The 115,343-nt window shown below is 47.0% G+C and carries 114 protein-coding genes and 1 pseudogene (2 of these 115 running past the window's edge); 82 read left to right on the top strand and 33 right to left on the bottom strand.

Annotated elements, in window-relative coordinates; all coding sequences use genetic code 11:
- From J2Z65_RS14440 to J2Z65_RS14415, 6 genes are all read left to right on the top strand, one after another.
- Positions 1–664, top strand: partial view of a HEAT repeat domain-containing protein gene (locus tag J2Z65_RS14440; RefSeq protein ID WP_167061371.1) — the 3' end only. Its footprint begins 1,142 nt before the window's first position; only the last 664 of its 1,806 coding nucleotides appear in the window; its start codon lies beyond the left edge, outside the window; the stop codon is at positions 662–664.
- The gene (locus J2Z65_RS14435) at positions 640–1,731 is read left to right on the top strand and encodes an ATP-binding protein (RefSeq protein WP_167061368.1); all 1,092 of its coding nucleotides are present in this window, start codon (positions 640–642) and stop codon (positions 1,729–1,731) included. The genes J2Z65_RS14440 and J2Z65_RS14435 overlap by 25 nt, the downstream gene beginning before the upstream one ends.
- Positions 1,689–4,049 carry a DUF5682 family protein gene (locus J2Z65_RS14430; RefSeq protein ID WP_167061364.1) on the top strand — a complete coding sequence of 787 codons (2,361 nt, stop codon included), beginning with the start codon at positions 1,689–1,691 and terminating at the stop codon, positions 4,047–4,049. Before J2Z65_RS14435 ends, J2Z65_RS14430 begins: the two co-directional genes overlap by 43 nt.
- A 3-nt stretch (positions 4,050–4,052) precedes the next feature.
- On the top strand, positions 4,053–5,258 hold the full coding sequence (locus tag J2Z65_RS14425) for a VWA domain-containing protein (RefSeq protein ID WP_167061361.1): 1,206 nt from the start codon (positions 4,053–4,055) through the stop codon (positions 5,256–5,258).
- Between the two features lie 85 nt (positions 5,259–5,343).
- The gene (locus J2Z65_RS14420) at positions 5,344–6,300 is read left to right on the top strand and encodes a 3'-5' exoribonuclease YhaM family protein (RefSeq protein ID WP_167061357.1); all 957 of its coding nucleotides are present in this window, start codon (positions 5,344–5,346) and stop codon (positions 6,298–6,300) included.
- A 300-nt stretch (positions 6,301–6,600) separates the two neighbouring features.
- Positions 6,601–8,502 carry an ATP-binding protein gene (locus tag J2Z65_RS14415; protein WP_167061354.1) on the top strand — a complete coding sequence of 634 codons (1,902 nt, stop codon included), beginning with the start codon at positions 6,601–6,603 and terminating at the stop codon, positions 8,500–8,502.
- Positions 8,503–8,545: 43 nt separating this feature from the next.
- Here J2Z65_RS14415 and J2Z65_RS14410 read toward each other — a convergent pair whose 3' ends face one another.
- Positions 8,546–8,791, bottom strand: a complete 246-nt coding sequence (locus J2Z65_RS14410) for an NHLP leader peptide family RiPP precursor (RefSeq protein ID WP_167061351.1) — start codon at positions 8,789–8,791, stop codon at positions 8,546–8,548.
- 117 nt (positions 8,792–8,908) lie between these two features.
- Positions 8,909–9,832 (bottom strand): methionine synthase I, encoded by a 924-nt coding sequence (locus J2Z65_RS14405; protein ID WP_167061348.1) that lies wholly within the window; start codon positions 9,830–9,832, stop codon positions 8,909–8,911.
- Positions 9,833–10,078: 246 nt separating this feature from the next.
- Between J2Z65_RS14405 and J2Z65_RS14400 the strand changes: the two genes are divergently transcribed.
- The 3 genes from J2Z65_RS14400 (at position 10,079) to J2Z65_RS14390 (ending at position 13,558) form a co-directional block, all read left to right on the top strand.
- Positions 10,079–11,002, top strand: a complete 924-nt coding sequence (locus J2Z65_RS14400; RefSeq protein WP_193580985.1) for an ABC transporter permease — start codon at positions 10,079–10,081, stop codon at positions 11,000–11,002.
- 43 nt (positions 11,003–11,045) lie between these two features.
- Positions 11,046–11,915, top strand: coding sequence for a carbohydrate ABC transporter permease (locus J2Z65_RS14395; RefSeq protein ID WP_420850844.1), 870 nt, complete (start codon positions 11,046–11,048; stop codon positions 11,913–11,915).
- Between the two features lie 74 nt (positions 11,916–11,989).
- Positions 11,990–13,558: an extracellular solute-binding protein gene (locus J2Z65_RS14390; RefSeq protein WP_167061337.1), complete on the top strand. Its 1,569-nt coding sequence runs from the start codon at positions 11,990–11,992 to the stop codon at positions 13,556–13,558.
- 48 nt (positions 13,559–13,606) lie between these two features.
- On the opposite strand, the gene J2Z65_RS14385 is transcribed toward J2Z65_RS14390, so the two are convergent.
- The gene (locus tag J2Z65_RS14385; RefSeq protein ID WP_338111723.1) at positions 13,607–15,868 is read right to left on the bottom strand and encodes a helix-turn-helix domain-containing protein; all 2,262 of its coding nucleotides are present in this window, start codon (positions 15,866–15,868) and stop codon (positions 13,607–13,609) included.
- 205 nt (positions 15,869–16,073) lie between these two features.
- Here J2Z65_RS14385 and J2Z65_RS14380 point away from each other — a divergent pair, with 205 nt between their 5' ends.
- The 6 genes from J2Z65_RS14380 to J2Z65_RS14355 all read left to right on the top strand — a co-directional run bounded on the left by J2Z65_RS14380 (position 16,074) and on the right by J2Z65_RS14355 (position 20,675).
- Positions 16,074–16,517 carry a MarR family winged helix-turn-helix transcriptional regulator gene (locus J2Z65_RS14380; protein ID WP_167061331.1) on the top strand — a complete coding sequence of 148 codons (444 nt, stop codon included), beginning with the start codon at positions 16,074–16,076 and terminating at the stop codon, positions 16,515–16,517.
- A gap of 35 nt (positions 16,518–16,552) precedes the next feature.
- On the top strand, positions 16,553–16,882 hold the full coding sequence (locus J2Z65_RS14375; RefSeq protein WP_167061328.1) for a DUF1904 family protein: 330 nt from the start codon (positions 16,553–16,555) through the stop codon (positions 16,880–16,882).
- A 9-nt stretch (positions 16,883–16,891) separates the two neighbouring features.
- On the top strand, positions 16,892–17,812 hold the full coding sequence (locus J2Z65_RS14370; protein WP_167061325.1) for an AEC family transporter: 921 nt from the start codon (positions 16,892–16,894) through the stop codon (positions 17,810–17,812).
- Positions 17,813–17,902: 90 nt separating this feature from the next.
- Positions 17,903–18,205 carry a hypothetical protein gene (locus tag J2Z65_RS14365; protein WP_167061322.1) on the top strand — a complete coding sequence of 101 codons (303 nt, stop codon included), beginning with the start codon at positions 17,903–17,905 and terminating at the stop codon, positions 18,203–18,205.
- Positions 18,206–18,242: 37 nt separating this feature from the next.
- The gene (locus J2Z65_RS14360; protein ID WP_193581019.1) at positions 18,243–18,608 is read left to right on the top strand and encodes a DUF423 domain-containing protein; all 366 of its coding nucleotides are present in this window, start codon (positions 18,243–18,245) and stop codon (positions 18,606–18,608) included.
- A 207-nt stretch (positions 18,609–18,815) separates the two neighbouring features.
- Positions 18,816–20,675, top strand: a complete 1,860-nt coding sequence (locus tag J2Z65_RS14355) for an EAL domain-containing protein (protein WP_167061316.1) — start codon at positions 18,816–18,818, stop codon at positions 20,673–20,675.
- 43 nt (positions 20,676–20,718) lie between these two features.
- On the opposite strand, the gene J2Z65_RS14350 is transcribed toward J2Z65_RS14355, so the two are convergent.
- Positions 20,719–21,192, bottom strand: a complete 474-nt coding sequence (locus J2Z65_RS14350) for a hypothetical protein (protein WP_167061313.1) — start codon at positions 21,190–21,192, stop codon at positions 20,719–20,721.
- 103 nt (positions 21,193–21,295) lie between these two features.
- Here J2Z65_RS14350 and ybaK point away from each other — a divergent pair, with 103 nt between their 5' ends.
- From ybaK to J2Z65_RS14305, 9 genes are all read left to right on the top strand, one after another.
- Complete coding sequence (gene ybaK, locus J2Z65_RS14345) at positions 21,296–21,769, top strand: Cys-tRNA(Pro) deacylase (RefSeq protein WP_167061310.1); 474 nt, start codon at positions 21,296–21,298, stop codon at positions 21,767–21,769.
- 132 nt (positions 21,770–21,901) lie between these two features.
- Entirely contained in the window at positions 21,902–22,204 is a 303-nt protein-coding gene (locus J2Z65_RS14340; RefSeq protein ID WP_167061307.1) for a YunC family protein, read from the top strand.
- 233 nt (positions 22,205–22,437) lie between these two features.
- Positions 22,438–23,226, top strand: a complete 789-nt coding sequence (locus J2Z65_RS14335) for a basic amino acid ABC transporter substrate-binding protein (RefSeq protein WP_240159816.1) — start codon at positions 22,438–22,440, stop codon at positions 23,224–23,226.
- 86 nt (positions 23,227–23,312) lie between these two features.
- Positions 23,313–23,960, top strand: coding sequence for an amino acid ABC transporter permease (locus J2Z65_RS14330; protein ID WP_167061302.1), 648 nt, complete (start codon positions 23,313–23,315; stop codon positions 23,958–23,960).
- A 13-nt stretch (positions 23,961–23,973) separates the two neighbouring features.
- Positions 23,974–24,696: an amino acid ABC transporter ATP-binding protein gene (locus tag J2Z65_RS14325; RefSeq protein ID WP_167062687.1), complete on the top strand. Its 723-nt coding sequence runs from the start codon at positions 23,974–23,976 to the stop codon at positions 24,694–24,696.
- 234 nt (positions 24,697–24,930) lie between these two features.
- Positions 24,931–26,226 carry a homocysteine synthase gene (locus J2Z65_RS14320; RefSeq protein WP_167061299.1) on the top strand — a complete coding sequence of 432 codons (1,296 nt, stop codon included), beginning with the start codon at positions 24,931–24,933 and terminating at the stop codon, positions 26,224–26,226.
- A gap of 194 nt (positions 26,227–26,420) precedes the next feature.
- Positions 26,421–27,269 carry a M15 family metallopeptidase gene (locus J2Z65_RS14315; RefSeq protein ID WP_167061297.1) on the top strand — a complete coding sequence of 283 codons (849 nt, stop codon included), beginning with the start codon at positions 26,421–26,423 and terminating at the stop codon, positions 27,267–27,269.
- A 100-nt stretch (positions 27,270–27,369) separates the two neighbouring features.
- On the top strand, positions 27,370–28,389 hold the full coding sequence (locus J2Z65_RS14310; protein ID WP_167061294.1) for a Gfo/Idh/MocA family protein: 1,020 nt from the start codon (positions 27,370–27,372) through the stop codon (positions 28,387–28,389).
- A gap of 28 nt (positions 28,390–28,417) precedes the next feature.
- Positions 28,418–29,368, top strand: a complete 951-nt coding sequence (locus J2Z65_RS14305) for an AraC family transcriptional regulator (protein WP_167061291.1) — start codon at positions 28,418–28,420, stop codon at positions 29,366–29,368.
- A gap of 104 nt (positions 29,369–29,472) precedes the next feature.
- On the opposite strand, the gene mtnA is transcribed toward J2Z65_RS14305, so the two are convergent.
- Both mtnA and mtnK read right to left on the bottom strand, forming a co-directional pair.
- A complete protein-coding gene (gene mtnA, locus J2Z65_RS14300; protein ID WP_167061288.1) occupies positions 29,473–30,549 on the bottom strand; it encodes an S-methyl-5-thioribose-1-phosphate isomerase in 1,077 nt (358 codons plus the stop codon).
- A complete protein-coding gene (gene mtnK / locus J2Z65_RS14295; RefSeq protein WP_167061285.1) occupies positions 30,546–31,772 on the bottom strand; it encodes an S-methyl-5-thioribose kinase in 1,227 nt (408 codons plus the stop codon). The genes mtnA and mtnK overlap by 4 nt, the downstream gene beginning before the upstream one ends.
- A gap of 199 nt (positions 31,773–31,971) precedes the next feature.
- Between mtnK and J2Z65_RS14290 the strand changes: the two genes are divergently transcribed.
- From J2Z65_RS14290 to sufB, 8 genes are all read left to right on the top strand, one after another.
- Complete coding sequence (locus J2Z65_RS14290; RefSeq protein ID WP_167061282.1) at positions 31,972–32,430, top strand: Dps family protein; 459 nt, start codon at positions 31,972–31,974, stop codon at positions 32,428–32,430.
- 83 nt (positions 32,431–32,513) lie between these two features.
- Complete coding sequence (locus tag J2Z65_RS14285; RefSeq protein ID WP_167061279.1) at positions 32,514–32,687, top strand: hypothetical protein; 174 nt, start codon at positions 32,514–32,516, stop codon at positions 32,685–32,687.
- 120 nt (positions 32,688–32,807) lie between these two features.
- Complete coding sequence (locus J2Z65_RS14280; protein ID WP_420850831.1) at positions 32,808–33,377, top strand: DUF1802 family protein; 570 nt, start codon at positions 32,808–32,810, stop codon at positions 33,375–33,377.
- 165 nt (positions 33,378–33,542) lie between these two features.
- Complete coding sequence (gene sufC, locus J2Z65_RS14275; RefSeq protein WP_167061273.1) at positions 33,543–34,373, top strand: Fe-S cluster assembly ATPase SufC; 831 nt, start codon at positions 33,543–33,545, stop codon at positions 34,371–34,373.
- A 56-nt stretch (positions 34,374–34,429) separates the two neighbouring features.
- On the top strand, positions 34,430–35,725 hold the full coding sequence (sufD, locus tag J2Z65_RS14270) for a Fe-S cluster assembly protein SufD (RefSeq protein ID WP_167061270.1): 1,296 nt from the start codon (positions 34,430–34,432) through the stop codon (positions 35,723–35,725).
- Entirely contained in the window at positions 35,722–36,948 is a 1,227-nt protein-coding gene (locus J2Z65_RS14265) for a cysteine desulfurase (protein ID WP_167061267.1), read from the top strand. The genes sufD and J2Z65_RS14265 overlap by 4 nt, the downstream gene beginning before the upstream one ends.
- Positions 36,935–37,369, top strand: coding sequence for a Fe-S cluster assembly sulfur transfer protein SufU (sufU, locus tag J2Z65_RS14260; RefSeq protein WP_167061264.1), 435 nt, complete (start codon positions 36,935–36,937; stop codon positions 37,367–37,369). Before J2Z65_RS14265 ends, sufU begins: the two co-directional genes overlap by 14 nt.
- A 67-nt stretch (positions 37,370–37,436) precedes the next feature.
- On the top strand, positions 37,437–38,834 hold the full coding sequence (gene sufB, locus J2Z65_RS14255; protein WP_167061261.1) for a Fe-S cluster assembly protein SufB: 1,398 nt from the start codon (positions 37,437–37,439) through the stop codon (positions 38,832–38,834).
- An 81-nt stretch (positions 38,835–38,915) separates the two neighbouring features.
- Here the strand turns inward: sufB and J2Z65_RS14250 are convergent.
- A pseudogene (locus J2Z65_RS14250) lies at positions 38,916–39,323 on the bottom strand (PH domain-containing protein); the annotation flags it as partial.
- 215 nt (positions 39,324–39,538) lie between these two features.
- Here J2Z65_RS14250 and J2Z65_RS14245 point away from each other — a divergent pair.
- The 6 genes from J2Z65_RS14245 to J2Z65_RS14220 all read left to right on the top strand — a co-directional run bounded on the left by J2Z65_RS14245 (position 39,539) and on the right by J2Z65_RS14220 (position 43,892).
- Positions 39,539–40,645, top strand: a complete 1,107-nt coding sequence (locus J2Z65_RS14245) for a C40 family peptidase (RefSeq protein WP_167061258.1) — start codon at positions 39,539–39,541, stop codon at positions 40,643–40,645.
- Between the two features lie 117 nt (positions 40,646–40,762).
- A complete protein-coding gene (locus tag J2Z65_RS14240) occupies positions 40,763–40,981 on the top strand; it encodes a hypothetical protein (RefSeq protein ID WP_167061256.1) in 219 nt (72 codons plus the stop codon).
- Positions 40,981–41,661, top strand: coding sequence for a hypothetical protein (locus tag J2Z65_RS14235; RefSeq protein ID WP_167061253.1), 681 nt, complete (start codon positions 40,981–40,983; stop codon positions 41,659–41,661). Before J2Z65_RS14240 ends, J2Z65_RS14235 begins: the two co-directional genes overlap by 1 nt.
- A gap of 4 nt (positions 41,662–41,665) precedes the next feature.
- A complete protein-coding gene (locus J2Z65_RS14230) occupies positions 41,666–42,862 on the top strand; it encodes a glutathionylspermidine synthase family protein (RefSeq protein WP_167061250.1) in 1,197 nt (398 codons plus the stop codon).
- Positions 42,859–43,506, top strand: a complete 648-nt coding sequence (locus J2Z65_RS14225) for a hypothetical protein (protein ID WP_167061247.1) — start codon at positions 42,859–42,861, stop codon at positions 43,504–43,506. Before J2Z65_RS14230 ends, J2Z65_RS14225 begins: the two co-directional genes overlap by 4 nt.
- Positions 43,503–43,892 carry a DUF350 domain-containing protein gene (locus J2Z65_RS14220; protein WP_167061244.1) on the top strand — a complete coding sequence of 130 codons (390 nt, stop codon included), beginning with the start codon at positions 43,503–43,505 and terminating at the stop codon, positions 43,890–43,892. Before J2Z65_RS14225 ends, J2Z65_RS14220 begins: the two co-directional genes overlap by 4 nt.
- Positions 43,893–43,898: 6 nt before the next feature.
- On the opposite strand, the gene J2Z65_RS14215 is transcribed toward J2Z65_RS14220, so the two are convergent.
- Genes J2Z65_RS14215 through J2Z65_RS35705 form a run of 3 tightly spaced genes read right to left on the bottom strand, consistent with a single transcriptional unit; the run spans position 43,899 to position 46,776 of the window.
- On the bottom strand, positions 43,899–44,942 hold the full coding sequence (locus J2Z65_RS14215; RefSeq protein ID WP_167061240.1) for an HD-GYP domain-containing protein: 1,044 nt from the start codon (positions 44,940–44,942) through the stop codon (positions 43,899–43,901).
- Between the two features lie 46 nt (positions 44,943–44,988).
- The gene (locus tag J2Z65_RS14210; protein WP_338111721.1) at positions 44,989–46,053 is read right to left on the bottom strand and encodes a ThiF family adenylyltransferase; all 1,065 of its coding nucleotides are present in this window, start codon (positions 46,051–46,053) and stop codon (positions 44,989–44,991) included.
- A 21-nt stretch (positions 46,054–46,074) separates the two neighbouring features.
- On the bottom strand, positions 46,075–46,776 hold the full coding sequence (locus J2Z65_RS35705) for a molybdenum cofactor biosynthesis protein MoaE (RefSeq protein ID WP_167061237.1): 702 nt from the start codon (positions 46,774–46,776) through the stop codon (positions 46,075–46,077).
- Positions 46,777–46,904: 128 nt separating this feature from the next.
- Between J2Z65_RS35705 and J2Z65_RS14200 the strand changes: the two genes are divergently transcribed.
- The 8 genes from J2Z65_RS14200 to ytvI (J2Z65_RS14165) all read left to right on the top strand — a co-directional run bounded on the left by J2Z65_RS14200 (position 46,905) and on the right by ytvI (J2Z65_RS14165) (position 56,954).
- The gene (locus tag J2Z65_RS14200; protein ID WP_167061234.1) at positions 46,905–47,375 is read left to right on the top strand and encodes a hypothetical protein; all 471 of its coding nucleotides are present in this window, start codon (positions 46,905–46,907) and stop codon (positions 47,373–47,375) included.
- On the top strand, positions 47,372–48,820 hold the full coding sequence (locus tag J2Z65_RS14195; RefSeq protein ID WP_167061232.1) for a bifunctional metallophosphatase/5'-nucleotidase: 1,449 nt from the start codon (positions 47,372–47,374) through the stop codon (positions 48,818–48,820). The genes J2Z65_RS14200 and J2Z65_RS14195 overlap by 4 nt, the downstream gene beginning before the upstream one ends.
- A gap of 102 nt (positions 48,821–48,922) precedes the next feature.
- Positions 48,923–49,738, top strand: coding sequence for an undecaprenyl-diphosphate phosphatase (locus J2Z65_RS14190; RefSeq protein ID WP_167061229.1), 816 nt, complete (start codon positions 48,923–48,925; stop codon positions 49,736–49,738).
- A gap of 114 nt (positions 49,739–49,852) precedes the next feature.
- Positions 49,853–50,986 carry an HD-GYP domain-containing protein gene (locus tag J2Z65_RS14185; protein WP_167061226.1) on the top strand — a complete coding sequence of 378 codons (1,134 nt, stop codon included), beginning with the start codon at positions 49,853–49,855 and terminating at the stop codon, positions 50,984–50,986.
- Positions 50,987–51,050: 64 nt separating this feature from the next.
- Positions 51,051–53,279 (top strand): MMPL family transporter, encoded by a 2,229-nt coding sequence (locus tag J2Z65_RS14180; RefSeq protein ID WP_167061223.1) that lies wholly within the window; start codon positions 51,051–51,053, stop codon positions 53,277–53,279.
- A 119-nt stretch (positions 53,280–53,398) separates the two neighbouring features.
- Positions 53,399–54,526, top strand: coding sequence for a radical SAM/CxCxxxxC motif protein YfkAB (gene yfkAB / locus J2Z65_RS14175; protein ID WP_167061220.1), 1,128 nt, complete (start codon positions 53,399–53,401; stop codon positions 54,524–54,526).
- Between the two features lie 29 nt (positions 54,527–54,555).
- Positions 54,556–55,893, top strand: a complete 1,338-nt coding sequence (locus J2Z65_RS14170; RefSeq protein WP_167061217.1) for a hemolysin family protein — start codon at positions 54,556–54,558, stop codon at positions 55,891–55,893.
- A gap of 14 nt (positions 55,894–55,907) precedes the next feature.
- Positions 55,908–56,954: a sporulation integral membrane protein YtvI gene (gene ytvI / locus J2Z65_RS14165; protein ID WP_167061215.1), complete on the top strand. Its 1,047-nt coding sequence runs from the start codon at positions 55,908–55,910 to the stop codon at positions 56,952–56,954.
- Between the two features lie 115 nt (positions 56,955–57,069).
- Here ytvI (J2Z65_RS14165) and J2Z65_RS35290 read toward each other — a convergent pair whose 3' ends face one another.
- Together J2Z65_RS35290 and J2Z65_RS35285 are read right to left on the bottom strand one after the other, a co-directional pair.
- Positions 57,070–57,477: a C40 family peptidase gene (locus J2Z65_RS35290; protein ID WP_342357345.1), complete on the bottom strand. Its 408-nt coding sequence runs from the start codon at positions 57,475–57,477 to the stop codon at positions 57,070–57,072.
- A 30-nt stretch (positions 57,478–57,507) separates the two neighbouring features.
- A complete protein-coding gene (locus J2Z65_RS35285) occupies positions 57,508–57,753 on the bottom strand; it encodes a peptidoglycan-binding domain-containing protein (RefSeq protein WP_240159814.1) in 246 nt (81 codons plus the stop codon).
- Positions 57,754–57,957: 204 nt separating this feature from the next.
- Between J2Z65_RS35285 and J2Z65_RS14155 the strand changes: the two genes are divergently transcribed.
- The 3 genes from J2Z65_RS14155 to J2Z65_RS14145 are packed head-to-tail and all read left to right on the top strand — an operon-like array spanning position 57,958 to position 59,031.
- Complete coding sequence (locus J2Z65_RS14155; RefSeq protein ID WP_167061210.1) at positions 57,958–58,182, top strand: spore coat associated protein CotJA; 225 nt, start codon at positions 57,958–57,960, stop codon at positions 58,180–58,182.
- Complete coding sequence (locus tag J2Z65_RS14150) at positions 58,179–58,445, top strand: spore coat protein CotJB (protein WP_167061205.1); 267 nt, start codon at positions 58,179–58,181, stop codon at positions 58,443–58,445. The genes J2Z65_RS14155 and J2Z65_RS14150 overlap by 4 nt, the downstream gene beginning before the upstream one ends.
- Before the next feature lie 16 nt (positions 58,446–58,461).
- Positions 58,462–59,031: a manganese catalase family protein gene (locus J2Z65_RS14145; RefSeq protein WP_167061202.1), complete on the top strand. Its 570-nt coding sequence runs from the start codon at positions 58,462–58,464 to the stop codon at positions 59,029–59,031.
- Positions 59,032–59,199: 168 nt separating this feature from the next.
- Here J2Z65_RS14145 and J2Z65_RS14140 read toward each other — a convergent pair whose 3' ends face one another.
- The 3 genes from J2Z65_RS14140 to nagB form a co-directional block, all read right to left on the bottom strand.
- Positions 59,200–59,955 (bottom strand): YdcF family protein, encoded by a 756-nt coding sequence (locus tag J2Z65_RS14140; RefSeq protein WP_167061199.1) that lies wholly within the window; start codon positions 59,953–59,955, stop codon positions 59,200–59,202.
- 154 nt (positions 59,956–60,109) lie between these two features.
- The gene (gene nagA / locus J2Z65_RS14135) at positions 60,110–61,282 is read right to left on the bottom strand and encodes an N-acetylglucosamine-6-phosphate deacetylase (protein ID WP_167061196.1); all 1,173 of its coding nucleotides are present in this window, start codon (positions 61,280–61,282) and stop codon (positions 60,110–60,112) included.
- Entirely contained in the window at positions 61,279–62,007 is a 729-nt protein-coding gene (gene nagB / locus J2Z65_RS14130; RefSeq protein ID WP_167061193.1) for a glucosamine-6-phosphate deaminase, read from the bottom strand. The genes nagA and nagB overlap by 4 nt, the downstream gene beginning before the upstream one ends.
- 243 nt (positions 62,008–62,250) lie before the next feature.
- Between nagB and J2Z65_RS14125 the strand changes: the two genes are divergently transcribed.
- The 4 genes from J2Z65_RS14125 to J2Z65_RS14110 all read left to right on the top strand — a co-directional run bounded on the left by J2Z65_RS14125 (position 62,251) and on the right by J2Z65_RS14110 (position 64,881).
- The gene (locus J2Z65_RS14125) at positions 62,251–62,919 is read left to right on the top strand and encodes an HAD family hydrolase (protein ID WP_167062683.1); all 669 of its coding nucleotides are present in this window, start codon (positions 62,251–62,253) and stop codon (positions 62,917–62,919) included.
- A 70-nt stretch (positions 62,920–62,989) separates the two neighbouring features.
- Positions 62,990–63,214, top strand: coding sequence for a spore germination protein (locus J2Z65_RS14120; RefSeq protein WP_167061190.1), 225 nt, complete (start codon positions 62,990–62,992; stop codon positions 63,212–63,214).
- 217 nt (positions 63,215–63,431) lie between these two features.
- The gene (locus J2Z65_RS14115) at positions 63,432–64,475 is read left to right on the top strand and encodes a cation diffusion facilitator family transporter (RefSeq protein ID WP_167061186.1); all 1,044 of its coding nucleotides are present in this window, start codon (positions 63,432–63,434) and stop codon (positions 64,473–64,475) included.
- A 43-nt stretch (positions 64,476–64,518) separates the two neighbouring features.
- Entirely contained in the window at positions 64,519–64,881 is a 363-nt protein-coding gene (locus tag J2Z65_RS14110) for an ArsR/SmtB family transcription factor (RefSeq protein WP_167062680.1), read from the top strand.
- A 48-nt stretch (positions 64,882–64,929) separates the two neighbouring features.
- Here the strand turns inward: J2Z65_RS14110 and J2Z65_RS14105 are convergent, their stop codons facing one another.
- The 5 genes from J2Z65_RS14105 to J2Z65_RS14085 form a co-directional block, all read right to left on the bottom strand.
- Positions 64,930–66,063 carry a YheC/YheD family endospore coat-associated protein gene (locus J2Z65_RS14105; RefSeq protein WP_167061183.1) on the bottom strand — a complete coding sequence of 378 codons (1,134 nt, stop codon included), beginning with the start codon at positions 66,061–66,063 and terminating at the stop codon, positions 64,930–64,932.
- Positions 66,064–66,069: 6 nt separating this feature from the next.
- A complete protein-coding gene (locus J2Z65_RS14100) occupies positions 66,070–67,197 on the bottom strand; it encodes a YheC/YheD family endospore coat-associated protein (RefSeq protein ID WP_167061180.1) in 1,128 nt (375 codons plus the stop codon).
- The gene (locus tag J2Z65_RS14095) at positions 67,197–68,561 is read right to left on the bottom strand and encodes a YheC/YheD family endospore coat-associated protein (protein ID WP_167061177.1); all 1,365 of its coding nucleotides are present in this window, start codon (positions 68,559–68,561) and stop codon (positions 67,197–67,199) included. The genes J2Z65_RS14100 and J2Z65_RS14095 overlap by 1 nt, the downstream gene beginning before the upstream one ends.
- A 99-nt stretch (positions 68,562–68,660) precedes the next feature.
- A complete protein-coding gene (locus tag J2Z65_RS14090) occupies positions 68,661–69,788 on the bottom strand; it encodes a YheC/YheD family endospore coat-associated protein (protein ID WP_167061174.1) in 1,128 nt (375 codons plus the stop codon).
- A 9-nt stretch (positions 69,789–69,797) separates the two neighbouring features.
- Entirely contained in the window at positions 69,798–71,174 is a 1,377-nt protein-coding gene (locus J2Z65_RS14085) for a YheC/YheD family endospore coat-associated protein (protein ID WP_167061171.1), read from the bottom strand.
- A gap of 160 nt (positions 71,175–71,334) precedes the next feature.
- Between J2Z65_RS14085 and J2Z65_RS14080 the strand changes: the two genes are divergently transcribed.
- The 5 genes from J2Z65_RS14080 to J2Z65_RS14060 all read left to right on the top strand — a co-directional run bounded on the left by J2Z65_RS14080 (position 71,335) and on the right by J2Z65_RS14060 (position 74,983).
- Positions 71,335–71,670 (top strand): YlbF family regulator, encoded by a 336-nt coding sequence (locus J2Z65_RS14080; RefSeq protein WP_167061168.1) that lies wholly within the window; start codon positions 71,335–71,337, stop codon positions 71,668–71,670.
- A 215-nt stretch (positions 71,671–71,885) separates the two neighbouring features.
- Positions 71,886–72,206: a hypothetical protein gene (locus J2Z65_RS14075; RefSeq protein WP_167061165.1), complete on the top strand. Its 321-nt coding sequence runs from the start codon at positions 71,886–71,888 to the stop codon at positions 72,204–72,206.
- A gap of 9 nt (positions 72,207–72,215) precedes the next feature.
- On the top strand, positions 72,216–73,211 hold the full coding sequence (locus J2Z65_RS14070) for an FAD:protein FMN transferase (RefSeq protein ID WP_338111718.1): 996 nt from the start codon (positions 72,216–72,218) through the stop codon (positions 73,209–73,211).
- 21 nt (positions 73,212–73,232) lie between these two features.
- Entirely contained in the window at positions 73,233–73,805 is a 573-nt protein-coding gene (locus tag J2Z65_RS14065; protein WP_167061160.1) for a ferric reductase-like transmembrane domain-containing protein, read from the top strand.
- A 122-nt stretch (positions 73,806–73,927) separates the two neighbouring features.
- Positions 73,928–74,983 carry an acyltransferase gene (locus J2Z65_RS14060; protein WP_167061157.1) on the top strand — a complete coding sequence of 352 codons (1,056 nt, stop codon included), beginning with the start codon at positions 73,928–73,930 and terminating at the stop codon, positions 74,981–74,983.
- A 122-nt stretch (positions 74,984–75,105) separates the two neighbouring features.
- Here J2Z65_RS14060 and J2Z65_RS14055 read toward each other — a convergent pair whose 3' ends face one another.
- Complete coding sequence (locus tag J2Z65_RS14055) at positions 75,106–76,134, bottom strand: NADH:flavin oxidoreductase/NADH oxidase (RefSeq protein ID WP_167061153.1); 1,029 nt, start codon at positions 76,132–76,134, stop codon at positions 75,106–75,108.
- A 186-nt stretch (positions 76,135–76,320) separates the two neighbouring features.
- Here J2Z65_RS14055 and nfsA point away from each other — a divergent pair, with 186 nt between their 5' ends.
- The 3 genes from nfsA to J2Z65_RS14040 all read left to right on the top strand — a co-directional run bounded on the left by nfsA (position 76,321) and on the right by J2Z65_RS14040 (position 78,957).
- Positions 76,321–77,049 (top strand): oxygen-insensitive NADPH nitroreductase, encoded by a 729-nt coding sequence (nfsA, locus tag J2Z65_RS14050; RefSeq protein WP_167061150.1) that lies wholly within the window; start codon positions 76,321–76,323, stop codon positions 77,047–77,049.
- Positions 77,050–77,152: 103 nt separating this feature from the next.
- Complete coding sequence (locus J2Z65_RS14045; RefSeq protein ID WP_338111717.1) at positions 77,153–77,440, top strand: hypothetical protein; 288 nt, start codon at positions 77,153–77,155, stop codon at positions 77,438–77,440.
- 188 nt (positions 77,441–77,628) lie between these two features.
- On the top strand, positions 77,629–78,957 hold the full coding sequence (locus J2Z65_RS14040) for a DRTGG domain-containing protein (protein ID WP_167061142.1): 1,329 nt from the start codon (positions 77,629–77,631) through the stop codon (positions 78,955–78,957).
- On the opposite strand, the gene J2Z65_RS14035 is transcribed toward J2Z65_RS14040, so the two are convergent.
- The 3 genes from J2Z65_RS14035 to J2Z65_RS14025 all read right to left on the bottom strand — a co-directional run bounded on the left by J2Z65_RS14035 (position 78,954) and on the right by J2Z65_RS14025 (position 80,162).
- A complete protein-coding gene (locus J2Z65_RS14035; RefSeq protein ID WP_167061127.1) occupies positions 78,954–79,247 on the bottom strand; it encodes a YtpI family protein in 294 nt (97 codons plus the stop codon). The genes J2Z65_RS14040 and J2Z65_RS14035 overlap by 4 nt on opposite strands.
- Before the next feature lie 94 nt (positions 79,248–79,341).
- The gene (locus tag J2Z65_RS14030) at positions 79,342–79,743 is read right to left on the bottom strand and encodes a sporulation membrane protein YtrI (protein ID WP_167061124.1); all 402 of its coding nucleotides are present in this window, start codon (positions 79,741–79,743) and stop codon (positions 79,342–79,344) included.
- An 86-nt stretch (positions 79,744–79,829) separates the two neighbouring features.
- On the bottom strand, positions 79,830–80,162 hold the full coding sequence (locus J2Z65_RS14025) for a YtrH family sporulation protein (RefSeq protein ID WP_167061120.1): 333 nt from the start codon (positions 80,160–80,162) through the stop codon (positions 79,830–79,832).
- 125 nt (positions 80,163–80,287) lie between these two features.
- On the opposite strand from J2Z65_RS14025, the gene J2Z65_RS14020 reads away from it, so the two are divergent.
- The 8 genes from J2Z65_RS14020 to J2Z65_RS13985 all read left to right on the top strand — a co-directional run bounded on the left by J2Z65_RS14020 (position 80,288) and on the right by J2Z65_RS13985 (position 89,953).
- On the top strand, positions 80,288–83,923 hold the full coding sequence (locus J2Z65_RS14020) for a DNA polymerase III subunit alpha (RefSeq protein ID WP_167061116.1): 3,636 nt from the start codon (positions 80,288–80,290) through the stop codon (positions 83,921–83,923).
- Positions 83,924–83,993: 70 nt separating this feature from the next.
- The gene (locus J2Z65_RS14015) at positions 83,994–84,494 is read left to right on the top strand and encodes a phosphatidylglycerophosphatase A family protein (protein ID WP_167061112.1); all 501 of its coding nucleotides are present in this window, start codon (positions 83,994–83,996) and stop codon (positions 84,492–84,494) included.
- Between the two features lie 171 nt (positions 84,495–84,665).
- Positions 84,666–84,857, top strand: a complete 192-nt coding sequence (locus J2Z65_RS14010) for a glutamate decarboxylase (protein ID WP_167061108.1) — start codon at positions 84,666–84,668, stop codon at positions 84,855–84,857.
- A 66-nt stretch (positions 84,858–84,923) separates the two neighbouring features.
- A complete protein-coding gene (gene accD / locus J2Z65_RS14005) occupies positions 84,924–85,790 on the top strand; it encodes an acetyl-CoA carboxylase, carboxyltransferase subunit beta (RefSeq protein ID WP_167061103.1) in 867 nt (288 codons plus the stop codon).
- Positions 85,780–86,754 (top strand): acetyl-CoA carboxylase carboxyl transferase subunit alpha, encoded by a 975-nt coding sequence (gene accA, locus J2Z65_RS14000; RefSeq protein WP_167061099.1) that lies wholly within the window; start codon positions 85,780–85,782, stop codon positions 86,752–86,754. Before accD ends, accA begins: the two co-directional genes overlap by 11 nt.
- A complete protein-coding gene (gene pyk / locus J2Z65_RS13995; protein ID WP_167061095.1) occupies positions 86,747–88,501 on the top strand; it encodes a pyruvate kinase in 1,755 nt (584 codons plus the stop codon). Before accA ends, pyk begins: the two co-directional genes overlap by 8 nt.
- A 590-nt stretch (positions 88,502–89,091) precedes the next feature.
- Positions 89,092–89,544, top strand: coding sequence for an acyl-CoA thioesterase (locus tag J2Z65_RS13990; RefSeq protein WP_167061092.1), 453 nt, complete (start codon positions 89,092–89,094; stop codon positions 89,542–89,544).
- 13 nt (positions 89,545–89,557) lie between these two features.
- The gene (locus J2Z65_RS13985) at positions 89,558–89,953 is read left to right on the top strand and encodes an FxsA family protein (RefSeq protein ID WP_167061087.1); all 396 of its coding nucleotides are present in this window, start codon (positions 89,558–89,560) and stop codon (positions 89,951–89,953) included.
- Positions 89,954–89,997: 44 nt separating this feature from the next.
- On the opposite strand, the gene ytvI (J2Z65_RS13980) is transcribed toward J2Z65_RS13985, so the two are convergent.
- Complete coding sequence (gene ytvI / locus J2Z65_RS13980; protein WP_167061083.1) at positions 89,998–91,134, bottom strand: sporulation integral membrane protein YtvI; 1,137 nt, start codon at positions 91,132–91,134, stop codon at positions 89,998–90,000.
- Between the two features lie 175 nt (positions 91,135–91,309).
- Here ytvI (J2Z65_RS13980) and J2Z65_RS13975 point away from each other — a divergent pair, with 175 nt between their 5' ends.
- Positions 91,310–93,433, top strand: coding sequence for an RNA degradosome polyphosphate kinase (locus J2Z65_RS13975; protein ID WP_167061079.1), 2,124 nt, complete (start codon positions 91,310–91,312; stop codon positions 93,431–93,433).
- Here J2Z65_RS13975 and J2Z65_RS13970 read toward each other — a convergent pair.
- Positions 93,399–94,934 (bottom strand): Ppx/GppA phosphatase family protein, encoded by a 1,536-nt coding sequence (locus J2Z65_RS13970; RefSeq protein ID WP_167061076.1) that lies wholly within the window; start codon positions 94,932–94,934, stop codon positions 93,399–93,401. The genes J2Z65_RS13975 and J2Z65_RS13970 overlap by 35 nt on opposite strands.
- A 301-nt stretch (positions 94,935–95,235) precedes the next feature.
- Between J2Z65_RS13970 and citZ the strand changes: the two genes are divergently transcribed.
- The 3 genes from citZ (at position 95,236) to mdh (ending at position 99,004) form a co-directional block, all read left to right on the top strand.
- A complete protein-coding gene (gene citZ, locus J2Z65_RS13965; RefSeq protein WP_167061072.1) occupies positions 95,236–96,348 on the top strand; it encodes a citrate synthase in 1,113 nt (370 codons plus the stop codon).
- A 363-nt stretch (positions 96,349–96,711) separates the two neighbouring features.
- Complete coding sequence (gene icd / locus J2Z65_RS13960) at positions 96,712–98,010, top strand: NADP-dependent isocitrate dehydrogenase (protein WP_167061068.1); 1,299 nt, start codon at positions 96,712–96,714, stop codon at positions 98,008–98,010.
- Between the two features lie 52 nt (positions 98,011–98,062).
- Positions 98,063–99,004: a malate dehydrogenase gene (mdh, locus tag J2Z65_RS13955; protein ID WP_167061063.1), complete on the top strand. Its 942-nt coding sequence runs from the start codon at positions 98,063–98,065 to the stop codon at positions 99,002–99,004.
- Between the two features lie 73 nt (positions 99,005–99,077).
- Here the strand turns inward: mdh and J2Z65_RS13950 are convergent, their stop codons facing one another.
- Both J2Z65_RS13950 and J2Z65_RS13945 read right to left on the bottom strand, forming a co-directional pair.
- Positions 99,078–99,839, bottom strand: coding sequence for an SDR family oxidoreductase (locus J2Z65_RS13950; RefSeq protein WP_167061059.1), 762 nt, complete (start codon positions 99,837–99,839; stop codon positions 99,078–99,080).
- Between the two features lie 140 nt (positions 99,840–99,979).
- Positions 99,980–100,555 (bottom strand): TetR/AcrR family transcriptional regulator, encoded by a 576-nt coding sequence (locus tag J2Z65_RS13945; RefSeq protein WP_167061055.1) that lies wholly within the window; start codon positions 100,553–100,555, stop codon positions 99,980–99,982.
- Between the two features lie 223 nt (positions 100,556–100,778).
- Here J2Z65_RS13945 and J2Z65_RS13940 point away from each other — a divergent pair, with 223 nt between their 5' ends.
- Entirely contained in the window at positions 100,779–101,207 is a 429-nt protein-coding gene (locus J2Z65_RS13940; RefSeq protein ID WP_167061052.1) for a hypothetical protein, read from the top strand.
- Between the two features lie 186 nt (positions 101,208–101,393).
- Here J2Z65_RS13940 and yfbR read toward each other — a convergent pair whose 3' ends face one another.
- The gene (gene yfbR, locus J2Z65_RS13935) at positions 101,394–101,990 is read right to left on the bottom strand and encodes a 5'-deoxynucleotidase (protein WP_167061049.1); all 597 of its coding nucleotides are present in this window, start codon (positions 101,988–101,990) and stop codon (positions 101,394–101,396) included.
- A gap of 22 nt (positions 101,991–102,012) precedes the next feature.
- On the bottom strand, positions 102,013–103,149 hold the full coding sequence (locus J2Z65_RS13930) for a polysaccharide deacetylase family protein (RefSeq protein ID WP_167061046.1): 1,137 nt from the start codon (positions 103,147–103,149) through the stop codon (positions 102,013–102,015).
- Between the two features lie 76 nt (positions 103,150–103,225).
- Here J2Z65_RS13930 and J2Z65_RS13925 point away from each other — a divergent pair, with 76 nt between their 5' ends.
- The 5 genes from J2Z65_RS13925 to J2Z65_RS13905 all read left to right on the top strand — a co-directional run bounded on the left by J2Z65_RS13925 (position 103,226) and on the right by J2Z65_RS13905 (position 110,155).
- On the top strand, positions 103,226–104,776 hold the full coding sequence (locus J2Z65_RS13925; RefSeq protein WP_167061043.1) for a fumarate hydratase: 1,551 nt from the start codon (positions 103,226–103,228) through the stop codon (positions 104,774–104,776).
- Between the two features lie 136 nt (positions 104,777–104,912).
- Positions 104,913–106,709 (top strand): two-component system histidine kinase PnpS, encoded by a 1,797-nt coding sequence (gene pnpS, locus J2Z65_RS13920; protein WP_167061040.1) that lies wholly within the window; start codon positions 104,913–104,915, stop codon positions 106,707–106,709.
- Positions 106,710–106,806: 97 nt separating this feature from the next.
- Positions 106,807–107,523, top strand: a complete 717-nt coding sequence (locus J2Z65_RS13915) for a response regulator transcription factor (RefSeq protein ID WP_167061037.1) — start codon at positions 106,807–106,809, stop codon at positions 107,521–107,523.
- 125 nt (positions 107,524–107,648) lie between these two features.
- Positions 107,649–108,938 (top strand): hemolysin family protein, encoded by a 1,290-nt coding sequence (locus J2Z65_RS13910; protein WP_167061034.1) that lies wholly within the window; start codon positions 107,649–107,651, stop codon positions 108,936–108,938.
- Between the two features lie 134 nt (positions 108,939–109,072).
- Entirely contained in the window at positions 109,073–110,155 is a 1,083-nt protein-coding gene (locus J2Z65_RS13905; protein WP_167061032.1) for a Gfo/Idh/MocA family protein, read from the top strand.
- 50 nt (positions 110,156–110,205) lie between these two features.
- Here J2Z65_RS13905 and J2Z65_RS13900 read toward each other — a convergent pair whose 3' ends face one another.
- Positions 110,206–111,084 carry a helix-turn-helix domain-containing protein gene (locus J2Z65_RS13900; protein WP_167061029.1) on the bottom strand — a complete coding sequence of 293 codons (879 nt, stop codon included), beginning with the start codon at positions 111,082–111,084 and terminating at the stop codon, positions 110,206–110,208.
- A 198-nt stretch (positions 111,085–111,282) separates the two neighbouring features.
- Between J2Z65_RS13900 and J2Z65_RS13895 the strand changes: the two genes are divergently transcribed.
- Entirely contained in the window at positions 111,283–112,119 is an 837-nt protein-coding gene (locus tag J2Z65_RS13895; RefSeq protein WP_167061026.1) for a phytanoyl-CoA dioxygenase family protein, read from the top strand.
- Between the two features lie 9 nt (positions 112,120–112,128).
- On the opposite strand, the gene J2Z65_RS13890 is transcribed toward J2Z65_RS13895, so the two are convergent.
- The gene (locus tag J2Z65_RS13890; protein ID WP_167061023.1) at positions 112,129–112,971 is read right to left on the bottom strand and encodes an AraC family transcriptional regulator; all 843 of its coding nucleotides are present in this window, start codon (positions 112,969–112,971) and stop codon (positions 112,129–112,131) included.
- Between the two features lie 168 nt (positions 112,972–113,139).
- On the opposite strand from J2Z65_RS13890, the gene J2Z65_RS13885 reads away from it, so the two are divergent.
- Positions 113,140–113,913: a phytanoyl-CoA dioxygenase family protein gene (locus J2Z65_RS13885; RefSeq protein WP_167061020.1), complete on the top strand. Its 774-nt coding sequence runs from the start codon at positions 113,140–113,142 to the stop codon at positions 113,911–113,913.
- A gap of 563 nt (positions 113,914–114,476) precedes the next feature.
- Complete coding sequence (locus J2Z65_RS13880) at positions 114,477–115,241, top strand: DUF975 family protein (RefSeq protein ID WP_205301013.1); 765 nt, start codon at positions 114,477–114,479, stop codon at positions 115,239–115,241.
- A gap of 95 nt (positions 115,242–115,336) precedes the next feature.
- On the opposite strand, the gene J2Z65_RS13875 is transcribed toward J2Z65_RS13880, so the two are convergent.
- Positions 115,337–115,343, bottom strand: the 3' end of a protein-coding gene (locus tag J2Z65_RS13875) for an HAD family hydrolase (protein WP_167061017.1). The gene runs 785 nt beyond the window's last position; 7 of the gene's 792 nt are visible here — the last part of the coding sequence; its start codon lies beyond the right edge, outside the window — the gene reads right to left on this strand; its stop codon occupies positions 115,337–115,339.

The raw sequence follows: 115,343 nt of genomic DNA, 5'->3' as shown, positions 1-115,343 counted from the left end.
GGCCTTCAACCGCAAATTTATTGGGTATAGTTTGAGAGCAGCAATTAAAATCCTGCCTCCAGAGGATGTCTATGAACGATTTTGCCATGACTTGAAGGATAAAAAGCAGCCTGCAGCCAAGGAATTGCTGCGTGTTTTGCATGAAGTAACTCCCTCGCTGCATAACCAAGTACACGAGCATGTGACTTCGCCTGATTTTGGGGAATGGGACCCGAGATGGGTGCATCTGTTTGTCAAACTGGACGAGGAAGAGCTGGTATGCCGGTTCGCTCGGGAGCCTGACCCCAAAGTGACAGATTATCTCGTCAAAAAGTGCGAAGAACGGCCTAACTTTAACGCAACGAAAACGACGCATCTCCTGTTAATATTATTTCGGCAAAATTACGCGGATACGCCTAAGCTCCTCATGGATATCTTGGAGAAAGCCGGAAATAAGCAGTTTTATTACTTGGATCGTATTCAACTTACACTGCTGTCGCTGCTTCCAAGGTCCTATGCAGATAGGCTGAGTCAATTCGCTGAAGGATTATCCTATCAGGGGATGAAAACTCAATTGCTGGATATCGCAGAAACGATAGCGGCCAAGCCGGAACAAGCTAATCATTTAGAAACGGAAGAGAAGGGACAGGGATTATGGGGATGGATCAGAAGCAAGATGTCGTAAGATTACCTTCCGAAAGGCTATACCTGGAGGAGCTGGAAGCTTTAAAGAAATTGGATCAGGATGCGAAGCCAGCCGGATGGCAGCTTTCTCCGAAAGCTGTACTAACGTTCCTGACAGGCGGACAGGTAAAGGGTGTTCATATTACGCCCAAATACATTGGGAACAAAAGGCTTGTAGAAATGGCGATCGCGACACTTTTGACGGACCGGGCTCTCATGTTGATCGGGGAACCGGGGACGGCGAAGTCATGGCTTTCGGAAAATTTGACGGCAGCTATTACCGGGGATTCCAGTAAGGTGATTCAAGGAACAGCAGGGACCAGTGAGGAGCATATTCGATATTCTTGGAACTATGCAATGCTGCTGGCGCAAGGTCCTTCGGATACAGCCATTATCAAAAGCCCGATATTCCGGGCGATGGAAACCGGCGGAATCGCCCGTTTCGAAGAGATTTCACGCTGTGCGTCTGAGGTGCAGGACGCCTTGATCTCGATTCTATCGGAGAAGACGATCTCGATTCCGGAGCTAGGCAGAGAAGTATTCGCGGCCAGAGGCTTCTCCATCATCGCAACAGCGAACACGCGAGACCGTGGCGTGAACGAGATGTCTGCGGCTTTGAAGCGACGCTTCAACATCATTGTGCTTCCGTCACCTTCAGATATCGAGACGGAAGTGGAAATTGTCCGCAAGCGGGTTAGTGAAATATCCGCCAGCTATGAGCTGAAAGCAACGCTCCCGGACGAGGAGGCGGTGCGGAAGGTTGTGACGATTTTCCGCGAACTGCGCAGCGGAACGACGCTCGACGGCAAAGAGAAGGTGAAAGGGCCGAGCGGTGTCATTTCGACGGCTGAAGCGATCTCGCTGCTGACGGGCAGCATGGCGCTTGCGGGCAGCTTCGGCAGCGGCAAGATTACAGAAGAGGATATGGCGGCCGGGCTGCAGGGAGCGATTGTGAAGGATGAAGAGAAGGATCGTCTCGTTTGGAAGGAATATCTTGAAAATGTGATGAAAAAGCGGGGATCGACATGGAGAAATCTGTACTTCGCGTGCTCGGAGATGAACAACTAGCTCACAGTTCGGGGTTTCATGTTTTCGGTATACGGCATTTATCTCCTGCAGGTGCTTACCATCTCCTTGCTTTCTTGGATGACATCAAGCCGACAGCTGTGCTCGTCGAAGGGCCTAGCGACGCAAGCCCGTTTATCGAAGAGTTATCGTCGAGCGGAGTTGTCCCGCCGGTTGCTATTTTAGCGTACACGGATGGATTGCCCGTAAGAACCTTGTTGTATCCTTATGCCGCATACTCACCTGAGTATCAGGCTTTTCAATGGGCAAGCAGAAATGCTGCGCAGGCTGAGTTTATAGATTTGCCTTCTGAGCATGCGTTGGCCTTGTATGAGCAAAGGCAGAGCCAAATATTTTCCGCTGAAGATGCAAACGCCGGCGATTTTCGGACGTATGTCCGCGAGCAGAGGACACTTTATGAGCGGCTTGCTGAGTTGTCGGAAGAACCGGATTACGAGGCTTATTGGGAGCGGAATTTTGAGCATAATCTAGAGAAAGACGCCTACCGGCAAGGGATCTATCAATTTTCATTGCAAATGCGGGAGCTAACCGCTCGGCAGGAGATGAAGCTTGCACCGCAGGAAGCGGCTTACAATGAGATTCGGGAAGCGTACATGCGGCGTAAAATTCAAGAAACCATAGCATCCGGTCACGCCCCTGAGAAAATCGTCGTCGTTACAGGCGCACACCATGCATCCGCCATGGATTTTCGTTTCCCTGCCATGACGGACAAAGAGCTGAAAGGGCTGCCCAAAACGACAACGAAGCTTACGTTGATGCCTTATTCCTACTATAAGCTTTCGTCGCATTCTGGCTATGGGGCTGGGAATCAGGCTCCTGCCTATTTCGAACTCTTCTGGCAGTGTCTGCAAAAGGGGGATCTGAAGCGGCTCCCTGCTTTGTATTTTTCGCAGGCAGCCGCTCATCTCAGGGAGCACGGGACGCATAGATCTACAGCTTCGCTCATCGAGGCAGTAAGGCTGGCGGAGGCGCTAGCTGCTTTGCATGAGGGAAGTCAGCCAACGTGGAAAGATTTGCGGGACGCGGCGACAGTCTGTCTCGGTTATGGGGAGCGCTCGACTATTGCCGAAGCCTTGGCAAGAACGGATATCGGCACAGCTATCGGCAGGTTGCCCGAAGGCGTTAGTCAGACGCCGATTCAAGACGACCTGAACAGGGAGCTCAAGAGGCTTAAGCTTGAGAAGTATAAATCAACGGTAGCCGCAACGCTGGAGCTGGATTTGCGTGAAAACCGCAGGGTGAAATCAGAAGAAGCCGCGTTTCAGGATTTGAAGCGGTCTATTCTCTTACAGCGGCTGGAGCTGCTGGGCATTAGCTTTGCCAAGAAGCAAAGAGTGAACCAAGCCTCCGCTTCTTGGGCGGAGATGTGGGTGCTGCAATGGACGCCGGAAGCCGAAATCCAGGCAGTGGAGTCAACCCTGAAAGGGGAGACGATCGAGCTGGCGGCTGCTTTCGTGCTGAAGGAGCGGCTGGAGGAATGCCGCGATATTGCAGAAGCTTCGCGCATTATTCGGATCGCCTGTGATTGTGATTTGACAGAGCTGATGGCGCAAGCCAAATCCACGCTGCAAGGACTTGCTGTGGATGCGGGCAGCTTTGAGCAAGTAGCCCTATCTGCTTATGAGTTGTCGGTTTTGATCCGATATGGATCCATCCGCCGAATTGAAACAAGCAGCCTTATCCCGCTGCTCCAGCAGTTGTTCCTTAGAGGAACGCTGCTGCTCATGGACGCTTCCAGCTGCAACGATGATGCCGCTCATGGCGTAATTCATGCTATGCAATCGCTCCATACCATTGCCCAAGACGAGTTCGAAGTAGTGGATGACGGGTTGTGGTTTAGTAAACTTCAAGAGCTGGCTTCGCGCGATGACCGCAATGCGAAATTGTCGGGCCTCGCCTTCGCTATTTTGCTTGAGCGTAACGAAATTCCGGATGATCGTGTAGCGCAAGAAGTGTCTCGCCGGCTCTCACCGGGGATTCCTGTTGATCTTGGGGCAGGCTGGTTCGAAGGGATGTCAATGCGCAACCGCTATGCTTTGCTTTCGAGGGTGACGCTTTGGCAGCAGCTTGATGCGTATATCGGATCGCTGGACAAAGAGGCTTTCCATCGTTCACTTGTTTTTCTGCGGCGAGCATTTGGTTCGTTCGAGCCTCGGGAGAAGGCAGCGGTAGCTGAAATGATGGGCGATATCTGGGAGGTTGACGCAGATATAACAGGAGCTGCATTGCAGCAGCCTTTAAGTGAGGAAGAGAAGGGGAAGCTGGATGAGCTCAATGATTTTGATTTTGGAGATTTGTAGCCTATGACAACGATCGATCAAGAACAATTGAACCGTTGGCGGCTGATTCTGGGTGCGGCTTCCGAAGAAAAGCTGCAGTCTTACGGCTCCGGCAGCGCCATTCTCGACGAAGAGTCGAGGCTTATGGATGAGGCGCTGGCTGCCATCTATGACGACACTTCGGTCAGCGGCGCCAGTACCGGACCGGATGCAGGCGGCTCCCGTCAAGCAGGGCTGGGAGCATCGTCCCCTAAGCTCGCTAAGTGGCTAGGCGATATCCGTACTTTTTTTCCGCCGGATGTCGTGTCCGTCATCCAAGCTGATGCCATCGAGCGCAAAGGCTTGAAACAGCTCCTGTTTGAGCCTGAGCTTTTGTCCCAAGTGAAACCGGACATCCAGATGGTAGCCACGTTAATGGCGCTGAAAGGCAAAATACCGGAGAAAACGAAAGAAACCGCGAGGCAGCTAGTCAAAGCTGTTGTCGATGAAATCGTCAAGCGGCTTTCTCAGGATTTGCGTCGGGCGGTTACTGGTGCGCTAAATCGGAGGCAGCATTCGCCGCTGCCGTCGGCCACAGGACTGGATTGGAACACAACCATCCGCAAAAATCTCAAGCACTACGACAAAGAGCGCGGGCTCCTGCTGCCGGAAAAGGTGTATTTCTTCGACCGTGCCCGCCGAAGCAAGGAGTGGACGGTCATCCTCGATATCGACCAGAGTGGTTCAATGGCGGGATCTGTGATATACGCGTCCATCATTGGTTCGATATTTGCCAGTATGCCGGCACTGGATACGCGTGTCGTTGCTTTTGACACCGAGGTTGTAGATTTGAGCGAGCAGTGTGCGGAGGATCCCGTCGATATGCTGTTTGGCATTCAGCTTGGCGGAGGGACCGATATTAACAAATCCGTCTCCTACTGTTCATCTTTTATCACGGAGCCGAAGAAAACGCTGTTTATTTTGGTCTCGGACCTCTATGAGGGCGGCAATCGAACGGAAATGATGCAAAGGCTTGTCGACCTGCACGAGGCTGGTGTGAAAACGATCTGTCTGCTCGCTTTATCCGATCAGGGTGTGCCTTCCTATGACGAAACGGTTGCCAAAAAGCTGTCCCAACACGGTATTCCTTGCTTTGGTTGTTCGCCGGATAAGCTGCCGGAATTAATTGAAGGGGCTTTAAAAGGGCATGATCTTTCGGTGCTTGCGGAGCGTGTGAAGCAGGGGAAATAGGGAGGGGGCGAATCTTTTGAATCATTTCAGCCATTCCTCCATTTTCATAGTATAATAGTTCCTAATGACATGTGGAGGAACTAAAATGACATTAATTAAGCAGCTTCAAGCACCAGAAGAATTTGTTGGTTTTTATCTCATTAAAGAATTAGAAATTAAACAAACGAATACGACGCCTGCCAAGGATTTCATGGATATCGTGCTGTGCGACGCCAGCGGGCAAATTTCGGCGAAAATGTGGGATGTCAGCGCTACGGATAAGGAAACCTTTTTCCCAATGACATTGGTGAAGGTTCAGGGGCTCGTTCAAACCTATCGCGATAGATTGCAAGTGAAAATTGGTAGAATACGTAAAGTACTGCCTGAAGATGGCGTTCAAATGACAGATTTCATCCGGTCGGCTCCCATAGGCCCAGTCGATCTTCTTCATACCATAAATGCCGTATTGGAAAGCATTACTAATCCCAGTATTAAAGCTATCGTTTCCTTCTGCGTGACGAAGGTAGGGGATAAGCTCAACCATTATCCTGCGGCCAAAACACACCATCATGCGTACTTCGCCGGGTTAGCGTATCATATCGTACGGATGCTGGAAATTGGTGAATTCATTTGCAAGCAGCGCCCATTTCTTAATCCGGATCTGATCAAAGCAGGTATTATTTTGCATGATATTGCGAAGCCGGAAGAGATGATCGCCCAGCTGGGGATTGTCACAGAGTACAGCGTGCAGGGCAAGCTGCTCGGCCACATTTCGATGGCGTCGAATTGGATTACGGAGGCAGCTTTGCATCACGGATTGGATCTGCAGTCCGATGTAGTTATTGGCCTGCAGCATATCGTGCTGTCGCATCATAATTTGCCGGAATGGGGAAGCCCGGTGCTGCCGCAAATTCCTGAAGCTGTTGCATTGCACTATATCGATTCGATGGACGCAAAGCTGCAGATGGTTGAGGATACTTTGCAAGTAACTCCGGAGACGGATGCCTGGACGCCGATGATTCGCGGATTAGAGAATAAGGCGATGTACCGATTGAACTTATAAAAATAGAGCCGTCAGGGTGATTTGAAGCCCTGATGGCTTTTTTGTTGTTGGGGCGGGGGAGCGAGTTCCCTTCAATCGTTCAAAATGCTTAGTTCCGCGGAAAATCATGGATCTTGGCTTCAATCATGGCATATCCGCGTAGCGGTAAGGGGTGTGTTCAGGACATTCTTGACTTTCTGATACAGTCCCATATTTGTTTGCCTAATGTTTACTTGGAAAAAGAAGGGAAAATTTATGATCTTGTCGAAATCAATTCATTGTTAAGTATTGTGAGTTAAGTTTCGGCGAGGATGGTGAAGCATGAAGCGGCTATATCATACGCGTTGGCTATGGATATTGATTGCCATAGTGGGTTGTGGATTCTTGATTACCCAAGCATATACCAATCAAAAACAAGAAAAATTGAAAGCGATTCCTGAATGGGAAATCATGTGGGGGAGTCCGCCGGAGGGGCTTGCAGGTGTCATGTCTGATTCACCTTCTCAACAGTGGATAACGGTTAAGAGCGGTGAAGCCATTCCAAAGAAACCGAGAGAAGTCACAACGGCGTGGATTAGAATTAAACTACCTTCTCAAATTCCTGAAAACTATGGGGCGTATATTCAAGGTATATACGCACAGCACCTTTCGGTGTATGTTGGGCAAGGCTTAGTCCAAGAAAATAAATTTAATTTTTATTATGATCAACAAAGTAGTCTATTTCATCTTAGCAGTGAAGACCACGGAAAAACTATTTTCATGAAGCTGGAAACTTCAATGGGACGTATGGGTATAATTTCAGCGATAGCGCTGGAACATTATGATATCTTATTGAGATCCTTTATACTTGGTGCCTTACAAAATATTATTCTAGGTTGTGCATTTCTATTTATAGCTGCAATAATGTTGATTGGTTCAATATTCCTGAAAAGAGCCATTTTTACAGATTGGGTTTTAGTTAGTGTGCTTTTTATATCACTTGGTATCATTTTTATTACGTACAGCCCTTTCCTGTATGCAAGCTTCCCGAAATATGGATCTCTGTATAGTGCCAGCTTTGATATTTCACTAAGTGTCTTTTTGCCTGCACTTACATTTTACTTTGAGCGAATTTTTGGCGAAGGTAAATATAAGGTAATTTCTTGGGTTAGAAAGTTTCAAACGATGTATTCCGTATTTGTAATCCTTTCCTTGCTTGTTAACGTACTGAATGATTATCGATTTAATCATGTTTATTTTTTTATATCTGCTACGATCTTGGGAACAATTATGATTCTTCAATTTAGTTTACTCATTGGATCATCAATTTTACTCATGTTCAGAGGGAACAAGGAAGCTGTTATATTTTCTGCCGGCTTTGCCTCACTTGCTTTTATGAGTACACTGGACCTTATCTTCTACTATGTGAATTCACAGAACAAACAAATTTTTTTATGGAAATGGGGGATTTTAGGATTCATTATAGCCCTGATTGTAATAATGGGAAGGCGCTTTGCCATCAATCAGGAACAGATTATTAATTATTCTAAAGAACTTGAATTCTACAATCATCAGCTCCAACAATCTGAAAAAATGGAAATCATAAGTCAATTAGCGGCTTCAATTGCCCATGAGGTGAGAAATCCGCTGCAAGTAACACGAGGCTTTTTGCAGCTTGTTGCCTCCCGATCGGATGAGAAGAGCCAGGCGTATATGAAAATCGCCATAGAGGAGCTTGATCGGGCTTCCGTCATTATTACGGATTTCTTGACCTTCTCAAAGCCGCAAGGGGAGGAGATTAACGAGTTAAATCTCTTCAATGAATTTAGGCAAATCGAAGGAATTATTTTTCCTTTGGTTGCGCTGCATAATGGAAGGATAACCGTTGATGTCCCTGATCATTTGAGCATCCAAGGCAACTCATCAAAATTGAAACAAGTATTGATTAATCTAATCAAAAATAGTATCGAAGCTTTCCAGGATGATGGATTGGTGAACATATTGGCGTATGAAAAGTATGGGGAGGTTTGTATACATATTAAAGATAATGGGGAGGGCATTGAAGCAGAACAGCTGGCCCAGCTGGGAGTACCGTACTATTCCACCAAAAAGAAGGGAACGGGGCTTGGATTAACGGTTTCTTTTCAGATTATTGAAAATATGAAAGGGCATATCGAGTTTACAAGCCAAAGAAACGTCGGTACAGAAGTTATTATTCGCTTTCCAGCTAACAGTAATAAATAAAAAGAGGTGCTGCGTATTAATCACGTAGCACCTGGTATTGTTTTTACCAAGTAAGAGCAACAGCTCCCCCACCTGCAGGTACTAGCACTTTCGCTGGATTCGTCGGGATAACAAGTACAAATTCCGTTGATGTTTCTTCTACGGCTCTCACCTTCATGTCATCGGGCAGCGTAATACCAAAGGTTTGCTTTAGTGCAGCCTTGGGATCTGCAAGAAGCTGGTTCTTGAATGCTTCATCTTCCCACGCTTTTTGAATAATTCTCGCCTTTAATTGTTCATTCGATGACATAAAAGTCACTCCCCTTTGAATTTATAGGACTCCGTACGTGAACTGTTATTGGGTAATATTCCCAATAAAACGAGTATAGCATGAATATTCACAATATTCTATCAAAATTTGCTAGATTCAGACAAAAAAATAGTAGAAACCGCCGGAAAGGAGCTTATTCCGTTTTTCTTTAATCTCATTCGCCGTTTTTCGCAGGCTATCGACAAGGCTAAGATGAAATAGGATGAGCTCATTCATCGCTATTTTTAACTCTAGCAGCTGTTTGTGATGCAAAGCGGCAATGTCTGCATAATGATCGAGCTCGTCACAGACATACACCTGCTGCTTTACCCAATCGGGCGTCAATGAACCGCTCTCCAAGCTCGGATCCTTCTTTCGCAAGAAAGCCAGCAAGCTGTTATAGGAACCCTCTTCCCAATCTTCCTCCCAATCCGCCCAATCATCGAGCATTTGCAAAGTAACCAACACTTGTTCAACTGCTTCTGTCACGACTGGGATCAGCTCTGCCTGACCAGCGAGAAGCAGCGCTCCTGTGCTGGCGTTTTTGACAGGGCTGGCTTTCCATGCCATCTTCCTTTTTTCCGTATGAAAGTAATCGGATTGAGTTTCGCCCGCAACTGCCTCCGACCATTCCAGCACATAACGTTCGTAATATGTCCAAAAAGGCGATTGCGGCGGGAACAATTCTCTATAGATAGCTTGGTACTGCAGTTGAAATAAATGGGCCAAGGGGAGCTTGTCCTTATGCTCTCCACCCGCTGAATCCATAACATCGTCTACAACGAAGTAATAGAGCATGACGAACACGTTCGCTAAACTCAGTCTGTTTACTGGCTCGTTCGGAAGAAACGTTATTTCTTGCACCCAATAGGGAAGCAAATAGCAGATATAATTTTTTTTGCTCTTTTCCTGCCGTAAGTCAAATGTATCGAAGTAAGTAAGTCCATGATGATTCAGAGGCTCAGGAAATGCGCGAATAAGCCGTTCTGCTTCGGCGAATACGTCATCCAAATTTTCCTTATGAGCAGAGAGCCAGTTCATAGGCATATTCCCCTTTATTGGTATATTTTTGAAATAAGCGTAGCATGAATGCGGCATGGATACAATTCCTTTTTAAACCCCGTCGTATCAACGATTTTCTAACCTCCAGTTCACTGAAGTCAAGATTGTTCATACGCCGTTTCTCGATAAAGTTCACACACGTAGAGAGGCTTCACTATTCAGTTTCTTTGTGCTGATTTATGATCGTCTCAAGACATAATGCCCCAAGGAGGATCGAACCTGAACATGGTCAAACGAAGAGGTTTTCTGTATGAAATAGTGACAAACAAAATTATGTTTCTCATGCTGCTGCCGACACTGATCTTCTTCTTTATTAATTCGTACATTCCGATGGTTGGCATTTACTATGCATTCACGCGTTTTGATTTCAATGCCGGCTTGTTCGGCAGTCCTTTTGTAGGCTTGGATAATTTCTCTTTTCTATGGAAATCCGGCATCTTAATCAAATTAACGCTGAACACGCTCGGCTACAATTTGGCTTTCATTGTGTTCGGGAATGTTTTCGCCATTCTATGTGCGGTTCTGCTTAGCGAGATTCGCAGCGCTTGGTTTAAGAAAATTGCCCAGTCCGTGATGTTCCTGCCTTACTTCATTTCCTTCGTTATCCTAAGCGTCATTGTCTACAACTTATTTAACTATGAGAGCGGGTTTCTCAACTCAACGTTAAAGGAATTCAGCTCTGAACCCGTCGATGTGTACAACACGCCTTGGGCTTGGGTGTTCCTCATCATTATCTTTTATTTGTGGAAAAATCTCGGCTACAGCATGGTTATCTATCTGGCTGCAATTACGGGAATTAGCGAGGAATATTATGAAGCTGCCAAAATCGACGGCGCCAATATTTTTCAGCGGGTCTGGCATATTACGATTCCGATGCTGAAGCCGACATTTGTCGTGCTCCTGCTGTTCTCACTTGGGAGTATTATGAAGGGCCAATTCGATCTGTTTTACCAGTTAATTGGAGATAATGGCATTCTGTTTAATGCGACCGATATCATTGATACCTATGTATACCGTTCCTTGAAGGTCACATTCGATGTAGGGATGGCGACTGCGGCAGGGCTGTATCAATCGTTGTTCGGGTTTATTCTTATCATGACCGTGAACTACATCATTCGCAAAGTTAATGACGATTACGCATTATTTTAGGAGAAGAGGTGCGAGTAGCTTGAGAGTTAAGGACGAGAAATATATGTTTTTGTTCCAAACGATGGCTTATGCCGTTATTATTATCTCTTTTCTGGTGTGCTTGTTTCCTTTTTTGATGATTATTTCGGCCTCTTTTACTCAGAATGAGTCCATTCTTCGCAGCGGGTATCACTTCATACCAAAGGTTTTCTCTATGGAGGGATATAAGACCGTATTTCGATTTCCAGAGCAAGTGCTCAAAGCTTACGGTGTAACCATTTCTGTCACGATCTTAGGTACGGTTCTTGGTTTATTTTTCATGACGATGGCGGGTTATGTTCTTCAACGGAAGGATTTCCGGTATCGCAATCAATTCTCATTCTATATCTATTTCACAACGCTGTTTGGCGGGGGGTTGGTCCCTTGGTATATTCTGCTAGCTAGCTACTTGAAGCTGACAGACACTTACGCAGTGCTTGTTCTGCCGGGGCTCATGAGTCCGTTTTTGATTATTCTGATGCGAAGTTTCATGAAGTCTGCAATTCCTGAAGAGCTCATAGAATCCGCCAAAATCGACGGTGCCAATGATTTCAAAATTTACTACAGCGTGGTGCTTCAACTGTCGATGCCCGGTATCGCTACCGTAGGCTTGTTCCTTGCGCTTCATTACTGGAACGGTTGGCTGCTGTCCTCGCTGTTTATAAATGATCCTAATAAGTATGAACTGCAGTATTACTTGTATAACGTGATAAACACGATGCGCTTTGTATCTCAAATGGGCGCAGGCACAGGTGTTGTGATGACCGGCGAAATGCCGACGGAGTCAACGAAGATGGCGATGGCCATTATCGTGACAGGGCCGATTCTGTTTCTGTACCCATTCGTTCAGCGTTATTTCGTTAAGGGATTGACAATCGGTGCTGTCAAAGGTTAGAACCGAAGAGGACGCATTCAGGCTGGCAACCTTCTCGGCTGACATATCATTAAACATCTAAAGGGAGGATTCAAATGAAAATGTTGGCAACTCAACGATTCTCAGCCATCCTATCCGGGGCTCTCTTTCTTACAGCTCTCACAGGTTGCAGCACGCCGGAGTCTAAGCAAGAAACGGCAACACCGGCAGCAAGTGCAGCTGCGCCGGCAGCGACAGTCAAAGCGGAAGCGCCAAAGAGAGAGAAGGTCGAGCTTCAATTTTACATGCTAGGCAATGCTCCCAAAGATCTGCAAATTATTCAGGATGAAGTCAATAAGCTGGCGTTGAAGGACTTGAATACAACCGTGAAATTCAACTATACAACGTGGACGGATTGGGATCAGAAATATAAGCTCCTGCTTTCCTCCGGCCAGCAAGTGGACTTAATTTTCACTGCCGACTGGACACAATATCAATCCTATGCGAAAAAGGGCGCCTTCCTCCCGCTTGACGATATTTTGCCGAAAGCTGCGCCAACGCTGAACAAATATGTGCCGAAGGATATGTGGGACGCCGTGAAAATCGACGGCAAAATCTATACCGTACCGGCGACGTTCAAGGAGTACGTCACGAATGGTTTCGTGTGGCGTGAAGACTTGCGGGTAAAATACAATTTACCGAAACCGACGTCCATTGAAACCTTCGAAGCGTACATGGAGGGCATCAAGAAAAACGAACCGAACATGCTGCCCTTCGCCAGCGGTGGAGACGGCAATTTGATTATTAACGGACTGCGGGATGTCGTACATAACAGCGTAGGCTCGCCACTCTACGGCATTGGAATTAACTATAATAAACCAGGTGAGGTTTACTCCTATTGGGGATCTGAAGAGCACATGGGAGACATTAAAATCGCTAAACGCTGGATGGATAAAGGCTTTATTCCGAAAAACGTTCTGAACGTGAAGGACTCCACGTGGGATCAGTTAGTCAGCGGTAAAGCAGCTGCAGAGTTCGGAGACAATCCGGCACGCTTTAACGACTCCCTGAACAAAATGAAATCAACGCACCCTGATTGGAACCTGGATTACTATTCCTTCCCGACGATCAAGGGGTACGCCACACCGGTACATCCGATTCATAATGGTTTTGCCATTCCTAAAAGCAGTAAAAACGCTGAACGAGCACTGGAATTCTACGAGAAAATGGTAACGGATAAAACATACAATTGGCTTACTTCCTATGGGATTGAAGGTAAGAACTTTCAAGTTGAAAATGGCTATTACAAAATGATTGGAGATAACAATTCCAATGGCTTCCCTCGCGAGTCCATGAACAGCTGGGCATGGCGCAATCCGGATTTCATGCTGTTCGAGAAAAGCTTTGATGGGGTAAAAGCGATTTACAAAGATTTGGATAAAATTCAAAAACCGGATCTCTTCACAGGCTTTGCTGAGGACTACAGCTCCTACCAAGCGGAGAAAGCAGCGCTCGAGCAGGTAGAGAAGCAGTATTTGTGGCCGTTGCAATTGGGGCTTGTAGCTGATGTGGATGCAGGCATGAAAACATTTATGGAGAAAGCGAAGCAAGCCGGACTAGAGAAGGTGCAAGCCGAATATAAGAAACAATGGCTTCAGTATGTAAGCGAAAAAGGAATTAAATAATAAGAACGGCCGCTCTGCAGCGTGATACCTGCAAGGCGGCCGTTTATATTATGTGGAAGCTTGGTTGCCAGGTTCAAGTCCGGTTTTACGGTAATCGGTCGGGGTCAGGCCAAAATTTTTCTTGAACATCCGGTAGAAATAAGAGCTGTTCGTATAGCCGGTTCGTTCAGCGATATCGGCAATCGGCAAATCCGAGTTCTTCAGCAAATCCTTCGCACGGTCCATTCGCATCGTGTTGATCACATCCACAACAGCGTTCATCGTGTTCTGTTTGTAGACGCGGCTTAGATAGATCGGCGACATATCCATCTCATCGGCAATCCAATTTAAGCATAAGTTCGGATTCCCGCAATGCAGCTCAATCATATCGTTAATTTTACGGATAAGATCATCCTGCTTCATGCTGCGTTTGTCATCAAGGCGCTTCTTCATGTCATCGAACAATTCGAAGACGACAGCTTCAATATCCTCAATCGTTTCCAACTTGGCCAGCGCATTTCTGGATAACTGCATGCTCATCGGGATATCGAGAGAATTGTTTTTGAGAATGGTGTGCAGGACGCCGTTCAGAGTTATTGTTAGACGGGATAAGGTTTCTTGAAAAACGCTAATCGGGTACGGTCTTGTTTCCTCAATTATAACACTGTACATTTTCTTAGCATCTGCGACTTTGCCGGCCATTAAAGCATCGATCAGCTTTTTCTCTTTCTCGATCGTAAACAAGTAATCATCCGTCTCAGGATATTGGTGATCCAAAGAAGCTATTAAACAGCCGGGTCCTAGAAATACGCGATGCTCTGAAGCTTCGATGACCCTGCGGTACAGGGAAACAAGTTCTTGAGGCTGAGAGCTTTGAGGACTATAAGTAACCGAAATACTTATTTTGAGCAGCTCGCCGACAGCTTTTTGAATTTGTTTTAAAAGCGGTTGAAGCATGCTGTGATCTCCATCGAGGGGTGAGGTTCGAGCATTGATAAGCAGCACAGTGCTATCACTTCCGACATCGACAGTTTCCACTTGGAACGCTTGTGAAGCTATTTCCGAGGAAATATTCATGATCGCATATTTGTACACGTGAAGATCGTCTTTATGATTTTGCAAAAATGGCTGAAAACCATCAATGCGAAGCAGGATCAGTCGGTAATCGCTTTGGAAGTCGAAGGAGATGCCCAGCTCGCTGCGCTTTTCCCGCATCATTTTCGCTGTAATGGGCTCAAGGCCTTGAAGCAGCTTCCGCAATACATCTTGCTTTAATGTAAATAATGAATTTCGTTTGTCTGATTCCAACGATTTCATTTTCGTAACAATTCGATCAATAGGGACATATAATTTGCGGGATAAGTGCCAGGAAACAAGTAATCCGATGACTAGAATGGAGATGCCGATATAAATCGTCGTTGTCCGAATTTTGTTGATTTTCTCCGTAATTGTCTGATAAGGCGTAATGCGTATGTAGCGCCATTCCAAGGAGTCGGGAGCCGTAAAAGAAATTAAGGACTTTTTGCCGCCAACCCTATCAATGAAGTAACCGGAGCCGCGATTGCTCATGATCTGTTTGGTAATGGTCGATTCCGCGGTAAGTTCCTCCGCATGATTGGGAAGTTCGCCGGTCAGCGTCCTGCCTTTATCATCAATAATAAAAGAGCTGCTAGCTTCGTTGCCTTGATGCTTGCCGATATCCTTATTAATCCAGTCCGTCGTGATATTGACGATAACCGCGGAATTCAATGCATTGTCATTGCCAATCGCATCATAACAGAGGTAAGTGTAGACATTGCTCTTTTGCGTACTGGATGCGCTCTTTAAGTAGGTACGTGGAATGGGAACGAAAGGCTTGAACTCCTGAAAATGATCAAGGACGTTCAAAATATCTTTGTCGACCAGTTCATCTTTGGTCATTAACCCGTTCTGCCCGGAGCTGGAGGCAATGTAGACATAGCTGGCTTTCGGGTTGTAGACATAAATGGAAGCAATGAAAGGCATGGAATTCAAATAATTATTCAATTCCCTCATGGCAGCGGTAGTGTCATAAATATCCGGATTTTCATAAAACATGAGCTTGCTAATATTGCCATTCCGGTACAATTGAAATGTAAGCGATTGCGCACTTTCGGTCATAGAAATGACTTCTCTGCTCGTTTGGGTTAAATTTTCTAAATCCGTTTGATACACTTGGTTCAAATTGATGTTTCTGTAATTCACAAAATAAATGGTGGAGGATACAAGCAGTGTAAGAACCGTACAGAGAATTGTACTGAGTAAAAGTTTGATATACAGCTTGCGGTTATCTCCCGAAAAATTTACATTCACAGGCATGCCTCCCCATACGGACTAACGGTTACAGTGATTCCAAGTAGTACTACCATATCACCCGAATTGGGCGCGGCACAAGATGGAATGATCCAACATTTATGAACTTATCTGACTATTCACATTGACAGTTAGCTTATTTTTATATACATTTGAAGCAAAACGATTGTTCGCAATAGGACTGAGTAGAAAGGAAGCCTGTGCTATGAACAGCAGTGAATTATTAAAACTGGAAAATCAACTGTGCTTTAGTTTATATGCAAGTTCAAGAGCTATAACGCGGATGTATCGTCCTTTTCTTGAAGAATTGGGGATTACTTATCCGCAATATTTGGTTCTGCTCGTTTTATGGGACCAGAAGGAAAGCACCGTGAAAGAGCTTAGCGAAAAGCTGGATCTGGATTCGGGAACGTTGACGCCGATGCTCAAACGAATGGAAGTCCAGCAGTTGGTTCAACGGAAAAGATCAGTGGAAGACGAGCGCGTCGTGAATATTGTCATCACGGAAACTGGCCTCGCACTTTATGAAAAGGCGCTCTGCATACCGCAAACGCTTTTGGCATCAAGCGGGTTGGCGCCGGAAGAAATTCACACATTCAACTTACAGCTCAAACGCATCATTAATAGTGTAAATGCATCAACGAAGTAAGAAGCCTTACGGCGGAATGGATTGGAGCTTAAAGCATGCCTAGATTAACGTTTAGAGGAGTAACTGTGGAGCAGGTTTGTGAAATCAGTGAGAGCTTAGTTGAGCAGCTTGCTGCCGTATGCGGCTGTGACATCGATAATTTTACACTGGAATGTGTGCAGCATGCCGCTATATTCGGTGGGAAAGTCGTTCCCGCCTATCCGTTTGTTGAGGTCGCCTGGTTTGAAAGAGGAGATGAGGTCAGGGATGGAGTCGCGCTCTCGATTACGGCCCATGTACTCGGGCTTGGGTTACCGGAGGTTGAAGTTGCTTTTACGACCTACAGCAAAGATGCTTACTACAGCAACGGAACTTCATTTAAGTGAGGATCAGAAATGAGTTATTTTGTTTATATTCTTATCAATAATATTGTGCCGATCTCGATCATGATTGCGATCGGTGCAACGATGTATCGTGCTTTTCATCTTGACATTAAGACATTATCCAAGCTTAATTTCTATGTGTTTTCTCCTGCATTAGTTTTTGTAAAGCTGTATGAGTCTGAAATGAACTTAAATGTCCTGCTGCAGGTGCTCTTGTTTTTCGTTCTATTCTTCAGTCTTCTATTCGCCGTCATAGAAATTTATATCCGAATCAGAAAATTAGAACGAGGCATGCGCATTGCGATGCGCAACAGCGTTATTTTCTACAATAGCGCCAATTATGCGCTGCCGCTCAATCAAACCGTTTTCGGCGGGAATGCGTATACCTTATCGATACAAATTGTTATTATGATCATGCAGACGCTGATTCCTAACACGTACGGGATTTATACGTTAAACTCTCATAAATCAACTTGGAAAGCGACGATGAAAACGATTTTGTCCTTGCCGGTTATTTATATGATTCCGCTCGCGCTGCTGCTGAGATATTTTCATTTGCCGGTTCCATCATCGATCAATTTGCCGCTGACGTATATTGCTAACGCATTTATGGCTACAGCGCTGTTAACGCTTGGGGTGCAGCTTGGCGGCATGAAGTGGGAATTCCATTTTTCCAACGTGGCGGTCTCCATTATATTAAGGCTTGCTGCGGCGCCGCTGATCGGGTTTTTCGTAGTTTGGCTGCTCGGAATCGATGGGTTGACGGCCAAAGCGCTCATTCTATCGTGTGCAGTGCCAACGTCGCTAAGCAGTGTGCTGCTGGCCATAGAGTATGAGAACGAACCGGAGTTTTCATCACAGGCTGTTTTTACCTCTACGCTGTTTAGTATGTTTACGATACCGATCGTTATCTTTTTATTAGGTTTTCTGTGAACATTTAGGGGAAGTATGAAGAGAAGCAGGAGTTTCGACATTTTTCGGCGAATTGGAACAAGGACTTTATGATATAAGGGGGCCTTTTTGATGAAATACCAATTTTGCCAGTATGTTACGATTGTGGACATGAACGAAGAAATTTTGTCTGAGGTATTGTTTGAACATGGGGAATTCGAATCCAATGCGCTGTCCATCGGTTCTTCCGTTCTGATTTATGAGCTGGGTCTCAAGCAATTTGAGGTTGTGTATGACAAAAGAGAAGGTAAAATCGCCCGTAATAAAATCGTGGATATTGAAATTGATCTGATAAAGCAACCGACGGTATCGAGGGTTTATTTGGAGCCAGTGCGCCTGATTGTAGGTCAACATGACATCGGTGAAGTGGAATAAAATGAAGCTGTAAAGGAAAGGAAGATTGGAAGCAATGATGAAACTTTTTGTACTGCTCGGCAGTTTGAATGCTTTTCTTTCTGTCGCGCTTGGCGCATTCGGGGCTCATATTTTAAAGCAAAAATTGACGCCGGACAAGCTGGATGTTTTTCAAACGGGCGTGCATTATCACATGATCCATGCGATCGCGTTGATCGCTATTGCGATATTGTCAGACAAGCTGGGGAACACCTCCATGGTGAATGCGTCCGGTTGGGCTATTTTTATCGGAATCATCCTGTTCTCGGGCAGTTTATATGCGCTTAGTTTAACAGGAATCAAATTTTTTGGACCGATTACACCGCTTGGCGGCTTAAGCTTTTTGGTAGGATGGATTCTGCTTGCCATTGCTGCTCTAAAATAATAAAACTGGAAAGAGTCAGGAGAATCCGACTCTTTTTTGTTTGTTTTGTGCCATTTTTGCAGGAAAAGCGCGACTCATGTAGAAAATAGTCATGAAATGGATATGATCCAAATTACATATAGATACATACACGTATGTCGGATGAATCACACGGTCATAGTGACGTTCCCTAATACCTAGAGTGAGATCGTAAGAGGAGGCAAATTTGTGGAAAACCGGCTCTATATCGGCGGATACCTAATTGTCGCCGTATTCGTAAGCCTTTACGTAAAGCCGTATGCCGCTTGGATATGTATCATTGCTGCCCTGCCGCTGTTCATTCAGCTGCTTAAAAGAAAGATAGGGATACAGCCTGCTGGAATCGCGCAGCTGCAGGTTCAAACCTATCATGACGTGCTGGACGCTCTGTTTGAGCACAATCCGAATGCGATCGGGATCTGTGATCAGGAAGGGACGTTCATTCGGATCAATGAAGCGGCGGAAACGACCCTCGGTTATTCGGCGTCTGAGCTGCTTCAGAAACGGTTCAGTGAACTTGTGACCCATGAGAGGAATGAGTTAACGTACGGTCAGGTTCAACAGGCGAAGGTCGGTGAGCCGCTTACGTTTGAGGCATCGGTTTCGCACAAGAGCGGTTATCGGATTGATTTGCATGCGACGGTTGTTCCCGTTGAGCTGAGACCAAACGTCAGGGGCTATCTTCTTATCTGTCAGGATATTACAGAGCGTAAACGCGGAGATGAGCAAGTCCGGTATATGGCTTATTATGATGACATGACAGGGCTGCCGAACAGGCGTATGTTCAAAGATCGCTTAAATGAACGATTAAGCTTGGCCGATTCCATGGGACAAAAGATTGCGGTCTTTTATCTCGATATTGATAGGTTCAAATTGGTCAACGACAGCTTTGGTTACGATTATGGCAACATGCTTCTACTACAGTTGGCTGAACGCTTCACACGCTGCGTCACGGAAAATGATTATTTGGCGCGTACAGAAGGCGATGAATTTGCCTTTTTCTACGCCAATGTCGCCGATTCCAATGATGTCCTCGCTGTCGTAGCGGAGATTAACCGCGTCTTGGAAAAGCCGTTTCTTCTTGAGCGATATGAGCTGCATGTTACGGCAAGCATCGGTATTGCCATTTCTTCCTCAGAAGCAGAGGATGCGGATTCGCTCATGAAATATGGCAATATTGCGCTCGCCAGAGCAAAAGAGAAAGGGCGCAACGATTTTCAAATTTTTAATTCCGATATGAAATCCGTATCCATCAATCGGCTCAAGCTGGAGAATGAGCTCCGCAGAGCGATCATTGGAGAAGAGTTTGTCTTACTCTATCAACCACAGGTCGATATTGAGACAGGCCGCATCGTTGGTGTGGAGGCGTTAATTCGTTGGGCTCATCCGGAAAAGGGGCTAATCTCGCCGAACCATTTTATTTCGTTCGCAGAGGAATCGGGCTTGATCGTGCCGATCGGCGAATGGGTGCTGCGCGCGGCATGCAAGCAAAATAAAATTTGGCAAAATCAAGGGTTCCCCAAAATGCCGATTTCCGTTAATTTGTCGATGCGGCAGTTTTTCCAGCACAATTTGAAAGGTAAGATCTCTCATGTGCTGGAGCAAACAGGGCTCGATCCGCAGTATTTGGAACTGGAAATTACCGAAAGCATGACGATGGACGTCGATCACGCCATTCAGTCCTTGTTGGAACTGAAGGAGCTGGGGGTCCACGTCAGTATTGATGATTTCGGGACCGGCTACAGCTCCTTATACTATTTGAAGAAGTTCCCAATCGATAAATTGAAAATTGACCGGTCCTTTGTCCGTGACATTATGGAGGATCCCAATGACGCGGCGATTGTAGCCACGATCATCGCAATGACGCACCATTTGAACTTAAAAGTCATTGCGGAAGGCGTAGAAACGGAAGAGCAGCTGCATTTCTTGCATCAAAACCGCTGCAATGAAGTACAGGGTTATTGGTTTAGCCCGCCGGTGAATGCCGATCAATTAGAGGACATGCTGAGCCATGGCGTTCCCGCCGCTGCCTCGGGGGAGGGAAGATAAATATAAAAGAGGATGTCCCTTGATCGGGGACACCCTCTTTTTGCTAGAAAGCGACGTAATCATCGATTTCGTTTAATTTGAAAGAGTAAACCTTTTTCTCATCCACGTGATACACCGTAACGTTCTGATTGCTGCTGTCATAATTGAGAATGCGGCAGGGAAGATTCAGTTTAATGCCTTGGCTTTTAATAACAGTAAGTCGTATCAGCGTATTGTTCGTTTTGTAGCCTTCCAGCTGATTAATAATGTGATCAGCGGTACCGGTTGGCACGGGAGAAGCAGGTGGGGGTGGAACTGCTGCCTTTTTGCTTGTATGTGAGGGAGGGGCGATTTGTTTGTTCATGTTCAATTCAATTAATTTGCCAAGCTCCATGCCCTTCAGGATCTTATAATCCTTGACAGTCTGTGCGTTTAGAAGATGAAGGAGCTTTTCCATCGCAAGACCATTGGTCGCCTCTTCAATTAAAATTTCTACAGTGAATAAATGACCTGTGTGGTTAGATTTTCCTTGACTCATATGGCCTCCTTGCAGCCTTGAAATTGCTCATATATCCATATCCTAACTATATCATGATATGATAACCAAATATAGATTGGTTTTTCAGAAGGTGGTGAAACAAGTGTCAAGCAAGACGAATGCCTGCCGAATACTCGATTCTCTCCAGATTGCATATTCGCTGCATGAATACGATTGGGATGAGAGTCAATTGGATGCGGCAACCGTTGCCGATAAAGTGGGCTTACAGCCCAGCCAGCTATTCAAAACGCTGATTTTAAAAGGGGACAAGTCAGGTGTCCTTGCAGCCTGCATTCCTGGAGATCAGGAGCTGAACTTAAAAAGCTTGGCCGCAGCAAGCGGAAATAAGAAAGTTGAAATGGTGCCGGTCAAAGATATTCAATCGCTAACAGGCTATATACGGGGTGGTGTCTCTCCTCTCGGCATGAAGAAGAAGTACCCTTTTTACTTGCATTCATCCGTTAAATCGATGGAATTAGTCAGTATTAGCGGCGGCCGCCGGGGATTGCAGATTTTTCTGCATGGAGAAGAATTAGCAACCGCTACTGAGGGATATCTTGTCGATATTGCCTATTAATCGCAGTGCTCGATGAAGTCCGCTATCCATCACTTTTTCATATGCCAAAAATTCTTTTCAACCAATGGTTACACCGTACTAGCCGCATGCGCATATACTACCGTAAGACTGCAAAGAGGAGCTGTGCAGAGCATGATGCGCGTAGAACCCATTCTCCTGGAGGGACATACTGCAATTGCCATAGAGGTTAAATTGCCCAAGACGACGCTGCTGGTAGTAACGACAGATAAAGGTTATATTATGTGCGGGGCGCTTGACGTTGCACTGCTCAACGAGCGCTTGAGAGATCGTAATATTGTCGCGGCAAGGGCAACAGGCGTCCGCACGATTGAGGAGCTTCTGGAAGCACCGCTTGAATCGGTGACGTACACAGCGGAAGACCTTGGCATTGTTGCCGGAATGACGGGAAGAGAAGCCATTTTAAGAATGATGTGATGGTCGGTTACTTACGGAAATCGAACGCTTGAGACCTTAGGTCCAGGCGTTTTTCTATTTCATTGAGCAATAAAACAAAAGGACCCGATACCGGTTGTGCAGAAATCCGAAAATGAACGGAAAGAGCGTTTACCTGCAATTTCCTGAATAAATTACCTTACACAGACGTTGTCATTTTATTGACCGAGTGTTAAAATATGATTCGTTCCATACATAGCACGGGGGGAATTATAATGAAAAAGTTATCGTTTTTTGTTTTAGCAGCAGCTTTAGTCATCGGTTTAACCGGTTGTGGAGCTAAAGATAGCGGAGGCACGAAGTACAAATTTGCGACTGATGCTGCCTATGCGCCAATGGAATATATGGACAAAGGCAAGATGACTGGATTTGACATCGATTTTCTTGCAGAAGTAATGAAAGAAGCAGGACTTCCTTATGAAGTAGCGAATATTGGTTGGGACACGATGCTGACAAGCGTTAAGCAAGGTAAAGAATATCAAGGCGGCATTTCCAGCGTTTCGATTACCGATGAGCGTAAGCAATCTTATGACTACTCTATCCCTTATTTCGAGTCAACTAACATGATTCTTGTCAAAGAAGGCAGCCCTATCAAAAGCGCGACTGATCTGAAAGACAAGAAAGTAGCTGTTCAAATCTCGACTACAGCAGATACTTTGATGACCAAAATCATGGGTGAATCGAATAAATCGTTGAAACGTCTTGATAACAACACACTTGCATTGATGGAACTTGAAAACAACGGTGTTGACGCGGTAGTTGCCGATATTGCTATCGTTCGTGAATATGTGAAAAATAATCCGACTAAGAAATTCGTTACGATTTCCGATCCAACGAACTTTGAGTCCGAATACTATGGTATTTTGCTTCCTAAAGGCAGTGAGCTAAAAGCGAAGCTTGACCCAGCGATCAAGAAAATTATTGAAAACGGCGCTTACGCGAAAGTGTACAAAAAATGGTTCGGTCAAGAGCCGGACACCAAGAAATTGCTCGAACAAAAATAATAAGACGGCAGCATGCGTGACTTCAACCTTACGCATGCTGTTGTTCTGTTATCAGCATAATAATAATGCAAGAAAGGAAGTGTGGAATGGATTTTCGTTTTGACATCATTATTGAATATTTACCGCTCTTATTAAAAGGTACACTTTGGACGATTGGCATATCCATTCTATCCATTTGTTTCGGTTCGGTGCTCGGACTAGCTGTTGGATTAGGCAAAATGTCACACCGCGGCTATTTGAGATGGCCAACTAGCATATACGTTAACTTTTTCCGGGGCACACCGCTGCTGGTGCAAATTCTACTCGTACATTTCGGTATCGTCCCGTTATTTCTCGGAACAACGAATGCCATCATTGCTTCTATTGTTGCGTTGTCTCTGAACTCTGCAGGTTATATGGCCGAGATTTTCAGAGCCGGAATCCAGTCCATTGATAAAGGACAGACCGAAGCCGCTCACTCGTTAGGAATGACGCATTTTCAAACAATGAAGAAGGTCATTTTGCCGCAAGCGATTAAGCGGATGATCCCGCCGTTTGGGAATGAGTTTATCGTGCTGATTAAGGATTCTTCCTTGTTTGCCATTATTGCTGCCCCTGAATTGATGTATTGGTCCAATGCGATGCGCAGCCAATATTTCGCGGTGTGGGAGCCTTACTTGACTGCAGCGCTTATTTATTTCATTCTCACTTATTCTCTAAGCAAGCTGCTTAGCTATGTGGAAAGGAGAGTGTAGGGAGATGGCAGCGATGATTGAAGTTAGAAATTTGCAAAAAGCATTCGGCGATAATGTTGTTTTGCGAGATATCTCCACAGATATTCAGAACCAAGAGGTACTGGTTGTTATCGGTCCGTCAGGGTCGGGGAAATCAACTTTTCTGCGTTGTTTGAATTTGCTAGAGCAGCCCAATGGGGGTTCTATCCAGATTGAGGGCAAAGACATTATGGATCCAACCAATAAAATCAATGAGATCCGCATGGAGCTCGGCATGGTATTTCAGCGTTTTCATTTGTTCCCGCATATGAAGGTCATTGATAATATCATGATGGCACCGATTCAAGTACGCAAATGGCCAGAGGATAAAGCGCGCAAAAAAGCGCTGGAACTGCTCGCGAAAGTCGGGCTGGCTGACAAAGCCAACGCATATCCGGATTCGCTATCCGGAGGTCAAGCGCAGCGTGTTGCGATTGCTCGCGCACTTGCGATGGAGCCGAAGATTATGTTGTTCGATGAACCGACATCCGCTTTGGACCCCGAAATGGTCGGAGAAGTGCTGGCGGTTATGAAGCAGCTGGCCAAAGAAGGGATGACGATGGTTGTCGTTACCCATGAAATGGGCTTCGCCCGCGAGGTAGGCGATCGCGTTATGTTTATGGAACAAGGCGTGATTGTCGAAGAAGGTAATCCGAAGCAAATATTCGAAAACCCGCAGCAGGAGCGGACGAGAGCCTTTCTGTCTAAAGTGCTTTAGTACGGTGAATAAGAATAGTGAGCAAGGAAGGGAAAGGAGCCGAATTGGCTCCTTTTTTTGCATTTTCAATGCCTCAGAGGTAGTAGAAAAAGAATGCTAGACTTCTATAGAAAAATATTCCAATGTGGTATATTGACTATAGCATGATTTTTCCTTAGAATATAATACATAGTAATCCAGTAGGAATTATTAAGTTTATCGAAAATCCATCCATCATCCAAGGAGGCATGTGCAATGTCAAATTCCAAACGTCAGTACTTACCGGAAACACTAGCCATACACGCAGGTCAGGAAGTCGATCCGGCAACCAATTCAAGGGCTGTTCCGATTTATCAAACGACGTCATACGTGTTTAACGATACGGATCATGCTGCTAATTTATTTGCGCTCAAAGAATTTGGTAATATTTATACGCGTATTATGAACCCGACTACAGATGTTTTCGAGAAGCGGATTGCTGCTTTGGAAGGCGCTCCGGCGGCACTGGCTGTAGCATCGGGCCAAGCAGCCATTACGTTCGCCATTTTGAACATTGCTGAAGCGGGAGATGAAATTGTATCGGCTGCATCCTTGTACGGCGGAACTTATAATTTATTTGCCAATACATTAGCTAAGCTAGGGATTACCGTTAAGTTCGTTGACCCGAGCAACCCGGAAAACTTCCGTGGTGCCATTACCGAGAAGACAAAAGCGATATATGCAGAGTCGATCGGCAATCCCAAAGGAGATATCCTCGATATCGAAGCGGTGGCGGCAATTGCTCATGAGAATGGCATTCCATTAATTGTTGACAATACATTCCCAAGTCCTTACCTGCTTAGACCTATTGAGCACGGGGCTGATATCGTTGTACATTCGGCAACCAAATTTATTGGCGGCCATGGAACTACCATCGGCGGCGTCATTGTTGACGGAGGCAAGTTCGATTGGGCAGCAAGCGGCAAATTCCCAGGCTTAACGAAGCCTGATCCGAGCTATAATGGTGTTGTGTACACCGATGCGGTTGGTCCTATCGCCTATATCATTAAAGCAAGAGTCCAATTGCTTCGCGATTTGGGCGCTTCGCTTTCACCGAACAGCTCGTTCCTGCTCTTGCAAGGGCTTGAAACGCTGCATTTGCGTTTGGAACGCCATAGTACGAATGCCTTAAAAGTGGCGCAGTTTTTAGAGTCACATGAAGCGGTGGAGTGGGTTAGCTATGCAGGGCTGGAAAGCCATCCTTCCTATAAGCTTGCTCAGAAGTACTTGCCTAAAGGGCAAGGGGCTATCCTAAGCTTCGGAATCAAAGGCGGCGTGGATGCAGGTAAGAAACTGATCCATTCTGTTCAGCTTTTCTCCCATTTAGCGAATGTCGGAGACTCCAAATCACTCATTATTCATCCAGCCAGCACAACGCACTCCCAATTGAATGAACAGGAGCAAATTTCTGCGGGTGTAACACCAGGACTTATTCGTTTATCTGTTGGTACGGAAGCTATTGAAGACATTATTTATGATTTAGAGCAGGCGATTGCTGCAAGTCAAGTGTAAGCGTAAAGCAGGAGCAGATTAAAACTTGTAACCGCAACGCGTTAAGCATAAAATATGAGAAGGCTGCGATTTAGGCGCAAAACCTAAATGGCAGTCTTTTTATGTTGAAATATGACTTTATGCAACTTTTACTTTGGATGTAAAGTCTATTTCATGTGAATGTTTGTTAACTTCAAGGAGGCATTAATCCCATCATGAACAAAAAGACGAAATACTCGGTCACCCTGCTGGTGGCGTTATTCATAGTGTCAGGCTGCAGCAGCAAGAACGAAGTAGCTTCTAGCGCTAGCCCCTCTTCAAACGCAACGTCGACGGCTACGTCAACGCCTTCAACCAACACGGCGCCGTCCACAACAGCGACAGCTTCGCCACAGACAAGCTCAAAGCCCGCTCAAAGCCCTGCGGCGTCTCCGAAGTCTTCCAGCACGCCTTCCAAAAGCGACGGACTCCAAGTCATCGCAAAGCCGGAAAGTGTGACAGTTCTCGTGAATAAGCAATTCTCACTGCCCTCGAACTACGAGCCAACCGATTTGGTTTACCCGGATGTTCCATTTACATTTACGGAGAAAGTTGAAAAACGGAAAATGCGAAGTGTCGCGGCGGGAGCGCTCGAGAAGCTTTTTGCAGGTGCGAAAAAGGATGGCATTAATCTTGCTGGAGTCTCCGCTTATCGCTCGTATGCAACGCAGAAATCTGTTTTCCAGCGCTACGTGCAGAAAGACGGTGAGGAAAAAGCTAAAACCTACAGTGCAGTACCGGGAACAAGCGAGCATGAAACAGGACTGGCGATCGATGTATCGGGCAGTGACGGGAAGTGTGCGGCGGAGGATTGTTTTGGAGGGACGAAGGAAGCAAACTGGCTGGAGAAGCACGCACCTGAGTATGGATTTATTATCCGTTATCCGCAAGGAAAAGCTGCTATTACCGGTTATCAATACGAGCCTTGGCATATTCGTTATGTGGGCGTAGATACAGCTAAGGATATGGTGGCCAAAAAGATGACCATGGAAGAGTACTATAATGCTGTTCCTGTAAGCAAGTGATGATGTCGTTATTTTGCACTCTACTTTGTCGCTAATTCGAAATTTATCAAGCAGCCAAGCCGTGTTAAAATGAATCCAAGTCACTTATTTGGAGGTTAACATGATTAAAGTAGCAATGTTAAGTTTTTGGCACGTGCATGCAAGAGACTATGCGAAACAGGTTACCGAGCACAAAGATACCGAGATTGTAGCTGTATGGGATGAAATTCCAGAACGCGGACAAGCGGAAGCGGCGCAGCGCGGTGTTACCTTTTATGCAGATTTGGCAGAGTTGCTGGCAAATAAGGATATTGACGGCGTCGTTGTCGACACACCGACAAACCAGCATCGCGATGTCATGATCGCTGCTGCGAAAGCAGGTAAACATATTTTTACCGAGAAAGTGATTGCTCCGACTTTGCATGAAGTGAATGAGATTTTGGATGCGGTAAATGAAGCTGGCATAACCTTGACTGTTTCTTTGCCGCGTTTGAATCCATCTTATACATTAGCGATTCAAGAAATCATCGAGAAGGAATTGCTTGGACCGATTACTCTCGTGCGTACCCGTTTATCCCACAATGGGGGGATCTCCACGGAAGCGAATCCGAAAGGCTGGCTGCCTGAGCATTTCTACAATGCTGAACAATGTGGGGGCGGAGCATTAATCGATCTTGGCTGTCATCCGATGTATCTGACTCGTCTATTCCTTGGTCTGCCAGAGTCTGTAAGCGCTACTTATGGCTATGTGACAGGCAGAGAAGTTGAAGACAATGCCGTAGCGACGCTTCAATATGCAAACGGCGCCCTGGGTATTGTTGAGGCTGGGTTTGTGAACGCTCATTCGCCATTCGTGATTGAAGTTCATGGAACCGACGGCAGTGTACTTTACTCCGATCACGATGGAAGAGTTCTGATCCGTACGAAAAAGCTTCCAGAAACAAGCGCTGGCTGGGTGGCTTACGAGAACGGTCCCAAAGAAAAACCGTCTGCTTTTGATCAATGGGTAGCCCATATTCAAAACGGGACTCAAGCCACTGAGAATATCCAATTGGCTGTGGACTTAACGAAGCTGATGGAGGCTTCGAATCGCTCTGTTCAAGCCAAACAACAAGTACGAATTGATTCCCTAGCTCAATAAGAGCTGTGAAGGATGGAAGGAGGTCAGCATGAGTCAGCCCTTTTACTTCGAACCGATGCTGGAAAATCCGATGGCCCTCGATCGCTTGGACTTAAGATTTCGGTGGGGTTCTTATGGAATCCGCGTGCTTCGCTGTCATCTGACCTCTTTTCCTGCCGGAACGGTTATCGATTTCCATCATCATTCCGAATTCGAGTTTCATTATATCCCTAGCGGAAAAGGCAAAGTGATCCTGGACAATGTTACCCATCTGCTGCAGGAAGGGATGCTGTATGTCACAGCACCCGGAGTCTCGCACCGCCAGGAAGCGGATGAACATGAAAAGATGGATGAGCTGTGTCTTCATGTTGATTTTGTGAAGCTGGAAGACACTGAGCCGGAGGCAGACTCCGGGTGTGAAACGCAGGCTTGGGGAGAGGCATGGGAAATAGCTGAAGCAGAAGCTTGTATGAAGCAGCTAAGCGATCTTCCGCATGTTCCTGCATTCGACCGCCAGGAAGCGATGAAATGCTTTTTGGTCGCCTATGAAGCTTGGCGGGACAATCAGCTCGGTCAGTACACGATAATTAAACAATCGATTATCCAGATGCTGCTCAGAACGATCGGCGCCTACAAAGCGGATCATCAAGGTCTTAACCTGCCGGCACGCGATATGAAAAGCTATCGCTATCAGCTGGCGGTGCAGTTCATCGAGGACAACTTCCGGCGCCCGTTAACGCTGGAAGGCGTGGCCGATAGGCTGCAGATCTCCTCGCGGCAGCTTCAGCGCATCTTTAAAGAGCAGGCGAACATTTCCTTCAGTGAATATTTGGAGCAGGTTCGCTTGAAACATGTGTGCACGGAACTGCTGCAAACGACGATGACCTTGGAGAAAATCGCCGAGAAGAGCGGCTTTGCGTCCAGCAATTATTTGCATTATGTTTTCAAAAAAGCACATGGCGTCACGCCGAACCGGTATCGCGACCAGATGCACGGATAATAAAAAAAGGCTGTTCCCCGTATTTCGTAGATCAACTACGTTTACGTTGGGAACAGCCTTTTATATGTTGCTGAAGGTTAACGCAACAGCACGAGAGTGCTATTTTATTCAAAAAGCTTGCGCAAGTTCTCGGAATAAGGAGCGCGTACGATGCCTTTTTCAGTAATAATCGCCGTCACATATTCGTTCGGCGTGACATCGAAAGCAGGATTGAATACTTTGACGCCTTGCGGAGCTGTACGTTTGCCGAAACCTTGCGTGATTTCATCCTCATGGCGCTCTTCGATCGGAATATCACCGCCGGTAGGCGTGTTCAAATCAATCGTGGAAATCGGGCTCGCCACATAGAACGGAATTCCGTGCGCCTTTGCCAAAACGGCAACGCTGTAAGTGCCGATTTTGTTAGCAACGTCACCGTTTGCAGCAACGCGGTCGGTACCGACGATGACCGCTTGGATCCAGCCCTTGGACATGACCGCGCCGGCCATGTTGTCGCAGATCAGCGTCACATCGACGCCGGCTTGCTGCAGTTCAAAGGCCGTGAGCCGCGCGCCTTGCAGCACGGGCCGAGTCTCATCCGCGAACACTTTCAGGTTCACGCCTTTTTCTTTAGCCAAGTAGAACGGCGCTAGCGCCGTGCCGTACTTGGCTGTCGCCAAACCGCCGGCGTTGCAGTGTGTCAGCACGCCGAAACCATCCTCGAACAGCGTCAGCGCATGCTCGCCGATCAGACGGTTCGTCTCCTCGTCCTCCGCTTGAATCTTCTGCGCTTCGTCGAGGAGGGCTACCTTGAAGTCAGCTGGGCTAACGCCCGACGCTGCCAAGCTGCTTGCCTGCGCTCTCATCCGATCGAGCGCCCAGAACAAGTTCACTGCTGTCGGGCGTGAAGTCGCCAGATAGTCCGCTTGCTTCTGGACTTCCGCCAGAAGCCCATCCACCGCAGCATCCACGTTGCGGATGCCTAGATAAACACCATACGCGGCGGCGATTCCGATGGCCGGAGCGCCGCGAACCTTCAAATGACGAATCGCTTCCCACACCTCGATCGGTGTTTCCAACGGCAAATACACAATTTCTTCCGGCAGCAAGCGCTGATCTAACAGATCAAGCTGCTGCCCATTCCAACGCAAGGATTGCAAAGCACCTTGCTCTTCTAAGCTTTGTAGGTTGGTGTTAGTCATAGAACAAATCCTCTTTCTACTGCTGATTCTTTGGTGGCGACGGCAATAAGCTCATCGATAGAAGTTACTTGGCGGTTAGCGCGAATCAAAGATGTGCCGATCGCTAACGCCATGCGTTGAGCGCGCTCTCGGGCGGCGCTGTTTTCAATTTTATCAATATCTGCGACATGAGCAAGTCCCACGATTCGGCGCACCATTTTGGCACCGGTGAACCCTGCAGTGTCCTGGAGCAGATTTTTAAGGAAATAGTCTTGATAGCCTGGCGTTTGGAACACACGATCCACACCATGCTCATTCCACAGGGCCCGGAAATTGGCTTCGAAATGTGTCCATACATCCTTCACGGTTTGCAATAAATAGGCGCGGTAGGCTTGGCGGCTTTCGTGATCCGGGCTCCAGCCTTCTTGACCTGCAAAATTAAGGATGAGGTTCGCCAGCACAGCGCCGATATCGAAGCCCATCGGTCCATAGTAAGCGAATTCGGGATCGATGACTTTGGTGGAATCCGGCTTGATGAAAATACTTCCTGTGTGCAAATCGCCGTGAAGCAGCGCTTGCGCGTTCGTCAGGAATTTCTGGCGAAGGATGGCGACTTCAAAGTGAAGCGCGCTGTCAGCCCAAAGCTGCTCAGCCGCATCACGGATCTGAGCTTCAATGCTGTTTGTTTCAGCATCGCGGTAAGGATCATCGAAAATCAAATCCTCTGTAATTTTGCACAGCTCGGGATTGATGAAACGACCTTGTTGAATTTTCTTTTCCTGCTGGTTTTTGCCTAAATCCGAAGTGAAAAACAGCGTATTCGCCAGGAAGCGGCCGATATGTTCAGCAAAAAGCGGGTATTGGTTCCGTTCGATAAGCCCTTTGCGCATAATGACATGATCGCTTAGATCCTCCATAACCGTAAGAGCGAGATCTGCGTCATAAGCATAAACATGCGGTACAAGATCCGGAACTAGCCCTTCTTCAATAATAAGCGCTTCGCTCTCAATGCGTGCCCGGTCAAGCGTTAACGGCCAGGATTCCCCGACAACCTTTGCATAAGGAAGAGCTTGTTTCAAAATAATACTTTTTCCTGAAGCTTTTTCCGTTATGCGAAAAACGAGATTTAAGTTGCCGTCGCCGATTTCGTGGCTGGTCAGTTCCGATCCGGGTTGGAACAAATCCGGGATTTGACGGGCGTATTCGATCGCTTGAGCTTCACTTAAAGGATGATAGGTAGACATGGTTTTCCCTCCTATGAGTCATTGGATTTAATTCCAACTAATTTACTGTGTATTAATCGTCTTTTCCTAGTATAAGCCAAAAAGGTGCCGCTTGAAATACTCTGTTCGGAAATGTTGCACAAATTACATAATATTAGCGCTAATAACGTAAATTAACGTGTACATGCAGAACGATAATGACAACTAGGAGGCTTTATTCATGGTAACAACGACGATAACATCAACGCAATCGATCCAGACCGTGTTAAATAAGCAAATTGCTAACTGGGGCTTGCTTTTTGTCAAGCTTCATAACTTCCATTGGTATGTAAAAGGCAATCAATTTTTCACATTGCACGTAAAATTTGAAGAGCTGTACAATGAAGCCGCTCTCCACATAGATGAGCTAGCCGAGCGATTGCTTTCGATTGGCGGTAAGCCTGCGGCTACAATGAAAGCCTATATCGAGCTCTCCTCCCTAAAAGAAGCGTTGGGAACCGAAACGGCAACGAAAATGGTCGAAGCCATCATTGAGGACTTTACCATTCTTACACAAGAATTAAAAGCGGGCATGCAAGCCTGTGAAGAAGTCCAAGACGAGACGACATCGGACATGCTGTTAGCCATACAAACATCGCTGGAGAAACACCGCTGGATGCTGCAATCGTTTCTCGGATAGCTTTACAAAATCTTCAAGCTGAACAAACATGAGCGTAACGAAACTTAGCTATACTGGTAGCAAAATCGTTTTCGGAGGATCTAATGTTGATGAAAATCCTGAATGTGCTGCTGGTCATGGCCGCGTGCTTCTTCTTGTTGTTCATGGCTTTTGAGGCGGATGCTCCCGCTAAGAATGATGAACCGAATCCGATGAAACAAAATCAAGAACAGTTTGCCCGTATACAACAAACGTATTACGCCGAAGATGTAAAATAAGTAGACTTAGGGATGGCCTGAGAGCCATCCCTTTCTTTTCGTCTTTTCATGCCGTATTGTTTTGCTTCACCAGATTCCTTATAATGAATGGATTATTGGGAGAGCAAGGAGTTGGCGTATGTGGAAAAACCAAAGGCCTTGAAAGAATGGGCTTCGGCTGTCAAAGCGCTGGAAGACGGAACACAAATCTTTATTATGCGCAAAGGGGGTATAGTTGAAGAAACGAGAGATTTTCAAGTTGAATCCAATGATTTTTTTCTTTATCCTACCTATGAGCACCAGAGAAAAGAATTGCTCAAGGACAATTATCGCCATGTCATCGATGAAACCTTGGTCGGTTGGAGTGCGCAGGATGAGCAGGTCACAATCCGTTCATATGCCCGGATGATCGAGGATATCGAGATTAGCGATGGAGATCTGCTGAATAGGCTGTACCCTTTTCACATTTGGACGGAAAATTTCACGGACGAAAGATTGAAGTGGAAACGTAAAAATCCGCTGCATCTCATGCTGTTAAGAGTGTATAAATTGGCAGAACCTTTACATATTCCAATTGAGCAGGCCTATATCGGCTGTAAATCATGGATTGAGCTAGGGGCTGAAACACCGCCTGAATCCTCGTTAGTTCCGGTTTTGAGCGATGAGGAGTTTGCAGCGCAAGTTGCTGAAATTAAGCGAACTTTGTCGTAAGAAAAAGGTTGCATTTTCACAAATTGCCCACCTTTTTCAAGCAATTGCCCTTTCTTGATTTGTCATAGTAAGTTATAATAGAATTATTCTAATGAGAATCAATGATAATCATCTTATGATTGTCGTTTATCTAGTACATTTAAACATTATGGAGGCTTAATGAAAATGGCAAACTCACCAACATTTACAATAGACGGTCTTAGAGCGAACGTCGAAGGTAAGGAAATTTTGAAAGGGCTGAGCCTTGAAATCAAAGGCGGAGAAGTTCATGCAATCATGGGACCGAACGGTACTGGTAAAAGTACGCTTGCATCCGCGCTGATGGGTCACCCGAAATATGAAGTGACAGAAGGTTCCGTTACTTTAGAAGGCGAAGATGTTCTCGAAATGGCGGTTGATGAGAGAGCGCGCGCTGGTTTGTTCCTAGCTATGCAATACCCAAGCGAAATTACGGGCGTAACGAACGCTGACTTCTTGCGCAGCGCAATCAACGTGCGTCGTGGCGAGGGCAACGAGATCTCCTTGATCAAGTTCATCCGCCAAATGGAAGCCAAAATGAAACAGCTTGAAATGAACCCAGAGTTCATGCACCGTTACTTGAACGAAGGCTTCTCCGGCGGTGAGAAGAAACGTAACGAAATTCTGCAAATGCTTTTGCTTGAGCCTAAGTTCGTTATTCTTGACGAAATCGACTCCGGTTTGGATATCGATGCTTTGCGTATCGTTGCGGAAGGCGTTAACGCTATGCGCAGTGAAGAGCGCGGCTTCTTGATCATTACGCACTACCAACGTTTGCTCAACTACGTTAAACCAGATTTTGTACATGTTATGATGCAAGGCCGTATCGTGAAATCCGGCGGACCAGAGCTAGCTGAGCGTCTGGAAGCGGAAGGTTACGATTGGATCAAAGAAGAACTCGGCATCGTGGATGAAACGGTTGGTCAAGACGAGGAAGAATTCAAAATCCCAATGAACACGACTGCGCCGAAGTACTAAAGAGAGGAGAGACTTTGATCTCTGATCAAAGGTCCTTATATATTAGGAGGAATACCATGAGTACTCAAACACAACTTTCCATAGATTCTAATGCTGTCATCGAGCTCTCCCGCAGCAAACAAGAGCCGGAGTGGATGACGACCCTTCGTACAGAAGGGCTGGCGTTAGCGAATTCTTTGGAATTACCTACGCTTGAAAAGACAAGAATTGATCGTTGGAGCATTTCCTCCTACGGTTCCTATAAAACACAAGCGCCTTTGACTTCCCTTGAGTCCTTACCGGAAGTTGCCCAAGGACTAACGAATTCAGATAACCTGATTGTTCAGCGCAACTCTGGCGTCGTGTACAGCCAAGTTTCGGAAGAACTGAAGAAGCAAGGCGTTATTTTCACTGATCTGGAAACGGCGATTCGCGATCATGCTGATCTGGTGGAGCCTTACTTTATGAAAGCTGTCGAAGCGAACGAAAATCAAGTGACAGCTTTACACGCTGCGCTTTGGAACGGCGGTATTTTCATCTACGTGCCAAAAGACGTTCGTGTGGATGTTCCGCTTCAAGCGTTGTTTGTTACGGATGATGCTGAAGCTACATTCGCTCCGCACGTGCTGATCGTTGCAGAGCAATTCAGCTCCGTTTCATACGTTGATAACTTCGTATCCTCCCTGTCGGGTGCTGAGCTCGTACAAAACGGTATCGTTGAAGTGTTCGCGAAGCCGGGTTCGCGCGTAAATTACGCGTCCGTTCATAACTTCGAGGAGTCCGTGACGGACTTGACTTACCGCCGTGCCATTCTTGACAATGATGCGAGCATTGCGTGGGTTGTTGGCGAAATGAACTACGGGAATACGATGTCGGATACGACTTCTATCCTTAAAGGCAAAGGTTCTGACTCCGACGCCAAAGTGATCTGTGTCGGTACGCAAGAGCAGAAGCTCAACTTAACGACACGCGCTGTTCACTGGGGCAAAGCCTCAACGAGCGACATGATTACGCGTGCTGTTATGCGAGATGGCGCAACGGCAATCATCAACGGGATTACGAAGATCGAAAAAGGAGCACAAGGCTGTAACGGTCAACAAACGGAGAAAGTGTTGATGCTTAGCCCGAAAGCTCGCGGAGACGCGAATCCGATTCTTCTTATCGATGAGGATGATGTAAAAGCAGGCCATGCGGCGAGTGTTGGTCAAGTGAATGCAGAGCAAGTGCACTACTTGATGTCTCGCGGTATTACGAAGGAAGAAGCTCAACGCTTAATTATTTATGGATTCTTAGCGCCGGTCGTTTCCGAGATTCCGATTAAGAGCGTTGAAGAACAGCTGCAAAGCTTAGTGGAGAGGAAGCTGGGACAATGAATACAGCCGAGATACGTGAACTTTTTCCCATTCTAAAACAAGAAGTGAACGGTCATCCTCTGGTGTATTTGGACAGCGCTGCAACCTCCCAGAAGCCCATTCAGGTGATTGAGGCACTGAAGCATTACTATGAATGGGACAATGCGAACGTACATCGTGGTGTTCATACCCTAGGATCCCGTGCTACAGATGCGTATGAAGGAGCACGAGCGAAGGTTGCTAAGTTCATTAACGCATCCAGCGAGCAAGAGATTATTTTTACCAGAGGCACGACAACAGCCATTAATATTGTGGCGAGCAGCTATGCCAAAGCGGTATTGCGCGAAGGCGACGAAATCGTCCTCACGCCCATGGAGCACCACAGCAATTTGATTCCATGGCAGCAAGCCGCTAAGGCAACAGGCGCCATTTTAAAATATATCCCGCTACAACCCGATGGATCGATTTCGCTGGCAGACGTAGAAAATACGATTACAGACCGTACCAAAATCGTTTCTGTCGTCTACGTTTCTAACGTTCTGGGCGTTATCAACCCCGTTAAAGAGATCGCTCAAATCGCTCATAAGCATGGTGCGAAGATGATGGTCGACGGCGCACAAAGCACTCCGCATATGAAAGTGGATGTGCAGGATTTGGATTGCGACTTTTATGGTCTTTCCGGTCATAAAATGTGTGGACCAACCGGAATTGGGGCATTGTATGGCAAGAAGGCCTTGCTGGAAAGCATGGAGCCGGCTGAATTCGGCGGCGAGATGATCGATCATGTGGATCTCTATGAGTCGACATGGAAGGAACTGCCTTGGAAGTTCGAAGGCGGGACTCCGATCATCGGAGGCGCTGTTGCACTTGGCGCGGCGATTGATTTTCTGCAAGAAGTCGGCATGGACAATATTTTCAAACACGATATACAGCTCACGAATTATGCGATGGAACGTATGACACAGATCGAGGATCTGACCATCTACGGCCCAACTAGCAACCGTGCAGGACTTGTAACGTTCAATTTGGGCGATGTCCATCCGCATGACGTGGCAACTGTTCTGGATGCAGAGGGAGTAGCTATACGTGCAGGCCACCACTGTGCACAGCCTCTGATGAGATGGCTTGAAGTGAGCAGTACGGCTCGTGCAAGCTTTTATCTATACAATACAGAAGAAGATATTGACCGTCTTGTGATGGCCTTACAAAAAACAAAGGAGTACTTTGGCCATGCAATTGGATGATTTATACCGCAGAGTCATTATGGATCACTATAAAACACCTCGCAACCGCGGGAAGTTTGAGTCTGGTGAAGCAGTTACCATCGATCTGAACAACCCTACGTGCGGTGATAAAATATCGCTGCAAATGCAGGTGGAAGATGGTATCGTTAAGTTAGCAAAATTCACAGGCGAAGGCTGCTCGATCTCTCTGTCCTCCGCATCAATGATGACGGATGCCGTTAAAGGCAAAACGATTGAAGAGGCACTGAAGATGGCTGATGATTTTTCCAGCTTGATGAAGGGCGGATCTGTCGAATTTGAATATGAAGATATAGAGGCTCTATCTGGGGTAAATAAATTCCCTGCGCGGATTAAATGTGCAACCTTGGCATGGAACGCGCTCCGCAAAGGTATTGAACATACCCAAAAGTCCGATAACTAACGCATACGCGATTGCATAGAGCGCTGTGAATGATTTGCAACACAAAAACGTTAAGGAGGAATTAACCATGGCAAAACAAATGCCAGATCTCGAAGATTATAAGTATGGTTTCCGAGATGAGCACAAATCGATTTTCCAATCGGGAAAAGGTTTAACTCGTGAAATCGTTGAAGAAATCTCCAGAATGAAGGGCGAGCCGGATTGGATGCTGGAGTTTCGTCTGAAATCCTTGGAGCAGTTCTTCAAAATGCCGATGCCTCGTTGGGGCGGCAACATGGATGATCTTGATTTTAATGACATCCAGTACTATGTAAAACCATCTGAGAAACAAGGTAAAACATGGGAAGAAGTTCCAACCGAGATTAAAGAAACATTCGATAAGCTGGGTATTCCGGAAGCAGAACAAAAGTTCCTTGCCGGTGTATCAGCACAATACGAATCCGAAGTTGTTTACCACAGCATGCAAAAAGAGCTTGAAGATCAAGGTGTTATCTTCACAGATACGGATACAGCTCTTCGCGAACATCCTGAACTGTTCAGAAAATACTTCGGTACCATCATCCCGCCAAGCGACAATAAATTCGCTGCTCTGAACAGTGCGGTATGGTCCGGTGGTTCCTTTATTTACGTCCCTAAAGGCGTGAAGTGCGAAGTTCCATTGCAAGCATACTTCCGTATTAACTCCGAGAACATGGGTCAATTCGAGCGTACATTGATTATCACGGACGAAGAAAGCTTCGTGCACTATGTAGAAGGCTGTACAGCTCCGATCTACAGCACGAACTCCCTTCATAGCGCGGTTGTTGAGATCGTATGTCTCAAAAATTCCCGTGCGCGTTACACAACGATCCAAAACTGGGCACCGAACATCTACAACCTCGTTACGAAACGTGCGGTTGCAGAAGAAGGAGCTACCATGGAGTGGGTCGATGGCAACATTGGTTCCAAGCTGACTATGAAGTACCCAGCTGTTGTGCTGAAAGGCCGCGGCGCTAAAGGGATGGTTCTTTCCATCGCAGTAGCAGGTAAAGGTCAGCACCAAGATGCAGGCGCCAAAATGACGCATCTGGCTCCGGATACAACGTCAACGATCGTGTCCAAGTCCATCTCCAAACACGGCGGTAAAGTAACTTACCGTGGTCTGGCTTCCTTCGGACGTAATTCCCAAGGATCCAAAGCGAATATCAAATGTGATACGTTGATTCTAGATAACGAGTCAACATCCGATACAATTCCTTACAATGAAATCATGAACGATAACATTACGCTGGAGCATGAAGCGACTGTATCCAAAGTGTCTGAGGATCAATTATTCTACCTCATGAGCCGTGGTTTAACGGAAGCTGAAGCAACACAAATGATCGTTATGGGCTTCATTGAGCCATTCACGAAAGAACTTCCAATGGAATATGCCGTGGAAATGAACCGTCTAATCAAGTTCGAGATGGAAGGTTCTATCGGTTAATAGATGTAACTCCAAAAAAAGCGCACCCGGATATTCTCGGGTACGCTTTTTTTAAACCGTTTTATGCAATGTCGAGGGTTGTTAAGCATTAATTCGTTTACGATTTTGCGTTGCCAGCGTAAGTATAGCAACGTAAAAGGGCTGAAGGTTGAACTTTTTGCCAAACTCAAATTTATAAGCTGCGGTTGATACATTGTTTGCTTTGAAATAGGGAGATGTAATATAGTGAATGGTCAATTCACTATCATCAAAACCTGTGCCCGCGGTTTCCATTGTCACTTCATAAATGGAGTCTAAATCAATGGAGGCAATTCTCGTTTTTTTGCCTGTAACTCCCTGGTGATCGATCAAAATAATTCTTTCGTCAGTTACAACGAATGTATCCCTGACCAATTTGAAGCCTGTTGTCACCTTTTCATTAGGCATCAGATATATGCCATACTGCCGCGAGAGTTCTTCTACAGAAACTTCTGAGAAGTTTCCTAAAAGACCGTTTAAAAACCTGCCATTTTTACCACTCCTTCTTTAAACATTTTACACACTAACTGTATTCGATGAATTCGGAAAAATTACCTTTAACTGTCTGCCTAATTCCTTTCCAACATGCTCCAAGAGGCTCCACCTTTGGTTCATGCATATTTATTTCGCACAAATCTCACCCTAAAGAGGATCATAATGTGTCCCTAAAGGAGAGAAGTGAAGGTATGTGGAAAAGGCTGAAACTAGCAGCAATAGGGAGTATGGTTGTCGCTATCGCAACAACAACAGCTTGTGGGAAGGATCATGCGGCCCCAAATAACGTTGCACCATCACCGAACGGAGTGACACAATCAGGTACAAGTAATGCGCTTCCTCACAGCTTGTCACAAGGAAATGGTATCACCAAATTAGGAAATGATGATGCTGTAATACCCATTAAAGTGATCAATAATGCCAATTATGTAGATGCTCGAGAACTCATTCAAACATTAAAGTTTCAATCCGAGTGGGATGCTGGTGCTCAGAAACTGCTAATTGGCGACAATGATGCGAACTTTGAAATATCGGTGAATTCCAAAAAAGCGATGAAGGACGGGGCAGAAATTCACGTCCATCAAGATTTTGTCAAAGAAGGCGATGTCATTTACTTACCTGTCTCCGCCATCTCTGATTTGTTTCAAGAAGAAATGTCATACGAAGTAAGTGGTAAGCAGTTGAACATCCATCCCTCTCCGATTACGCCCCTTGAGAATGAGGATGCTCCCGATCCTAGCGCTGACTCTCCGGAGCTTGCGTTTGCGGACGATCCGAATGATCCGTTCAAAGGAGGAGCAGTGAAAGGGGAGAGCCCAGCCTCTCAAGATATTCATGCCCATCATGATCTGCAAGTCTGGTCACAGTCCGGTGGAGACGCTATTCCCGTATTGAAAGACATTAATGTTAACAGCATGATTAACAAAGGCGAACAGTATAAAGGGGTTAAATATAAATTCGGAACCGGTCCATACCCACAAACAGGCCGATTTGATTGCTCAACGTTTACCCAGTATGTGTTTGGCAAATATAACGTAAAACTTCCGAGACTTGCCCGCCAACAAGCGGCGGTAGGCAGTTTGGTTAGCCGTAAATCTTTGCGTAAAGGCGATTTGATGTTCTTCTATGTCCCAGGTCGCTTCAAAACCAATAAAACTGTCGGACATGTCGGCATCTATATTGGCAACATGCAAATGCTCCATGCTTCTCCAGCACCGAAGAATGGGGTTCAGATCAGTAATATCAATAAAGCTTATTGGAAAAAAACGTTCCTCCGAGCAAAACGTGTTGTATATTAAGCCATTCAAGTCTATCCTTAGGGGTAGACTTTTATTATTTTTTAGCAAGCTGAAACAAATAGACGGTTCGTGCGTTTTATCTATTATGAAGTCTTTGATGAGGGAGGATGAAACCGAATGACGATTACTCTTTTCGAAAAATTAGCAGATGGACAGCTTTTGAAAATTAGTGAGCGCACATGGGATGAAAAGCTGATGCAAGCTTTAGATGCAGCGAATTATGTGCTCATTGGCGGCAAGGAATATGAAATGATAGAAGGAAGATTGAATTTGGATTTAAATGTGTTCGAGCTTTTACTTGTTGCAGTTGGTTCAGATGGGGGAGGGAACAAGTAGTGAAAAGACCGCTCAAGGTATTTTCAGCTTCCTTAAGCCTCATACTCGCGGGTCAACTGCTGCTGCTCCCGGCGCATGCCGCAGAGTCGCCTACACCAAACGCCACATCATCAAAGCTGGTGGAATGGTCTACCGACGAAGTGAAGACATACTTCGATCCTGCGGTTGACTGGAATTTACCGGTACCGCTGGCTTCAGGCGCGGCATCGCCATCGCCATCGCCATCTCCAACGCCAACTGCCGGAGGCGGTTCAACGAGTGGAGGCACAACACCCATTATCGTGAACAATGTTGGCGGGGGGAGTGGGTTTGGATGGGATGATCTGTTGTTGTACCATCTCATTTTTAATAGCCCAAGTCCATATTCCTCAAGCAGTTGGGGAAGCAGTCACCGCTCTTATTACTATCGTTCCAATACACCTTATGTGACCAAAACGTATCAACCAAGCACGTTCTCCAATCGTTCCACGACGAAATCGCCAACAACATCAAGCGGCTCTGGTACATTTACGACGAACAAGTCATCCTCTTCGAACACGAAGCCGGGGACAACAGGCTCTGTTAGCGGATCTGGCACGAGCAGCGGCACAACATCAAGCTCGAAATCAACATCCACCTCAACGGGCAGCATAGGCGGCAAATCGAGCGGGTTCAGCTCTTCATCCAGCTCAGGAGGTTAATGCAGTGGTCTTCGAAGTCATCGGAACACCGTCACCGGAAAGAGAGCATAGAGTCCAGCAGCTGGCAGAGCTTGGATTCACATGGGCTAATCTGGAAGATGAAGCTTACTGGATCGATCAAGTTGTGCTGATGGAGCAGCAAACGTATGCCAAGCTAATCGTCGCGGCGGAGTCATTGTGGCGCGTATTTGATAAAGCTGTTCGCTATGTAAAAGGGAACAGGTCATTATATGAACAGTTGTCGATTCCCGAAGTACTTTGGGATGGTCTCGATCGGCTGGAACTGAATGACATTGGAGCTATTAGCCGCTATGCAAGATTTGATTTTACGGTGAATCAGCAGGGGGAAATTAAGCTCTTAGAGCTCAATGCAGACACTCCGACCGGTTATGTGGAAGCCGCGATTGCAACACCGTGGCTTTGCGAACAAATCGGGCTTGTCTCTCCAAATGCAGAAATGAAAAACCTGATTCGCGCAGCATGGGACATTGAAGCTCCGGACTTCGCCGCTTGTATTGCTTATGGCCGGCATGCGGAAGATACGGGAACCATTGACGCTCTCGTTGCCCATAGCGGAAGAACCATGACATGTGTAGACTGTCTGGATCTGTGGATTGACGAAGGCGTGGTCAAGGTTGGCGATCATCAAATCATCTCCAACATGTTTGCGCTGTACCCAAAAGAATGGATGGGGATTGATGATGGGGGAGAAGCGCTCTCCTATGCGATCGAAGAACAATTCATCCAATTGTTCAATCCTTTGCATGCGGTTATCTTGCAGTCGAAGGGGCTCCAAGCTCTTATATGGGAGTTGCATAAGAAGAACTCTGCTATGTTTACCTTGGATGAGCACAAAGCAATAGCTGCTTATATGCTGCCTACCTTTTTTTCTCCAGAGTTGTCAGGGGATTACGTATCCAAATCGATGTTTGGAAGAGAAGGGGGCTCCGTTGAGCTCTATGATGCTACAGGTGTTTTGGAGGTCAAGGATGAAGCTGGCTTTGACACAAGTGTTTTTTTTAAGCGTGTATATCAGCAAAGGGCTGATTTGCCGGAGATAGGTTTTGCTCATGGAAATAGGCATTTATTAACGGGACTCTTTGTACTGGGCGGAACTCCTTGTGGGCTCCTAGGCCGAGCAGGCGGGAAAATTACAGGGAATGCAAGTCAATTTGTACCGATTGGAGTGAAAGCACCTTGAAACAAAGACGATTTTGGATAATGGCGTCGATCGCCTTGGTCGTCATCTTGATGATTTGGGGCATTAGCAGCCTGTTCAATAAGAAACCCTCTGTCTTAAGTTCTGCAACAGTTGGGAGCTCAGCAAGCATAAGCGGCGTGAATGGCGAAGTGCCTTGGGATTATCAAGTGCAGCAAGCGAAGGTCGGGGATTTGCTCGATGGGGATTTGGTTCTGCTGCCTAATAATGAGCGAATATCGAATGACCAGAATTTTGCAACCGGCGATCAGGTCTATGTACTTAGCTATATGCAGGCAACAATGAAAACGGACAGTCAAGGAAAGAATGACGTCACGTTATCACAATGGAAGCCGATCAAAACGTTTAAAACCAAGGAAGAAGCCGATAAAGATTTGGCTGAACTTAAAGTTGAAATTAAGACGGATGTGAAACTGATAGGCGTATATAAAACGGAACTGGATGGAAAATTCCGCTATTTCGCGGTTGCAGATCTTCCGACAGGTCAGAAAGTAAAGCAACCTATTCCGGAGGATCGCTATCAAAATTTCAAAAATAAGAAGGAAGTTCAGGTTATTTTAGAGGAAGTACACGATTACAGCAATTATGATCAATCCATGGCGAAATTTCGGGGGTGGGCAGAATGATAGTATTGAATATTGTAATTAGCTTATTTGTTATTGTCCTGCTGCAATTTGCAGGGATGTATATATTTAGCTTAATGACGCCCTACCGCGATATGGAGGAAATTAATAAAGGGAATGTCGCCGTTGGAATTACGATGGGCGGCAAATTTATTGCAACTGCGATTGTGCTGGCAATTGCCGCGTACAGCAACTCCTCGATTTGGCATATGAGCTTATGGTTTGCGGTAGGTTACGTCTGTTTACTTGCGACTTACTGGGTCTTTGATTGGCTGACGCCAGGCGTGAAGCTCTCCGACCAGTTAAAAGAAGGCAACGTGGCTGTTGGCACTCTGCTTGCTTCCGTATATATCGGTATTGCTCTAGCGGTCAGCTCTCTTATTATTTAAAACCTCTCATACCGCGATTGCCGTTATTTCAACACCGTTCAGCTGTGAAAGATCCAGAAATTCATGATCGATGTTGATGAGCGGCCGGAAAAAATCGGAAGGATTCGTCATAACGATTGTACCGACTCTTCCGTCGCTCAGGGACACTTTTTTGCCGATAAAGTTAGGAATCATATTGCGAATAAACACTTGGGTGATCTTCGGATCAAGCTGTCCAAAGCTCATCCGGTGAAGTTCTTTCAGAACGAACAAGAGGTCACGTTTTTTTTGATAAACCCTGTCGTTGATCATAGCGCTGTAAACATCCGCAACGGCAACAATACGGGAGTAGGAGTGTATTTCCGTATTTTTTTTGCGTAATGGATAGCCTGTACCGTCCATACGCTCATGGTGCTCAAGCGCAACGAGAGCAAGGGTGTTGTCTTTTAAGGAATTTTTGATGATCTCATAGCCATAGATGGTATGCCTCTGCATGTCACTGAATTCGTCATTAGTTAGCTTATCGGGCTTATTCATGATTTCAAGGGGGATTTTGCATTTGCCGACATCGTGCAAATAGCCTGCTTTGCCAATGATAAGCGCTTCTTTCTCGCTCTTATCCATCCATTTGGCGATATAGTAGGACAGCATGCCTACTTGTACACTGTGCAGGTAGGTATAATCATCTTGGCTGGTTAAAGAAATAAGCAAAGAGACGACATCATTCTCTTCCTCAAGGCTCTTGATTAACGGATTGAAAGCGGATTCTATTTTCTGATTAGATAAGATTCCCTCGGTTTCTGCCGTAAGAAAAATGTCTTTGATACCAGAAATGCAATCGTGAAAACACGTGAGTTGAGCCAGCTTTGCTTGGGACAATTCTGCTGGCTCAAGATCAGTTTCCGTAACCCTTTGGGCAATATCCACATATTCCACATTGTGGCGGTTAAGCATCATGATGTCGCTTGCATCCACCACAGTACCTGCTGATAAAAGATGAAGTCCTTTTGTATTGTAGGAATCGGAAATCAGTCTATCGCCAACAATGAGTTGAAGCACATGTATATGCATTGAATTTCCTCTCCCAATCCTATATTCATGTAGGTATATTGTAATACTACATCCCAATATAACGGCTGTAAAGACTTTTGGCCTGAATTAAATCATCCGTTCCTTGGATGAGGACGCGCCCGTCTGGGAAAATAACCATCTGCAAATCGGGACCAGGTTGGAACTTTAAGAGGAAACGGTTTCGCTCAACCGGACCTAGAGGTTTCAAGCGTTTTTCCCAGTACTCAAGCGGCTTGGCAGCTGGAATAACAGGATGAATCTGTACCGAGTTACGACCGCATAAGGACTGAATGGTGTCGCTGTCCATCTCAGCTTCCAAGTAATCATACTGCTTTTTGGCACAGGCGGGACAATCTGCTTTTAGTGCGCCGGTCACACTTATGGCTGAGTGTTGATTAAACCATAGGTCCCACTGCTGCATCTTAAGATTGAGATGATCCGTAGCGCCAATCAGCAGTTTAAAAGCCTCAGTCGCTTGAAAAGAAGCAACGACATGAATAATACCGCCAATCACTCCGGCCGTATCGCAGGTTTCTGTTGTGCCTGCAGCGGGAGCTTGGGTGAACAAACAGCGCAGACAAGGAGTCTGTCCTGGAAGGATCGTCAAAGAGACACCTCTGGAAGCGACGGCGCCGCCATAAATCCAGGGAATGCCCAGTTTGATGCTCACATCGTTAATAAGGAAGCGGACCGAGAAGTTATCCGTGCCGTCCAGAATTAAATCGACATCGCCTAACAAGTCCTCGGCATTCGTGGCGTTAAGATCCGTAACATGCGGTTCAATTGTGACAAGTGAATTTACTAGTTGTAAACGTTTGGCTGCTGCAACTGCCTTAGGTGTCATCGCAGCAGCATCCTCTTCGTCGTACAGCATTTGCCGTTGCAAATTGCTGTCCTCTACAAAATCGCGGTCAATTAATCGGACATATCCGACTCCTGCGCGAACCATATGATTGGCAAGCACTGTGCCCAGGGCACCCATGCCTACGATGGCGACGCGGCTGCCAATAAGTTTGCGCTGTCCTTCGAGACCAATAGGGGAAAAAAGTACTTGTCTGGAATAGCGCGCATCTACGCCATTTTCTTGCGATGTATGTAAAAATGTATCCACGTAAGTCATCTCCAATTCAATCTATTCCAAAGGTGGCGCTTGGAGCGGATTCCAAGGGCCTGTTTGGCTGCCTTTCCACTCTGAGCCATCTTCCCAAATTTCTTTTTTCCAGATGGGTACGATCTGTTTCAAACGTTCGATGGCGTAGCGGCTTGCATCATAGCAGTCGGCTCGGTGAGGCGAAGAAACAGCAATAACAACGCTAGCCTCGGCAATAGCTACCTTACCCAAACGGTGGGTGATCGCACTAAGGGTGCCCGGCCAGCGGTCAGCGATTTCTTGACCGATTGCTTCCATCGTTTTTATGGCCATTGGGACGTAGGCTTCATATTCCAATAGGACAGTCCGCTGCCCATACGTCATTTCCCGGGTAGTCCCAATGAAAACGAGCGAAGCGCCGTGATTGGGATGGTTCACTTTAGCGGCAACCTGCTGTGCATCAATCGTTTCGTGGGTAATCTCGTATAAAGAAGGCTGGCCTCCGGAAACTGGCGGAATGAGAGCAAGCTCGTCAACCGCAGTGACGATGACCTCATCGCCAGCATATTCTTGATTTTTAGCAAAAAAACAAGTTTTCAGTTGAGATGCAGCTGTCGGATACTCGATTGCGATCAGCTTTCTAAGCTCCTCGATGGAAACGGCTTCTTGTTCGATCTGCATGTGTAGGACGGAAGTCCCGAAAATTTCAACAAGACCTGCGAAAAGTTGGATGTGTATATTCACGGATTTGCTCCTAAATGCTTAGTGTTAGATTCCCTTACAGCATATCATATTTTGGCCTTGGAATGGTATAATGGAAAGTGCCTAGAGATGGCAAAGCGAGCTTACGGGACGAGAGGAGAATGGTTACGGTGCAAGCAGATTTACGCATACAAGTGTCAGACTCACATATAACGAATGAAACATTTACCGTACAGGAAATGGTTCAGCTGGCGGAAGTGAAGTTGGCGCTGGAAGACCGTGTTCCGAATGCGGAGGGAAATGCCTTTGATTTGAAAGCGTGGTACAGAAGCTGGAAAAGCAGCCGTGGCGGGCAGCAGGAGATCGAGCCTACACACCTGAAAGTAGAGGCTGTTGATGAGTTTCAAGCATTAATGCCGTGGGCGGAGGCGGATTCAGCTGTCTTTCTCTATGCTCAGGGTGGTGAACCACTTAAAAAAGGGTATCCGATACGCTTATATGTGCCGGATGGCAGCAGTGAATGTCTCAATGTTAAAAGTGTTGTTCATATCTGGTTCCTTCACGATGCAACGCTCGGCGATGAAGCGACCTTCGGATTTAAAAATAAAGTGACGCTTGATGAGTTGAAAATTAAGAAATGAAACGACTCCTTATCTTACATACGAACGATCTGCATAGTCATTTTGAGATGATGCCCAAAATTAATGCGTATTTTGAGTGGGTGCGCAAGCAGTGGCCTTCCGATCAAGTATTGACGCTGGATATAGGCGATCATATGGACCGAATGAGCCCGGAAACGGAAGGTACCAATGCCATCGCAAATTTGGAAATCATGAATGCGACCGGCTATGATGCGATGGTTCTCGGAAATAATGAAGGGTTGACGTTTACACCTGAGTTTTTAGGAGAAGTTGTAAAGGAACATGCCCATTTCCCTATTCTTGGAAGTAATATTTACGATAAAGCAACGAATCAAACACCGGATTGGCTGCTGCCCTCCCTGATCATTGAGAAGTCCGGATTAAAGATCGGTATGCTTGGTGTAACCGCCGTTTACCCGGCTTACTATGAGCTGCTCGGATGGCAGGTTACAGATCCTATTGAGGCCGTCAAGGCGCATATGGAGCTGATGCTTCCCCATACCGACCTCATCGTGGTCCTGTCTCATTTGGGGTTGCGGATGGATCAGCGTATGGCGGAGGAACTCGAAGGCATCGATGTGATCCTCGGCGGCCATACGCATCATGTGCTGGAGGAGCCGCTCCTGATCAGCGGCACCTATCTGGCAGCAGCCGGCAAGTTCGGGCAGTATGCCGGCCACATCGAACTTGCCTACGATCCGGCGCAGCGCCGGATCGCCGAGTTCCAGAGCAGCGTCGTCCCGATGACGGCGGACAGCGAAGATGACAGCCGCGTAGCCGCGCTGCTGGAGCACTTCCGCATCGCCGGCGCATCGGCGCTGGATGAAGAAGTGGCGCAGCTGCGGGAACCGCTGCGCCTGGATTGGTACGGCGAATCCCCGCTAGGCAACTTGCTTGCCGCCGGGATTCGCCGCTGGACCAGCGCCGATATCGGGCTGGTCAACAGCGGCCAACTCCTTCAGGGACTGAAGGAGGGGCGCTTGACGCGCGGCAGATTGCTTGAAATCTGCCCGGGGCCGATCAATCCCTGCCGCGTGCTGATCCGCGGCGCCGATTTGCTGCAAGCGCTCGAAGAGTCGCTGCTGCGCGAATTCATGGAGAAGCCGATTCGCGGACTCGGCTTCCGGGGGGAGGTGCTGGGCGTGCTAAGCGTTGACGGTATGACCGTCAAGGTGGACAGCTCCCGAGCACCTTATGAACGCGTTATCGCCGTACACGTGGGCGATGAGCTCTTGGACATTGGTCGTGACTATGTCGTGGGCACGATTGATATGTTTACTTTCGGATCCGGCTACTTATCCTTAAGTCGGGGGAGAGATGTGGTGTACATGCTTCCTGAGTTTATCCGCGACATCCTTGCCCGCGAGCTCCACGATCACGAGGCAATTGCAAGCAGTCATTCTGCAAGATTTACAGATATTAGCGTTCCAGGCACGAGGAACTGACAGCAATTTTTGTCAATAAAGTTGTCAGACTCCTCATGTTCCAAGTAGAATATATAATTGGACAGGAGTCCGACGATAAACTCTAACCTTTAGGGGGAAACCATGCATACTATTTTTGAAGCGATCATCATTGGGATCGTGGAGGGATTAACCGAGTTCTTACCGGTATCTTCTACGGGGCATATGATTTTGGCGCAAAGCTTGTTGAACACGCAAAACGACGAAGTCATGAAAACTTTTGATTTCGTTATCCAGCTTGGAGCCATTATGGCTGTTGTCATTATTTATTGGAAACGGATTTTATCTTTATTTGGCTTGGTGAAAAGAAAAAGTGAAAGCAGAACCGGGAAAAAGCTGAACCTGCTGCATATTCTCATCGGTATTATACCTGCCGGGGTCATCGGCGTTCTGTTTAATGATATTGTCGATGAAAAGCTTTTTAACTCAACGACCGTGGTTATCGGACTAGTCTTGGGCGGTATTCTGTTGATCATTGCCGAGCAGAAGAAAGGAAGGCCAAGCACGGAAGTATTGGATGATTTGACGTACCGCCAAGCGTTCTTCATCGGATTGTGGCAATTAGTGTCCATCTGGCCAGGCTTCTCCCGTTCCGGCTCGACGATTGCGGGAGGGATGCTCTCGGGCGTTAGCCGCGCAGCATCTGCCGACTTCACGTTTATCATGGCGATCCCGATTATGTTCGGCGCTTCCGGGGTTTATTTTCTGAAAAATTACGAGGCTCTTTCATCCAACGATTTCGCCTTTTTCGCAGTTGGTTTTGTGGTGGCCTTCATTGTAGCCTTGTTGGCTGTTGTTTCCTTTATCAAATTCGTTCAAAATATGAAACTGACCTATTTTGCCTACTATCGTTTTGCGGTAGCCATTATTTTTGCACTCTATATGTTTCTAAGTAAATAGGCTTATAGTTGTTAGCGAACCGCGTCGAAAGATGCGGTTTTTTTTGTTGAACTTTTATGTGAAATCTATTACATTTAGATAGATAATAACGCTCAGCTACACGGGGGTCCTTACATGCTGTTAATGCCGATCAACAAGTGTCAACCTGGAATGAGGCTGGCCAAGAATATTTACAACGAAGATGGTATGGTTTTACTGGCCGTTAACGTTGAGCTCACACAAAGGTTAATCGATCGGCTATTTTCTTACGGTATCGACTACATATATATCGCAGATTCCCGGACCGATGACGTTATTCAGGTCGATATCATTCAAGATGAGACGCGCAGCAAGGCTGTTCACGAAATTCGAGATACTTTTAAGAAGGTTATGGAAGATTCGAACAAACGCGGGGCCGTCAGTTATTATGATATCGGGCGCAACTTCCGTGATGTGATGAAAATGATTATTGACGATTTAAGCGCTCATCAGGGTGCTATGGTCATGCTCAATAATATGAATATAAAAGATAACTACTTGTTCCAGCATTCAGTGAATGTCAGTATTTACGCCATCATGCTCGGAATTAGTTTTGGATACAGCCGTGAAAAGCTGGAGACGCTTGGACTTGGCGCATTGCTGCATGATATCGGAAAGACGAAAATTCCCCTCGGCATCCTGCGCAAGCCGTCTCAGTTGACTTCCGAGGAGTTCGCGGAGATGAAGAAGCATACGACGTACGGTTTTCAAATTTTGAAAGACGAACCGAACATTCCTCTGCTGTCTGCACATTGTGCTCTTCAGCACCATGAACGAATTAATGGGAGCGGATATCCGAGAGGTTTACAAGGTTCAGATATAAACGAATTTTCGAGATGGATCGGGTTAGTGGATTCCTATGACGCTATGACGACAACCCGTGTGTACCGCAGGCCATTATTGCCTCATGAAGCCATGGAACAGCTTTTTGCAGGCTCAGGCACGATGTATGATCAGAACCAAATTGCCTTATTCCGAGATAAAATTGCGATATATCCGCTAGGTATCACCGTTAAATTGAACACTGGCGAATTCGGGATCGTCTCCAAGTTAAATATGACTGTTCCGCAAAGACCGATTGTCCGAGTTCTGCAGGATGAATCGGGGAGAGAACTGAAAGAACCTTATGAGATCGATCTGTCAACGAAGCTTTCGGTTTTAATTTCAGAGATCGGTGAAATTAAAATAGATGAGCTGGACACAGAAACGGGTATGCCAACCATACTTTGAGATAAACTAGATATAACAAACATGAAGAACCTGGGACCCCAGGTTCTTTTTGCAGATCAGGGGGATGTATGTGAGAGAATCAGCGGTGAAAGGGAAATTCTGGAGATGGGGATACGCCATGTACCGGTTCCGGTGGCTCGTACTTGCCATTGGCTTTCTGCTGCTCCTTAGTTTCGCTATATTTGCTCAGAAAACACCGGGAATCCTCAAGGACAATGGCTTTACACCCAAAGGCAGCGAATCGGATCAAGGTTTAATCCAGTTAAGAGATGAGCTTGGCGTACCGCTTACCACGCTCAATCTGGTGTATACGGGGGAAGGCCTCGATATGACGGAGAAAGCTCAGCAGCAGGCCATCATGGATTCGCTGTCCGATTTGAGCAAGCTGCCATACGTAGAAAGTGTGCATTTCGTCTCTTCGCCTCGAAACGAGGGACACTTGGATGTGCAGGCCGTAACGGTTGCTTTAGACCTAGACACGGACCCGGCACTAGAGAAATACCCCGAGCTGAAGGAGCATGTGCATCCTCCTGCAGGAATGAAGGTTTATGTAACGGGCGGCCCTGCTATTCTACATGACATGCAGGAAGCGAGTAAGCATGATATCGCCAAGTCGGAAGCCATTGGATTGCCTATCGCGCTGATCGTATTGTTAATCGTTTTTGGGACGTTAGTTGCGGCGCTGCTGCCTATGATTGTAGGTCTCATGAGTGTAACTCTTACATTGGGAATTACGTATTTTATCGCTCAACATCAATCCTTATCGAATTTCCTCCCCAATATGGTGACAATGCTGGGACTTGCTGTAGGTATTGATTATGCCTTGTTCCTCGTCAGCCGCTTCCGGGAAGAGCTTAAAGTGCAGCCTAACGTAGCTGAATCCGTGGCGATAACTTGTCAAACCGCTGGGAAATCTATTTTCTTCTCCGGTATTGCGGTATTGATCGGACTTTTGGGTATGTTGTTCGTTGATCTCACTTTTTTTCGCTCCTTGTGCTTAGGGGGGATTATCGTTGTATCCATATCCGTCGTTGTCGCCAATACGATGCTGCTTTCTCTGCTCGGGCTGCTGGGCAAGCGAATTAACTCTTTGCAGGTACTCCCTAAGCGCTTCCGAAAGCAGGAAACGTCCCGTTTCTGGGAAAAGATCGCTTATGGTGTGATGAAAAGGCCGGTCCTGCTGGTCGTTCTTGTCGGTGGAGCTTTGATTTATGCCATGACTCCAATTGGTCAAATGAAGCTGAGCGTGCCTAATGCGGAGGTGCTTCCTCCGAACTATGAGTCGAGATATGGGTCGGACTTGATGAAAACGGCCTATGATCCGCGGATGATGGGACCTATTCAAATCCTCGTACATACGGAAGCTGAAGTATGGGAAGAGTCAGCGATACGCCAAGTTCGGGCGTATGGGGATCAAGTGAAAGGCATTTCCGGCGTCAAGGAAATTCAGAGCTACCTTAGTTCACTTGGCCAACATACAGATGCTGAATTGGCTGCCATGTTAAAAGGACCCGGCGTAAAAGAAAAAATCGAAGGTGGCAAGCTGGCGAAGGGGCATACCGCCTTATTGGTCATAGTACCAGAGAAGGACCCGGATGACACTTCGACGGATGGGCTCGTGCGGAAGCTCCGCGCTTTGGATCGGGGCGGGCTCGATGTCGCAGTCACTGGCGGCCCTGCTTACCGGCTTGATATCATCGATCGCATTCAGAACGAGATACCTACGGTGCTCACCTTCGTCATGGGCATTACCTATATCGTCCTCCTGCTCGCCTTCCGATCTGTTCTGCTGCCGCTTAAGGCCGTTCTTATGAATATGCTCAGTCTTGGGGCAAGCCTTGGTTGTGTGGTGTTAGTTTTTCAGCATGGCTATCTGGCAGATTTGCTGCACATTACGTCCATTGGTTACGTGAGTGCTACGCTGCCGGTTATTATTTTTTGCGTCGTGTTCGGTATCTCGATGGACTATGAAGTTTTCTTGATTTCTCGCATTATGGAGGAGTATGAAGCAAGCGGCGATAATGATAAAAGCACCGCGGAGGGGCTTAAAAAAACAGGAAGCTTGATCACAAGCGCAGCTTTCATTCTAGTCGTGGTCGTCGGCTCGTTTATTTTCACCGATATTGAAATTATGAAGGCGCTCGGTCTGGGGCTTGGCCTCGCGGTTCTGATTGACGCGACCATTGTTCGCGTGATGCTCGTTCCCGCTCTAATGAAGCTGCTCGGCGATGCGAACTGGTGGGCACCAAAGTGGCTGCGGCTGAAATCGCCGATTCAAGCGAAAAAACGGTAGCAAAAAGAGGGGGCGGTTTCCTTTTTTGCGAATCATAAGTTACAATAAAGGGCATAGGTATAGGCATGATAAGAACAAACTGCAAGTGAATAGGAAATGATAGGTCAGGTGCAAACAGCATGAATATGAATGGAACACGCTCCTTTTTACCGGAGCTATCTCCCGCGTACGATCCTTGGGACCCGATTCGGTCTTATCGGCAATACGGGAAGCATGTACTTACAAGTGTAGAGTTAACGATTACGAATCTGTGTAATATGCGTTGTGAGCACTGTGCAGTTGGCGATTCGTTAACGATGACGGAAGGGCCTCGAATTCCCTTGCCGGTTATTTTGAATCAGTTGGATCAAGTGGAGCATCTAGAGACAATTAGTTTGACAGGGGGAGAGCCCTCCTACCATATCAAGATTGTCAAAGACTATATGCTGCCGATCCTTAAATATGCTCGCGAACGCGGCATTCGAACACAAATCAACTCCAATTTGACGCTTGATTTAGAGCGTTATGAACTGCTGGCACCTTATTTGGATGTCATGCATATCTCATTTAATTACTTAAATGCGGACGATTTTCACCAGGTCGGCTTTGTTAATTCTCAGCATCCTGTTGGCCGTGAAACGGCGGTGCGCATGTATGAACGTATGGTGGAAAATACAATAGCACTCAGCAAAGGCGGGCTATATGTATCGGCCGAATCCATGATTAACACGCGTACGCATGAGAGGCTGCCGCAGATTCACAAGCTTATTGATGAAATGGGTTGCAAGCGCCATGAGGTTCATCCGATGTACGCGAGCTCCTTTGCCTCCCATTTGCCAATGGTGTCACTGGACGAGTTAAGAAGCAGCATTCACCGGCTTTTGGATAGTCGGAATCGCGACATGTGGATGTTATTCGGCACACTGCCATTCTTTGCTTGCAATGAGCTTGAAGAGGACCGGGCGCTGGTCAAAAGACTTCGCGAGGAGCCGAATGTGACCGTTCGGAATGATCCGGATGGGCGAAACCGCTTGAATGTGAGCACATTTACCGGCGAGGTGTTCGTGACGGATTTTGCCGATGAACCGCCTCTGGGCAATATTCATGATGATCATCTGGATACTATTTTTGCAAGGTGGGAGCATAATCCGCTCAATCAAAAGGTGAACTGTTTCTGCAGCGCAGCTTCTTGCTGCGGGCCGAACCTGCTGGTTGCCGACTCGTATTACCGTTCGATTGATTTCAAAAGTCGTAAAGCTATTATCTAATCTCATTTATCTGAAGGAGATATCCGCAATTGCCACATACTTCCTTTGAAATTGGACCCATCGTTTTTAATCTGGTCGTAGTACTAATCCTCGTTCTTCTTAACGGCTTCTTCGTCGCTGCTGAATTTGCGCTTGTAAAGGTGCGCCATTCCCGCATCCAACAGCTTCTTAACGAAGGCAGCGGCAAGGCGAAGTATGCGAGTAAAGTTACATCGCAATTAGATACGTATCTGTCAGCTACGCAGCTGGGCATTACACTAGCCTCACTAGGCTTAGGTTGGGTTGGGGAACCGGCGGTTTCCGAGCTGATTATGGAGCCCCTTTTCCACACACTGGGCTTACAAGCTTCGGTATATACACATGCTGTTTCCTTCATTGTTTCATTTGGTTTTATTACATTCCTGCACATCGTGTTAGGAGAGCTGGCTCCAAAGTCTTTCGCGATTCAAAAAGCGGAATTAACCTCGCTGTGGCTTTCTGCGCCGCTTTTGTTCTTCTACAGGCTGTTTCGACCGATCATTTGGTTTCTGAATGGAGCGGCTAACAAATTTTTATCATGGATCGGTGTAGAACCGGCAAGCGAGCATGAGGCAGCCCATACGGAGGAAGAAATTCGGATTCTCATGGACGAAAGCGTTAAAAGCGGTCATATCGATCAAGATGAAATGGTGCTTTTTGATAATATATTTGAATTCTCCGAACGAATTGCCCGTGAAGTGATGCTGCCCCGTACGGATATGGATTGTCTGTATCTCGAGCTAAGTTTTATTGAAAATTTAAGCATGGTTCATGAAACCAAACATACGCGCTATCCGGTTGCCGACGAGGATAAAGATAAAATTGTCGGTTTCGTACATATTGCTGATTTGTTTACAGCTGATCCGGACGAAGAGCACGAGATCAGGGACTTCATTCGTCCAATCCTCAATGTGCCGGAATCCATGGAAGTCAGCCGTGTTTTGAAACTAATGCAGAAAAAACATTCGCAATTAGCGATCGTAGTTGATGAATACGGCGGTACGGCAGGGCTTCTAACGTTAGAGGATATTATGGAGGAGATCGTTGGCGAACTGCATGACGAGTTCGATATCGACGAGCGGCCTGGGGTTGAGGTGAAAGAAAAGTATACGTCCGTAGACGGTCGTGTGCTAATTGAAGACCTGAATGACATGCTGGATCTGGAGATTGAGGATGAAGATGTAGACTCTATCGGCGGTTGGTTATTCAAAAAGCTGGAAGGTGCTCCGGTTAAAGGTAAAAGAGTGGCTTACGGCAATCACGTTTTTGAAGTTTCTGAAGTAGATCGCTTGCGAATTGTACGTATACATATTACTAAAATCAACGCTGTGAAGCCTGAAAATGAATAATCGGAGGAATACCTATGTCGCCTAAGACGACACTTATCATGGTGCTTGGATTGCTGCTCCTATACGGATTGTTTACGATAGGGTTACCCTTCCTGCTCGCTTTGGTGACAGCTATTTTTTTGGATCCTCTAACTGTGCTTCTCATGCGCAATATAAAGGTTAACAGGTTGGTAGCGGGGTCAGTCATCAGTACCATTTTTACACTGTTGACGCTGGCTTTGTTTTATTTCATAGGTTTTAATGTTGTGACGGAAGTTATTGATTTGGGGCGGAAAGCCCCTAATTATATGGACGAAGTGAATAAATACGTCGATCAGGCCGTCAGCCAAACCCAGGTATTCTACGACTCCTTGTCGCCCGAAATGGCTGCGCAGGTGCAAACCTGGCTGGAACGAAGCACGGAAACGTTAACCGCGACGTTGACGGATATGGTTAGCGGCATTTCTGGCTTTTTCCTGAATATGGCTGGTAAAATTCCAAATTTCTTTATTGTCATGATCGTCTATATTATTGCTTTATACTTATGTATGTTTAGCTTGCCCAAGCAGAGAAGTGCCTTCCTGTCCATGTTTGAGGAACAGACGAGATCAAAGATGGAGAATGTTCTTGTATATTTGCGGGAAGCTATTTTTGGCTTCATCCGGGCCCAGCTCATCATGGCGATCTTAACGTATCTGGTCACCTTCGTGGGCTTATTGGTGCTTAGAGCTGAATATCCGTTAGCCATTTCACTTCTGGTGATGGTCATGGAATTCGTCCCTGTCATTGGTACAGGACTTGTGTTTATTCCATGGTTTGCTTATCAGCTGCTGGTTGGGCACACGGGTATGGGGATTGGATTATTAGTTCTTTTCCTGGCCTTGACGATATTCCGCCGCATTGTGGAGCCTAAGGTGCTGAGTGATGCGGTAGGGATTAATGCGCTTGCTGCTTTAATAAGCCTGTATATTGGCTTTGAGCTGTTAGGCATAGCGGGGTTATTCCTTGGACCGTTGGTCGTTATTATTTATCAGGCGATGCGGAAAGCCGGTCTTCTGAAATTGAATATTAAGTTGGACTGAAAAGTCCCTGCTGGCTGCCGATTGTGGCATGGAGCGGGGACTTTTTTTGTTGGCGGCTGAGAAGGCCGGAAAGGCCGTCTCGCGCGCACCTTGGATGTGTCAAACGAGCGAAAAACTAATAAACGCGCTTAGCTCCCATATACTTAGGACCCCAATATGAGCTTGTAAGGCTTTGCGGGTAGATGCCTGCAGATCGTGTGGCAGATAGAAATTGTCCGTTCCCCAAATAGAAGCCTACATGGTCAATGACGCCGGGAGATGCTATAGCGAAGAACACCAGGTCACCTTGCTGCAAATTAGCCTGACTTACGGACGCGCCTGTGGCATAAAGCTCCTTGGAGGTTGTTCGAACAGCCGGTATCCCGTGCTTTTGAAACATGTAATAAATAAAGCCGGAGCAGTCAAAACCCTGCGGAGTCGCGCCGCCCCATAGGTAGGGAACATGCAGAAAGTTCATCGCATCGTCCAGCAGCAGCCGTTTTTTTATCGAGTGAGAGATGCTGGTTTGGGTTGCGGCATCCACTACGCCAGTTGGAGCTAACAGATAGGCCTTTTAATAATCTTTAACAGCCTGAGCTGTGATTGTGCCGAAATAACCGGTGATGGTTGGATATGTAAAATAGCCAAGTGTTTTTAAATTGGTTTGCAGTGCAGACACGGATGAGCTTGTCATTCCTTGCGTTAAAATGCTGCTTGTTGAAGCCGACGCTGCAGATGCAGGCGGTGCGGGAATAATGCCATTTATGGTGACGGTTACAAGAATTGCTGCAGAAATAATCATTCGTTTAGATCGTGTCATAGTGATTCCCTCCAAGATGTTAGATTGTGTAAGTAATGGTGTCACATGGATTGTTCTTATTTTAAGCGCTTAAAGCGCCCTCTGACCATGAGGAAATATTGGAAAAACTGTGATTTTGGCCAAGTTGTAACGCATATACGTGCTTATAGGCCTCTGCCGCTATGTTTGAGCCCAGTGCAATGATGTGAGAAGAGGAGGAGTCGTATGCATTCGCAATTTAAAAAATACTTTCCCTACATCAGCCCATTCGATCCTTGTCCGCCAATCCGCGTGAAATTGTATAATACACCGCCACAGCTCTATATGAACTTCCAACCGCCCGGTTTGCCGCAATTTAGCCCCTATGAAGCTTTGAGAAAAGGCACGCTATGGCCCGCTCTATACGGACCTTACGAATCGAAAGTAGAAGAAGGGAGCCCATGGATATGAATCCACCAGCGGTACCGGAATCTTATTACAAGATGATGCATGACCTGCAGGCCGTTGATTTTGTCTTGGTCGAGCTGACACTCTATTTGGATACGCATCCGAGCGATCTCGCGGCCATCCAGCAATATAATCAGTTCGCGCAAAAGAGAAAGGCGATGGTTCAGGAGTTTGAATTGGAATTTGGCCCGCTTATGGCCTATGGCCAAACCTACAGCAAGCATCCTTGGCAATGGGTTGAAACACCATGGCCATGGCAAGTCTGAACAAGGAGGACGGCGCATGTGGATTTATGAAAAGAAACTGCAATATCCAGTCAGAGTCAGCAAATGCGACCCTCGGATGGCGAAGCTTCTGCTTGAACAATACGGCGGGGCCGATGGAGAGCTCGCTGCAGCATTGCGGTATTTGAATCAGCGTTATGCCATTCCGGATAAGGTGGTGGGGCTGCTAACGGACATAGGGACCGAAGAATTCGCTCATCTCGAGATGATTGCAACAATGGTGTATAAACTTACGAAGGATGCAACATTGGAACAGTTAAAAGCTTGCGGCATGGATGATCACTACGTGAGTCATGACAGGGCGCCCTTTTATCAGAACGCATCAGGTGTGCCGTGGACGGCCGCTTACATACAAGCGAAGGGAGACCCCATAGCGGACCTCTATGAGGACATCGCTGCTGAAGAGAAGGCAAGAACTACGTATCAATGGCTGATTGATTTGACCGATGACGTCGATCTCCAGGATAGTCTGAAGTTTCTCCGTGAGCGCGAGATTATCCATTCCCTTCGTTTCAGAGAAGCAGTTGAAATACTGAAGGATGACAGGGAGCAGAGGAAGGTGTTTTGAGGTTTTGACTGACCGTGCACCCACCTCCGAAGAAGTGAAGATGCACCTAAGATGAAATGAAACAAGCGTTGAAGGGGAGTGAAGAAAGCAGAGTTTCAAAGGGCGATAGCAGCGTAAATGTGAGGGAGGGAAATGATTTTAATTGCTGAAAAAGCAGTACAAAGCTAGTTAATTTTTCGCAGCCAGCAAGCCTAAGTATTCCTTTAAAGCGATGGAGGTATTGGATAATCCGCTGGCGGAAGGAACAAATTTACTGATACTGAGAACTTGTTTTTGCTGAGAGAGGTAGTCGGTTGGATACGGGACTATGTCTACTTTGAGCTTTTGGAACTGCTTCACGGAGCGGGCCATATGGAAAGCAGACGTAATGAGAACCGGGTGCTGCCAACCTTTTTCGGTGAGCATGGCTTGGGTATGCAGCGCATTTTCCTCCGTATTACGGCTTGTATCATCGAGATAGATGGACGCTTCGGGAACACCTAGAGCGATGAGATGCCGTTTGGCAATTTGCGATTCGTTGCCGGAGTCCTCGAACACTTGACCGCCGGATAATAGGATCGGCAGCTTCGTGTTCCGGTACAGTTCCGCTACGGTCAGCACACGGGCGGCTGTGTTGCCTGTCAAGTACCCCTCGCCTTTGGTCAGGGGGTCGGGCATACCGAGCGTTGCGCCTCCTGTCAACATCACAAGGACATCACCGGTCACTTGTTCCGGGGGGGCATATCTTCGCTCGATGGAATTTAACAGCGCATTGCCGAAATAAGGCATCGCGCAGACGCATAAGAGAAGCGTGGCTAAACCGATAAGAAGAGTACCGACGTACTCTTTTTTTTGCTGCAGCCACAATGCGATGCTGAGCAGCAGTAGAATGACAATCCCTGGCGGGAGCAATAAGGTGTAAACAATTTTGATTAAATAGATCATTGAAAGTGAAATCCCTTCTTGTAACAATCGCGTTTTTGTGTTTGTTTAGGATTTTCGACAGATTGGAAGGGATATCCTGCCAAAGCCTCTAGATGAGCATAAATGAAGGGCTGCCCCTCAAGTAGGTAAACTACTTTGGGGCAGCCCTTTGGCTTTATGCTTGCAGTTCTTTACCGCGAATCCATACGTGTTCGATGTCTAGTTCAGGGCTGACAAGAAGCAGGTCTGCCTGCTTGCCTTGCGCAATAGAGCCATGCGACGCCTGCAGCTGCAGCAGCCGCGCAGGATTGCCGCTCGCAAAGCGGCTCGCGTCCTCAACGCTGACACCGACCTCGCGCACCATATAACGGAGCGCATCGATCATCGTCAGCGTGCTGCCGGCGAGCGCGCCGCCTTCCGTCAATCGGGCAACGCCCGATTGAACGGTGACGGCTTGCCCGCCAAGCTCGTACTGCCCGTTGCCGAGTCCCGCGGCAGACATGGCGTCTGTGATAAGCAGCAAGCCATGCGGCTGCTTAGCCTTCACCAGCAGGCGAATCGCTGCCGGATGCACATGGTGCCCGTCAGCGATGACTTCGCCGCTGATGCGATCGTCGGTGAGGACCGCACCGACGGTTCCGGGCTCGCGATGATGCAGCGGCTTCATCGCGTTGAAGGTGTGCACCGCATGCGAGAGCCCTGCGTCAGCCGCCGACTGGATGTCGGCGTAGGACGCGTCGGTGTGTCCGCATGAGGCAACGATGCCGCGATCGCGCAGCCACGCGATCGTCTCAAGCCCTCCCTCGCCTTCAGGGGCGAGGGTCAGCTGCTTCACGAGCTGCGGATAGCGCTCGTGCCAATCTTGCAGCCAGGAGAGCTGCGGCGGAAGCATCAGCTTCGGATCCTGCGCGCCGGCCCATTTTGGCGAGATAAAAGGCCCTTCCATATGAACGCCCACCAATTGAGCGTAAGGCATCGGTTCTTGCATGTAGCGGTTTACTTCGCCAAGGACGCGGTCAATGTCATCTCGCGTCGCTGTCATTGTCGTAGCCAGCATGGAAGTTGTGCCGTTTAAAGCGTGAAACCGCGTAATGGTATCGAGTGTCTCCGGGCTCGCATCCATGAAATCAGCGCCATACCCGCCATGCACGTGAACATCGATGAAACCGGGCAATAACCAACTGCCGCGAGCATCGATTACTTCGGCAGCCGGACCTGCAGCGCTAGGATCCCACTGTGAACTGATCTGGACTGACGCGATAACGCCATCTATGATATGAACGACGCCTTGTTCTATGACGCCCTGTTCAGTAACGATTTTGGCTCCCGTGATGACGAGTTCGCTCATTCGAAAAACCTCCCCGCCTCAGCATCAAGCAGAACGACAAGATGTGGGTGAGTTTGCAGCAGAGTGGCCGGAACTTCCGTTGTAATCGGCCCTGTCAGCGCACGGTGGACGATTTCAGCTTTGTCTGCTCCGCGAACGATTAAGAGGATCGTTTTGGCTTTAAGAATCGTACCTACTCCCATCGTTAAGGCATGAGTAGGCACTTCATCAATGGTATTGAAGAAACGCGCATTCGCTTCACGGGTTTCAGCTTTCAATTCGACGAGATGCGTCCCGCTGACAAGTGAGTCATCAGGCTCATTAAAGCCGATATGTCCGTTATGGCCGAGGCCGAGAATTTGCAAATCAATCTGCTTGGCATCGTCAAGAAGCTCATTAAATCTGGCGCATTCGGCTTCCAGATCCGGTGCATTTCCATTGGGGATATGAGCGGAAGCGGCAGGCAGGTCGATATGAGCGAACAAATGCTGCTGCATATATGCGTGATAGCTCTCTGGATGATCTACCGGCAAGCCGACATACTCGTCCAGGTTGAAGGTAGTGACGTTCTTAAAGCTGACGCGGCCTTTATCAAAAGCCTTCACCAGCTCTTCATAAATACCTACGGGCGTGCCGCCTGTGGCCAAGCCAAGAACAGCTTTTGGCTGCATTTGGACAAGCGAGGTAATAATGCCGGCTCCGGCCTCGTTCAGCTCTTGTTGATTTTGAAAAATATGAAGATTCATATTCGTGTTCCTCACTCTCATCGACAGGTAATTTACATAAAGATGGTTGGATTTTGAAAACATTTTGCATAAAAGTATCATTTTTCGAAGTAATTATTCTCATTTCAATCATAACTGAAAATATTGGTCTCGGCAACAGGCTTTTTCCTTAATATGAACATTGACTTACATGGGTATGTTTGCCATTCTTAACTAAGATCATTATACGACTTTTAGAATTCATGATGGAGAAGGAGCCTGATGATGAGTACACAGAGAAACTTACCTGAAGCTATGTTTTTTGATATGGATGGCACGTTATTTCAAACGGAGACCATTCTATTGCCCGCTTATCATGCGACATTTGATGTGCTTAGAGAGAAGGGGCTTTATACAGGAGAAACTCCGCCGGAAGAAAGAATCCTGGGAGCGCTGGGGATGCTGCTTGAGCATATTTGGCAGCGGGTTATGCCGGATGCTTCTATAGAGGCGCGCCTTGCTGCTGATGAACTGCTGCTTAGGTTTCAAATGGAGGAGCTGAAGCAGGGGCATGGCAAGCTGTACGAAGGTGTTGCGGAAACACTGCAAGCCCTGAAAGACAAAGGCGTCCGCCTATTTGTGGCAAGCAACGGATTGGAGGACTATGTCGGCCATGTGACAGAAGCGATGGGACTTTCTCATTTGTTTGAGGACTTATACAGCGCGGGGAAATACCAGACAAGATCCAAGGTGGATTTGGTCAAACTTGCGCTCGACACGCATCAGATTGGGTCGGCATGGATGGTAGGAGACCGGTCCTCCGATGTGGAGGCAGGGCTTAAGAATAACCTTACCGTAGCGGCTTGTGATTATGCCGGATTCCGGGAAACCGGTGAGTTGGATGGTGCGCATATTCGAATCCGCAGATTCGCTGAGTTGTTGGAATATGTTTAACCGGAATTAGTCGCAAACAAAGTGGGCTGGGCATACACTGTAGCACATTGAGATAAGGGTGCTGATCAAAATGCCTTCTTTTGTAGGGATATTCAACATTATAAGGAACGAAGGAAGCATAGTGAACGGAGACACATTAGTTATTGCTCCGACAAGCGCAGCCAAAACGTATTCTGGCAGCGGTGGCGGCATTACAGGAGATTTTGCCGTTTCAAACGTTCTATTTAGCGCGACAATTACGTTCGATCCGGATGTTGTGGATGCTGGGGCTAACAAAGTAGCTACAGGGACGTAGAGGTTTTTGCACAGACGGCTTCAAGCTCTGATAATGGGCTTGGAGTCGTTTTTTTTGCACAAATAGCCGCAGAATTCCTCACTTTTAGGCGATTTGTCATTGACAGAATCAGGCTTCACTCATTAATATATGAATAAGTGCTCATATATTAATGCGTCATGTATAAAGTTACGGACAGCACGCCATTCTAGTGGCAGGGCGACGGGGAGGGAATGCCATGCATCAACATTCGTCTGACAAGAAATCTCATTCTCATAAGGATAACGCTTCATGCAGCCACGCGGGGCACAGCGAACACGATCATGCACATACGGATCATGCTCACGGCAATCACAAGCACGATCATAGCCATGCGCATCATGGACATCATCACGGACATCACCATCATGCTCACGGCGGAAACAAACAGGGTCTCCTTATAGCGCTGTGCATAACAGCAGGAATCATGATTCTAGAATTTATCGGAGGGTTATGGACGAACAGCTTGGCGCTGCTCTCTGATTCGGGTCATATGCTAAGTGATGCAGGGTCACTGTTCTTAAGTTTGATTGCTCTTGGGTTCGCGGCTAAACCGTCATCGGCAAGCAAGTCATTTGGCTTTCATCGCATCGAGATTTTAACGGCGCTTTTTAATGCGCTCACCCTTTTTCTGATTGCCGGGTTTATTATTTGGGAAGCGTTTGACCGATTCCTTCATCCGCCTGTCGTAGCCAGCGGTTCTATGATGATCATTGCCAGCATTGGATTATTGGCTAACCTGTTAAGCGCTTGGTCGCTTATGCGCAAAGGAGATGTGCACGGCAATTTGAATCTGCGCAGCGCATATCTTCATATCTTAGGCGATGCTTTAGGCTCAGTCGGGGCTATCGTGGCCGGAGCGGTTATGCTTATTTTCGGTTGGTATGCGGCAGATCCGATTATTAGCGTCATTGTGGCTCTCCTTATTCTGAGAGGAGCTTGGGGCGTTCTGAAATCGACGATTCATATTTTGATGGAGGGGACGCCCGCTGAGGTTTCCTTAGGCGAGGTCAAACAAGTGCTGGAGGGCATTGACGGGGTCATTAACGTGCATGATTTGCATATTTGGACGATTACTTCAGGGCTCGACGCCTTAAGCTGCCATTTGCTCATTGCTGACGACCGGGATAGCCAAACGATACTGCAGCAAGCGATTCATCGAATCGAGGACCGTTTTCGTATCAATCACTCGACCATCCAGATTGAAAATTCAACTAATACGCACTCGGAGTTAAAAGTATAGCTTGTCCTTAAAACGGATAGCCAAAATGAAAGGGGGATTGATGATGGATAAAGCCGTGCTGGACTCCTGCGATGACACATGTACAGGTACGGGATCTGCTCAGCGGGAGCTTGAGCTTCCCATGACAGAAGATTTGGCGGTGGGAATTTCCGAGGTTTTCAAAGCCTTAGGGGATCCGACAAGGGTCAAAATCATTTTCTTCCTATTGAAGCAGGAGCTTTGTGTACATGATCTGTCAACACTGCTTGCGATGGGGCAGTCTGCGGTTTCTCATCAGCTGCGTTATTTGCGGGATTTGCATATTGTAAAGCGGCGGAAAGAAGGAAAAACCGTCTATTATTCGCTGGATGATGATCATATTGAGCAAATTTTTGTTCAAACCTTGGGGCATCTCCAGCATATGTAAGTCGGAAGCTGCTGACAGCTGGGGCGCTGCTGCTTCCGATTGCGTTTTTTAATCAGTTGCTTTAGATTCTTCGGTCGATGATGCTTCTTGCTTACGGGTATTTTGTTTCAACATCCATACCGCGTACTCGAGCGGCCGTGTAACCGCCTTCTGATAGATGGCGCCTTCGCCGATCTTACGAAAAACTTCCCGGGAAGGCTTGGGATTAACCTCAAGCAGCCAAACATTTCCCCTTGGGTCTACGGCTATATCCATTCCTAACTCGCACAGCTTGCCGAATTTTGTTTCTAGAAAGTCTGCGAGCTTATAAGCGAAGCTGTTCATTTCTTTCTTAATGCTTTCCATTTTTTCAGGAGAAGCAAAGCGATAGGCCAGCAGCTTATCTTGGGAAACCGCACTGCCGCCTCCGTGAAGATTCGAGGTGATGCTGCGGTGAGGTCCGATGCGGCCCGCACAGCCGGTCACTTCCCATTCACCGCGGCCATTCTTCTGAATTAACAACCTGTAATCATGCACGCGTCCATCCTTTAGCGTAAGCTGTATCCCTTGTTGAACCACATAGTCATTATTTAGCTTTAGCGTATGCAGCTTGACTGACAGCTGTTTTTCGCTTGCGCGGTAAGGGGCGATGATGGTTCTTTGTTGATTTCTTCCTTGTAATAAATAAAGATCGGGACCGAGCTGTTCGATGCGCAGGATGCCTCTTCCGCCCGTACCGTTTTTCGGTTTGACGTAGACGAGAGTATGTTTCTTTAGAAATTTCAGCAGCTCTTGGACGGAACTGTATCGTACGGTAACAGGGAGGTAGGGGCGAATATCTTCATTTTCAGAAAGAATTTGATGCATTGACCATTTGTTGGCTAACGGTCTGCTCAAAAAGATCAGCTTAGCATGATGGCTGCGGAATGCTTTGAGCATTTGATAATTAGCTGCGGCTTTATAGCGGCAGCGGTCATAAATAACAGGCGGCATGGAAGTGCGGCGGCGGATCCATTTGCCAAGTGATGTATCGTAAGTCAATGTGCGAACCGAGTTGTCGGCTTCGACGTCGGTCGGCGAGAAGACTTCGACTTGAACGCCAAGTTTCTTTCCTTCTTTACTGAGCCTTTGAAAGTAAGAGAGTTCCTCCAGCCGAGTTTTGCCTATATAGATAGCGAGTACGCCCAGTCGTTGTGAAGACAAGCATAATCACCTTCTTCTTCCATTATTAATTAAATAAAGGCTGTAACGGATAATACGTTCAAGTGATTTTTTGCGAATTTTGGGTTCGTCGAATTTCATTGGCTTGGAATTCGCTTCGAAGAACCAGATATGTCCTCCGACGTCGACACCGATATCCATCGACATTTCACCAAGTTGATGACCCGACGATTTCTCTATTTGGGTCGCGAGTGTAACGGCGGCGGTCTCAACCCGTTTTAATATTTTTTTCGCTTCTTTGGCGCCAAAGCCATGCGAAAGCAGCTTGAACGGATCGTCGATCGAACCGCCTCGAGGAACGTGTGTCGTGATGCTGGCCTTTCCGGCAACACGTGCACCGACGCCTGAAACACTCCATTCCCCTTTGGATGTTTTCTGGATGAGAGCGCGTAAATCATAAGCACGCTGGTTGTATCTTGCTAATGCGATCCCCTGCTGAACAATGTATTCGTTGGAGCCTCGGTGGCGATTCCATTCACTCCAAAGCTCAGAGGTGGAATTGTGATGACTATAAGTCATCTGTCTATCAACCTGGCGGCTTAAGCGGTATTGCGTTTGATTGCTTTTCGTTGTTATCCGGTCAATGCGCATAATGCCTTTTCCAGCTTTGCCTTTCACCGGCTTTAAATAAAGCACAGCGTGTTTCCGCAGAAGAGATGACAGATCGTCAGCCGAGCTTAGTTGTTTGGTGTCAGGCATGTAAGGTTTGCTTTCTTTGGCGCTGTTCAGCCAACCAAACAAAGTCCATTTGTTAAAGAAGGAAGGATTGAATAAATGAACGCTGGAGCTGCGATTGCACGCTTGAATGGTTTGTTGGACTTCTGGCTTCATTTCCATTTTGCGGTACGGAATCCGATTGTATACGACTTGAGGAGCGGGAACGAGTCCCCTGCTCCATTTCTTCTTCTCGGCATTATAACGGTAGCCGTGAATGTCATTACCGGTTAAATTAAAGTCTTTCGTCGTTACGACATAGACATCAACCCCAAGCCGCTCACCGGTCCCAATCAAATCAAGGAAATTGTGCAAATTACCGCGGAATACCCGGTCGCTATCCTTCACGGTGAGAATGGCCATCGTCGGATTGGGCCCTTTATCATGCAGGAAGAAACCCATTAGCTTTCCCTCCTAGCGCGGAATCGACTCAAGTAGAGGCAATGCTCATAAATATTTTGTAAAGTGGCAAGGTCTCCTTCTTTCAATGACGGATGCTTGAAAATGGATCTTCCGGGTTTGGCATTAGCTTCGAACATCCAAATTTTCTCATTCTGGTCGATCCCTATATCGAATCCGAGCTCACCGAGCAGATGGTTATAGTTATTTTCGATGCCTTCTGCGAGCTTAATCGCTGTTTCTTTGGCATTGGTAAGTACCTGCTCTGCACGGCTTCCGTAGATTTGACGAAGCACTTGCTCTGGCGTCATTAACTGGCCGCCGTTGCGGATATGGGTGGTCACGCTGCCCTTGCCGGATTTCTTAGCCCCGATGGCCGCTACAACCCAGTTATTGTTCCCGTTCTTAGTCATATGGAAGCGGAAATCAATCGGACAATTATCGATTTCAATGAGGCGAATTCCTTGCTGCGCCACGTAGTTAGAAAGGCGACCTCGTCCGGTTCCGAGCATTTGCATAAGCCCTTCGAATTTCCCATAGCGGATGAGTACGTTTTTACCGCCTTTGCGGTAGCGAACGAAATAACCGCGTTTCGGGTTATAAGTGACCCGGAAAATACCGATGCCCAGGCTGCCTGCCGTTGGTTTCAAATAAATGAATTTATGCTTATCGAGCATTTCTTTAATTTGTTCCGCAGAGGGATTAATACGGGATTCCGGAACGAATTTGAATGCATCGTCGCCATCTAGCATTTTGTAGACATCCCATTTGTCAAAAAAGCTCCAGTTAAATAGCGGTATCCCTCTCCGAACAAAACGTTCCTTAAAGCCCTCCATCCCGGCGGACTTCTCTGCTACACGGCTGGAGAGGCGGTTATAGACGACATCGGGCAGCGGAAAAGTTTTGCGAATCCAGCCTCCACCTTCTTTGGGGATAAGTCCGGTAACCGTTTCTTGAACCCAGTTAACGCTCCTCGGGCTGAAAGCGAAAATAAAGGACTTGCTTGAACCCGTGTTTAAAACTTGGCGGATGAATCCCGTTTTTGTACCGAAAGGAGACGAACTGCCCGCGATATTCGTTAAGACACCGATGAGCGGGCCGATGCGCAGTTCTTTATTATTCGAATTGGCGACCATGACGCTCCCCGCTCGGGGTATGCGCAGAGAAGCCATTAAGGATAGCGGAATGTACATATGCTGACCACTTTTTTTGATCAGGCGGATCGGTAGAGTGGCTGTTTTGCTGCCGACCTTTACAGTAATCGATTTGATACCGGCTAACCGTAAAGCTTTGACGAGTTCACTTGTTAAGTAGACCGATCTATCTGTTCGTTGTACGGCGTGGAGCATACACGTTGTCAAACTCATTAGGTTACCCTCCTAAACTTGTTGCCCTACGGGGCTTTCCGTGTCAAAGCAGGCAGACATGAACGTCTGCCTCCCCGGGCACTTACCAGCAAGCCAAGCTTAACTCAGCTTTTTTTGCAGCAAATATCCAGCATAATAGATAGGATTTGCAATGGATTTCATACGCGCTTTCTCGTTGTGCATCCGCGCAAAAATCGTTCTGCCCGGCTTGGAGTTCACTTCCAGAATCCATACGCGGCCCGAGGTATCGATGCCAAGATCAATGCCGAGCTCCGCCAATCGTCCATGATGGCTTTCCAGAAGCGGAGGGATTCGACTCGAAAGCATGGCAACCGTGGCCATTAGCTCACTAGCTTTGCTCACGCCGAACTCCTTCGTAAGGAAGGCAGGAACCTCTTCGGCTGTGCCACCGCCATGCAGGTTGGAGGTAACACTGCCAGGCTTGCCGATGCGAACCGCCATGCCTGTGCTTTCCCATAAGCCGGAGCCGTTTTTTTGCACGAGAGAGCGAATATCGTAAGCCATTCCTTCCAATGAATGCAGGTGCAGGTATTCTTGCATGAGATAAGGCCGGGTGCCGATGCGGCTGCGCAGCCAATGCCAGCAGGAATCGAAATGTTTGAAATGATGTTCAATGAGCCCGTTATGAGCATTGCGACCTTTGACATGAAAGGTGCAGTTTCCGTCCGTTGTAGTTTCTTTGTACAGATGCAGAGCGCCCTTTCCTTGGCTGCCGCCCTGTGGTTTAAGGAACACATTGTCCCTTGTCTGAAACCAATTTCTAAGCGCGCTGCCGCTTGTGAGCAAGCTCGTTTCAGGCAAGTAGGAGCTGAGCGATTGTTCTTTTTGCAACATTTGACCGACCTCCCACTTGCCGCCCAGTCCATAGCCTAAGAAGCGAATAAGAGGTGTTTCGCGCAGTTTTTTCACATGGTACAGGTACTGTTCATAGCTGCTCTTACTGCTGAAGAAGCAACGGTCATAGATTAACGAGGGCAGAGGATAGAGCTTAGGGACCCATTCTTTCGTTTCAGTCTGAAAGACGTATCCCCGCACCGTGTTCCCCTTCCAATCAATGCGGTTCGGCGAGAACACGACGACGTCCAGACCTTCGCGGGCGCCAAAGTAAGTCAGATGCTTATAAAAGTCTGAACTTGCAAAGGGCAGCTCCCGTTTCAATTCTGTGACCATAATCCCGAGCAAGGGACGTTTGGTGCTTAATCGCATGATTCCACCTCAAATCTTTGCCAAATATTTTGCGTAGTGCACGAGTTGTTTCACGGATGGCCTTATTTTTTTCTCATTGTTCAGTGGCGTATTATCATCTTTAGACGGTTTGGAGTTTACTTCAAGCAGCCAAACCTTACCCGTTCTATCTACAGCAAGGTCGATCCCTAACTCTCCAAAGTGACTCGGAATTTGTGTTTCAATCCCTTTGGCGATGTCCAGAGAAGCTTTGCGCAAACGTGCCGTAACCGAGACACGAGTAGCTGGTGAGAAGGATGATTTGGCTAAAGCGCCTGCGACATTCGTTAAACTGCCGCCCCGTGCAAGGTTGGAGACGAAATGTTGGGTTCCGGCAATGCGCCCGACGATCGAAGTGATAGCCCATTCGCCTTTGGCCCCGCGCTGAACAAGGGAACGGAAATCAATGGTTTTGCCATCCATCGTGATCAGATCAAGTCCTTGCTGAAGTTGATAGCGCTGGGTCTTGAGCTTGCCGGAGATCGCTTGGAAAACAGCAGTAAGAGATGGGTAGGTCTGTTTGCGAACACCGGTTAGATTCGTATAATCACACGTATAGGCGTCACCGGGCTCTCGGCGGATGCGAATGATCCCTTTTCCCAAGGAGCCGGTTATCGGTTTGAGGAAAAGCACGGGATGGCGGGAGGCCATGGATTTTAGCATTTGATAATTTTTGAAGAGGTAGGATTCCGGCAAATACCCGTGAAGGGAGCTATCTTTGCGCAAAGCCTCAAACACTTCCGTCTTGTTCAAATATTTCTCATTGAAGACCTCGGTCCCGTGACGGGCTTTGGCATCTTTCAAGAATTGCTGAACGTTCGGCAGGTTTTCATACTTGCGCGAGGTGAGCCGGTTGTAGATCACATTGGGAATCGGAAACGTTTTTTTGTTCCAGGAACCATTGGAATACGCATAAGCGGAAATGGAACTGGCATTCGCATGCATTTCACCTGGCGGAAAAAAGCATACCATAGCCCCATACCGTTCACATGCGTCCGTCATTTCTTTACAAAAAGCGGTAATTGCACCAAATGGGCGATCGGGCGAACTCGTATAAACGCGGCTGATCATCACGCCAATTAAAGGTCCAATCGACAAGGTGCCTGCATTTTGCCTATAATGGAGATTGAGCTGTGCCCCTTGATGAATACCGATCTTGGTAGCGAGGACAGGATTGAACCGCAAGCTCTTCGATGTTGCGGCTGTGACGACCTTGACCTCCTGTTTGGCAGAGCCAAAGCGCAGGATCATCGATTGATTGGACGGAACTTTCCATTTTCTTGCAATGGCTTCACTTAGAACAACGGTCCGATCATCCAAATAGATGCTGGTGCCTTGAATGGATATTCCGACTTTCGTCCTGGTCAATAGCGAACACTCCTTCCAGCATCAAAAATGGCATTGCTGTTTAAGCAAAGTAAACTACTCCATCATATGAGGACATATATCCCTTTGTGCTTGGTATGTTTTCGAAACTGGATGAGGGAAGAGCCCAACCGTAATCGGTAAAAATTAGGAGGTAATGGAAATGAATGTACATGACAGAGCTTACGAGCTTGCAAAGGCGATTAAGGAAAGCAGTGAATATAACGATATGCTGGTGATTCGTGCTCAGATTAACCAGGATGCATCCAGCAAAAATTTACTGGAAGATTTCCGTCAGCGTCAAAATGAGCTTCAGCAGAAAATGGCTATAGGCGAAATGCCGCCTCAAGAGGAGATGGAGCAGCTGCAAAAGCTGTACGACGTACTTGCCCTGAACCCGGGGATCAAACAATTATTTGATGCAGAACGACGTTTATCGATCGTGCTTGAGGATGTGCAGCGCATTATTGCGGAGCCGTTGCAAGCGATGCTCAAATAGAAGAAAGATGCTCAAATAGAAGATAAATGTAAGGCTATTCAGGAAGTAGTTGATCTACTCACACCTGGATAGCCTTTCTTTGTGTATATCATAGTCGAATGCGCTATCCATTCAGTTAAGTTTCAGTTTTTGTTAAGGCTATTCTCAGGCAAGTGAAGCAGCTAACAAATATAATGAAGCTAAGATCAGGCCATTTGATAGGAGGAGTGATAAGAATGAAGAAGTCCAAGTGGACGAAATGGCAAGTTGGGATGGTCATAGGCGTTCTCCTCTTCTATTTATTTCAAGAAGTGAAAGGTAGTCCGCAGTTTGTAGCGGCTGTCTCCGCAGCTGCCATATCCAAAGATAATACGGCTCCGGTAACGGTTCAGAAGGAAACCCCAAACAATCGGGTATCGGAAAACACGGTTCGTCGGGGAAGAAATCATGACCGGATGGCAGCAGGGGCAGGGGCCGCAGGGTCATCGGGATCCACAGGAGGAACTGGATCATCAGAGCCACAGTTGAAAGCACATACTAGAAGTCAAGCTTCATAAAACAAGGAGATGAGCGTTATGCTCCAGGAATCAAGCTTTCGATCGATGAACACACAGATTCAAGTGATCTTGGCTGCAAGCAGTGAGATGTCTGAATTTGCGCCACTTATCCAGTCATACTTTGCCAAGGCAGAACGGCGATTTAGCAGGTTTTTGCCATCAAGCGAATGTTCCCGGCTTAATAGGAAGTCAGGAAGCCGTTGTATGATATCTGATGAAATGGCGAATGTACTTGAGCTGTGCCAGCATTATTTTGAAGTCACGGAGGGAGTGTTTAATATTTTCATTCTTCCAGCGCTAGAGCATGCTGGTTACCGACGGAGTTTCGAAACGATATCAAATGGCGATGAATTCTCAGAAGCATCACACAATCCGCTGCTACCTTTACCAAAGGATTGTTTATATATGGATCTGGACTCGGCGATGTCATCCGTACTATTTCCTGCTAATCAGCAAATGGATTTAGGCGGCATTGTAAAAAGTTGGACAGTCCAAGGGTTATCGGACTTACTTCGCATAGAGCGGCAAATTCAAAGAGGTCTCGTGAATGCCGGCGGTGATGTTGAAGTATGGGGAGGCGCTTCGGATAGAGAGCCATGGGTGATTGCTATAGATAGACCTAATGGCAGTCGCATGCATCAGTTAGATGATCTTCTGCTCTTGCTAGAAGACGGGGCTGTTGCTACCTCGAGCACGCAAAAAAGAAGTTGGAGGAGTAGCAGAGGCAGCATGCATCATCTCATTGACCCCAGAACGATGAAGCCTGGCCGCTCATCCGTGATTCAGTGCTCTGTAGTGGGTGAGCAGTTGGTTGATTGCGAAATTTGGGCTAAAGTGATGTGCATAATTGGGCTGGAAGACGGCATGCCCCTTTTTAGGCGACATGCGCAGCGGTTGGAAGCTCTCATTTTTACAGAGGATGGAACTCTCCATCATGTGAAGCCGTCTGCGAATAGATCCAAGGGTCAATGGTTGGGGCTTGAAGCAGATTTCGTATATGTTTGAAAAAGATAGGGGGGAGTAAAAGTGATTCAAATTCTGGTAGATTTACCTATTTGGACGTTAATTCGCGTATTTGGCATCCTCTCTTATCTCAGTCTATTTGTGGGGATGGCGCTAGGCATTACGTATAGCTTTCCTCAGTGGAAGGGTCAAACGAAGGCACGGTTTCTTCGATGGCACACTTATGCAAATCATTTGGGTACCTGTTTAGCTTTACTGCATACCTTTCTTTTGGTTATCGATACGTTCATGCCTTTTGATTGGAAGGAGATCCTGGTTCCATTCGCGGCAAAGCATTCTACGGGATTGAATGGTATCGGCTCGATAGCCCTGTATGGATTGCTGTTGTTAATCTTCACAACCGATATCCGTCATAAGCTGAAGAAAAAGCTCTGGTTCGCTTTCCATCTGCTATCGTATCCTATTTTTGTATTAGCCTTGGTTCATGGGTTATACATAGGGACGGATAGTTCGAGCATTCTGATCAAAAGTATGTATGTGATTACGGCGCTCCTCTTGATTGGTTTAACCGTTTTACGTGCTGTTGTTCGTCCTCGCAAACAAGCGGCTAGGGCGAAGGAAACATATTCCGTTTAGCGCTTAGAAGGCTCCTATTTCAATGAAATAGGGGTTTTTTACCGATTTAAAAGTTGCGAATCCTGTCGAAACTGTCTATAGTAAAAGGGTATTTATTAGGAAATGAGGAAATTGAAACCGATATGGCCAAACAAAAAATTACGGAGCTAGATATCGTCAGAGCGATTGCCATCCTAGCTGTCGTTATGATTCACGTTACGGCAGACTGGACAGTGGATCCGGCTTTGAAGGGCAGCAGCTCGCAGGTGCTCATTTTATTTTTGAACAAAATAAGTTATTTCGCCGTTCCTGTATTTATCTTCTTAAGCGGCATCGTACTGTTCTACATTTATACGGATAATTGGAGCGCCAAACAGGCCGGAGTTTTTTATTGGAAACGTGTGAGGCAGGTGCTTGTTCCTTATCTTGTTTGGTCGTTTTTCTACTATATATACAACCCGTGGCTATGGACGCCGGGCCACCCTTTTAAGATCGAGCCACGCGTGTTTCTGGAGCAGTTAAAGTGGGCTGATTCAGGCTATCATTTGTACTTCATGATCATTATCGTGCAGTTTTACTTGCTGTTTCCACTGCTCGTTTGGGCTGTGAGAAATGCCGCATGGTTCCGCAAAACGCTAGCGCTTTGGGGGTTGGCTATTCAAGCCGGCGTGTACGTGTACAGCCATTGGTTCGGGTCAATTGATCACAAACCGGAGCTGTGCGTCACCTACTTTGGGTACTTCCTCGTCGGAGGTGCGATCGGGATGAACTACGGGGCATTTCGAGCATGGCTGGAACGCAATAAAGGCTGGGTTATTCCAGCTTCCATCCTCAGCGGTTTAACGTATACAGCCCTCTATTTGCTAGGACTAAAAGGATACTCGTTTGAAAATACATGGTTTGAGGTGCTGTGGCTGCTGTATAGCATCGGAATTGGCGTAAGTTTTATTTGGGGCGGGAAATGGCTCTTGCAAAATGCCGCGCCTGTGGGCCGCTTCTTCGTTTCCCTCGGCTCCGTTTCGTTCGGTGTGTACTTGATGCATCCGGCACTGCTTTCTCTGTGGAAATATAAAGTCCATACGCCGGGTTCAATCGTGCTCTTTCATACGTACAATGCGATCGTACTTGTGTTAATTGTGGCGATTCCTTGGGTATTGACGCTGCTGTATCGCAAAGTCAGGAAGTTGATAGGAATTTGATAAAAAAGGACAGTGCAGAGTTTCCTGCGCTGTCCTTTTTTATGTTAAGGGGGCCAATGGTGCTTAATGCCAGCCATAATGTTGTTTAAACTACTTCTTAGCAGATCTGAGCAGCCAAGAAATCAATAGCCGCGCCCATACTGCCGCGGGATGTGGGTATGTTCATGCCCCAACTGAACGGCAGCATGCGTTGCCCAATACGGGTCGCGCAGCAAGCCGCGGGCGATGGCGACAAGATCGGCATCCTCGTTGGCGATGACCGAATGCGCCAGCACCGGGTCTGCCAGCATGCCGACGGCAATGACCGGCACCTGGAGCGCTTCACGGATTTGCCGCGCGAAAGGCACTTGATAACCGGGGGAATTGCCCGGTTTTCGCTGTCCTGCAAAGCCCTCTCCGCCGGAGCTCACGTGAAATGCATCAACGCCAGCCGCTTGATATGCTTTGGCGAGTTCGATGCCGTGATCAATATCGTAGCCGCCGTCAGCGTACTCGACAGCGGAGATGCGGAAAATGAGCGGCATGTCGGCCGGCATTTCACTTTTCACGGCTTGAATGACTTCCACGCCGAACTGGGCGAGATGTTGTCCATAGATATCGTCTCTTTTGTTCGTAAGCGGCGATTGGAATTGGTGGATCAAATAGCCGTGAGCGCCATGCAGCTCAATTGTGTCTACGCCTGCTTGCACGGCACGGCGGGCTGCATCTCGGAACTGCTGCACGACGTCCTGCACCTCAGCCGTGGTCAGTGCCCGCGGCATTTTGTAGGCATCTCCAGGGAAGGGGATGGCCGATGGCGCAACAGGCACTTCGGCATCCTCGGCTTTGCGGCCTGCGTGGGCAATCTGGATGCCGATTTTGGAGCCGTGCGCATGGACGCCATCGATGATTCTGGCGAAGGCAGGGATATGTTCATCGGACCAGAGGCCCAAATCGTTGTCTGTAATCCTTCCGTCAGGATGCACATCGGTCATCTCCATGATAATGAGTCCTGTGCCCCCAATTGCGCGGGAGAGGTAATGCACGTAATGCCACTCATTAGGCTTTCCGTCTTTCGCTGTAACGGAATATTGACACATCGGCGCCATGACGATGCGGTTCCTTATATGCATGCCTTTTAGATCATAAGGCGAAAATAAATCTTTTTTCATGTAAGCACCTCCGAAAATATGGGTCTAACCTTCAATTCTGGAAATAGTTTAGGCGAATGGCTAAAACTATGTATCTTAGTATCGGTTGTATTATAATTAATTTCAAGTAGCCACTTTTTTGTACGATAGTAACTAAAAGTATACTAAAGGAAATAATAAAATGATACCAAGAGAGGTCACTTCTGCATGAACGAAATCATTCAGTTATTGCAAAACCATCGCTCGATTCGCAAGTTCACGGATCAGCCTGTCACAGACGCGCAATTGCGCGCTATTATCACTTCCGCACAAGCAGCCTCCACTTCCAGCAACATGCAGGCGTACAGCGTTATCCACGTAACGGATGACGGTTTGAAAAGTCAGCTAGCCGCGTTTGCCGGCAATCAGGCGTATGTCAGCGAATGCCCGCTGTTTCTCGTATGGTGCGCGGACTTGCACCGTTACGCGCAAGCGGCACACCGCCATGCGGATACGCCGATAACCGGCAATGCAGAGAACCTCATCATTGCCACTGTTGACGTTGCACTCGCTGCGCAGAATGCAGCTATTGCGGCCGAGTCGCTCGGGCTCGGCGTCGTCTACATCGGCGGGCTGCGTAATAAGCCCGCTGAGGTATCCCAGCTGCTGGGCTTGCCGCAGCTGGTGTACCCGGTTTTCGGCATGTGCATCGGCATGCCGGATCAGGAGCCGCTGGAGCGTCCGAGGCTCCCTCTCGAAGCCGTATACCATGAGAATAGGTATATGGATAATGAAGCCGCGGTTACTCTCTACGACGAGACGGTCCGCGACTACATGAATGTGCGCACAGGAGGCAAGGTCGACACGACTTGGTCCAAGGAAATGGCCGGCAAAGCGCTGCGTCCGCGCGAGCACATGAAAGCTTTCCTGAAATCGCAGGGCTTCGGAGAGGTGTAAATTTTCGATTCTTTTCGCGGATGCACTCATATACCAAGAACTTGTCTCATACATTTGAAATAGAGTGAAGACAGGCTTGAAGAGTTCATCAGGCGAAAGGAGTGTGATCAGGTTGAAAGGGTTTAAAAATGTCGTTTACATGAGTGTAGCGCTTGGCATGCTAATTTATTCATTGCCGCAACTTCAGCTGCGGGAGGTAGGTTCCCTACCGATGATTTTTAGCAGCATCTGGATCGCCATGGCGCTTCTGGTCATTGCGTCTCATTTGCATCAGATTCTGGGTGTGGATGAGGAGAAGCGCAGAGAGCTTAAACGCATTAACCGGATGAAAAAATGGCAGCTGGAGCAGCTGGTCCAAGGACGCAAAAAAATGCTGCAATTTCGTAAATAGTTCGAAAAATGTCAAGTTGAGCGCTATCTTTTGACAACGAACACATGTTTGGTATAATACAAATAAGCATCCAATCCTATAGGGTTGGATTTTTTCTTTATGAAAGCTGTCTGCATTGTTCTTGTTCTTTGGAACGTTTATACTAGTAGTACAGAGTAGTACAGGAACAAGCGAATGGGGTGTAACAGTTGGATACTCAGTCTGTGGACGCTTTAACGAAACACGAACAAATTTTACGCCATATAGAAAGCTTGAAACTCGGCAGCCGAATATCCGTTCGCAAAATTGCCAAAAACATGGAAGTAAGCGAAGGCACGGCCTATCGGGCAATCAAAGAAGCAGAGAATCAAGGTCTCGTCTCAACCAAAGAGCGGATTGGGACAGTCCGGGTCGAGAAAAAGCTGCGGCAAAATATCGATAAGCTTACCTTCGCGGAAGTTGTGAATATGGTGGACGGGCAAGTGCTTGGCGGTTCACGCGGACTGCACAAAACGCTGCACAAGTTCGTCATTGGCGCGATGGAACAGGACGCGATGATGCGCTATATCGAGGCAGGCAGCTTGCTGATCGTCGGAAACCGGAACGAGGCGCACAGCTGTGCGTTGGAATATGGCGCAGGGGTACTGATCACAGGGGGATTCGACACCAGTGCAGAGGTGAAGCTCTTAGCCGACAAGTTGGAGCTGCCGATCATTTCAAGCAGTTACGATACTTTCACTGTAGCCTCTATGATCAATAGAGCAATCTACGATCGTCTGATTAAGAAGAAAATTATGCTCGTCGAGGATATTCTGGCATCGGGTGCTTCGCTGTATGCGCTGAAGGCGAACAGTACGCTGAAGGACTGGCAGCGGTTGTCGGAAGATACAGGATACAGCCGTTTCCCGGTAGTTGATGAGTGGAACCGCATTATTGGCGTCGTGACATCCAAGGATATGGTTGGAGCGAGCGCTTCACAAACGGTTGATAAACTGATGACGCGCAATCCGCTCACGGTCACACCGCAAACGTCGGTAGCCTCTGCAGCCCATATGATGGTGTGGGAAGGCATCGAGCTGCTGCCTGTTGTGGATACGAACCGCAAAATGGTGGGCGTGCTGAACCGGAGCGATGTGTTGAAAGCGATGCAGTATATACAGAAGCAGCCGCAGAACGGGGAAACATTCGAGGATTTGATCTGGTCCGGACTGGAAGAGGTCAGGGATGAGAAGGGCTCGCTGCAGTTTCACGGCGTGATTACTCCGCAGATGACGAATCATTTGGGTACCGTATCAGAGGGAGTTCTCACAACGTTAATGACACAGGCGGCCTACCGGATTGTGCAGGAGTTTAAAAAGGGTGATCTTGTCATGGACAACATGTCGACCTATTTCCTCAGGCCGCTGCAAATTGACTCGAAAATAGAAATACGACCCACCATTATTGAGGTGAGCCGTAAGTTTGGCAAGATTGATGTGGAAATTTATCATGCCGGGGCTTTGGTTTCCAAAGCAATGCTGACCGCCCAAGTCATCTAGCGCAGCATACGATCAAAGTGCCCGTGATTGCGGATGCCGGCGAATAAGTTAAACAATCCGAGAAGGACCAGAACGGTACCGAAAATCCGGCGGAAGCTGGATTCGCTGAAGAAGAAAAGCTGGGTAACGGCAATCATCACCAGCATCAAGCCCATGCAAATATTCATGCGGGCCGAATAGAGACCGCGTTTGGCGGGTTCCTTTTCACGGCGCGACCGAAAGCTGAAATATACGGATAAAGCAAGCAGCAGGCAAATAAGTAAGAATAAAGTGATTTGAATCGCGAACATGTGGTCCATCCGTCCTTTTAAGCGAGTTTACTGTTAACTTTAGCGATTTTAGGAGGAGATTGCAATCACATCTCGCGCAGCTTGTGCCGATTTCTTAGGTTCGTTTCTCTTGGGCCGTAATCCAAATGGTCAATTCGGTCTGAATGAGCACGATTGATTTCACTTCAACAACATATTTTTTATCATGCAAAATGTAAGTCTTCTGGGTAATCAATTTCTCGTAGAGAGGCTGAGCATCCTTGACATATGTAGCTTTCTGACCGATTACGAGCTTAAGCTCGCTTTTAATATCGCTCTCAATTTCTTTCTGAATATCTTCACTGATGAGTTCTTCCTGATTATTTGAAACCAGATGAACATTGACGACATTGATCAATGATTGCTTATTTTTTGTCTTGTTTAAATTGTCGATATCGGCACGCAAATCGCGATTTTCTTGCAAATATTTATGCATCTCCACATACAGCTGCGTATAGGTGTGCTGATGTATGCTCATATAGACCGCGCTCCCAATGATGGCTCCCGAAACCATCAGTCCGAAACTCGAAAGCAGGCGCTGATATCGGGCAAAAGGAGGGATCCTCAAGGCTGGTGGCCTCCCTTACATATCATTTGGATGAGCGAGGTACCAATCTGCGCGCCTATGAAGGCGACAATGATCAGTATGATTTGTTTAATCGCCGGATTCAAATGTCCTATAGCGACATGACTTTCTATATAGCGTATCGGATCGATCGTGCCGCCTACAGCAGCCACCATGGCCCAGATTTTAATATTTTCAGCAACGGTCATCATTTTCTCCGTCGGTGATTGTAGGGTCAGCACTGCTGCAATGCCGCTTAACATGCTGCCTCCGAAGACGACCCCGAAAGCAATGCAGAAGTATAAAATGATATTCGCCCAGAAAATACCCATGGCTTTTACCGCTTCCTTTCCAGCTAAGTTGTGAGGACAAACTCTCTATGACTTATTGTATGGGAATGCATAGCCACAATATGATAATATGTAAGGAATAAAATGAGAGCAGGGAGGAAATGCTGATGAGTTCGTTTGTACACTTGCACGTGCATAGTGAATACAGTTTATTGGATGGTGCCGCACGCATGGAGGAGCTTGTTTCACAAGCAGCTAATCTGGGCATGACCTCTCTGGCTTTAACGGATCACGGTGTTATGTATGGGGCTATTGCCTTCTACAAGGCGTGTAAGCAGCGTGGCATTAAACCCATTATCGGTTGTGAGGTTTATTTTACAGCGGGCTCCATCCGCGACAAAGGGACAAGACAAGAACAGCCGATTTATCATCTCATTCTGCTCGCCAAGAATTACAAGGGCTATCAGAATTTGATGAAGCTGTGCTCCATTGGGCATTTGGAAGGCTTTCATTATAAACCGCGCATTGATTTGGAACATTTGACCAAGCATTCTGAAGGACTTATATGTTTGAGTTCTTGCTTAGGCAGCGAAATCTCGCAGCACTTGCTGCATAACCGGATCGAAGAAGCCAGACAAGCAGCGGAACGCTATAGGGACATTTTCGGGGACGACTTCTTTCTGGAAATTCAAGACCACGGCATGATTGAACAGAAAAAAGTGATGGTCGCCATGATCGAGCTAAGCAAACAAACCGGCATCCCGCTTATTGCAACGAACGATGTCCACTATGTGACGGAACCGGATCATGTGATGCAGGATATTCTGATCTGTATCGGGACCGGCAAAACCGTGGATGATACAGACCGGCTCAAAATGGGAACAAGCCAGATGTATTTAAAAAGCGAAGAGGAGATGCGGCGTTTATTCGTCCATGTGCCTGAAGCTCTTACGAATACGGCTGTCGTGGCTTCGCGCTGCGAGCTCCAGCTTGAGTTCGGCAAATCGATTTTGCCAAGCTTCCGTCCCATTCCTGAGCATCTTACGGCAGCTGAATATTTGCGAGAGCTGTGCTTGCAGGGTTTGAAACAGCGGTATGGCTCAAAGCCTGAGTGGGAGAAGACGGACTCGCCGTTGAAGAAGCAGGCGGAAGAACGTTTGACTTATGAATTAGGCGTTATTGAGAAAATGGGATTCTCCGATTATTTCTTGATCGTTTGGGATTTCATTCGTTTTGCTCATGAGAAGCGCATCATGACGGGGCCGGGGCGGGGATCTTCTGCCGGAAGTCTCGTAGCTTACGTGCTGCACATAACGAATGTTGATCCGCTACAGTATAAGCTGCTTTTTGAGCGCTTTCTGAATCCGGAGCGGATTACAATGCCCGATATCGATATCGATTTTAGCGATGAGCGCCGGGATGAAGTGATTGACTACGTCGTAGCCAAATATGGACATGAGCATGTGGCGCAGATTATTACCTTTGGAACGATGGCGGCCAAAGCGGCGGTCAGGGATGTCGGCCGTGTGTTGAACGTTCCTTATGGCGATGTAGACCGTGCGGCTAAGGCAATACCGAATCAGCTCGGTATGACGTTGACGGAGGCGCTGCAGGTCAGTTCCGACTTGAAGTCAATGGTTGCGAGACAGCCCAAAACCGCAGAACTTCTTGATATGGCCATGCGCGTGGAAGGCATGCCCCGCCATGCTTCTACGCATGCGGCTGGAGTAGTCATTTCCAGAGAGCCGCTCACGCAGTATGTACCGCTGCAAGAAGGAACGGCACAAACGGCGCTTACTCAATATACGATGGAGCATCTGGAAGCCATTGGACTCTTGAAAATGGATTTTCTAGGCTTGCGGACATTGTCGATTATTGAGCGAACGGTGGATTGGATTGCCCAAATGGAGGGCTTGCGCCTGGATTTTGACGGGCTGGATATGGATGAGGACCAAGTTACTTACGACATGCTGAGCAAGGGAGAAACGACAGGGGTTTTTCAACTGGAGTCAACAGGTGTCCGCAAAGTGCTGAAGGATTTGAAGCCTTCTGTTTTTGAGGATATTATTTCCGTCCTGGCTTTGTATCGTCCGGGTCCGATGGAGTTCATTCCCAAGTACATTTACGGCAAGCACGGTCAGGTGGAGGTAGTCTATCCGCACCCGACTTTAGAGCCAATCCTTCGGGATACGTACGGCATTATCGTGTATCAGGAGCAAATTATGCAAATTGCCTCCTCCATGGCCGGATTCTCTTTAGGCGAAGCGGATTTGTTGCGGCGCGCGGTTTCCAAGAAGAAGCGGGAGGTTCTTGATGAAGAACGGACCCACTTCGTGAAAGGCAGTTTGCAGCAAGGATTTAGCGCGGAAGATGCGAATCATGTCTACGATATGATCGTGCGCTTTGCCGACTACGGCTTTCCTAGGGCGCATGCTACAGCTTATGGGGTGTTGGCTTTCCAAACGGCGTATCTCAAAGCGCATTATCCGATTTACTTCATGGCTTCCATGTTAACGGCCGTGATGGGGAATCACCGAAAGGTGGCCGAATATGTCGATGAATGCCGGAGAACGAAGATCGATGTGCTTCCTCCGGATGTGAACGGCAGTGGAACGGTGTTCACCCCTGATCCGAAAGCCGGAGCGATTCGGTTTGGGCTTGCCGCGATTAAGAATGTGGGCACGCAAGCGATTGACGCTATTCTTAGCGAGCGTACGCAGTCTCCTTTCGAGAGCTTGCTTGATTTCTGCCGGCGCGTCGATCTGCGCGTCTGTAATAAGCGGGTTATTGAATCGCTAATCCAAGGGGGAGCATTCGACAGCCTGGGGTCTCATCACCGGGCTCAGTTGATGGCAATTCTGGATGAGACGATTGCCTCTGCTGCGAAATGGCGTAAGGAGCGGGACGATCTGCAGCTTCACCTGTTCGGTTTCGTTGAAGAGCCGAATTGGGAAGTGGAAGTGCCGAATATTCCTGTAATGCCGCAAAGCAAGCAGCTTGAGCTGGAGAAGGAGCTTCTCGGCATGTATATCTCCGGGCATCCGCTTGACGCTTACGCGCAGCAGCTCGCGGAGATGGACGCGGCCATGCTGCATCAACTGGCTGAGCTGCCGGATAACAGCGAAGTTCTCGTTGCTGGAATGATCCTCTCTAACAAGACGATCGTGACCAAGAAGGGGCAGCCTATGGCCTTCATGGAGCTGGAAGATCGGATTGATAAGGTCGAGGTGGTGCTCTTCCCCGAGACCTGGAAGCATGCGGCTCCGCTCGTGCAGAAGGGCAGACTCGTCCTCGTCCGGGCGAAGCTGCAGCTTCAGGACGAGGACCCGCCCAAGCTGCTCGCGGAGCAGCTTGCCGCGCTGGACGACCCGGCAGGGGTCCAGCGGCTTCGCCGGCAGCCAGGGATGCAGAGGCGAGCCGTTGACGGAGTCAACGACCAGCCTGCACGTGTGGCTGCCGCATCGGGCGCCGCGCGCAGCAGCGCCCCTGCCAGGCAGGCGGTCCCGCCAACGGGCCGCCAGGAGCCCCGCACCGCTGCTGTGCAGACGGCGCGAACCGACGCTGCGGAGGCGAAGCCGCAGCGGGTGTTCGTCAAGATCTCGGCTGACTGTGAGCAGCCGGATAAGCTCCTGCAGCTGAAGGCGCTGCTGAAGCTGCACAAAGGGCCGCTCGCGGTTGCGCTTTTCTACGAAAGCAGCAACAAGCTCTTGGCCCTTAGCGACCAATATTTGGTCGATCCCTCCAAGGATCTCATCCGAATGATTGAAACGATCATGGGTAAAGATTCCGTAAGAGTGAAATAAAGCATGCTTCCTCCGCATATGAATAGGAACCCGGCATTTCAGGGGCAATCCATGTGTAGGAGGAGGATTTATGACCGAACAACATATGATCCAATTGCTGCAAAAACGCGGTGTAACCGTTGAACAAATTTCTGAAATTGTGTTCAAGCTGCAGAAGCCCTATAATGACCAGCTATCGGAGCAAGAATGTATCGACAGTGTGCTGGCTGTTCTCGCCAAGCGGGAAGTGCAATACACGTTGTATACGGGCATCGCACTAGATGAGCTCGCGGAGAAAAAACTATTGCCCGAGCCTCTGCAATCCATTCTTGAGGCAGATGAACCCTTGTTCGGCGTCGATGAAACTCTGGCACTAGGCATTGTTCATGTATACGGAATGATCGGTTTAACCAGCTTTGGCTATCTGGACAAAGAAAAGATGGGAATTATTCGGAGTCTCAACGATAATAAAAGCGCTGTGCATGTTTTTCTGGATGATTTGATTTGTGGTTTAGCGGCGGCCGCTTCTGCCAGAATTGCTCATCAGAATGAGCATGCGCCTGATTATAGCAGTAAACTACGTCTGGACTAACTTGTTAGTTCAGACTTCAATTTTTTTCATGAACATGCTTTGTTGCGGGAAAAAGAGAAATTATGATATCATTATTCCATTGTGTGCGCCTATGCTTATGAAGGAAGTTTATTATCATCGTTACTAATTACCCTAATCCATGTAGTTGCACTTCATAGGAGGTTTTTTTTCATGTGGACGGTGATATACATAGCTCCTACCGCGAAAATTGCCGAGCGGATTAAACAAAGGCTGACGGAAGAAGGATTTCTCGTACAAATAAGAGGGATCTCCTCTTTATCCAAAAATCAGTTCGAAATCGTCGTTCCTGCAGGGGAAGTCGAAGAAGTACAGGAAGTGCTCAATTCTATTTTACATAGATAGTTAAAGTAGAAGTAAGTAACGTGGCTTGTCAGAGGTTCACGATAACAGCCAATTAGAGGTGGAAATGTGCTAAAGGATTTATTTCAAAAGCGTAAATACGCAACGATTCCTTCTGAGAAAACAAAAAGGGAAATTCCCGAAGGGTTAATGAATAAATGCCCGAAATGCGGTACCATTCAAACGAGTAAAGAGCTAGAGAAAAACCTAAAAGTATGTACAGCTTGCGGCTACCATTATCGTTTAAGCGCATTGGAACGTATTCAATTAACGCTCGATGAAGGCCAGATTCTGGAATACGATGCGAATATGATTTCTGAGGACCCTTTGCAGTTTCCTGACTATGTAGAGAAATTAGATAAAGCGAAGACCACGACGAAATTACAAGATGCGATTATTACCGGGGAAGGCACCATAGGCGGCTATCCGGTTGTGATTGCGGCAATGAGCTTTGATTTTATGGGCGGATCACTTGGCTCCGTTGTTGGAGAGCGAATTACGAGAGCAGTTGAGGCTGCGATCGAAAAGAAGATTCCAATCATTATTTATTCCACTTCAGGTGGCGCACGTATGCAAGAAAGTATTCTTAGTTTGATGCAAATGGCCAAAACAAGCGCAGCATTGTCCAAGCTCAGCAACGAAGGCGGATTATTTATTTCCGTCATTACGGATCCGACGTTTGGCGGCGTATCAGCAAGCTTTGCCATGCTGGGAGACATTATCATTGCTGAACCGGCAGCACCTTTTGGATTCACGGGCCGCCGCGTTATTGAACAAACCATTAAACAAAAGCTGCCGGACAATTTCCAGACATCTGAATTCAATCTCGAGCATGGTCAGCTCGACAAGGTCGTTGCCCGCAAAGATATGCGGCCTACGTTAATCAAGCTGCTGGACATGCACGGAGTGAAGGGGGAGGCGACTTATGGCGGGTGAAATGCCGTTTGAACAGCCGCTGGCGGAACTGAAGAGCAAGATTGCTGAGCTACGCAAATTTGGAGCAGAGAAGCAGATTGACTTTTCAGAGGAAATACGCCGTTTGGAAGAAAGATACGTTCAGCTTGAAGATGAACTGTATGCAAGCATGTCTTCTGCTGAGAAAATGCAATTAGCGCGTCATCCTCAAAGACCGACGACGATTGATTATATTTTATCTATTTTTACTGATTTCATAGAGTTTCATGGGGACCGCTTGTATGGCGATGACCTTGCGATTGTAGGCGGGCTAGCCAAATTGAACGGTATTCCTGTCACGGTTGTCGGTCATCAAAAAGGGAAAGATACGAAGGATAATATTGCTCGCAATTTCGGCTGTCCGCACCCGGAAGGCTTCCGTAAAGCGCTGCGCATGATGCGCCAAGCGAACAAGTTCAAACGTCCGATTATTACGTTTATTGATACCAAAGGCGCATTCCCGGGGAATGCTGCAGAAGAGCGTGGTCAAGGGGAAGCGATTGCCAGAAATTTGCTGGAAATGGCCTCTTTTCGTGTGCCGATCATCTGTATTGTAATTGGTGAAGGCGGCAGCGGCGGCGCACTGGCATTAGGCGTAGGCAACAAGGTATTGATGTTGGAGAACGCGATTTATTCGGTTATTAGTCCCGAAGGCGCGGCTTCCATCTTATATAAAGATGCTTCCCAAGCTTTACACGCGGCAGAAGCGATGAAGATTACAGCCGATCACATTAAAGATTTGAACGTCATTGACGGCATCATTCCGGAGCCCAAAGGCGGCGCACACCGTGATCCGGCGACACAAGCAGAATTTATCAAAACAGCGATCTGGGAACAACTTCAGCCATTGCTAAGTTTGACCGAACAGGAGCTGTTAGAGGACCGTTACCGTAAATTTAGAGAAATAGGTCGGTTCACATTCACTCAGGAGGAAAACCATGCGTAAAACGAAAATTGTCTGTACCATTGGACCAGCTAGCGAATCACAAGAGAATTTGAAAAAACTCCTGTTAGCGGGAATGAACGTTGCCCGTCTTAACTTCTCCCACGGAGATTTTGAGGAGCATGGCGCACGTATCCGCAACCTTCGCGCTGCATCTGCTGAGACAGGCAAATTAGCAGCAATTTTGCTTGATACGAAAGGACCTGAAATTCGTACAGGTAAATTGAAAGAAGAACCGATTGAGCTTGTTCAAGACAAGCACATCATTTTGACTACGGAAGAAATTCTTGGAGATGCTGATCGTATCTCTGTTACTTACTCTGATCTGCCGCGTGACGTTGCAGTAGGATCAACCATTCTAATCGATGACGGCTTGATCGGGCTTACGGTTGTTGGTATTCGCGGAACGGAAATCGAGTGCCGTATCGTCAATGGCGGAACGATCAAAAGTAAAAAAGGCGTTAACGTGCCTGGCGTGAAAATCTCTCTGCCGGGTATTACGGAAAAAGACGCCAACGATATTATTTTCGGTATCGAGCAAGGCGTAGATTTCATCGCTGCTTCTTTTGTTCGTAAAGCAAGCGACGTTATGGAAATTCGTGAATTACTGGAAAGACATAATGCTACTCACATTCAAATCATTAGTAAAATCGAAAACCAAGAGGGCGTAGACAATCTAGACGAAATCCTCGAAGTATCCGATGGTCTGATGGTTGCACGTGGTGATCTTGGTGTTGAAATTCCGGCTGAAGATGTACCTGTTGTGCAAAAGCAAATGATCAAAAAATGTAACATCGTGGGTAAACCGGTTATTACGGCAACCATGATGCTCGACTCCATGCAGCGTAACCCTCGTCCAACGCGCGCGGAAGCAAGTGACGTAGCGAACGCCGTGTTCGACGGAACAGATGCTGTTATGCTTTCCGGTGAAACGGCTGCAGGGAAATATCCGGTCGAGTCCGTTCAAACGATGGCTCGCATTGCTGAGCGTGCGGAAGCAGCTCTGGAATACAAGGAAATTTTCCTTCGCCAAGCTCAAGCGGCACAAGTTACGGTCACAGAAGCGATCTCGCAAGCGGTAGCTAACTCGGCTTTGGAGCTTGGTGCGAAAGCGATTTTGACAGCTACGGAAAGCGGATATACGGCAAGAATGGTATCCAAATATCGTCCGAAAGCGCCGATCATTGCGATTACGCCAAGTGAGCAAGTTATCCGTCGTTTATCCCTGGTATGGGGCGTTATCCCGGTAATGAGCGTACAAGCTAAAACAACGGACGAGCTGTTCAACCTAGCTGTGGATAGCTCCATCAAAACAGGAATCGTGTCTTTAGGCGATATCGTGGTTATCACCGCGGGTGTCCCTGTCGGGCGCTCTGGAACTACGAACCTGATCAAAGTTCATCACGTTGGTGAGATGCTAGCCAAAGGTACGGGTATCGGTATGCAAACTGCTACAGGTATCGTTGTCACAGCACGCACTCCTGAAGAGGCGAACGCGAAAATGGTTGATGGTGCCGTACTAGTAACGGTAACTACAGATAAAGAGTATATGCCGGCTGTTCAGAGAGCTTCTGCGTTGATTACAGAAGTAGGCGGCATTACATCCCACGCAGCTGTTGTTGCGCTTAGCTTGGGAATCCCGGTTATCGTAGGCGTTGAGAACGCGGTAGAAATCATTAAAGACGGTACAGAAGTGTCGATCTATCCGGAAGTGGGCATTATCTACTCTGGTCAAGCGAGCGTTCTGTAAGCTAATAACGAAGAGGCTAGCCATGAGGTTCTGAAAAGACCTTCTGGAAGGCCTCTTTTTTTGGCGATCGATGCTCACCAAAAATGGGGATGAACGAAAGGTCTATCATCGCTGGGCTTTCTTGTTTATTAGCACATTAAGTCGCTTGTGACAACTAGGATCCGCTATTTTATGTAAAAGCGGACTTTTAGGAGGTTGAGGGGAACGGTGGTCCGCTATTTTGGAAGTTTGGCTCAATATTGTGGCTTTGGGGGCACATAAGACCCTGTAGTTCCGCTTTTGATTAGATTTTGGCTGCTTTCGCCTAAATAGCGGACTCAAGGTCCCTTTTAACTAAAAGGGACGGTAAAGAATGTTGTCTTCCCATATCCACGCCTCACCTTAGCCTCGCTCCCTGTGCGATGCCCAGTAACGCCGCGGGCTGTTGCCCTGTGCGGCGCTAGTGACGCCGCGGCCTGTCGCCTTGTGCCCTGCCCTGCCCCTCCAGGGCACCCTAGCTCTCCCCCCACGCAGCACCGCTCGAAGGGAGTTCCTCCCTTCACTGTGTTATACTAAACGCAATACTTTGTCCATGGGAGGCTTGCAATAACATGAATGAGGAACGCTGGTATCAGCACCAACTGCGCGTGAGGTATGCCGAAACAGATCAAATGGGCGTTGTGTACCACGCCAATTATTTGAACTGGTTCGAAATTGGACGAACAGAGCTGATCAGGGAGCTAGGCTACTCTTACCGCAGCATTGAGCATAAAGGCCTATTGCTTCCTGTCGTCGAGGCGGAGGTTAAGTTTAAGAAGCCGGCTCGTTATGACGATTTGGTAAGTATTAACACGCGAGTGCTTGAAATGAGCTCGGTCCGGCTCCATTTTGCTTATGAAATCAGGAAGATTAACGAAGAATTGACAACTTCATCAGCGGACAAAGAAGGAGAATTGCTTGTAACGGGAACCACGCGGCATGTTTGGGTGAATCCTTCTTGGAAGCCAGTACGTATAGAGAAGGAAGCGCCGGAATTGTGGCAGCTGTTATCTGAGTACTCTTAAAGGGGATGGGATTATGTTGCGTATCATTCTTGCCATTTTTATTCTTGTGCCTGCCATAGAAATTTCCTTTCTTATTATGATGGGGCATTTTGTGGGCGGCTGGACAACATTTGCTCTTGTTATTCTAAGCGGCTTCCTTGGTGCTTATTTCGCCAAAAGAGAAGGACGCAAAGTGTTGGAGTACGCTCGGTTTGAGTGGTCACAAGGGCAGTTGCCGGCTCAGCATTTATTGGATGGCATTTGTATTTTCCTCGGCGGTATCTTATTAATTACACCAGGTTTTATCACAGATATCTTCGGGTTTCTCCTTGTTTTTCCGTATACGAGGCCGATTTTCAAGGTCATGCTGCTCGCATTGATACAAAGACAAATTGGCAAAGGCAACATTCATTGGATTAATCGCAGATAAGACTATGTTCCATGCAAAGGAACCCCAAAAAGGCTCGGTCCCCCTTATTCCGGAGGTGCCGAGCCTTTTTGTATGTAAGTGGCGATATCATGGAAGATTCGTGCTCTGTAAAAAGCAGAAATAAGAATAAGTGACACAGGGCCAATAATGAGCCCTAGAAGTCCGAACAGCTTCAACCCGACGAACATTGCGATTAAGGTGGCCAGAGGATCGAGTCCGACGGAGGAAGCGAGTACTTTAGGCTCCATGATCTGTCTGGCAATCACGATGACGCCATACAGAATGCTGAGTCCAATCCCGAGGAAAAGATTACCTTGTGCGAAAAACACGTACAGGATCCACGGCACCATAACCGCGCCAGTTCCCAAATAAGGCATCAAATCCGCCAAACCCGTTAACAAGCCGATCGTAATGGCATAGTCAACGCGCAGAACGAGCAGTCCAATAATAACGACCAGCGCTGTCAGAGAGACCAGAATAAGCTGTGCGCGCAAATAGCCAAATAACGCCTTTTGCAAATCGTTTCGGATCAATTGCGTGGTCTTCACAATCATATCGGAGAAGATGCCTTTGTACCTTTTGATGAGCTGATACCAGTCTTTGCTTATAAAAAAGGTAGCAAGCATGACGATGATCGTAATCGTCGCAATATTCGGCAGTGAAGTTAGAAAACGTTTCAGTGTGTCAAATACGTAGCTAATCACAAACTTACTGACATCTGCAATTGAGCCTGCTGTGGAAGAAAGGTTATTGTTAACGGTCTCCTGATATTTGGGATTATTTTCGAAAAACTCATTGATTTTCTCAATCCAGTTCTGGAAAGCCGTTGAATTGATGAACACATTGAATTGTTCCACCCATCGGTTGATCTGGAGCTGCAGGGTGTCGGCAAGAGATCCTAATTCCACAACGATATTAGCGACAAGCAGCGTAATGGCAGTAACCATGGCTGCTAAAAATATGAGCATGGATAAAGTAACGGCAAGCCAACGCGGAAACTTCAATTTGAATTGGAAGAAGTTCACAAGCGGGTTGAGCATAAGCGCTAAAATCCAGCCAAAAATAAATGGATATATAAGTGGAATTACGTAGTAGAAAGCGTAGGCGATTCCAGCGATGATCAAAGCCACCCAAATGCCCCTGAAAATCTGGTGAACTAAGCGCGGATTCAGGATTCCCATCGTTTTTTCTCTCCTTGGTTCAGTTCTTTGTATTGTACCATGAACATGGATAAATACGGAAACGAACATTCCTTTACAAAATCTTCATATAATTGAAAAGGGGGGTCTGCATTGTCGGCATTCCGGCCACATAGTACAATGAAGTCATAAACTAGATAATCTAATTGGAGGCTTTATGAGTATTGCGCGAGAACCCGATCTGAAAGAAGTTAAAGAGCTCAAGGAACATAAAGAGATTTCGACCAAGTACTTAAACCGCGATTTAAGCTGGATCGAATTCAATTGGCGTGTTCTGGAGGAAGCCCAAGATCCAAGCACTCCACTGCTTGAGCGTGTGAAATTTCTGGCCATCGTATCTAGCAATCTCGACGAATTCATGAGTGTTCGTGTTGCAGGGCTCAAGGATCAAATTAAGGCTGGGTATAACAAAAAAGATTTCACCGGGTACACGCCAGCTGGGCTAATTAAACGAATTATGAAGCGCACATCCAAAATGGTGAGCGAACAGTACAAAACATATCGTGAAGTCACGAGATTGTTGACGAAAGAAGGCATTGTATTCACCGAATATGAGGATTTGAATACGAGTCAGAAGAAAGCCATGGATGAGTATTACCATGATATTATTTTTCCTGTACTAACCCCGATGGCTGTGGATCAAAGCAGGCCGTTTCCTCTTGTACATAATCATTCGGTCTATTTGGCCGTCCTTCTGCTTAGAGAAGGAGATGACCCGGATGATGAGCCTTATTTTGCAATCGTCCAAGTTCCTAGCAATTTATCCCGATATATTTCCGTACCGACACGAACCAATAGTAAAAAGCAAGAGTTTATTCTTCTTGAAGAATTAATGGAGCACCATATACAATCGTTGTTCAGTGGTTATATTCCGATTTCTGTTCATGGTTTTCGCGTGACCCGTAATGCCGATTTAACGCTCAATGAGGAAGGAGCGGAGGATCTGCTTGAAGAGATCGAGAAGGAGCTAAGACGCAGACGTTGGGGTTCTCCTGTACGGCTTGAAGTGCAAGAGGGGATTCATCCCTATGCTCTTGCCCAACTGCAGGATGAGTTCGAGATTGAAGAGCAAACCTTCGAAATTGACGGACCGCTGGATATTACCTATTTTATGAAGCTGGGCAATACACTTAACGGTTTTGAAAATCTTCGTTATCCGCGGGTAAACGCCAAATATCCCATTGAATTCGAGGATACGAATGATTTCTTTGATGTGCTGAAGCAAAAGGACGTTCTCGTTCATCACCCTTATGAAACGTTCGACGCTGTAACGGATTTTATTGTCCACGCGGCATATGATCCTAAAGTGCTTGCCATCAAAATGACGCTGTACCGGGCGAGCGGAAATTCGCCGATTATTCAATCGCTGGCGAGAGCCGCGGAATCCGGCAAACAGGTTACGGTTGTCGTGGAGTTGAAGGCACGATTCGATGAAGAGCGGAACATCGCCTGGGCGAGAATGCTTGAAAAGTCAGGCTGCCACGTCGTCTATGGCCTTGTCGGCCTCAAAACACATGCCAAAATCACCTTAGTTGTACGCCAAGAAGAAAATATGCTGCGGCGTTATGTTCACGTAGGGACAGGAAACTACAACGACATAACGGCTCGGCTGTATACGGACGTGGGACTTTTCACCTCCAACAGTGTCATTGGAGAGGATGCCTCGGCATTGTTCAACGAAATTACTGGCTACTCAGCGCCGCATGATTGGCAGTCGTTTGCTGTAGCTCCAACGGATTTAAAGGATAAGCTCTTTGAGCTGATTGCCAGAGAAGCGGAGCATGCCAAAGCAGGCAAACCAGCCAAGATCATTGCCAAAATGAACTCCTTATCGAATCAAGAAATGGTGGATGCATTGTACGCAGCGTCACAAGCGGGCGTGAAGATTGAATTGATTATTCGCGGCGTATGCTGCTTGCGTCCAGGCGTTCCGGGGCTAAGCGAGAATATTACGGTACGGAGTATCGTAGACAGATTCCTGGAGCATTCACGGATTTACTATTTCCAAAATGGCGGTCTGGTCGATGTTTATTTATCATCCGCTGATTGGATGACACGGAATTTGACACGTCGCATTGAACTGATGTGTCCGGTTATTGATCCGCAAATGAAGAAGATGATGATTTCGATTCTGAACGTCAGTTTGAATGACAATGTCAAGGCAAGGGAGCTTATGTCAAACGGGATGTACACCCGCATAAAAAATGAACTGACCCCTTATCGGAGCCAGTTCGAGGCGATGAAAATTACTTCTTGGAAAAAACTCCGGCTTGAGTCTTAAGCTTGAGCCCCCATGTTTTTTCGAATTCTTTGGTAATGGCTGCGAGTTCCTTTAACTCTAGAATCGGGTTGTGAACACAAAGCAGTTTGAGGGTCAGGGACGTTTCGGAACGTGTTACGACCAGCTCGTGAACAGGTTGCGTCTCACTATGATCCAAGGCAATCGCCAGCTTCAGGAGTGTGCCTAACTTCACAATTAACGGCTCGTCGGATTCTTTCAGTATGTCCTTGAATGCAAGGGCTTGCTGATGAGTCCGGCTTTTTGTTTTAAATGTAGCAATGAGAGAACAGATCACGATTTCCCGATGCGTAAGACCGTCGATGCGGGCATTCGCTATCATGTACTGCGTGTGCTTCAGATATTGATAATAATGGACGCTGACGCCGATCCGATGCAGGAGGGCGGCAGTATGCAAATACCGCTGACAGCCCACTTCAAGATCAGAATGAGCTGCAAGTTTGCCATAAAGCTGCATAGCTAATTGATCGACACGCCTAACATGCTTTTCAGCTCCATTGGGGTGAAGGGACAGTAAATTATGAATACTGGATTCCAGGACGTCCTGGTTGATCGGCTGTTTGGGATTAAATGTCTCGAAAAACAGGCCATCGCGAAGTCCGGATCCGCTGATAATACACTGAGAGGCATTAGCAGCTTGAAATAAGGTGTCTAAAATAATCAGACCCGGAACGATAATATCGGAGCGTTCTTTGGAGAGACCGTCTATTTTCCTTCTTTTTTCGATGGGAAGCGAAGACAGCAAAGTAACGAATGAACGAAGCTCTCCAGGCTTCAGTTCGTAATTATGGGCAAGCGGGAGGGAATATTTAGCGCGTTTTTGACTCATTTTGCCCAGTGTACGAATCGTACCGCCAAGCCCGATCATCGGCAGATTTGGAGATTGGGTAATCCAGGGATGAGCGGTAATCGCCTCTTCTACCATGCGGCGAATATCCACCGTCTCCTGCTCGGTCAGATTCGCATTTTTCATAAATTGGCGGGTTGTGTTTACAGCCCCGAAGGGAAAGGAAACACTGTTCACCAGCGTGCGGTTTCGCAGTAAAGTAACCTCTGTGCTGCCACCGCCAATATCAATGATGAGAGCGTCCCGAATGTCAATGGTATTGATCACGCCTAAATAACCGTAGCGAGCTTCCTCCGTGCCGCTTAACACTTCAATCTGCAGTCCCGTTTGTTCTTCAAGTACACGTATAATATCGGTTGAATTGGCCGCATTGCGAATGGCAGCAGTAGCTACAGCCCTTACCGTTTGAACCTCGTGAACCCGGCACAGCAGTGCGTAGTGGGATAGAATCGGGACAATGGAAATAATATCTTTGCTATGTAAATTACCATCGTATCCGATACGTTCACTGAGTCTGGCGGAATCCTTATGCTCGCTTATAACGCGGTAGGCCCCGAGTTCATTGATTTCATAGATCACGAGCCGTATCGAGTTGGACCCGATATCGATGATGCCGATTTTTGTGCCGCTGCTCATGTATTTGCTCCTTTATCCGAGAAAATCACTGACGCTTTGCCTACATTGTATCAAGCGGAGACCTTCTCGACAAACTTTTACAAATTCGTTGCATAAATCGGGGAAATAAACAAAAACTTGTATCGTGTGTTTCAAGTTGTAAAGCAACAATCAATGGCTTTTTTGTGTCAAAAAGATTCTTTATGGTAGTGATAATGAACTTTTATGTCCATTTTTGTTCACTTACCGAGTAAAATACTTTATTATTAAGGTTAGGAAAAAAGCAATTTTTTGCTAATAGAGTAGCTAAGGAGAGATTCCCATGACTGCAACCAAAGGTTTAGAAGGAATTGTAGCCACGACCTCGTCGATTAGCTCCATTGTAGATGGAGTGCTGACATATCGCGGGATTGATATTGATGACCTCGCGGAAAATGCGACATTTGAAGAAGTTATTTATTTGCTTTGGTTCGGCAAACTGCCTACCCAAGCTGAGCTTGAGAAACTGCAAAGCGACCTGAACGCTTACAGCAAGGTGCCCGATGCGGTGATCAACCAGTTGAAATCATTCCCGAAAGATGTTAATTCCATGGCTGCGCTTCGTACAGCAGTATCCGCACTTGCACTGTATGATGATGAAGCAAACGACTTGAGCCAAGAATCCAATGTTCGTAAAGCGATCAAATTACAAGCGCAAATCCCTGGCATCATCGCAGCATTCGCTCGTATCCGTGAAGGTAAAGAACCGTTAGCTTCCCCAGGATATTCATCCGTAGCGGCTAACTTCTTGTACCAATTGACTGGAAAAGAGCCGGACAAAGTTGCGATTGAAGCTTTGGACAAAGCGTTAGTACTTCACGCTGACCACGAGCTGAACGCTTCCACGTTCGCTGCGCGCGTAACAGTTGCAACACTTACTGACATTTACTCCGGTATTACTTCTGCTATCGGCACGCTCAAAGGACCACTTCACGGCGGTGCGAATGAGGCGGTTATGGCTATGCTAGAAGAGATCGGCACTGTAGAGAACGTAGTTCCTTACATTAATGGTAAATTAGAGCGTAAAGACAAAATTATGGGCTTTGGACACCGTGTATACAAAAACGGAGATCCTCGTGCAAAGCACTTGCAAAAAATGTCTTATGAGCTTGGTAAGCTCACTGGCAATCTGAAATGGTACGAAATGTCCATTAAAGCAGATGAGCTGGTAACTGGACTTAAAGGTTTGAAACCGAACGTTGATTTCTATTCAGCTTCTGTTTACACAACACTTGAAATCCCGCGCGACCTGTTCACACCAATTTTCGCGATCAGCCGTACATCCGGATGGACAGCCCACATATTGGAGCAGTACGAGAACAACCGTTTGATCCGTCCTCGCGCTGAGTACACAGGTCCGGTTAACCAAAAATACATCCCGATTAGCGCTCGCTAATTGGCCTACATGTAAGCTCAAGGTGCGGGCAGTTCGGTACCCAGCTTCAGGGATTCCCTGGGGTGTACCGCAACTCCCGTCACTTTTTGTGTGTCTACCACTCTTCTGGCTTCTACAACGGTGACGAGTGAAAATAAGTTGTTTTGGTTTTGCTCGTTGTAGTAAAGTAGCTAGTGGAGTGCATGGCAGTGCCTGGAGAAACGTAGTGCCCCGCCTTTATAATCGATTTATTTACATATGAAAGTTGTTCGAAAAATAATGGATTATAACAAGCGGTCGGAAGGGACTGCCAAAAGCATGCAACGTATTGCACCATAGTTAACTCATTAATGCCATTTTAAACAAATCTTAGGAGGAACTATCATGCCACAATTCGAAACTTACGAACTTCCAACAGAAGGTCAAAAAATCACAATCGAGAACGGTGTACTTCAAGTACCTAACAACCCGATTATCCCTTACATCGAAGGTGACGGTACGGGTCCTGACATCTGGGCGGCTTCCGTACGCGTTCTTGATGCTGCAGTAGAGAAAGCCTACAAAGGCGAGAAAAAAATCGCTTGGTACGAAGTATTTGCCGGCGAAAAAGCTTTTAACAAATTCAACAACTGGCTGCCTAACGATACATTAACAGCTATGCGCGAATACATCGTGTCCATCAAAGGACCTTTGACTACGCCAATCGGCGGCGGTATCCGTTCCCTGAACGTTGCGCTTCGTCAAGAGCTAGACCTTTACGTATGTTCCCGTCCGGTTCGTTACTTCAACGGTGTTCCTTCACCGGTTAAACGTCCTGAGCTTGTTGACATGGTTATTTTCCGTGAAAACACAGAAGATATCTATGCAGGTATCGAGTGGGAAGCTGGTTCTGACGCAGTTAAAAAAGTAATCTCTTTCTTGCAAAATGAAATGGGCGTTAAGAAAATCCGTTTCCCAGAAACTTCAGGTATCGGTGTAAAACCAGTATCTTCCGAAGGTTCTGAGCGCCTAATCCGCGCGGCTATTGAGTATGCTATCAAACATGGCCGTAAAACCGTTACATTGGTACACAAAGGCAACATCATGAAATTCACAGAAGGCGCGTTCAAAAACTGGGGTTACGAGTTGGCTGAGCGTGAGTTCGGCGACAAAACATTCACTTGGGCTCAATACGACCGCATCAAAGAAGAGCAAGGCGCAGAAGCTGCAAACAAAGCTCAAAAAGACGCTGAAGCTGCTGGCAAAATCATCGTAAAAGATGCGATTGCTGACATCGCGCTGCAACAAGTATTGACGCGTCCAACTGACTTTGACGTTATCGCAACTTTGAACCTGAACGGTGACTACCTGTCTGATGCACTTGCTGCACAAGTTGGCGGTATCGGTATCGCTCCAGGAGCAAACATCAACTACTTGACTGGCCACGCGATCTTCGAAGCTACGCATGGTACAGCTCCTAAATATGCTGGTCTTGACGTTGTTAACCCAGGTTCCGTTATCCTGTCCGGCGTAATGCTTCTTGAGCACCTTGGCTGGTTGGAAGCGGCTGAGCTGATCTACAAAGGCTTGGAAACATCCATTAACAACAAAACAGTTACTTATGACTTTGCTCGTTTGATGGACGGCGCAACAGAAATCAAATGCTCCGAATTCGCGAACGAAATCATCAAAAACATGGCTTAATCCTTATATGCTCAAGGTTACGATAACTAAAAACTATTAGGAGGCTATTCAGATGGCAATTCGTCGTAATAAAATTACCGTTGTTGGCGCAGGCTTCACAGGAGCAACGACTGCTCTTATGTTAGCTCAAAAAGAACTTGGTGACGTTGTTCTTCTAGATATCCCGCAATTGGAAAACCCGACAAAAGGGAAGGCTCTCGACATGCTCGAAGCCGGTCCGGTTCAAGGATATGACGCTCAAATCACAGGTACATCTAACTATGCGGATGCTGCTGATTCCGACATCGTTATTATTACTGCTGGTATCGCACGTAAGCCAGGGATGAGCCGCGATGATCTGGTTAACACAAATGCGGGTATCGTTAAATCCGTTTGTGAAAACGTAAGAGAAGTAGCACCTAACTCCATAGTGATTATTTTGAGTAACCCAGTTGATGCAATGACTTACGTGGCTTACCAAGCTCTTGGCTTCCCGAAAAATCGTGTCATCGGTCAATCCGGCGTGCTCGATACTGCTCGTTACTTGACGTTCATCTCCCAAGAGCTAAATGTATCCGTTGAGGACGTTAAAGGGGTTGTTATCGGCGGACACGGGGACGACATGGTTCCACTAGTTCGTTACACATACGCTGGCGGCGTGCCGATCGAGAAGCTGATCCCAGCTGACCGTATCGAAGCCATCGTGGGGCGTACGCGTACAGGTGGCGGAGAGATTGTTAACCTGCTTGGTAACGGTAGTGCATATTACGCACCAGCGGCTTCCCTTGTGCAAATGACAGAAGCGATTCTGAAAGATAAAAAGCGTATCATTCCTACAATCGCTCTTCTTGAAGGCGAGTATGGTTATGATAACTTGTTCATGGGTGTTCTGACTGTACTTGGTGCTAACGGTATCGAGAAAATCATGGATATCGAACTTACGGAAGCAGAAAAAGCAGCTTTGGATAAAACCGCTAATTCTGTTCGCAGCGTCATTAAAGTTGTAACAGGATAGTCAAATATAAGGCAAAGAGCCGATCTCCTATTGAATATAGGGGGTCGGCTCTTTTTTGAGTATGGCATATAGATTACCAAGGTAGTTCTTCGTCTAAATAATAGAATTTGCCCGTTGGACCATCTGCAGGTAAAGTAGCTAGTTTCACGCTGGTCATGCTGCCTTCTCTAACATTCAATTGAGCGTGTTTACCGCCAATTTCCGTCTTTACCCAACCCGGGTGCGCCGAATTAACTTTAATTGGAGTATGTCTAAGTTCATGTGCAAGATGATTCGTAAATAAATTCAATGCTGCCTTTGAGGAGTTATAAGCAAGCAGCTTCATGTCGTAAATCGGAGCATCAGGATTAGCGTGCAGGGTAAGGGATCCAAGAATACTGGACAGATTGACGATTCTACCCGCAGGTGCTTTACGAATTAATGGAAGCAACTTTTGAGTCAATTCAATCAAACTGAAGAAATTGGCATCGAATGTTTCACGAAGAACTTCTGGCGAAAGAGTGCTTGTTTCATTCATAGGTGAAAGATGCTCGACTTCTTTCTGTACACCGGCATTATTAATTAAAATATCCAGCTTTCCGTAATGCTGCTCAAAAAAATCATAAGAAGCTTGACGATCATCCGCTAGTGTGACATCAAATTTGAGGCTCTCCGCTTGGAGTCCTTCGGAACGAAGTGTTTCCGCGGCGGCTTTCCCTTTCTCTAAATCGCGTGCTCCGATTACGACCTTAGCCCCAAGCTTAGCCAGTTCACGTGCAGTTTCCAAGCCAATTCCACGATTTCCACCCGTAATAAAAGCAACTTTATCTTCAAGAGTATGTGAGTTTGTTGTCATTTTCAATTTCTCCTTAGTTATTTATTTTGATTGAACTGTTGACCGACCAAAGCGATATGGTTGGCATCACCGCCTTTCATTTAGCGTAAAACGACTATCTAAACTAATGGGAATGATCATTCTAATTTGAGTAAAAAAAATTAATTAAGGATTGCTAACGTTGTGTCAATTAGGCTTTCTAGTTTTTCTTTATCATTTGTTGTTTTGACCAAAACACGCAGCCCCACCCAAGCGTTATTAAGGTAAATCGAAAGGTTCTCAGCACTATGCTGTCTTGAAATTTCTCCTGTTTGCTGCCCGCTCACTAACAGCTCATAAAATAATTTCTCTGTCACTAAAAACTCCTCATGAACTTTAGCGGCCACTTCCGAATCGAGCAAAGCTAATTCTACGGCAGTATTAACGAATAGGCAGCCTTTGGGCTGATCGTCTTCTTTACTAATCGTCATCTCAAACAATTGTCTTATAGCCATCTTTACAGAATTAGTTTGATGAACTCTGTTATTTATTTTTGTTTCAATCATGGTTTTGTATCGATTCATGACATCCATGAATAAGTCATGTTTGTCTCCGAAAGTATCGTACATGCTTCTTCTATGAATGCCCATGTGGGTGACAAGCTCTTGTATAGAGGTCTTTTCATAGCCTTGTCTCCAAAATAAATCCATTGCCTTGTCTAATACCGCGTTGATTTCAAATTCTTTACTTCTAGCCATGACCATTCTCACGTCCTTATTTATACGCTAGCCGCTGTCGACATGACCTATATTAGCATATTGAGAACGATCAGTAAAGAAAAGGTTTTGACAGATTTGGTCACATTTATATGTAGATATGGTGAAAAGCCCGAAATGTTGACATCGCTTTCTTGTTCCAAAGATAGGGATTCGGTATACTACATAAGAACGATTCTAATTCAAAATTGCGGAGGGTGTTTAAATGTATCAGGTTATGATTTTTTTACATGTTATTAGTGCCTTGCTGCTTGGCGCATACGTCGTGTTCCCGTTCATCGTGGGGCGTGCCGCTACGTTGACAGGCGCTGCACTTGAGGGCTTTGCGGGCCTGTTGTCCACGTTAAACCGAGTTGGACAATTCTCTTTGATTGTGACGTTCATCACTGGCGGTGCAATGGTTTCTAAAGTAGACGTATCCGTATTGTGGATGGTGCTGGCCATTGTTCTGCTGCTTATCGTGGGAGCGATGACAGGCATGATTGGCGGGAGAATCAAGAAGCTGATAGCTAATGCAAAAGCAGGAAACAGCACGGCAACGGATGCTGCGAAAATCAAGTCATTCAGCTGGATCGCTGCAGTTGCTGTCGTTGTGGCTATTTTGTTTATGACGAATCCTCAATTGTTGGCTTAATTGTCATGATAAAAAGGGGCTGTTCCAAGAGTAGAGATTTCTACTTTTGGAACAGCCCCTATTCCTTCTAGTTCCCTCAAGCACGCCAAATGGCTGTTATAGAAGGAAATGGTGGATCATAGTTCCCGTAAAAACAAGGGGCTATCCAGCCGGTCTTCATAGACCTTCCTGGATAGCCCGTTTGCTTTAACTGCTTTCGTTCGGATTTAATGTGATTTCATCCAACGTTTTCTCGAACGAAGCGCTCATATGTTCTAGGAAATACTCGACTTCCGGCATGTTCATTTTCTTCAAGCTCTCCAGAATTTGCTGCTTGGCAACAACGAACTCTCTGTTTCCGGTCGAAAGCTCAGTAAGGCATTTGATGTATGCTTCGAGCAAGTCTGCTGCCTTCACCCAGCGGTAAAGCTCTGGGTCCGGGTCCTGGATGAGCTTACGGTAGATACCGCTGATTTCCGGTGGGATCGTTTCAATGAGCCGTTCTACGGCAACGTCTTCGATTTCACGAAAGTTGCGCAGGATCTGCTCATTGTTGTGTTTGACGGGCTGCGGAATGTCTCCCGTTAATACTTCGGAAGCATCGTGGAACAAGGCGATGGAGACAACGCGATCTGTAGGTACATTGCGTCCGTAGACCTCATTAGCGATGGTACAAAGCATATGAGCGATAGTGGAAACGTAGAAGGAATGCTCAGCTACGGTATCTCTGCGCATGTTCCACATGAGACTCCAACGATCGATATATTTGAGACGGTATAAATAAGCAAAAAAATGATGATTCATAAGGTTGTTGACTCCTTCAAGATTATTTCACGCTCGGCGCCACCCGCACAGCCACCGCTCCGGTGGCAGGGGTGTAGACGAGCGGCTGCCCGATCAACGCGCTAAGATCATCCAGCGCGATTGTGACCTGCCCGTGCTCGCGCAGCACGGGCTCCCGCAGCTTCACGCGCGCATCGCCGCGCGTGGCCTTAGCCGCATTCACCTGCAGGGTGAATGCTTCTTGCCCGAGGCGGAGGCGCAGCACGCCGCCTTCAGTACTTGCGCTGCCGCCAAGCTGCGCTGCGGCAGCGGCCGCGTCCACGCGCAGCGGGGCGCTGCCCGGCTGCGCCACAATACGGCGCTGGATCGAACGGTCGAGCAGCTCCGGCGTGATGCCGGGGCTGCCCGCGTTGATCCGCGGGATGAGCAGATGATCGGCGCTTCGCGTCGCCATCTCTGGAGAGATCGTGAAGGCGTAGCGGATGCCCGCCTGTTGGATCTGTTCCGTCGCCGCTGGCGACGTGATGCCGTACGGGTACGCCATCACGTCGAGCGGCGCGTCCGTTAGGCCCGCAAGCTTGCTGACACAAGCTTGTGTATCTTTCAGTATGCGCTGCTTGTAGGCGTCGTCGCCTTCGCCGTCTAAACGCCCGACAAGCGCAGCATTGCCGTCCGGCAGCTTGTTATGCAGGCTATCGGTGTGGCAGCCGATATCGATAAAATTCGTCGCATGGGTCATTTCACTGATTTGTTCTTTGGACATCGAAGGAATATAGGATGCCAGCGGATCGGTTAAATCATGCGTGATGACAAAATTGACTGCGGGAACCCGCAAGCTTTTCAAAATGGGATAAGCCCCTGTATAAAAGCTTTGATACCCGTCATCGAAAGTTACGAGGACTGCGTTAGAGGGGACGGTAGCCCCAGCCAGATACTGTTTGAATTCATTTAAGGCAATAAAATGATAGCCTTTACTCAATAAAAATTGCAGCTGTTCTTGAAACAGTGCGGATGTAATGGTGCTGGAGCTTGTATCGGTGTCATGGATATGATGATACATGAGGACAGCAACTTGATCCTGATAGTAGATATCTTGAGATCGCTTCGCCTGCAGAGGCGTAAGCAGAAGCGTGAGCCCTATCAGACTCAGCAGAATCGTGATCCCGATTCTTTTGGACATGTCAGCGTAACTCCTTATATGGTATAATAGTTTGTAATGATTATTATTTGTTAGTCGAGAGGAGCCATTTTTAGTCATGCAGCATTTTTATCAAAGCGTCTACGATTTAATTGTCGAAACGTCCACGAACCTTCCGGGTGATGTGCGTCGCGCGGTTCAGGCCGCCACTGAGAAAGAAGACAAAGGAACTCGCTCAGCGCTCTCCCTATCCCGAATTTCCGATAACATTCATATGGCGGAATGCAATGTCTCTCCAATTTGCCAGGATACAGGCATGCCAACGTTTATTATACACTGTCCTGTTGGGGCAAACCAAATTATTATGAAGAAGCAAATTCTCGAAGCTGTCGCGAATGCGACGAAAGCAAGCAAACTTCGCACAAACTCGGTAGATTCCTTGACAGGCGCCAACACAGGCGACAATCTGGGACCTGGAACACCTGTTATTCATTTCGAGCAATGGGAACGTGATGAAGTCGAAGTTAAGCTGATTCTTAAAGGAGGCGGCTGTGAAAATAAAAACATTCAGTACAGCTTGCCTGCTGAACTTGAAGGTGTAGGAAAAGCCGGACGCGATCTTGACGGTATCCGTAAATGCATTATGCACGCAGTGTATCAAGCGCAAGGGCAAGGATGCAGCGCAGGCTTTATCGGCGTAGGAATCGGCGGCGATCGGACAAGCGGTTACGAGCTGGCGAAGCATCAATTGTTCCGTCACGTTGACGATGTAAATCCGCATCCGGAGCTTCGCAAAGTCGAGGAGTATGTGATGGAGCATGCAAACACGCTCGGTATCGGTACGATGGGCTTTGGCGGGCAAGTGACTCTGCTTGGTTGTAAAGTAGGCGTGGCGAATCGTTTGCCAGCCAGCTTCTTCGTTTCTGTTGCGTACAACTGTTGGGCGTTCCGCCGTCAAGGCGTGCTGCTCAATCCGGAAACGGGTGAAATCAACGGCTGGTCTTACCCAAGAGGAAGCGAAGTTTCATTCCAGGAGGCGTTTGAGGCTAGCGCTGAAGCGGCTAAAAATGTGAAGGAAGAAGATCGCCGCGAGATCGTATTGACGACTCCAATTTCCGAGGAGCAAATCCGCAGCCTGAAAGTCGGCGATGTGGTTGTCATTAATGGCACCATGCACACAGGACGCGACGCGCTGCACAAATATTTGATGGACCATGACGCACCGATTGATCTGAACGGCGCGGCTATTTATCACTGCGGACCTGTCATGAGCAAGGATGAATCCGGCGAGTGGCACGTGAAAGCGGCTGGGCCGACGACAAGTATTCGCGAGGAGCCTTACCAAGGCGATATCATTAAGAAATTCGGAATTCGCGCGGTTATCGGTAAAGGCGGAATGGGACCGAAAACATTAGCGGCATTGAAGGATCATGGTGGTGTTTACTTGAACGCTATTGGTGGTGCTGCGCAATATTACGCACAATGCTTTAAGAAAGTCGAAGGCGTGGATTTCATGGAGTTCGGTATTCCTGAAGCGATGTGGCACCTGGAGACAGAAGGTTTCGCTGCCATCGTTACGATGGATTCACATGGGAACAGCCTGCATGCAGATGTTGAGAAAAACGCATTTGAAAAGCTGTCAGCGTTGAAGGAGCCCGTTTTTAAATAAGGTTAGTCATTCATCTTTCGCAATTTTTCATCTTTACAATTAAATAACTGGATTAGGCACGGGGGAAAGGGTTACTATGTAGAGTAGCCCTTTTCTTTTTTATTCAGACTCAATCTATCGGAGGCCAGAAAAACAGATGACTAAATTCCGTGCCAAACTGACTTTTATTATGATTGTATTGATTGGTTCCTCGATGCTGATTGCGGGCATTTTTATGGCTAAGGTGCTCGAGGATTCTCACGTGAAGTCCTTGGAGGACAACATGGAACGCGAGCTGCATGTCCTTGTGGCCACAGGGGATTGGAGTAGGATCGGATCGGAGACTGAACTGATGTCTTACTTCTCTGAGCAGGCCAAACGGATTAAAGCAGCAACGAATGAGCGGCTGACTTATGTTCGAGCAGACGGAAAAGTGATTGGCGACTCCGATCAAAATCCGGAGCAAATGGACAACCACTTAAGTCGTCCGGAAATTGCAGCGGCTGCTTCTAATGGCGTAGGTTACGTTACGAGATACAGCGATACCCTTAAGGAGAACATGCTGTATGCTGCGATTCCTGTGAAAAACGAAGCGAAGGTGACGACCGGCTTTTTACGAATTTCGATGAGCCTGGAGCAAGTGGATAAATCCATCCGCAGCTTATGGTATTTTCTCATTGTAGGGTTAATCATCTTGTTCGTGATTGCAGGGCTGGTAAGCTACCGAATTGCTAAAGGGATTACTCATCCGATTGAGAAAATGACGAAGGTTGCTCAACAAATTACGAATATGAATTATGAATCCCGTGTACCCGCCTACAGCAATGACGAGGTTGGGCAACTGGGGCTTGCTATTAATCGTATGTCAGAGAGCTTGCAGCAGCAAATGACGCGGATTCGGGAAAATGAGCGCAGGCTGCAAGGCGTTATGGAGAACATGCTGAGCGGCATTATGATGATTGACCGGGAAGAGCGGATTATGCTGTTAAATCCTTCTGCGGAATACATTTTGGGTTTCTCCTCGCAGGAACTGCTCGGGAAAAGGTACAACGAAGCGAAGCAGCAGTTTGAATTTACCAAGCTGATTCAAGAGTGTATTGAGACGCGCGAATCGATTCGCGACGAAATGATATTCTATTATCCGGCTGAGCGCATCTTGGATATTCACTTAAGTCCAATTGCTCATGAGGACGAGGAATGGTCCGGCGTGCTCATTGTCATACATGATATTACAGCTGTGCGAAGGCTAGAGCGGATGCGAAGCGAGTTCGTGGCCAATGTATCCCATGAGTTAAAGACGCCGATTGCTGCCGTCAAAGGGTTTGCCGAGACCCTGTTAGCCGGCGCATTAAATGATAAGGAAACGGCGGTTTCGTTCCTGCAAATTATTTTTGATGAGAGCGAGCGGTTGAACCGGTTGATTGGTGATATTTTGGAACTGTCCAAAATTGAATCGAAGCGGATTCCCATGAATTTTTCGCCGATCTATTTGCCGGAATTTTTGGAGAGATCGCTGCATGTGTTGCGTAAAGAAGCGGAAAAGAAGCATATTGAGTTGAGTCTGCATATTGATGAAGATATGTACATTGAAGCCGATGAAGATCGGTTGCGTCAAATTATTATTAACCTTCTTTCCAACGGGATTGCTTATACCCAGGACGGAGGCAAGGTCAAGGTGCGCGTAGAGCCGCTTGATCCTAATAGCGACGGTGATTATGAACGGCTGCGATTAATTGTTTCCGATACGGGAATGGGGATTCCGAAGAAGGATCTACCGCGTATTTTCGAGCGTTTTTATCGTGTGGATAAGGCTCGTTCGAGAAGTTCAGGCGGAACGGGACTTGGCTTATCCATCGTGAAGCATTTGGTTGAACTGCATAAAGGGACGATCCGCGTAGATAGCGAGGTCGGAATTGGAACAAAGTTCACCATTGAATTGCCAGTCATCCACTAATTTACATGGCGATAATGTTACATTTTACATTCGCTTTACAAAGTTGTGTTATTATATGGATGTGCAATGTTAATAAACTGTAAATACGGGGGATCCCATGGCACAAAAAATATTAGTTATAGAAGACGAGCCAACATTAGCTCGATTGTTATCGTACAATCTTTCCCAGGAAGGGTATCATACAAAGGTCGTAGATCATGGCGGCGACGGACTTCAAGAAGCTCTTCAGCAGTCATATGATTTAATTATTCTAGATATCATGCTGCCTGGCTTGAACGGCTTTGAGGTACTGGCTAAGCTTAGGCAAAAAGGAAACAGCACGCCTGTTATCATTTTGACGGCCCGTAATGCGGAGGATGAGGTTGTTCAGGGGCTTAAGCACGGCGCGGATGATTATATCACGAAGCCTTTTGGGGTAGCGGAATTGCTGGCTAGAGTCTCCGCTGTACTGCGTAGAACGCAGTCAGAGGATGTTACGGTAGACAAACAGGGAACAAATGAGAAAGTAATTCAGGTAGGTGAGCTATTCATTTACCCAGAGAAATATGAAGTCGTTCTGAATGGAGAGTCCATTCCACTGAGACCCAAAGAGTTCGAGGTGCTCCTCTATCTCGTTCAGCGACCGGGCGTAGTGGTGACCAGAGACGACCTCATGAATATTGTTTGGGGTTTTGATTATATCGGTGGCCAAAGAACTGTAGACGTTCACGTAAGCTCGCTTCGCAAGAAGCTCGAGATGAACCAGCAGTCCGTTCAGATTGATTCCATCCGCGGAGTCGGTTACAAGCTGGTAGCGACGATCGTCAAAAAATAAAAGAGCCTTGGGTGCTGATGATTCAGTTGCCCGGGCTTTTTTTGTTACTCTAACAATCATAGCTGATTGAATTAATGCAGATACTGGTTATAAATTGATAAAAAATAGTTTGAAAGAAGGTTCATATGCTAATTAATCTGATGTTAATCGCACTCCTCATCCTACTAACTGCTTTTTTTGTTGCGACAGAATTTGCTGTTATTCGAATCAGGCCAAGCCGTGTAGACCAAATGGTGGCAGAAGGCAAAAAAAATGCCGGCGCTGTACAAACGGTTGTTTCCAATTTGGATGGGTATTTATCCGCTTGTCAGTTAGGTATTACAATTACCGCCTTAGGACTTGGTTGGCTTGGCGAACCGACAGTTGAGAAGATTCTCCATCCCTTATTCTCATGGATTGGCGCAGGGGAAAGTGTATCTCATTTTCTATCCTTTACAATTGCTTTTGTCTCCATAACCTATATTCACGTTGTGCTTGGTGAACTGGCTCCCAAAACGCTGGCGATCCAAAAAGCAGAAGCGATTTCCATTTTTACCGCGCCATTCATTATTTATTTTTATAAAATCATGTACCCTTTTATTTGGATATTGAACGGGTCGGCGAACCAGCTTATCAAAGCATTTGGCATGAAGCCGGCAAAAGAGCATGAAGAAGCCCATTCCGAAGAGGAAATTCGTATTATTTTATCAGACAGCTATATGAGTGGGAAAATTAATAAGACGGAGTTCGGCTACGTCAATCGAATCTTTTCGTTCGATGAGTTGTTGTCGCGTGAGATCATGGTGCCTCGTACGGATATGATTTGTCTGTATGCAGATAAATCGCTAGCAGAGAACATGAACATTATTACGACTGAAAAATATACGCGATTTCCCGTCGCTAAAGGGAGCAAAGATCATATCATCGGCTTCGTTAATACGAAGCAGTTTTTCTTGAGCTACTACGATGATCCAGACTTTGATTTACATAATTTGCTGCAACCGATGATGACGGTTCCGGATAGCATGCTCGTAAAAGTTCTGCTCAAGAAGATGCAGCAGCAAAATGTTCACATCGCTCTGCTTCTGGATGAATACGGCGGAACGTCGGGATTAATCACGATCGAGGACATTCTTGAAGAAATTGTCGGAGCAATTCGGGATGAGTTTGATAAAGATGAAACGAAAGAAATAGAATCGATCGGCGAAAATCATTTCTTAGTCGAAGGAGTCGTCCTCATCAACGAGATTAATTATCGATTAGGAACTGACATCCATGATGAGAATGTGGACTCTATTGGCGGTTGGCTATACAGCAAGCAGCCGGAACTGAAAGTTGGCGAAGAGTGGACAAATGAAGCATGGACGTTCATCGTCCGCGAAAGAGATGACCACCGGATCCGTAAAATTGAAATGAAGAAGAACTTAAGGCGTTAGATGTCACAATCGGATACATTTATAGCCTGATCCGAAATTTTATTTTATTTTGATTTTGGTATACTCTTATAGTGTGCCAACTAAGAACAAATGTTAGAAGCATAGTGTGTTTACATAGCATAAGGAGGATTATGATGTCCAAAACGTATCGGATTGCGATTATCGGCTGTGGTGGGATTGCGAACGGCAAACACATGCCAAGTTTAAACAAATTGAAGAATGTAGAAATGGTGGCTTTTTGTGATATTATTTCTGAGAAAGCACAAGAGGCTGCTGCCAAGTATGGAAAAGGCGAAGCCCGCGTCTATGAAGATTACCGCGAGGTTCTGAAAGACAGCTCCATTGACATCGTTCACGTATGTACGCCAAATGACTCGCATGCGGAAATTACGATTGCGGCTCTGGAGGCCGGCAAGCATGTTATGTCCGAGAAGCCGATGGCGAAAACAGCCGAAGATGCTCGCCGTATGGTGGAAGCAGCGAAACGTACAGGTAAAAAATTGACCGTCGGTTACAACAATCGATTCCGCAGCGACAGCCAGCATTTGCACCAGTTATGCTCGGAAGGTGAGCTTGGTGACATTTACTTCGCCAAAGCTCATGCTATTCGCCGCCGCGCGGTACCTACATGGGGAGTTTTCCTTGATGAAGAGAAGCAAGGCGGAGGTCCGTTGATCGATATCGGTACGCATGCGCTCGATTTGACACTATGGATGATGAACAACTATGAGCCGAAAGTCGTTCTCGGTACTTCTTATCATAAGTTGTCCCAACGCGAAAATGCGGCAAATGCATGGGGTCCATGGGATCCTTCCAAGTTCACGGTGGAAGATTCCGCATTCGGTATGATTACGATGAAAAATGGCGCGACCATTATTCTGGAATCAAGCTGGGCGCTGAATACACTTGAAGTGGATGAAGCGAAATGCACGCTCAGCGGAACAGAAGGCGGCGCTGACATGAAAAATGGTCTTCGCATTAACGGTGAGAAGCACAGCCGCTTGTTCACAACAGAGGTTGAGCTGAAAGCCGGCGGCGTTGCGTTCTATGACGGCGAAACGGAAAGTGCGCCTGATTTGGAAATGCGCTTCTGGATTCAGGCGATTGAAAATGATACAGATCCGGTTGTTACACCGGAGCAAGCATGTGTTGTTTCTGAGATTTTAGAAGCAATTTACGAGTCGGCCAGAACAGGCAAAGCTGTGTACTTCGACTAATTTCAACTATTTCCCAGGAAATAGGCGAGAAATCCCCTTTTTTCGAGCGATTAGGCTCGGCTGAAGGGGATTTTTCTTTTTTTATGCTCGCCGGGTGTAAGTCCGGTACGTTTCTTAAAGGTTTTGGAAAAATGGTGAAGGTCTGCAAAACCGCAATAGCTGGCTATTGATTCTTGGCTCAGATCTGTGTTTGTGAGAAGCTCTTTTGCATGATTCACTCGCATATTCATCAAATATTGGTGAGGGGAAATGCCGTAACGCTGTTTGAACATGATGCTGAATCTGGAAATCGACAGATTGGCTCGAGCCGCCATGTCCTCTAAGGTGATGGGATCACTTAAATGATGTGAAAAGTATGATGTAATCCAGTCGAATGTATGTGCAGACGCGTATGGTTGTTGATAATAGGTTTCTAATAAGGAAATGATGATTTCCGTTACTAGATGCTGGGTTTTGAGCTGTATCAGCGGGTCCTGCTGCTCGGCCTGCTCGATAACCTGCAAGAGCGTTTCTTTCAGTTTTAATGGTTTGGAGGGGAGAACATGCACAGGTAGATCGATACCGTACAAATCTTTGATCGTTGGCTGCATCAGATGCATATAAGCGGATAAATCAATTTGTCCCGGCCTGGTGGGAAAGCTGTTCTCACGCTCGGTGTTAAAACAGAGATCAAAATGAATATATGGCGTAACGGTGTTCGTTAATCCTTCCAAGTACAACAAGCTGCCCGGTTGCACTAGACAAAATTGACCCGCAGTAAATGAATGCGTTTGATGATCTATCCGGAAAGAACAGGTGCCTTCTTGGATGTAAACTAATAAATAATCAAGCAGTCTGCGCTCCGGGGAAGTCCAAGGTTTACGCACGGCAAAGTCGCTTTGTCTAACGAAAGGAACGATGGGATGTTGTTTTAATAAATTGCTCAGCATGTGAGGTCCTTTCCGCGATTAAGATTGTACGATCCCTATTGTACAACTCTTATTGTACGACTCTTATTGTAAGGCTCTCATGGCCTCTGAATCCAGTTGTTTTTGACAATAATATAACCTTGTTTGACAAAGATTTAGAAGAGGGCTGCCACTATAATAAAACTGTAATTATACAAATCGAGGTGATCCCAGTTGAGCATGCAGGAGACAAACCATATCCTATCGTTACCCTCATTGGAAGAAAGCTATCCGTTATCGGAGCAGCAAATTGCAAGCTACCAGCAGAAAGGGCATATTCTGATTAAGCAGGCGGCGAGCTCATCCGAAATCGATTCTTATGAACCGATTATTTCAGATCTGGTGAAGGAGCTGAATTATCACAACAAGCCGTTGGAGCAGCGGGATACGTATGGGAAGGCGTTTATTCAAATCTCGAACCTATGGGAGAAAAGCGAAGCCGTCCGCCGGTTCGTGCTGGCGAAACGATTTGCCAAAATCGCCGCGGAATTGATGGGCGTTGAAGGCGTGCGAATTTACCATGATCAGGCCCTTTATAAAGAACCTCACGGAGGTCACACACCATGGCACCAGGACCAAATCTATTGGCCGCTGGATACAGATAAAACGATCACAATGTGGATGCCGCTGGTTCCGATTTCACAAGAGGTTGGATCCATGACGTTTGCCTCCGAGTCCCAACGGATGGGATACATTAACAAAATGGTTATTTCCGATGAATCGCATCGCACATTAGCCGGTTATATTGAGGGCAAAGGCTTCGAAACGATGTCTCACGGGGCTATGGAGGCCGGAGATGCGACCTTTCATGCCGGGTGGACGCTGCACAGCGCGCCTGGGAACCCTACAGACTCGATGCGCAAGGTAATGACAATCATCTATTATGCCGACGGTCTGCGCATTGCACAGCCGGATAGTAAAGCGCGTGAGAGCGATTTGAAAACGTGGTTCCCCGGCGCTCAGCCCGGCGATTTGGCGGCGACGGCGCTGAATCCATTGGTTTACAGCCGTTCTTAGGAAATCAAACTACCTGCCAGTCTGTTCCTGTTTGCGGAACCTGCCTGGGGGTAGTTTTTTTTCGTGTTTGAATGTCTGGGTAAAATAATGGACGGAAGAAAAGCCGGTGGCCTCGGCAATTTCTTTAATCGGCAGCTCGCTTGTCAGCAGCAGGTGTGCTGCTTGGCGTATGCGTTCACTGCGGATGAAGTCGGTATAAGTTTCATGAATTCCCTCTGAGAACAGGCGAGATAAGTGACGCTCTGACACATTAAGATATCCGGCTACATCGCCAAGATGAAGAGGCTGAGACAAATTGTCGCGGATATACAGCTTTGCGCGCTGCAGCAGCAAATTCGTATTTTTCCGGTGAACAAAAGGATGGCCTGTGTCTTTTCCGAATAAGCCCAAAAAGGATACAAGGAGCGTGTACGCTAACGATGGAATGGCTGTAGCCGGTAGGGTGCCAGCGCCTTCGCGCATTAGCATTGATTTCCACAAGTGAGCAGTCGGGTGATGATCCCCGTCATATATGCAAACCTCGGCATGCGCCGCAAGCCCATTGAAAGCATCCCGCATCGTCTCATCGCTTTGCGATTCATCCAATTCAAAGGCAACGTAACAAATAAAAAGACCCTTTGTAGTTCGAATTTGATGCGTAATCCCCGGCCGTGAGCAAAAGTGCGTGCCTGCCCGCAGCGGGTATAAGGTGCCTTCCTCCGTATATTCGCCTTCACCGCTGATGACATAGCAGATCTCAAAGAAGGAATGTTTATGTGGCTGGTTGTCGAACAAGCAGGGGTCAATCCCCCAATATTGAATTTTGAAGCAAGCCGCAGGTCCGTTAATGACGGTTACGACCTCATTCAGCATGGAGCTGGTCTCCTTGCACAAATACATCCTTATCATCCCCAAAGTTATAAATGTCCTTATTTTGCAAAAATCTGTCCTTTGCAGAAAAAGACATAACACGTTCTTATTCCCTATAATTATAGATAAGAAAGCGGTTTAGAATCAAGATTTGAGATGGAGGAATGGACGATGATTACGCGTGAGGATGTAGAATTTTATAAAGAAAATGGGTATTTACTCGTAAAAGGGGTATTCAATCAGCAGGAAGTAGAGGAAATGAGACAAGCTGTAGAGGAAGTCATTCAGCGCGCAGCTGAATCTAAGGCAGACTATAATCATCAATGGAAAGGAGATTTCCTTCCGGCTGAAGAGTTGAAAAAGCTTGTCTTAAAAGGGTTTCACGATGTGCATTATCACGATGCCGCGTTTATGAGAGCCGTGATTCATCCGAATATGGCAGCCGTGCTGAAGCAAATCATCGGGCCCAACGTGCTGCTTCACCACTCAAAAATGCTCGTAAAACCGCCGGAAAACGGCGCTGCTTTCCCGATGCATCAGGATCATCCGTACTTCCCGCATGAGAAGCATACAATGCTCGCAGCGAGCGTGCATTTGGATGATGCGGATGAAGCAAACGGCTGCTTGCGCGTTATTCCGGGCTCGCACCGCTCAGGTACATTGCCGCACGTGGGCCAGCATTATTTGAATCATAAAGAGTACCCGATCAATGAAGGAACGCCATGTGTTGCTGAAGCCGGCGATGTGCTGTTCTTTAACTATTTGACGATTCACGGGTCCGAATCTAACCGCAGTTCAAGAACACGAAGAAATGTATTGTTCCAATACCGCGATCCGAGCGACTTCCCGACGGAGAATACGCATTTTGACTGGGGTATGGGTCTGATGGTCACAGGGAAAAACCCGCATTTCACGAAGGTAAAACCGGAATTTAAAATTGTTTGAGGATAGGGAAGGCGCCTTCGGGTGCCTTTTTTTGATGGGTCAGATTTAATAGTCCTTGGTCTGGGGGAGTCGCGGGCAGGGGAACTAGGTTCAGCTATATTGCTGAACACTGCTCATTTGGAGATAGAGGGAATTGAAGGCTATTTTGCAGAAAACAGCCGATTGGGAGAGAGAGGGGGAACTACGTTCCGCTATTTTGCGGAAAACAGTCTATTGGGAGATAGAGGGGAACTACGATCCGCTATTTCGACAGAAGGGGCAGGTAGTTGGATGAGGATTGAGGTGAAATAAGACCCTACAGTTTCCCTTCACCCGCCGAAGTTTCGCTTTTTACCCAAATAAGGGAATGTAATTCCCTAATTTGGTGCGGATCTCAAAATTGTCCCAAGCACCGGCTAGTTGCAGGTATGCGTTAAGAGGAGAGTACCTGATGAGAATCATTCAAAGCTCGGCTGCGTGCCGAGACATGCCCCACAGAACTCTAATCACTAGATTAGAGTTCTACTTTCGAGAAATCTATTGTACGATAGATAGTAAATATGTGGAAAATGGATGGTGGTTTCTTGGAGTGGACACGTAGTGAACTAAAGATAAGGGCAAAGCAAGTACTGCGAACATCTTACTGGAAGGCTTTTCTTGTAAGCTTGTTATTAGCGGTGCTGAGCGGCGGAGTATCGAGCTGTTCATATAATTCGGGCGGAGGGACGTCCGTAAGCTTCCCCTTCACCGGTAATAACGGCAGTTGGGGGGACGTTTCGCACAGTCCGGTATTCGTTGCGGTTATAATCGGTGCAATATTACTGTTAATCTTCGTTATACTTATATCGATTGCTTTTCAAATATTCGTCACAGCTCCCTTCGAAGTGAGCGTTATGCAATATTTTAAACAGGCTGCCGATGAAGATGTGAATATGAATTATCTTGTCTATTCCTTTCAAAAGGGCAGATATTTAGTCATTGTTAAGGGGATGCTTTGGAAAAATGTTTTGAACTTTTTATGGTTTTTGCTGCTCATTATTCCGGGGATTGTGAAGGCATATGCCTACAGCATGGTGCCCTTTATTCTAGGAGATAATCCGAAGATCGGCACGAAGAGAGCGGTCGAGCTTAGTAAAGAGATGACGAGCGGGCAGAAGTGGAAGATGTTTGTCCTGGATCTCTCTTTTCTTGGATGGTATATATTAGGTGCGTTGCCATTCGGTATTGGCATACTGTTCGTGCTGCCGTATGATCATTCTACGAAAGCGGAGCTCTATTTGGTTCTTCGCCGGCAGGCTCTGTATGATGGACTATGCAGCAGGATTGAATTGAATCTGCCTGAGGAATAAGGGCATTGCAATAGCTGCAATAACGTAAAGGACTGGCTCAGAAGGTCTTATTTGACCTCTGGACAGTCCTTTTTCCGTAATGATCTTCCGTAAGGTTATTGC

The sequence above is a fragment of the Paenibacillus aceris genome, assembly GCF_017874035.1.
Taxonomy (GTDB): domain Bacteria; phylum Bacillota; class Bacilli; order Paenibacillales; family NBRC-103111; genus Paenibacillus_E; species Paenibacillus_E aceris.
The sequence above is the reverse complement of the archived record's forward strand: the minus strand, read 5'-3'. Positions and strand labels throughout refer to the sequence as shown.

Bases quoted from the DNA above. Each gene is read 5' to 3' on its own strand.
- nagA (WP_167061196.1), bottom strand. From the start codon at position 61,282: ATGAGCGAACTCGTCATCACGGGAGCCAAAATCGTTACTGAACAGGGC.
- J2Z65_RS14310 (WP_167061294.1), top strand. From the start codon at position 27,370: ATGATTAAAGTAGCAATGTTAAGTTTTTGGCACGTGCATGCAAGAGAC.
- J2Z65_RS13990 (WP_167061092.1), top strand. From the start codon at position 89,092: ATGAATGAGGAACGCTGGTATCAGCACCAACTGCGCGTGAGGTATGCC.
- J2Z65_RS14070 (WP_338111718.1), top strand. From the start codon at position 72,216: ATGAGCGTTATGCTCCAGGAATCAAGCTTTCGATCGATGAACACACAG.
- J2Z65_RS14055 (WP_167061153.1), bottom strand. From the start codon at position 76,134: ATGAAAAAAGATTTATTTTCGCCTTATGATCTAAAAGGCATGCATATA.
- J2Z65_RS14015 (WP_167061112.1), top strand. From the start codon at position 83,994: ATGACCGAACAACATATGATCCAATTGCTGCAAAAACGCGGTGTAACC.
- J2Z65_RS14145 (WP_167061202.1), top strand. From the start codon at position 58,462: ATGTGGATTTATGAAAAGAAACTGCAATATCCAGTCAGAGTCAGCAAA.
- J2Z65_RS14180 (WP_167061223.1), top strand. From the start codon at position 51,051: ATGTATGTGAGAGAATCAGCGGTGAAAGGGAAATTCTGGAGATGGGGA.
- J2Z65_RS14290 (WP_167061282.1), top strand. From the start codon at position 31,972: ATGGTAACAACGACGATAACATCAACGCAATCGATCCAGACCGTGTTA.
- J2Z65_RS14010 (WP_167061108.1), top strand. From the start codon at position 84,666: ATGTGGACGGTGATATACATAGCTCCTACCGCGAAAATTGCCGAGCGG.
- pyk (WP_167061095.1), top strand. From the start codon at position 86,747: ATGCGTAAAACGAAAATTGTCTGTACCATTGGACCAGCTAGCGAATCA.
- J2Z65_RS13910 (WP_167061034.1), top strand. From the start codon at position 107,649: ATGCTAATTAATCTGATGTTAATCGCACTCCTCATCCTACTAACTGCT.
- J2Z65_RS14285 (WP_167061279.1), top strand. From the start codon at position 32,514: ATGTTGATGAAAATCCTGAATGTGCTGCTGGTCATGGCCGCGTGCTTC.
- J2Z65_RS14340 (WP_167061307.1), top strand. From the start codon at position 21,902: ATGATGCGCGTAGAACCCATTCTCCTGGAGGGACATACTGCAATTGCC.
- J2Z65_RS14240 (WP_167061256.1), top strand. From the start codon at position 40,763: ATGACGATTACTCTTTTCGAAAAATTAGCAGATGGACAGCTTTTGAAA.
- yfbR (WP_167061049.1), bottom strand. From the start codon at position 101,990: ATGAATCATCATTTTTTTGCTTATTTATACCGTCTCAAATATATCGAT.
- J2Z65_RS14335 (WP_240159816.1), top strand. From the start codon at position 22,438: ATGAAAAAGTTATCGTTTTTTGTTTTAGCAGCAGCTTTAGTCATCGGT.
- J2Z65_RS14150 (WP_167061205.1), top strand. From the start codon at position 58,179: ATGAATCCACCAGCGGTACCGGAATCTTATTACAAGATGATGCATGAC.
- J2Z65_RS14120 (WP_167061190.1), top strand. From the start codon at position 62,990: ATGCCTTCTTTTGTAGGGATATTCAACATTATAAGGAACGAAGGAAGC.
- pnpS (WP_167061040.1), top strand. From the start codon at position 104,913: ATGACTAAATTCCGTGCCAAACTGACTTTTATTATGATTGTATTGATT.
- mtnK (WP_167061285.1), bottom strand. From the start codon at position 31,772: ATGTCTACCTATCATCCTTTAAGTGAAGCTCAAGCGATCGAATACGCC.
- J2Z65_RS35285 (WP_240159814.1), bottom strand. From the start codon at position 57,753: ATGACACGATCTAAACGAATGATTATTTCTGCAGCAATTCTTGTAACC.
- J2Z65_RS14325 (WP_167062687.1), top strand. From the start codon at position 23,974: ATGATTGAAGTTAGAAATTTGCAAAAAGCATTCGGCGATAATGTTGTT.
- J2Z65_RS14095 (WP_167061177.1), bottom strand. From the start codon at position 68,561: ATGAGTTTGACAACGTGTATGCTCCACGCCGTACAACGAACAGATAGA.
- J2Z65_RS14415 (WP_167061354.1), top strand. From the start codon at position 6,601: ATGAAGCGGCTATATCATACGCGTTGGCTATGGATATTGATTGCCATA.
- J2Z65_RS14140 (WP_167061199.1), bottom strand. From the start codon at position 59,955: ATGATCTATTTAATCAAAATTGTTTACACCTTATTGCTCCCGCCAGGG.
- J2Z65_RS14090 (WP_167061174.1), bottom strand. From the start codon at position 69,788: ATGCGATTAAGCACCAAACGTCCCTTGCTCGGGATTATGGTCACAGAA.
- J2Z65_RS14030 (WP_167061124.1), bottom strand. From the start codon at position 79,743: ATGAGCATACATCAGCACACCTATACGCAGCTGTATGTGGAGATGCAT.
- J2Z65_RS14100 (WP_167061180.1), bottom strand. From the start codon at position 67,197: ATGGGTTTCTTCCTGCATGATAAAGGGCCCAATCCGACGATGGCCATT.
- J2Z65_RS13885 (WP_167061020.1), top strand. From the start codon at position 113,140: ATGATTACGCGTGAGGATGTAGAATTTTATAAAGAAAATGGGTATTTA.
- J2Z65_RS13925 (WP_167061043.1), top strand. From the start codon at position 103,226: ATGCAGCATTTTTATCAAAGCGTCTACGATTTAATTGTCGAAACGTCC.
- J2Z65_RS14375 (WP_167061328.1), top strand. From the start codon at position 16,553: ATGCCTAGATTAACGTTTAGAGGAGTAACTGTGGAGCAGGTTTGTGAA.
- J2Z65_RS14435 (WP_167061368.1), top strand. From the start codon at position 640: ATGGATCAGAAGCAAGATGTCGTAAGATTACCTTCCGAAAGGCTATAC.
- J2Z65_RS14410 (WP_167061351.1), bottom strand. From the start codon at position 8,791: ATGTCATCGAATGAACAATTAAAGGCGAGAATTATTCAAAAAGCGTGG.
- J2Z65_RS13900 (WP_167061029.1), bottom strand. From the start codon at position 111,084: ATGCTGAGCAATTTATTAAAACAACATCCCATCGTTCCTTTCGTTAGA.
- nfsA (WP_167061150.1), top strand. From the start codon at position 76,321: ATGAACGAAATCATTCAGTTATTGCAAAACCATCGCTCGATTCGCAAG.
- J2Z65_RS13940 (WP_167061052.1), top strand. From the start codon at position 100,779: ATGTATCAGGTTATGATTTTTTTACATGTTATTAGTGCCTTGCTGCTT.
- ytvI (WP_167061083.1), bottom strand. From the start codon at position 91,134: ATGGGAATCCTGAATCCGCGCTTAGTTCACCAGATTTTCAGGGGCATT.
- J2Z65_RS14370 (WP_167061325.1), top strand. From the start codon at position 16,892: ATGAGTTATTTTGTTTATATTCTTATCAATAATATTGTGCCGATCTCG.
- accA (WP_167061099.1), top strand. From the start codon at position 85,780: ATGGCGGGTGAAATGCCGTTTGAACAGCCGCTGGCGGAACTGAAGAGC.
- J2Z65_RS13985 (WP_167061087.1), top strand. From the start codon at position 89,558: ATGTTGCGTATCATTCTTGCCATTTTTATTCTTGTGCCTGCCATAGAA.
- J2Z65_RS13930 (WP_167061046.1), bottom strand. From the start codon at position 103,149: ATGTCCAAAAGAATCGGGATCACGATTCTGCTGAGTCTGATAGGGCTC.
- J2Z65_RS13905 (WP_167061032.1), top strand. From the start codon at position 109,073: ATGTCCAAAACGTATCGGATTGCGATTATCGGCTGTGGTGGGATTGCG.
- J2Z65_RS14060 (WP_167061157.1), top strand. From the start codon at position 73,928: ATGGCCAAACAAAAAATTACGGAGCTAGATATCGTCAGAGCGATTGCC.
- J2Z65_RS14350 (WP_167061313.1), bottom strand. From the start codon at position 21,192: ATGAGTCAAGGAAAATCTAACCACACAGGTCATTTATTCACTGTAGAA.
- sufD (WP_167061270.1), top strand. From the start codon at position 34,430: ATGAGTACTCAAACACAACTTTCCATAGATTCTAATGCTGTCATCGAG.
- J2Z65_RS14215 (WP_167061240.1), bottom strand. From the start codon at position 44,942: ATGCATATACATGTGCTTCAACTCATTGTTGGCGATAGACTGATTTCC.
- J2Z65_RS14425 (WP_167061361.1), top strand. From the start codon at position 4,053: ATGACAACGATCGATCAAGAACAATTGAACCGTTGGCGGCTGATTCTG.
- J2Z65_RS14315 (WP_167061297.1), top strand. From the start codon at position 26,421: ATGAACAAAAAGACGAAATACTCGGTCACCCTGCTGGTGGCGTTATTC.
- J2Z65_RS14360 (WP_193581019.1), top strand. From the start codon at position 18,243: ATGAAACTTTTTGTACTGCTCGGCAGTTTGAATGCTTTTCTTTCTGTC.
- sufC (WP_167061273.1), top strand. From the start codon at position 33,543: ATGGCAAACTCACCAACATTTACAATAGACGGTCTTAGAGCGAACGTC.
- J2Z65_RS13945 (WP_167061055.1), bottom strand. From the start codon at position 100,555: ATGGCTAGAAGTAAAGAATTTGAAATCAACGCGGTATTAGACAAGGCA.
- citZ (WP_167061072.1), top strand. From the start codon at position 95,236: ATGACTGCAACCAAAGGTTTAGAAGGAATTGTAGCCACGACCTCGTCG.
- ytvI (WP_167061215.1), top strand. From the start codon at position 55,908: ATGTCGCCTAAGACGACACTTATCATGGTGCTTGGATTGCTGCTCCTA.
- mdh (WP_167061063.1), top strand. From the start codon at position 98,063: ATGGCAATTCGTCGTAATAAAATTACCGTTGTTGGCGCAGGCTTCACA.
- J2Z65_RS13970 (WP_167061076.1), bottom strand. From the start codon at position 94,934: ATGAGCAGCGGCACAAAAATCGGCATCATCGATATCGGGTCCAACTCG.
- J2Z65_RS14185 (WP_167061226.1), top strand. From the start codon at position 49,853: ATGCTGTTAATGCCGATCAACAAGTGTCAACCTGGAATGAGGCTGGCC.
- J2Z65_RS14400 (WP_193580985.1), top strand. From the start codon at position 10,079: ATGGTCAAACGAAGAGGTTTTCTGTATGAAATAGTGACAAACAAAATT.
- J2Z65_RS13915 (WP_167061037.1), top strand. From the start codon at position 106,807: ATGGCACAAAAAATATTAGTTATAGAAGACGAGCCAACATTAGCTCGA.
- nagB (WP_167061193.1), bottom strand. From the start codon at position 62,007: ATGAATCTTCATATTTTTCAAAATCAACAAGAGCTGAACGAGGCCGGA.
- J2Z65_RS13895 (WP_167061026.1), top strand. From the start codon at position 111,283: ATGCAGGAGACAAACCATATCCTATCGTTACCCTCATTGGAAGAAAGC.
- J2Z65_RS13975 (WP_167061079.1), top strand. From the start codon at position 91,310: ATGAGTATTGCGCGAGAACCCGATCTGAAAGAAGTTAAAGAGCTCAAG.
- J2Z65_RS14195 (WP_167061232.1), top strand. From the start codon at position 47,372: ATGAAACGACTCCTTATCTTACATACGAACGATCTGCATAGTCATTTT.
- J2Z65_RS14320 (WP_167061299.1), top strand. From the start codon at position 24,931: ATGTCAAATTCCAAACGTCAGTACTTACCGGAAACACTAGCCATACAC.
- J2Z65_RS14190 (WP_167061229.1), top strand. From the start codon at position 48,923: ATGCATACTATTTTTGAAGCGATCATCATTGGGATCGTGGAGGGATTA.
- J2Z65_RS14380 (WP_167061331.1), top strand. From the start codon at position 16,074: ATGAACAGCAGTGAATTATTAAAACTGGAAAATCAACTGTGCTTTAGT.
- J2Z65_RS14420 (WP_167061357.1), top strand. From the start codon at position 5,344: ATGACATTAATTAAGCAGCTTCAAGCACCAGAAGAATTTGTTGGTTTT.
- sufB (WP_167061261.1), top strand. From the start codon at position 37,437: ATGGCAAAACAAATGCCAGATCTCGAAGATTATAAGTATGGTTTCCGA.
- J2Z65_RS14115 (WP_167061186.1), top strand. From the start codon at position 63,432: ATGCATCAACATTCGTCTGACAAGAAATCTCATTCTCATAAGGATAAC.
- J2Z65_RS14025 (WP_167061120.1), bottom strand. From the start codon at position 80,162: ATGGGTATTTTCTGGGCGAATATCATTTTATACTTCTGCATTGCTTTC.
- J2Z65_RS14430 (WP_167061364.1), top strand. From the start codon at position 1,689: ATGGAGAAATCTGTACTTCGCGTGCTCGGAGATGAACAACTAGCTCAC.
- J2Z65_RS13950 (WP_167061059.1), bottom strand. From the start codon at position 99,839: ATGACAACAAACTCACATACTCTTGAAGATAAAGTTGCTTTTATTACG.
- J2Z65_RS14265 (WP_167061267.1), top strand. From the start codon at position 35,722: ATGAATACAGCCGAGATACGTGAACTTTTTCCCATTCTAAAACAAGAA.
- J2Z65_RS14020 (WP_167061116.1), top strand. From the start codon at position 80,288: ATGAGTTCGTTTGTACACTTGCACGTGCATAGTGAATACAGTTTATTG.
- J2Z65_RS14110 (WP_167062680.1), top strand. From the start codon at position 64,519: ATGGATAAAGCCGTGCTGGACTCCTGCGATGACACATGTACAGGTACG.
- J2Z65_RS14155 (WP_167061210.1), top strand. From the start codon at position 57,958: ATGCATTCGCAATTTAAAAAATACTTTCCCTACATCAGCCCATTCGAT.
- yfkAB (WP_167061220.1), top strand. From the start codon at position 53,399: ATGAATATGAATGGAACACGCTCCTTTTTACCGGAGCTATCTCCCGCG.
- J2Z65_RS14245 (WP_167061258.1), top strand. From the start codon at position 39,539: ATGTGGAAAAGGCTGAAACTAGCAGCAATAGGGAGTATGGTTGTCGCT.
- J2Z65_RS14365 (WP_167061322.1), top strand. From the start codon at position 17,903: ATGAAATACCAATTTTGCCAGTATGTTACGATTGTGGACATGAACGAA.
- J2Z65_RS14035 (WP_167061127.1), bottom strand. From the start codon at position 79,247: ATGTTCGCGATTCAAATCACTTTATTCTTACTTATTTGCCTGCTGCTT.
- J2Z65_RS14405 (WP_167061348.1), bottom strand. From the start codon at position 9,832: ATGAACTGGCTCTCTGCTCATAAGGAAAATTTGGATGACGTATTCGCC.
- J2Z65_RS13890 (WP_167061023.1), bottom strand. From the start codon at position 112,971: ATGCTGAATGAGGTCGTAACCGTCATTAACGGACCTGCGGCTTGCTTC.
- J2Z65_RS14125 (WP_167062683.1), top strand. From the start codon at position 62,251: ATGAGTACACAGAGAAACTTACCTGAAGCTATGTTTTTTGATATGGAT.
- icd (WP_167061068.1), top strand. From the start codon at position 96,712: ATGCCACAATTCGAAACTTACGAACTTCCAACAGAAGGTCAAAAAATC.
- J2Z65_RS14330 (WP_167061302.1), top strand. From the start codon at position 23,313: ATGGATTTTCGTTTTGACATCATTATTGAATATTTACCGCTCTTATTA.
- mtnA (WP_167061288.1), bottom strand. From the start codon at position 30,549: ATGACTAACACCAACCTACAAAGCTTAGAAGAGCAAGGTGCTTTGCAA.
- J2Z65_RS14080 (WP_167061168.1), top strand. From the start codon at position 71,335: ATGAATGTACATGACAGAGCTTACGAGCTTGCAAAGGCGATTAAGGAA.
- J2Z65_RS14305 (WP_167061291.1), top strand. From the start codon at position 28,418: ATGAGTCAGCCCTTTTACTTCGAACCGATGCTGGAAAATCCGATGGCC.
- J2Z65_RS14220 (WP_167061244.1), top strand. From the start codon at position 43,503: ATGATAGTATTGAATATTGTAATTAGCTTATTTGTTATTGTCCTGCTG.
- J2Z65_RS14395 (WP_420850844.1), top strand. From the start codon at position 11,046: ATGTTTTTGTTCCAAACGATGGCTTATGCCGTTATTATTATCTCTTTT.
- J2Z65_RS14390 (WP_167061337.1), top strand. From the start codon at position 11,990: ATGAAAATGTTGGCAACTCAACGATTCTCAGCCATCCTATCCGGGGCT.
- J2Z65_RS14075 (WP_167061165.1), top strand. From the start codon at position 71,886: ATGAAGAAGTCCAAGTGGACGAAATGGCAAGTTGGGATGGTCATAGGC.
- sufU (WP_167061264.1), top strand. From the start codon at position 36,935: ATGCAATTGGATGATTTATACCGCAGAGTCATTATGGATCACTATAAA.